This is a genomic window from Xanthomonas sp. NCPPB 4467, from assembly GCF_041475665.2.
GTDB lineage: Bacteria > Pseudomonadota > Gammaproteobacteria > Xanthomonadales > Xanthomonadaceae > Xanthomonas > Xanthomonas dyei.
In genome coordinates this window covers 5,098,075-5,182,500 of the sequence record NZ_CM191260.1, presented here as the reverse complement: position 1 = coordinate 5,182,500, position 84,426 = coordinate 5,098,075, and the positions used below count along the sequence as shown (strand labels likewise).

Below are 84,426 nucleotides of genomic sequence, written 5' to 3'. Positions count from 1 at the left end.
CTTACTGTTCGTGGCAAGCTTAACCGTATAGGGGAGGCGAAGGGAAACCGAGTCTGATAAGGGCGCATAGTCGCGGGCAGTAGACCCGAAACCGGGTGATCTAGTCATGGCCAGGGTGAAGGTGCCGTAACAGGTACTGGAGGCCCGAACCCACGTCTGTTGCAAAAGACGGGGATGAGCTGTGATTAGGAGTGAAAAGCTAATCGAACCCGGAGATAGCTGGTTCTCCTCGAAAGCTATTTAGGTAGCGCCTCGGACGAATACTACTGGGGGTAGAGCACTGTTATGGCTAGGGGGTCATCGCGACTTACCAAACCATTGCAAACTCCGAATACCAGTACGTACTATCCGGGAGACACACGGCGGGTGCTAACGTCCGTCGTGAAAAGGGAAACAACCCAGACCCACAGCTAAGGTCCCAAATTCACTGCTAAGTGGAAAACGATGTGGAAAGGCACAGACAGCCAGGAGGTTGGCTTAGAAGCAGCCACCCTTTAAAGAAAGCGTAATAGCTCACTGGTCGAGTCGGTCTGCGCGGAAGATTTAACGGGGCTAAGCAGTGAACCGAAGCTTGGGGTGCATAAAACTTGTTTTATGCGCGGTAGAGGAGCGTTCCGTAAGCCTGCGAAGGTGGATTGAGAAGTCTGCTGGAGGTATCGGAAGTGCGAATGCTGACATGAGTAACGATAATGCGGGTGAAAAGCCCGCACGCCGAAAGCCCAAGGTTTCCTTGCGCAACGTTAATCGACGCAGGGTTAGTCGGTCCCTAAGGCGAGGGCGAAAGCCGTAGTCGATGGGAAGCAGGTTAATATTCCTGCACCTCGCGTGAGTGCGATGGAGGGACGGAGAAGGTTAGGTGTACCGGGCGTTGGTTGTCCCGGGGAAAGGCGGTAGGTTTGAATCTTTGGCAAATCCGGGATTCTTTAAGACCGAGCACCGAGACGAGCCTTTATGGCGAAGTCACTGATACCACGCTTCCAGGAAAAGCTCCTAAGCTTCAGCTCACGAAGACCGTACCGTAAACCGACACAGGTGGGTAGGATGAGAATTCTCAGGCGCTTGAGAGAACTCGGGTGAAGGAACTAGGCAACATGGCACCGTAACTTCGGGAGAAGGTGCACCCTTTTTGGTGGCTCATGCGAGCTATAGCTGAAGAGGGTCGCAGAAACCAGGCCGCTGCGACTGTTTATCAAAAACACAGCACTCTGCAAACACGAAAGTGGACGTATAGGGTGTGACGCCTGCCCGGTGCTGGAAGGTTAATTGATGGGGTCAGCCGCAAGGCGAAGCTCTTGATCGAAGCCCCAGTAAACGGCGGCCGTAACTATAACGGTCCTAAGGTAGCGAAATTCCTTGTCGGGTAAGTTCCGACCTGCACGAATGGCGTAACGACAGCGGCGCTGTCTCCACCCGAGACTCAGTGAAATTGAAATCGCTGTGAAGATGCAGCGTTCCCGTGGCAAGACGGAAAGACCCCGTGAACCTTTACTATAGCTTTACACTGAACGTTGAGTTCGTCTGTGTAGGATAGGTGGGAGGCTATGAAACTGTGGCGCTAGCTGCAGTGGAGCCATCCTTGAAATACCACCCTGTCGTGCTTGACGTTCTAACCTAGATCCGTTATCCGGATCAGGGACCGTGTATGGTGGGTAGTTTGACTGGGGCGGTCTCCTCCTAAAGAGTAACGGAGGAGCACGAAGGTACGCTCAGCGCGGTCGGACATCGCGCACTGTGTGCAAAGGCATAAGCGTGCTTGACTGCAAGATCGACGGATCAAGCAGGTACGAAAGTAGGTCTTAGTGATCCGGTGGTTCTGTATGGAAGGGCCATCGCTCAACGGATAAAAGGTACTCCGGGGATAACAGGCTGATACCGCCCAAGAGTTCATATCGACGGCGGTGTTTGGCACCTCGATGTCGGCTCATCACATCCTGGGGCTGTAGTCGGTCCCAAGGGTATGGCTGTTCGCCATTTAAAGTGGTACGCGAGCTGGGTTCAGAACGTCGTGAGACAGTTCGGTCCCTATCTGCCATGGGCGTTGGAAGTTTGAGAGGGGCTGCTCCTAGTACGAGAGGACCGGAGTGGACGAACCTCTGGTGTTCCGGTTGTCACGCCAGTGGCATTGCCGGGTAGCTATGTTCGGAAGCGATAACCGCTGAAAGCATCTAAGCGGGAAGCGCGCCTCAAGATGAGACTTCCCGGGGCACAAGCCCCCTAAAGGAACCATATAGACTATGTGGTTGATAGGTCAGGTGTGTAAGTACAGCAATGTATTGAGCTAACTGATACTAATGATCCGTGCGGCTTGACCATATAACCTCAAGTTGCCTTGGTCCCAACGAACGTTGGTAGATCACCAAACGCAAGCTACGTCACAAGTTAACTATGCGAGACGAGCGCCGTACGTGCTTCAACGCAAACGCTTGCACCCATGTGCAGTCGTTTGTCACGAAGCTCCGACTGGCGACTCTCCAACCGTCTCCCTGGTGAAATTAGCGCTGTGGAACCACCCGATCCCATCCCGAACTCGGAAGTGAAACGCAGCTGCGCCGATGGTAGTGTGGCTCAAGCCATGCGAGAGTAGGTCATCGCCAGGGGCTTTACCCGAAACCCTCAGTTCAACTGGACTGAGGGTTTCTTCTTGCGTCAAAATTGGAAATATAATCGCAACCCCCTCCCGTAGCTGTGCTCCTGGAGACCGCTCTCTGGTGGCTGACTGACCGCCGGTTGATTGCTTTTCAGCATGCGGACCTCCATATCGTGTCGTGCCGGTGCGTGACCGGCTGTTGCTGGATGCGCTGATGCCGGAATTGCCTGAAGTCGAAACTACGATGCGCGGCCTAGCGCCGCATCTGGTCGGGCAGCGCATCCATGGGGTGATCCTGCGTCGGCCGGATCTGCGTTGGCCCATTGCCGAGCAGATCGAGCGCTTGCTTCCTGGAGCTACCATCACGCACGTCCGTCGACGTGCCAAGTATCTGCTGATGGATACCGATGCTGGTGGGAGTGCACTGCTGCATTTGGGCATGTCCGGGAGCTTGCGTGTACTGCCTGGCGACACGCTGCCGCGCGCACATGATCATGTGGATATCAGCCTGGAGAACGGCCGCGTGCTGCGCTTCAACGACCCGCGCCGGTTCGGTTGCCTGCTGTGGCAATCCGACACCCAGGTGCATGAGTTGCTTGCTGCGTTAGGTCCGGAGCCATTATCGGAGGCATTTACTGGCGATTATCTTTATGCGCTATCGCGTGGTCGTCGCGTTGCAGTTAAAACCTTTCTGATGGATCAGGCAGTGGTTGTCGGCGTGGGAAATATCTATGCCGCTGAGAGCCTGCATCGTGCCGGAATCAGCCCATTGCGCGAGGCCGGAAAAGTATCGCTCGAGCGTTATCGGAGCCTGGCGACCGCGGTAAAAGAGATCTTGGGATATGCGATCCAACGCGGCGGCACGACATTGCGCGACTTCATCAGCCCGGACGGGGCACCTGGCTATTTCGAGCAGGAACTGACGGTCTACGGTCGCGAGGGTGAGCCCTGCAAACAGTGCGGACGGGCCTTGAAACACGCAACGATTGGACAGCGCGCGACGGTGTGGTGCAGCAGTTGCCAGCGTTGAGGTATGGCAGGATTTTTTTAACAGTTCCTGTTGCCTCCCGGATCAGATGGATCTTCGCGATCGATGTGCAGCCTCAACGGATAAGCCGCCGGCCGAGCGATCAATGGCTCCGCCTTTGCAGTAACAAGATGCAAACGGCTAGTTTCCACACGTGCACCACCCCACAATCGCTACGTCCTGCATTTGGAACTGCGTTATGCCCATGTCACGGCCTCTTTTCATTCTTCTGGTGACTGGCGGGGTACTGGCGTTATCGCTTCCTGGCAAGGCGCATGCGGATGAGCCCGCGACAACCGGCCTCGCGCCAGTAGAACGTATCCAGCTGCGCAACGATGCAGTGGAGCTAACCGCTACGCCGGCATTTGGTGGACGCGTACTGTCCTTCAACCTGCGCGGACACCCTAGTGTGTTGAAGATCGGAGCGGCAGTGGATCGCCAGCCCGCGCCTACGGTGTCTGCTAGCGCAGGCGATGTTCCGTATCTCGGTCATGATGTGTGGGTGGGGCCGCAAAGTCAGTGGTGGCTGCATCAGCAGGTCAATCTTGAGCGCAAAGCCGCCGCTGCGGTGTGGCCGCCGGATCCGTATCTCTCGTTGGCCAGTACGCGGGCCGTGGTACGTGGACCGACCGAGATGAGCCTGCTGGGCGTGCCCAGCCCGGTGACGGGCGTGCAACTGAGCAAGCGCATCGCGTTGTCCACTGCACGCGCGGACACGGTGGAGGTCCAGGCCACGGCGCGCAATATCCGCAAGGATGCGATCGCTTGGGACCTCTGGTTCAACACCCGCGTTGCGGCCAGTACGCGGGTCTTCGTCCCGGTGGCCGATGCCGGCGATATTCGGATGCAACCGCCGAGCGAGCCAGGCACGGTGCCGCCCGCGTTCGACCACCAAGCGGGTGTCCTGGCGTTGCGTGCCGACGTGCGCGATGACGGCATGGTCCAGCGCGGCAAGGTGTTGCTGCAGCCATCGGCGGGCTGGATGGCTGGCTTTGCCGGTGCGCAGGTGCTGGTGATCCGCTTTGCGCATCAGCCGTTGGCCGCGATCCATCCGGAACAAGGACAGGTGGAGCTGTACCTGGATGCCCCGCCGCTGCATCCCGACCAGGGCTTGCTGGAAATGGAGGTGCATGCACCGTATCGCCAGCTTGTGCCAGGTGCGCAGATGCAGGCGCACGAGCAGTGGACGTTGCTGCAGTACAGCGGACCGGACGATGTGCAGGCGCAGCGGCGCTTCCTGTGCAGCAAGGCGACAGAGCTGGCTTTGGACAACGCGTGCGAAGCCGCAGCTGCGGCGCCTTGACGCGCGCACGCGTCCACGCCGGGCTTGTTGGCTATGATGTCGCCCAATCCCCGATCAGATCGATGCGCATGCAACGACGCCACTTCCTGAAGAATGCCGCTGCCGCCTTGGCCGCGCTCGGTTTACCGGCATTGCCGCAGTGGGCGTTGGCGGCCAAGGCCGTGGGGTTGCGTCGGCTCGGGCAGCCGCAGCCGTTCGACTATGCATGGCTCAAGGGGCAGGCGCGTGCGCTGGCCAAGGCGCCGTACAAAAGCCACAAGCAGGTGCTGCCGGGGCCGTTGGAAGCGTTGAACTGGGATCAGTATCAGTCGATCCGCTATCGGCAGGACCATGCGTTGTGGGCCGATGGCAATGGCAAGTTTCAGGCGAAGTTCTTCCACCTGGGGCTGTACTTCCACACCCCGGTGCACATCTACGACATCGTCGATGGCAAGGCCCAGCAGCTGGCCTACGACCCGGCTGCGTTCGATTACGGCAGCAGCGGGCTAGGCGGCAAGCAGTTACCGAAGGATCTGGGCTTTGCCGGCTTCCGGCTCAACACGCGCAAGGACACCGACCGCGACTTTTCGGCGTTTCTGGGCGCGAGCTATTTCCGTGCGGTGGGCAAGGAAGGCCAGTACGGACAGTCGGCGCGCGGGCTGGCGATCGATACCGGCACCGGTGGACCGGAAGAGTTTCCGGATTTCATCGCCTACTACCTGGAGCAGCCGGCCGACGACTCCGACACCGTGGTGGTTTACGGCCTGCTGGATTCGCCCAGTGTCGCCGGCGCCTACCGCTTTGCCATCACCAATGGCGACGTGCTGGTGATGGATATCGACAGCGCGCTGTACCCGCGCAAGGCCATCGAACGGCTTGGCATCGGCCCGTGCACCAGCATGTACCAGGTCGGCGAAAACGACAGCCGGATGGATTGGGACTGGCGCCCGGAGATCCACGATACCGATGGTCTGGCGATGTGGACCGGCGGTGGCGAATGGATCTGGCGGCCGCTGTGCAACCCGCCGTATCTGCGCTTCAACATGTTTGTCGATGAAAACCCGCGTGGGTTCGGGCTGTTGCAGCGCGACCGCAATTTCGACCATTACCAGGATGACGGCGTGTTCTACGAGAAGCGCCCGTGCCTGTGGGTGGAGCCCAAGAGCGGTTGGGGCAAGGGCTCGGTGCAGTTGGTCGAGATCCCGACCGTGGACGAGACCTTCGACAATATCGTGGCGTTCTGGAACCCGCAGGCCAAGCCGCAGCCGGGACAAGAGCTGTTGATGGGCTACCGGTTGTATTGGGGCGCCCAACCGCCGGCCAGTTCGCATTTGGCGCATTGCGTGGCCACCCGCACCGGGTTGGGCGGCATCGTCGGGCAGAAGCGCAGCCATTTTTCCTGGCGCTTTGCGGTGGACTTTGCCGGCGGCGACTTGCCTGGGCTGGTGAAGGATGCCAAGACCAAGGTCGAAGCGGTGATCCAGGTGTCGCGCGGCACCACCGAGATCGTCTCGGCGCGGCCGTTGCATGAGCTCAAGGGCTATCGGGCCATGTTCGACCTGGTGCCGCCGGATGACAGCATGCAGCAGATCGATATCCGCCTGTACCTGCGCGCCAATGGCAAGCCGCTGACCGAAACCTGGCTCTATCAATGGACGCCGCCGCCGGCGAGCGAGCGCAAGATCTATTGAGTGTGTGGCTGTGCGTGCGCGCCGCGCATCGCGCGGTTTCGTCTGCAACGCGGCGTCTTTGTAGGGCGATCCCGGGCGATCGAAGCCGGAAGCGAAGATGCTGCAGTGATCTCGGCGCGGTGAGTGGATGCCGCACCAGAACATGCGTGTCTCCAAAAGCGCCTGTCTAAGGACGCGCTTCCGTAGCACAACCGCACCGCTGCAGGACGCGATCGCTGCGGTGAGGTCGGATCGCCGGGGTTTAAGCACTCAGGCCGAGGTGGTGCCGCTGACCAGGTGCATGCGCGCACGTGGTCGTGCGCAGGCCAGCTCCACGCGGAAGCAGGTGCCGTTCTTGCCGCTGGTGATGTGTAGCTCGCCCTGGTGCGCCTGTGCGATCTGCGCGGCCATGTGCAGGCCCAGATCCACTTCCGGCACGGGGCGGCCGGCGGTGTGTACGTGGGTTGAGGCGTGCAGCACATCCAGCCGGCGTGGGTCGATGCCATCCAGATTGCAAACCTCGATGCGCAGGCGGCCGTGTTCGGTGACCGCAACTGCCTTGATCAACGAACTCGGCTGCCCTTGCACCACCGCATTGATCATCATGCTGCCGAACATCTGTGCCAGCCGCACTGCATCGCCATGTACCGGCTCGTCGATGGCCACGTGCGTGGACAGCACCTGGTTGGGATAGGCGGCGCGGGTTTCGTCGACCACCTGCGATAGCGCATCGAGCAGATCGCTGCCGTTGGCGTAGTCCAGCTGCAGCCAGTCGCGCTCGATACCGCGCGCGAAATCGCAGGCGAAGTCGATCAGTTCTTCCATGCGTTGCAAGCTGCGTTGCATCGAGCGGATGGCGCCGCCCTGGCGCTGGTTGAGCGGGTCGATGGCGAGCACGTCCACCACCGCATGCATGGACTGCAGCGGGTTACGCAGGTCGTGGCCGAGGATGCCGATGAACTCTTCGCGCAACCGCGCCGAGGCGCCGGCGCGGCCCAGTTCGCGGCGTGCGCGCCGCGATTCCTGCGCGCTCTCTTCGGCGCGCTGTTCGGCCTGGATCTGCGCGGCCAGCAACTGCGCGAGCAGCTCGACCTTTTCCACCAGCTGCTGGTCCATGACCCGCGGCAGCGGGTCCAGCGCGCACAAGGTGCCGAACACGCTGCCATCGTCGAAACGGATCGGCACCGAGACGTAGCTTTCGAAGCCATACAGCCGCGGCGAGGGGTGGTCGCGATAGACCGGGTCGTCGGAGGCATGCCCGAACCACACCGCGTTGCCCTTCACCCGCACGCTGTCGCAGAAGGTGGTGGCCAGCGGCAGCTCGTCGCCCGGCATCAGACCGAAGGACAGCTCGTCGCGCACCTGGCAGGTGATCCAGCGCGCCTCGGTCACCCGCGCGACAGCGGCAAAGCCCATGCCGGTGAGGCGAGTCAGGATGTTCAGCACATCGGGAACCGACGATAGCCGGCCAACACGCGCGATATCGGCGCGTAACTCGGGGGGAAGCGTACCCATGTGTGCCTCCCGACAAGTGGATGGTCGCCAGTTTACAGGACTGTGGTCGGGCCTGGTTGTGCGCCAAGCCGCTGCAAGCGATGGCAACGATACGCCTTGTCGGCCGGTGCCGGCGACGCCGCTACAAATGCATGCCTGCATAGGTTTAGCGATGCATTCGCAGCATATGGCTCAACGCCAATGCGCGTTGGCGATCAGGCAAACCGCCGCCGATGGACGTGTCGCTAGTGCAGCTGTCCAGCGGCGCGATGACTCCACCGCGCCGACCAAGGCGACGGATGATTCGTGCGTTCGTGCCACACCGTCATCTACCGCTGACGGCGTCGCCATGCGACGTGTGGCGGAATGAGCGGGCACTGCCCGGCGCAGGCCGGACGGACCGAAGCCGCGGTGTCGCCAGTCGGCAGGATGCCGGTCACTCAGGCGTCGGCAGACGGCAGCGGCAAGGCGATTTGCAGTGGGTCGATGCGGCCTTCGCCGCGCATGATCTTCTTGAACTCGGGGCGGCTGACCGACACGTAGCGCTCGTTGCCGCCGATCTCCACTTGCGGGCCGTCCTGCACCGCATGCCCCTGCGCGTCCACGCGCACGGTCATGGTGGCCTTGCTGCCGCTGTGGCAGATGGTCTTGATCTCCTCCAGCTCGTCGGCCCAGGCCAGCAGGAACTGGCTGCCTTCGAACAGCTCGCCACGAAAATCCGTCCGCAGGCCGTAGCACAGCACCGGGATGCGTAGCCGGTCGACCACCTCGCTCAACTGCCAGACCTGTGCACGGCTGAGGAACTGCGCCTCATCGACCAGCACGCAATGCAGGGCGCCCTGGGCGGCGATGTCGCGTTCGACCAGCTGCTGCAGTTCGGTGTCGCGATCGAACGCGCGCCCGTCTGCACGCAAGCCGATCCGCGATGCGACCACGCCGCTGCCGGCGCGGTGGTCGAGTTTGGGCGTCAGGATCAGCGTGCGCATGCCGCGTTCGCGGTAGTTGTGCGCCGACTGCAGCAAGGTGGTGGTCTTGCCGGCATTCATCGCCGAATAATAGAAATAGAGCTTGGCCATCGGGCGATTTTACCGGGCTGGGCGGCTGCATGCAGCGCGCGCTATTGGTGAATGCTGCCGCGCGGCCCAACGCGGGCGGGCGCTGATGCCGTGCCGCCGTATCTGCAGACCTGGTGCGACAGAACCATTCCCCTGCCGACCTGAATCCATCGCGCCGGCCAGCCCGGGGCCGCCCCGGTACAATGGCGCGCTCTGTCGGAAGCCTCTATGCACGGTCTCAATCCCCCGCAAAGCGCCGCGGTGCTGCACTGCGAAGGTCCCTTGTTGGTGCTGGCCGGTGCCGGCAGCGGCAAGACGCGCGTGATCGTGGAAAAGATCGCGCATCTGATCGCGATCGGCCGCTATCCGGCCAAGCGCATCGCCGCGATCACCTTCACCAACAAGTCGGCCAAGGAAATGCGCGAGCGTGTGGCCAAGCGCATCCGCGGCGATGGCGCCGATGGCCTGACCATCTGCACCTTCCATGCGCTGGGGCTGAAGTTCCTGCAGATCGAACATGCCGCAGCCGGCTTGAAGCGCGGTTTTTCGATCTTCGATTCCGACGATGCTGCCGCGCAGATCAAGGACTTGATGCATGGCGCCAAGCCCGACGCGATCGAAGATGCCAAGAACCTGATCTCGCGCGCCAAGAATGCCGGCCTGTCGCCGGAACAGGCGATGGCCGCGGCGCGCAGCAACCGCGAGAAGGAAGCCGCCAGCCTGTACGAGCGCTACCAGGCGCGATTGACCACCTTCAATGCGGTCGACTTCGACGATCTGATCCGCCTGCCGGTGCAGATCCTGGAAGCCAACGAAGAGATCGTGATGGGCTGGCGCGAGCGCATCGGCTACCTGCTGGTGGACGAGTGCCAGGACACCAACGATGCCCAGTACCGGCTGTTGAAGATGCTGGCCGGGCCGCGCGGCAACTTCACCTGCGTGGGCGACGACGACCAGAGCATCTACGCCTGGCGCGGCGCCAACCCGGAAAACCTGCAGCAGATGGGGCGCGATTACCCGGCGCTGGAAATCATCAAGCTGGAGCAGAATTATCGCTGCTCCAATCGTGTGCTGCGCGCGGCCAATGCGCTGATCGCGCACAACCCGCACGAGCATTTGAAGACGCTGTGGAGCGACCAGGCCGACGGCGAACGTATCCGCGTGTGGGAATGCCGCGACAGCGAGCACGAAGCCGAAAAGGTCGCTGCGGAGATTTCGTTCCTGGGCACCGCCAAGCAGGTGCCGTGGAGCGATTTCTGCATTCTGTTCCGTGGAAACTTCCAGTCGCGGCCGCTGGAAAAAGCCTTGCAGCTGCTGCGCGTGCCGTATCACCTCACCGGCGGCACCGCGTTTTTGGAGCGTCAGGAGGTCAAGGACGTGCTGTCGTGGCTGCGCCTGATCGTCAACCCCGAGGACGACGCGGCGTTCTTGCGCGCAGTGCAATCGCCCAAGCGCGAAGTGGGGGCGACCTCGCTGGCGCGGTTGGCCGAGCTGGCCAGTGCGAAGTCGGTGCCGATGTCGCGCGCGGCCGAATCGATGGGCGCATTGCAGCACCTTCCGCCGCGCGCGGCCAATGGCCTGAGTGCCTTCACCGATATCCTGCGCGATATGCGCGAGCACGCGGCGACCATGCCGGCCGGCGAATTGGTGCGGACGCTGGCCGACAAGTCCGGCCTGCTCAACGACCTGCGCAATCAATCCAAGGACGACACCGGCTTCCAACGCCGCAAGCGCAACCTGGACGAGTTGGCCGAGTGGTTCGAAGGCGGCCCACGTGGCGCGAGCGCCAGCGATCTGGCCGCGCAGCTGGCGCTGTTGTCGCGCAACGACAAGGACGACGGCGGCAACCAGGTGCGCATGATGACCATGCATGCGTCCAAGGGTCTGGAGTTCCGCTATGTGTTTATCGTCGGCTGCGAAGACGGTGTGCTGCCGCACGAAGTGAGCCTGGAAGAAGGCAATCTGCAGGAAGAGCGCCGTCTGCTGTACGTGGGCATCACCCGCGCCAAGGAGCAGCTGTGGATGAGTCACAGCAAGCTGACGCGCAAGTTCGGCGAGCATGTGCGGCTCAAGCCGAGCCGGTTCTTCGATGAGATTCCGGCCGAAGAACTGCAGCGCGATGGTGCCGACCCGGTGGCCGATGCCGAACGCAAGAAAGAGCGTGCCAGCGCCGGGCTGGCGGCGATCCAGGCGTTGTTCGACTAGCCACGGCTGATCAAGCCACCGTGCTTGTCGTCGGATGGGCGCGGCCGGTGCGTGGTTAGCGTTTGGCACCGCGGTCTGGCACGCGCCAGCGTATTGGCGGCGGTGCGCCGGCCGTTCCAGGCGTGTCATGCGCTTCAATACGCATGCGAGTGGCTGCTGCACGGATCCGTACACTGCCGCATTGCTAAGGGCGGCAGCGCAGTAACCAGTTGTCGAAAGCCTGGCGTTTGCTGCGCGCGGAATGGATTGTGACCGTCGACATCGACATCGACATCGACATCTACTTCGATGTGCCAGGTTGGCAGCGCGTGCATGCACGGCGCGGATCGTCTGCTGGATGATTGCCGGGTCCCACCTGGCTGTAGCGCGCCGAGGCTTGCCAGCGGCACACCCGCACGGCAGTCTGGTTTTCCCTGCTGCAGGAGTGCGCCGTGACTGTCGTGATCGAAACCCCGCGCTTGCGCTTGCGCACGCTCGATCCCGAGCGCGATGCCGATGCGATATTGACGCTGGTCAACGACCCCGGCTTTATCGCCGGCATCAACGACCGCGGCATCCGTACCCGCGAGCAGGCGAGCGCGCATCTGCGCGAGTGGGCACAGGCGCATCACGACATGTACGGGTTTGCGCATTGGGCGCTGGAGACGCGCGACGGGTCCACCTTCATGGGGACGTTGGGTTTGTTGTGCCGCGACACCTTGCCGGTGCCGCATCTCGGCTTTGCGCTGTTGCCGGCTTATCGCGGCAAGGGCTATGTAAGCGAAGCCGGGCGTGCGGTGCTGGATTACGCACGCGATGGGCTGGGGCTGACCCAGCTGTGCGCGATCGTGTCGCCGGACAACGTCGCTTCCATCCGCGCGCTGGAAGCGCTGGGGCTGCACCGCGAGGGCCTGCGGGTGCTGAGTCCCGGCACCGATGCGCTGGCGTATTACACGATTAACCTCGCTCCCGCCGACATGGACAGCACCCCAGGTGTGCGGCACCCTGCCGGCCTGCCTCCGACTGCCTAAGGACACCCGCATGCCGCTGCTGGTCAATGCCTATTCCACGTTGCGCGAACCGCGCTGGCCGGACTTTCTGCCGCACGACGCCGTGCAGCATCGCGACCATGCCGACCCGGAACTGGCCAACCATCTGCATGGCTTTGTCGGCTACGTGAATCAGGCGGGCGACGGGCAAATGACCCAGTCGCGGTACCACCTGATGCGGCATGTGCAGCGGGTGCGGCAGCACTTCAGCTTCGAGGTCGACGACAGCGCGTTTGGCGATCTGGCGCAGTGGGCCGAGCAGGCCAATGCGGTGTGTTTTCTGGCCGACGGCAGCGTGCGCGATCCGCAGGGGCGTGTGCTGATCAGCCAGGGCGAGCCGGCGCTCGATGACCAAGCGCAGGTGCCGTACCCGCCGGACGCGCGCGAGCGGCGAGCGCATCATCTGGCGCAGCTGAGCGCACAGGGCATCCGCGTACCGCCGAGCTTGCCGCCGGTGGCCGGTGAGGGCGAAGCGCGGGTGCGCGAGGCGACGGCGGTGACGCAACGGATGCTGGCGTTGTTTGCGGTGGCCTTGCGCGCGGAGATGCTGGCGGCCGGCGATGCGCCACCGGCGTTGGAGGAGGTGGAGACGCGCTTGCCCGGCGTGACAGCTGCGCTGTCGCCGCAGGAGCGCGCTTTCTTCGCCGAGGCGGACCCAGAAGACCAGATGCTGGCCAACTTCGGCTGGCGTTACGAAAGCCTGGCCGTGTTGCAGTGGGCGCTGGGCCTGGCCGACAGCTTGCCGCAGCCGACCGCCCTGTGCGACGTGCCGCTGGCCGCGCAGCGCGCGCTGGAGCATGCGCATGCGCCTGCGGGCTCGTTGCTGATGCTGCGGCCGCTGCCCGAACTGCTGGATGCGTTGGACCTGCATCTGCGCCTGCACTGGGCCGTGCGCCAGGCCGGCCACACCCAGCAGGCACCGCCGGCCGGCATCGTGCCCGGCGTGGTATACGAGCGCCACTACGCGCTCAACTGGCTGCTGTACTTCGAAGATGCGGACTGGGACGAGGTGGATACGCCGACCTGAGCGGAGCGCGCACCGATCACGTCGGGGCCAAGCGTCCCTCAAGGGATGCATCCGCATGGCGTTGTGGCCTCGCGCCTGCCATGGCGTGTGGTTCTCACACGTGCCAGGCAAGCGCCGAACAACGCGTCCGTGTGGTTTCGAGCAACACCGCTGGCCATCTTCGCTACGCGCAAGCGCTTGATGTTCAGCAGGGCAGGCGGCCGTGTTTGAGCGACATCCCAGGTTCCCCCGTCATGCCGCGCGTTGTTCGGACCTTCCCTAGCCGAGGAAGGACACGGCATGGGGCAGCGAGCGGTCGGTCTGCAGATCCAGCAAGCGGCCGTGCGCGTCATGGAACAGCAGATGGCCGGACTGCTCGCGCACCTTGACCGTGCTGCCCGCAGGCCAGTCCAGCGACGCGACGATGCCGCCATCATGGTGGCGCACCACCAGATAGCGCGAGCCGTGCGGCCAATGCAGGCCAACCAGGAATCCCGCTTCAAGCGCAACCACGCTCGAGCCATCCGGCGCGCCGAATGCGGCGCTGTGTTCGTGCAATCGGCACTGACGGGCGCTGCCGATGTGCTGGTAGTGCAGGTAACTGTCGCCATTTGGATCGGTGCGCACATCCGTTTGCTGCACGCTGCCGAGCCGATGCGCGAGCACCGGCGCTTGCGGGTCCACGTGCAGGGGATCGCGCGGCTTGAGGCGTCGCGCGGGCAGGCTGTAGGTCCAGTCCTCCAGATGCTCGCCGGCCCGCACCAGATACACCTCGCAATCCCTGAAGAATCCCGCCGCAATCACCGGGCCGGGCAGGTCGCCGACATGCCACAGCACGCTGTGCAGATCCTTGTCGGTATCGACCACCAGCAGCCGGTTGTCGACCACGATGCTCCAGCCGATTCCGCTGTAGCTGGGCGCGGCGTACTGCAGCGCAATCTGGCCAAGGTCGCGCACCGCATGGGTGATCAAATCCAGCCGATGCACGGTGGACACGCGCTCACGTGGTGCGATCGCCAGGGCGACCTGCCCGCTGTCGGCGATGACCACGCCAAAGGCAGGCGCCGGGTAGCGCCGCAGCAGGCGCCCGTGTGTGTCCACCACCGCCGCGCCGGCTTCGCCCAGGGCCAGCAGATAGCGGCGACCCGGGAGTGCAGCGACATCGTGGATGGCCGCCAGGCCGGCTTGCGGTGCCTGCAGTCGCAAGGTGGTGGCGCTGTCCCAGAGATTGGATTGTTTGGCTGCGACGTGTGGTTTGAAGGCTGGAATATCCGCGCTGAGCAGGGGGTCCTTGGCCAGTTTCAGCAGCGTGGTCAGATCGCCGACGGACAGCCTGTTGCGGGCGAACGCATGATCGGCGGCAATCGCCGGCAGCAGCTGCCGCGCCAGTTGTTGCAGCGAGCGGTTGGGGACAGCATCCACCAGCAGCGCGGCTGCCATGTCGCTGCGCGGTGCGGGATCGGCGCAGGGGTCTGCAAGCGCGGCGATGCGGTCTGCGTAGTGTTCCAGCGGGTCCGGCAACAGCCGCGCGCGCTTGACCAGGGCGCGTGCGTGCAGCGTGCTGCCGGCCTGTTCTGCGGCCAGCAGCCACTGCGCGGCCTGGTGGCGCGCGTTGTGCAACGGCCACACCGCGTCCACGGCGGCCAGCCAGTCGCCGGCCTGTACCAGCGCCTGGCCCCATTCCAGCCTCAGCGCGTCGGCCAGTGCGCGGTCGGTGCCGTGCAGCAGCTGGATGGCGGCGGCAAAGGCGCCATCGCGGCGCGCGACCTGCACCGCGCGCGCATGGTCGCCGGCCAGCATCAGCAGCCGGATGATCATCGCCGCCGACATGTCCCAGCCCAGCGCCAGCTCCGCGGCCTGTTTGTAACGGGCGTGCTTGACCAGATAGTCGAGCGCTTCCTGGCGCGCATTGAGCAATTCGGCCAGCACGAACACCGCACGATCGATCTGGCCTTCGCGGTCCAGCCGCGCGAAGGCGCTGCGATAGGTCGCGCGCAGATGCGCCTGCAGCTCTTCGCCCAGGCCGATGCTGGTGCCGGCCCCGCGCGTGCGCGACAGGCTCAGGTCGCTGCGCCGCTGTGGCACCCCGAGCGCCTGCCCCAAGGATTCGCCCAGGCCATCGAGCGGCAGCGCGTTGCGCAAGGCTTCGTCCAGATCGCCGCTTTCGAACTGGCGCAGCATCCGGCGCATGTAGGCGCCCTGGTGACGTCCGACCAGACTGGCCATGCGTGAGGCAACCAGTGCGCGGGCCAGCCGCGTGCGCCAGGCCGATACCGATGCGGCGCCCCGGCGTGCCGGCACGGTCGTGTTCTGCCCGGTGGTGGTGGCTGCGCCAGACGCTGCGGATCCGTTCGATGCCGGTGCGTGCTCGCGGCTCAAGCTGCGCTGAGCGCGCGCCAGCAGGCGTTGCCACAGCGTGGTGTTCTGCACGTCGGGGCGCTGCGTGTTCAGCGCGTGCAGGAATGCATCGCGCTCGGCGCTGGCTGGCGGGACGGCATTGCCCAGCAATTGCCGCAGCGGTTTGCCGCGCAGCCGGTCCACCTGCAGCGGTGGCTCGCTCGGGCGGCAGTCGTAGGGCATGTGCAGCGGGTAGCCAGACACGTCGATCGCCTCGGAAGGATCCAGCGCCACCGCGTGTTGCCACTGCAAGGCGATCACCTGGGCGCCATGGACCAGGCCGATATCGGCCGGGGGCAACTGCGCCGCCTCGGCGGCAGTCAACGCGCCCGAGAACAGGCCGCCGTGCACCTGGCACAGCGCCAGGCCGAGCGCCTGCTCGCAGACCAACGCACGCGGCGCGGCGAAGCACAGCACATCGCCGTCGGCAAAGCGCAGCGCCCGGCTACCCGGTTGCCAGGCGCAGATAATCCTGGCCAGGCGTTGTTCCGGGTTGAGCCACGCTGCCGAGAACCACAACGCCGACACCATCTGGCTGCCGTGCCACAGCGGGTAGCGCACGCTGCTGCCCGCGTTGTCCGTGCGCGTCGGGCTAGTCATGGCCGAGTTGCTCGGCCTGGCCTTGCACGACCATCAACGGGGTCAGCCCGCCATCGCCCAAGATCCAGGCCTGCCCCTGCAGGGTCACCAGTGCGACCCGTGCGCCATCGCTGGACACCGCCGCGGCGCTGATCTCGCTGGCGGCGCGATGCAGTGTCCGCCGGCCGCTGGCCCCGATGGCGAGCAGCGCGCGACGATCGGCGCGCAGCACCAGCAGCAGGCTGTGCTGTGGCGCGTCCGGGTCGCAGATCAGGCCGATCGGTCTTTCGCCGGACGCCACGATCGCCTCGAATTCCTGAAAGCCGTCGGCAGGGCCTCCGTGCAGCACCCGGTAAGCCAGCGAGCGGTCGCCGCCGGCCTGACGGCTTGCCAGTTCGAGGGCGATGGCGCCACGCCACTGGTCCTCCTGGACCAGGTTGCGCAGCAACACGACCGGCGGGCGCGACCCCAGCGCCAGCTGCAGGATGAGGTCCTGCTTGCCGTTGCGATGCAGGCGCAGCACCCGCAGTTCGCCAGCGACATGGGTGGCGTAGACCGCGTGTTCGGCATCGCCTTGCGCCAGCGCCACCACCTGCCCGGCGAGCTCGCTGCCTTGCGCAACCCGCTGCCGCTGGTTGGTATCGCGCGTCCAGGTCATCAGCCGGCCGTGCTGGTCCCACAGCAGGAACCGCTGTGGCGTGCCGCCGCTGTTGAGCCACACGCATGGACGCAGCCGCACCTGGCCGGGTGCGGGGCAGAGGCTCTGCCCGCCGGCTTCGATGGAGCCGTGCATGCCATCGAGATTCCAGAACGCGGCCTGCTCCCCGAGAGCGACGATGCCGCCCACGTGCTTGTTCTGCGCCGCAAGGCACAGCGGCTGACCGCCCTGCGCCCATTGGTGGTAGCGCGGCGCCGCCCGTTTGGGGATGTCGGCGGGCTGCACCTTCACCATCGCGCTGCGGTAGCCGTCTGCCAGCAGCAGCGCCACATGGCTGCCGTCCGGGCTGAACAGCGGTGCGTGGCGCAGCGAAAACTTACCCTTGACCACGTGGTTTGCGGTGTCGGCTTGGGCGGGGCGTTGCGTGTCGGTGAAGTGCCCAAGCAGCAGCTGCCTGGCGGCCATGCTGGCAGGCACCGGCAACAGGCTGCTGCGGGTGCCATGGCGCGTTTGCAGCACCACCTGCAGGTGCGCATCGGCCGCAGGCGCGATGCTGGCCTGGTGGTGGAATGGCGCCACACGCACCGGTTGCGCGCCGATCCACCAGCACTCGCTGGTGGTCGGGGTCGCGCTTGCCCACTGCGTGGCCCAGGTCTGTGCGTGCTGCGGGCCGGTCGCCTCGAAGGTGCGGCCCTGCAGCAGCTGTTGCAGCCGGGCAGGGCTGTCGGCGTCGTGCAGGTCGCCGGGCAGATGCGCCAGACCCCAGACAAAGCGCGCATTGGCGGCCTGCGCACGGCGTGCCAGCAGGATCCACAACGCGATCTGTGCCAGACGCGGCGCGCCCCATTGCGCCGGACCGGCATCGAAGATCCCCACCAGGCGCGCATCGCGCGCGCGGGTCTGCATGCGGGGCACCAGGAACAGGTGCTCGGCATGCGCGGCGCGGCGCAGAAATTCTTCCGGCAGTGCGTCGGCCAGTGCCCACTCGCTCAGCAGCAGGTGGTCGTAGCTGCCGCGCCGACGCAGGTCGTCGATACCGTCCGGCTCGCTGTCGCCATCGCGGCGGCGCAGGCTGTCGCGGCTGAGCAAGGGGTCCAGGCGCAACAACCAGGTGCCGAGCTGGGAGGCGATGTCCGGGTCGAACCAGTCCAGCCACAGCCGCCAGGCCTGGAGCGGGGCGGGCACCTGCAGCGCGGCGCTCACGCGGCCTCCCAGCGCTGACGGATCTGCGCCACGACCTCGGCACGCGCCGGCAGCAACCGCTGCAGCGGCAGCACCAGTGCAGGTGATCGCAGCAGCAACAGCGGCTGCGGCCCGTGTTGGCGGCGCAGCGCACGCTCCAGCAGTTCCAGCGGAAGCGCGGGGCGTTCGGCGGTGGGCAACCACAGGCCAGCGGCGTCCGCGCGCGGTGCCACGTACTGCACGCCGTTGGCCCAAGGCAGCTGCGGCGCAGGGCCGGTCAGCAGCAACGCCTGCGCGGTGGCGGTGACCAGCAAACCCGCGCCGTGGGGCAAGCGCGCCCATGCCGCCAGCAACGCGCGTGCGGCCTCGCCCACGCCGATCACCCCTTGCGGAGCGACCGGCAGCGGCTCGTCCTGCCACGACCAGGTCACGCGCCGCTGCCGATCTGCTCGATCAGGCGCGTGCGTTCGTGGGCCAGCTCGGCCGGCAGCGAGGCGGCCGTGAAGTTGGCATCGATCTCGCGCAGCAAGGCTTCGGCCATGGTGCGCAGGGCCGGATTGTGCTGATCCTGCAGGCAACACTGGGCGGCCTCCACCAGCCGCGCAGTGCGCGAGAGCGGTTGCAGGGCGGCTTGTTCGACGGCCGCGCGCAAGGTGGGATTGGCAGCAACGGCCAAGGTGCCGCGTAGCAGGTCCTGCGCGCTGGCTTGCTGCGCGCGCGTGGGCAGCACGTAGAACAGCGGCCACAGATCGGCCTCGCTGGCCTGGGTGCGTCCGGCCAGCACGCAGGCGGCGGCGATCAGCCGCTGGGTCTTGACCAGGCGACGGTCCGACAGCTGCACGCCTGCGCCGCGCAATGTCCGGATCGCTGCGGCGAGCGCTGTGCGCGCGCCATCCATGTCCACCGCACGCGCCTGTTCGCACAACAGGTCCAGATCGGCCAGCCCGGCGACAGGCTGCAGCGGCGCACGCTCGGCCTGCCATCCGCCGGCCAGCAGCGCTTCGAGCTGATGGTCTGCCACCGGGTTGACGAACAGATGCAGCAGGAAGCGGTCGCTGAAGGCTGCCAGCGCATCGTCTTCCGGCAGCGCGTTGGCCGCGCCCACGCACAGGCGCAACGGGCAATGCAGGTCGGTCTGGCCACGCCGGAAGCGGCGTTCGTTGAGCAGCCCGAGCAAGGTGTTGAGGATGGCGGTGGAACCCAGGAAGACTTCGTCGAGGAAGGCGATGTCCGCTTCGGGCAACATCCCGGTCACATCGGTCTGCACGCTGCCCTCGCGCAATTTGCGCAGGTCCACCGGGCCGAATAATTCAGCCGGTTCGGTGAAGCGGCCGAGCAGATATTCGAAATAGCGGCCGCCCAGTGCGGCGGCGACGCGCCGCACCACCGCGCTCTTGGCGGTGCCCGGCGGGCCGATGATCAGCAGATGTTCCTGCGCCACCGCTGCGAGCACGATCAATTCGGCCAGCTGATCGCGCTCGATCAATCCGGTGGTGGCGGCCTGGACGGTGGCGCGAATGCGCGCGGCGGCGGGATGGGCATGCATGCGATCGGTCCTTCGAACAAAACGTGCGGCGCGGTGCAGGCACCGGTGACCGCCTGTGCAACGGGCAATGGAACGGTGGCGCATGGCATTAACGAGGTTGCCATGACCGTGCGGGTATCCTGTGACCTCACCGAGCCAGGGAGGCAGTGCAATGACGATCGGCGAGTATTCGGAATTCTATCGCGGCAAGCGCGTGGTGGACTTCAGTGTGGACCAGCCCGCCAGCGGCGGCGACGTGGTGTACCGGCTGCGGCAGGAGTACGAAAGCGAAGGCAGCCAGGCGGAGTTGCTCGACTCCCTGCTGGCGCAGGTCGACCCGGCCAGCATCCAGGCATTGATCATCGGCCCGTGGCGCGAATCCTACGAGGAAGGCCCCAGCGGCTATCTGCAGCGGCTGATCGAACGCCGCGACGAACTGACCGCTCTGCGCGCGCTGTTCGTCGGCGACATGGTCTGCGAGGACTGCGAGGTGTCGTGGATCATCCAGACCGACTACACCCCGCTGCTGGCCGCCTTTCCGGCGCTGCAATCGCTGCGTGTGCGCGGGTCGTCCAAATTGGTGCTGACCCCGTTCACGCATACGCAGCTGCAGGAACTGGCGATCGAATGCGGTGGGCTGCCGTCTGCCATCGTGCAGGCGATCGCCGACTCCACGCTGCCGGCGCTGCAACACCTGGAGCTGTGGCTGGGCGTGGAAGACTACGGTTACGACGGCAACCTGGGCACCTACCAGCGGCTGCTGGCAGCGATCGGCCCGGAGCGTCTGCGCTATCTGGGCCTGCGCAACGCGGCCAACACCGACGAACTGGCCACCTGGCTGGCCACCCAGCCGTGGCTGGGCAGCCTGGACACACTGGATCTGTCGCTGGGCACCATCGGCGATGTCGGGGCGCGGGCCTTGGTCGAAAGCACGCAGCTGGGCCAGCTGCAGCGGATCGACCTGAGCCATCACTACATTTCTGCCGAGTGGCAGGCCCGTCTGGCGACGCTGCCGGCCACGGTGATCCTGGAAGAGCACGAAGAGGAAGACGAAGACGAGCGCTACGTCGCTGTCTCCGAATGACGTGAGCGCGCATTGGGTCGTGGTGGGGCCGCGGGGCAGCCGCAGGATCGCCGCCCTGCAGCAGGCATTGCAGGCGCAGGGGCAGCCCGCGGTGACGGCGTTCGACTATCTGCAGCTGCTGGACACCGCGGCGCCGTTGCAAGACTGGCTGGCGCGGCATCCGGCCGCGCTGGTCAAGCTGGAATCGCCTGGCGAGGCGCCAGCGTTGCATCAGGCGCTGATCGTGCGCGGTTGGCACTGTCTGGGACAGCCTGGGCCGGCACCTGCGCCACTGGCGCATGGCGAATTGGCGCATCAGCACCTGTGGCATGCCGGGTTTGCAGACCTGCTCGCGACCTTGCCGGCGGCGCGCTATCTCAATCCACCGGCGGATCTGCTGGCAATGACCGACAAACTTGGCTGCCAGCAACGCTTGGCCGCGGCAGGGGTCAGCGTGCCGACCCTGCTGGGGACGGTCGACAGCTACGCCGGCCTGCGCGAACGCCTGCAGGCCAGCGGCTGCACCCAGGCATTTCTCAAGCCGCGCTACGGCTCGTCCGGCGCGGGCGTGCTGGCGTATCGCTGGCATCGCGATGGGCGCCAGATCGCCAGCGGCTCGGCCGAGCTGGTGGTGCAGGACGGCCAGGTGCGCGTGTTCAACGCCTTGCGCCAGCGACGCTATACCCGCACCGACGAGATCGCCCCGCTGGTCGATGCGATCGCCGCGCAGGGCGCTTACCTGGAACAGTGGATTCCCAAACCGCGCGCGCCCGGCCTGCCCGGTTATCACTACGACCTGCGCGTGGTCGCGTTCGACGGCGTGGCGCGGCAGCGCGTGGCGCGTGCCAGCCGCGGCCCGTTGACCAATCTGCACCTGGGCAACCGGCGCCTGCCGGCGCAGGCCTGGCAGAGCGCCGAGGTGGATGCGGCGGTGGCCAGCACCGTGGCGCAGGCGGCCAGCGCGTTTGCCGACTGTCGCATGATCGGTTTCGACCTGATCCAGCGCGCCGGGCGCTGCCATGTGCTGGAGGCCAACGGCTTTGGCGATCTGCTGCCGCAGCTGCACTGGCAGGGACGCACCACCTACGAAGATCAGGCGGCACTCGGCGCCGTCGCCGCCGCGCCTGGCATGACCGTCGACACGCGCCAGGAGGGCCTGCTGCATGGCTGAGCTGCTGCCGGACATGCGCGCGATTGTTGGTGCGCACGACATCGTAATGATCACCTTGGATACGCTGCGCTACGACGCCGCGCAGCGCTGTTTTGCGCGGGGCGAACTGCCGGTGCTGGCGCCGTATCTGCCCGCCGAGGGCTGGGAGCGGCGGCACACGCCGGGCAGCTTTACGTATGCGGCGCACATGGCGTTTTTCGCAGGGTTTTTGCCGACTCCCGCGCACCAGGGCCCGCATCCGCGCCTGTTCGCGCTGGCCTTCGATGGCAGCGAAACCATCGTCGCGCAGACCCAGGTGTTCGCCGACAGCGGCACTATCGTCGATGGCCTGGCGCGCTGCGGGTACCACACGCTTTGCATCGGCGGCACCGGCTTCTTCAACAAGCGCAACGCGCTGGGCGCACAGTTGCCCGGCCTGTTTCGCGAAAGCCACTGGTCGCCGGAGTTTGGCGTCACCGCCGCCGATTCGACCGAGCGCCAGGTCGCGCTGGCCTGCGCACGCCTGGGCGACCCCGCGCTGCGCGACACCCGCTGTTTTCTGTTCATCAACGTCTCGGCCATGCATCAGCCCAATTGCCATTACCTGCCTGGCGCGGTGCGCGACGACCTCGACAGCCACTGCGCCGCGCTGCGCTATGTGGATGCCGCGCTGGCGCCGTTGTTTGCCGCACTGCCTGCGCGCGGCGGTGCGTTTGCCATCGTCTGTTCCGATCACGGCACTGCCTACGGCGAGGGTGGCTACCATGGCCATCGGCTGGCCCACGAGGTGGTGATGACCGTGCCTTATGCCCATTTCCTGGTGACCCCATGAGCCTGCCTTCGTTGGCCCAATTGCTGCGCCAGCCGCCGTATCAGGCCTATTCGTACTCGTATCCGCACAAGACCAGTTACCGGCCGCTGCAGCCGGCCGTGCCGTTGTCGCAGGTCTGGGCCGACGAGCCCCGGCAGGCGCTGTTTCTGTACCTGCACATCCCGTTCTGCTCGTACCGCTGCGGGTTCTGCAATCTGTTCGCACTGGCGCGGCCTGCGCCGGCGCAGGTGGAGGCGTATCTGGCGCAGATGGAGCAGCAACTGCGCGCCACCGTGCAGGCATTGGGCACGCACCGCTTCGTGCGCTTTGCGATGGGCGGCGGCACGCCGAGCTATCTGGATCCGGCGCAATTGCAGCGCGTGTTCGACATGGTGGACCGCCACGCGACGATTGCGCTGGACACCATTCCGGCCGGCATCGAGGTGTCGCCGGAAACCGTCGATGCCGAGCGGCTGCGGGTCTGCCGGCAGGCCGGCATCGATCGGGTCAGCATGGGCATCCAGAGTTTCAGCGCTGCCGAAGTGAGCGCACTGGTGCGGCCGCCGCAACGCGACACGGTGGAGCGGGCGATCGCCATCATTCGCGCCCAGGACATTCCAACGCTGAATCTGGATCTGATCTACGGCATCGCCGGGCAGACCGTGGATAGTTTCCTGGCCTCCATCGACAGCGCACTGCAGCATGCGCCCGAAGAACTGTATCTGTACCCGCTGTACGTGCGTCCGATGACCGGCCTGGGCCGGATCGAGGCCAAGGCGGGCGGGCGACGCAGCTTTGTGCTGCAACCCGAGCCGCTGGACGAGCGCCTGGTGCTGTACCGCGCCGGCCGCGACCATCTGCTGGCGGCCGGCTACACGCAGGTGTCGATGCGCATGTTCCGCGCCCCGCATGCGCGCGATAGCGACGCGCCGGTGTACTGCTGTCAGAGCGATGGCATGGTGGGCATCGGCTGCGGCGCGCGCTCGTATACCGCCGGCCTGCATTACTCCAGCGAATACGGGGTGAGCCGGCGCTCGGTGGCGGAGATTCTCGAGCACTATCTGGCGCGCGATCCGGCCAGCTTCGCCTGCGCCGACTACGGCATCGCGCTGGATGCCGACGATGCCATGCGGCGGCATGCGATCCAGTCGCTGCTGGTGTTTCCGGGGCTGGACTGCGATGAGTTCCGTCAGCGCTTTGGCCGCGATTGCCTGGAGTCTTTGCCACAGCTGCAGGAGTTGCTGGCGTTAGGGCTGGCGCAACGGCACGGAGCGCTGCTGGCGCTCACCGCCGCAGGCATGGAGCGGGCCGACACCATCGGCCCGTGGCTGACCTCGGCACCGATTGTCGAGCGCATGCAGCAGTACCAGGTCGGGTAAGCGGCCGATGCATCTGTCATTGCTCTATCGCGGCCGGCTGAGCAGCTGCAATTACGCCTGCGATTACTGCCCGTTCGCCAAGACCTACGACAGCCCCGCCGCGCTGCGTCGCGACGCGCAGGATCTGGCGCGGTTTGTCGGCTGGGCACAGGCGCAGACGCGGCCGTTGTCGATCCTGTTCACGCCCTGGGGCGAGGGCCTGGTGCGGCGGCATTACCGCGAGGCGATGGTGCAGCTGAGCCAGCTGCCGCAGCTGCGCCGCGTAGCGATCCAGACCAACCTGTGCACGGGCATGCGCTGGCTCGACGCGGCCAATCTCGACCGCCTGGCGTTGTGGTGCACCTACCATCCCAGCCAGGTGACGCGCGCGGCCTTCCTGCGGCGCTGCCAGGCGTTGCGCGACCGCGGCGTGCGCCACAGCGTGGGCATGGTCGCCGCGCACGCGCACATGGACGAGATCGAAGCACTGCGTGCGGCCTTGCCCGACACCACGCCGATGTGGCTCAACGCCTTCGATCCGCGTCCGCCCGACTACTACACGCCCGAGCAGGTGCAGCGCTTGAGCCGGATCGATCCGCATTTCAGCTACAACCTGGCCCCGCCGCCGAGCTTCGGCGCGCCCTGCCTGACCGGCGAATCGGTGTTGTCGGTGGATGGCGACGGCACCGTGCGGCGCTGCCACTTCGTCGATACGCCGCTGGGCAATCTCTACGACGGCAGTTTCGCAGCGCAGTTACGCACCCGCAGCTGCCCCAATGCGCAATGCGATTGCTTTATCGGCTATGCGCATCGGCCGGACCTGCCGTTCCAGGCCGACTATGCAGGCGGCGTGCTGGAACGGGTGCCGGCGACGGCGTGAGCCGGCCACTGCAGACCGGTGACTTGCTCCGGAGCGGTTGATAGCCGCTGACGGGCGTTCTTCGGCGGAGTGGATGCGCGAAGGAACCGGAGTGCGCACGTGACGCCGCCCCGAAGACTGCGGCGTGCGCCCTGGTCTTCGCGCACGAACATGTCGATGGTCTGTTCGATGCGTTCGGCAAAACGGTCTTCGCTCCACGGCAGCAACAGCTCGGCCTGCAGGAACGGGTACACCGTGCGACCCAGCCGGATCAGACCGGCGCGGCTCATGCGGCGGTTGTTGTGGAAGCAGCACGCCACCCACGACGCGGCGGCGCAGTCGCTTCAATCCCAGCGCTTACTCGCCCAAGCGGGTACGCAGCTCGGTCACCTGCTCGCGCAGTTCCTGCAGCTGCTCTTCCAGACTCTGCACCCGCGCTTCCAGGGCGGCGGTGTCGGCGCCGCGTGGCGGGCTTTCGCGCGTTGCGGCGGCGGCCTGCAGCGCGTCGAGGTCCAGCTCGCCACTGAGCAGGTGGGCATAGCGCTCTTCGCGCTGGCCGCTGGCGCGCGGCAGTTGTACCGCCAGGCTGCGCTGGATCAGCCGGTCCAGGTGATGGCGCACGTCGTCGGTATCGTTGAAGCGCGCCAGCCGCTCGCTGCGCGCGAACAGCTCGCCCAGGGTCTGCGGTCCGCGCAACAGCAGCAGGCCGATCAGGGCCACTTGCTGGCGCGTCAGATCCAGCACGCTGCCCAGCCGGTGTTCGTAACGTTCTGCACGCGAGGAGAACTGCTGGCGCACCAGTCCCAGCGTTTCCAGCTGGCGCAGCGCGTGATGCACCATGCCGGTCTGCAGGTTCAGCACCGGCTCGCGTGCGGTCTTCTGGTTGGCGGCCACCTGTGCGGCGTTGACGGTGAGCGGATAGGCGTCCGGGGTGGTCGCTTCCTTTTCGATCAGGCAACCAAGCACGCGGGCCTGAGCGGCATCGAGGACGGGCGGTGGCGAGGTCTCTGTCATGGGTGGCTCCAGGGGCGATCAGCCCGCAAGGATATGCCGATCCGGCATCGGCGTTCTTCGGCGCCTGCGATCGTGCGGCGTGACGCGTCGGCATGGCCGCGCCATTGCGGCGCCGGGGCCGCAATGGCGCGCGCGGGGACGTAACCAGCGCCGCCATCCGGCCACCGGCCGTCGCACCGAAAACCCGGATCGACCAGGCCAGCGGCGGTGTGCCTTTGCGGCTCTCGAATGCAGCGCCTTCGGCAGCGGCGAGCGGTGCGGCGCGAACCCGCTAAAATTGCGCTCTTCATTACCGCTCCTGTTCTGGTGGATGCCATGCGCCCCTCGCTTTACGCACCGTTGTCCTTGCTCGCCTGCACTGCGCTGGCCTTGAGCGCCTGCAAGCCCGGCCAAGAGGAGATGGGCGAGCGTGCGCAAGCCGCTGCCGTGTCGGCCAACGCGGCAGCCAGTGCCGCTGCGGCGAAACAGGCCTCCACGCCCACTGCCAGCACCGCCCCAGCCGGCGACGACAACCTCAACGCGGTGCTGTGGATGCAGCGCTCGGAGGAATACCGTGCGGTGGCCGAGCAGACCTACCGCGCTGCGGCGGACAAGCTCGATGCCGCGCTCAAGCAGCCCAATTGGGATGCGCTGGTGCCGGAAGAACGCGGCAATGCCGCTACCGGCCTGAAGCCGGCGGTGGTGCTGGACGTGGACGAGACCGTGCTGGACAACTCGCCCTACCAGGCGCGCCTGCTGCGCGATGGCAAGGAGTACGACGAATTGAGCTGGGACCAGTGGGTGGCCGAGAAGAAGGCCAAGCCGATCCCCGGCGTAGTGGATTTCGCCAAGGCCGCCAACGCCCGCGGCATCACCCTGATCTACATCTCCAACCGCGCCGTGCACCTCAAGGACGCCACCCTGGCCAATCTGCGCAGCGCCGGCCTGCCGGTGGCCGACGACAGCGTGTTCCTCGGCCTGGGCACGGTGATGCAAGGCTGCGAGCAGAACGGCAGCGAGAAGAACTGCCGCCGCCAATTGGCTGGGCAGACCTACCGCGTGCTGATGCAGTTCGGCGACCAGCTGGGCGACTTCGTACAGGTGACCGCCAACACCAGCCAGGCGCGCGGCGCGTTGCTGCAGCAGTACCACGACTGGTTCGGCGAGCGCTGGTGGATGCTGCCCAATCCCAGCTATGGCGGCTGGGAGCCGGCGCAGTTCAACAACGATTATTCCCAACCCTGGCAGACCCGCCACGACGCCAAGCGCGCCGCACTGGAGCTTGCACGATGAGCCGCCCCCCCTTGCCGCTGGCCGCGCACGAGCGGCTGATCTTCGCGTTGGACGTGCCCAGCCATGACGAGGCGATCGCCTGGGTCGACCGGTTGGGCGACTCTGTGGCGTTCTACAAGATCGGCATGGAGCTGCTGGCGTCGGGCGAGTACTTCCACGTGCTCGATGCCTTGGCCAAGCGCAACAAGCGCGTGTTCGTCGACCTGAAGTTCTTCGACATCCCCGCCACCGTGGCCGGCACCATCCGCCGGCTATCGCAATGGCCGGTGAGCTATTGCACCGTGCACGGTTGGCACGCCGGCATGCTGCAGGCCGCCGCCGAGGCCAACCAGGGCGACATGCGCCTGCTGGCAGTGACCGTGCTGACCTCGATGGGGCGTCCGGACCTGGCCGCGATGGGCATCGACCGCGAACCGGTGGACGTGGTGGTGGAGCGCGCGCTGGCCGCCCAGGCCGCCGGCATCGACGGCGTGATCGCTTCCGGCCAGGAAGCCGGCCCGATCCGCCGCGCCACCGGCCCGGCCTTTTCGATCGTCTGCCCCGGCATCCGTCCCGGCGGCCCGGTCGGCGACGACCAGCAGCGCACCGTGGGCGTGGCGCAGGCCTTCACCGATGGCGCCGATGCGATTGTCGTCGGCCGGCCGATCCGCCTGGCCGCCGACCCGGCAGCGGCGGCGGCCGCCATCCAGGCCGAAATCCGCGTAGCGGTCGGACAGCACCGGGAATGACAACACGCGTGCCGTACGCCAGCGCATATGCTACCAACAAAATCAACAAGTTAACCCGATAGAATTAAAGTGTTGCTTTAACGTTAAAGTCTGGTTAGCATGCCGCGTCCGATGTCAGTCGGAAGCTGTGCCACTCATTGTCCACCGGGTTTGTCCCGGTTTTCGAAGGGATCGGGCCTTGTGCCCGATCCTTTTTTTTTGGCCGTCGCCCGGCGCAGATGCGCCGCTGCCACCCGACTGCGCACCGTGCTGGGGGCGGCGTCTTCGGCACGATCGCACGCCACTCCGGCACTGCCTCGCCAAGGTCGTGAGGCGCTCGCCCGCTACCGATCGCTGCACCGGCGGGCGCTCACCGCACCGGCGCCGCCTTGCAATAGCGGTCGATGAACTGCTGGTGGGTCGGCATGACGTCCACGCAGTGGCTGATGGTCTGCGCCACGCTGGCCAGGAAGCCTTCGGCGTCGGTGTCCGGCACCTGGTCCACCAGCGGGTGGTAGCCGGTTGGCAGGATGCCCTGGCCCACCATCACCTGCACCCAGCTGATCTCGGCGAACATCTCTTCGGCATTGCGATAGAACCGCCCGCTGTCGCGGAACAGGTCCAGCGTGGCCTGCAGCTCGGGGGTGATCGGCATGGTCCGGCAGTGCCGCCAGAACGCGCTGTCGTCGCGCTCGGTGGCGTGGTAGTGCAGCAGCAGGAAATCGCGGATGCGGTCGAACTCGAACGCCAGCCGGTCGTTGTAGCGCTGCACCAGCACCGGGCTGATGCCTTGCCGCGGGAACAGCTCCAGCAACTTGGAAATACCGGACTGGATCAGATGGATGCTGGTCGATTCCAGTGGTTCCAGAAAACCACTGGCCAGGCCCAGCGCGACCACATTGCGGTTCCAGCACTGCTTGCGCCGGCCGGTGGTGAAGCGCAGCGGGCGCGGGTCGCCCAAGGGCGCGCCATCCAGGTTGGCGAGCAAGCTGGCGGCGGCTTCGTCGTCGCTGATGTGCGCGCTGGAATACACATAGCCGTTGCCGGTGCGGTGCTGCAGCGGGATACGCCATTGCCAGCCGGCCGCGCGCGCGGTGCAGCGCGTGTACGGCGTGGGCGGGCCGATCTTTTCGCAGGGCACGGCCAGGGCGCGGTCGCACGGCAGCCAGTGGGTGAAGTCGTGGTAGCCGGTGTGCAACGCGTCTTCGATCAACAGGCCGCGAAAGCCCGAGCAATCGATAAACAGGTCGCCGGCAATGACCTGGCCGGACGCCAGCTGCAACGACACCACATGGCCCGACTCGGGATGCAGTTGCACCCGCTCCACCATGCCTTCGATGCGGCGCACACCGCGCGCTTCGGCAAACCCGCGCAAGAAGCGCGCGTAGAGCGCGGCATCGAAGTGATACGCGTAGGCGATGTTGGCCAGCGGCGAGGTGGCCGGCACATCGCCGGCCGAGGTCATGAACTTGCCGCGCGCCGCGGCCACGGTATTGAGCGTGTACGCACCCAACGGCTGCGCTTTGCCGCGCAGCTGTTGCCTGATCCAGTATTGATGGAATGGCAGCAGCCCGAGCGGGTGGCCGATCTGAGTGCCGAAACCATGGATATACGCGCTGCCCGGGCGTTGCCAGTCGACGAATTCAATCCCCAGTTTGAAGCTGCCCTGGGTCTGGCGCACGAACTCGGCCTCATCGATGCCGAGCAGGTTATTGAAGGCCTTGATATGCGGCACGGTGGCCTCGCCGACACCCACGGTGCCGAGCTGTTCGGACTCGATCAGCTGCACGTTGAAGGTGGGGCCAAGCACGCGCGCGAAGGCGGCGGCCGCCATCCAGCCGGCGGTGCCGCCACCGACGATGACGATGTTGCGAAGTAGAGCGGGGATCATGTTGCGTTCGAGCCTGTACGAAAGTGGAAACCGCCAACAAGCGAACGGGGCCAGTTGGCCCCGTTCGGATCATATGCCAGCACAGCGCAGGCATATGGCGTTGGGCTGCATCAGAACTTTGCGCCAACTTCCAGCACGATACTGCGTGGCACGTAGCTGATTTCGCCGTTGTCGACCACGGTGATATCAGGCTGCAGGCGACCATCGCTGCCGAAGCTGTTGTACTGATACTGGGTGAAGTTTTTGAAGTTGAAGGCGTTGAGCACGTTGATGCGTGCGTTGAGCTTAAAGTCGCCCACTACCGTGAACTCCTTGTTGGCCTGCAGGTCCACGGTGCGGTAGCCCCAGATCTTGCCACCGAGCAGGAACTTGCCATTGCCTGGCGGGGTAACGCCTACTGCCTGGCAGGTACCACCATCGGGGTCGGTGAAGCCGTAGCAGGCGATCGTGTTGATGGGCTCTGGCGTTGCCAGCACGAGTTTGGCACCGAAGGTCACGCCCCACGGGCCATCGATGGAGCCGGATGCGACGAAGCGATGTGCCGACACGGCACCGGACTTCACGAACGGATAATCGCGGATGGTGGCCTTGTCGAACGCGAAGGGCTCGTCGATGGTGCGGTTCTGGCGCGCGCTGGTGTGGGTGTAGGACAGGTTCAAGCCCCAGCCCGATTCCTTGGTGTAAGGCTTCTCGGCCGACAGCAACACCTGGCTGCTGCGTTGCTCAAGACCGTTGTAGCCCAGGATGGTGTTGCGGTAACCCGGTACCGGCTCGCCCCACGGCACGCTGCCATTGGCGTCGAAATACGCACCGTTCGGGTAGCGGTTGACCAGGCTCATCACCAGGCCGTCGTAAGCCAGCACGCGTTGGAAGGTGACATCGGTCAGCCAGTCGCCCACCTGGTTGCTGATACCGATGCTGTACTGATCACTGTACGGCGTCTTGAGCTTGTTCTTGAACATGAAAAGCTCGGAGCTGTCGCTGGTACCCGGGATCGCGTTGAGTTGATCGATGCCAGTGAGAAACGCTGGATTCCAGGGCGCACAGGCGCGGTCGTCGCGGAAGCAGGGCTGCCCGCTGGCCGCATCACTGAAGTAGACCACCACCGGCGACAACGCTGCCTTGACCGATTCCAGTGCGAGCTGCTCGAACAGGTTACGATCGTACGAGCGACCGGCACCGCCATGCAGTACCGCGCTCTCGTCGCCGAAGAAGTCATACGAGAAGCCGAAGCGCGGCGCCCAGGCGTCCTTGAAGTTCTTGCGGTTGTTGCCGGTGCTGATGTAGTCGGCCACGTTGATGCCGCTGGGCAGCAGGCGGTTGGCCCAGGGCTGACCCGGGTTGGCCGGATCGTCCGAATACAACGCGTCCACAAACGGCTGCGACGTCACGAAGTCGGTGTACGCAGGTGTGTCTTCGTAGTCGTAACGTACGCCGATGTTGAGCATCAGCTTGTCGTTTACCGCCCAATCGTCCTGCAGGTAGATGCCGTACTGCTTGGACGGCGACTCCACCACCGGCAACTGGCCGGGATTGTCGAACGCGCGGATATAGCGCACCTGGAACGGCACCGGTGCGATGCCATTCTGGCCGACTTCATAGCTGAACTGCGGGTTGAGCGAACTGGACTCGCGCGATGTCAGCTTGATGTCGCGATAGGTCACACCGGTCTTGATGGTGTGCTCGCCATGCCACTGCAGCGCATTGAAGGTCAGATCGTTCTGGAACGACCAGCCTTTCTGGCTACGTAGTTTGAAGTCCTCGCCGCTGGCAGCCCCGGTATTGAGAAACACCCATTGGCGCGGATCTGCCTCGGTACGGTCGATGTAGGTGTAGATGGACCCGTTGCCGGTGCCGCGCGGGGTTGGCACGTTGCGCGAATCCTCGGTGGTGAGGATGGCTTCGTTGAACCAGCTGTCGGCACTATGCTGCCAGCGCAGACTGGTGCGCTTGTCCTTGTTGATCTTGTCCACCGCGCGGTCGGGCGCGTTCTGACCGCCGACGTTACTGACCTGGGTTTCGTCGCGGTATTGCGTTGCTAGCTCGATGCGATCGTTATCGGTCGGTTCGAAGTCGATCTTGCCGAAGTACAGGTCTTCGGTGAACGGCATGTTGGACGCGCCGTACTGATCGCGAAGATTGGACGGCAGCAGGCCGATGAACGGGGATGCCTCCGCACTTGGCTGCACGCTCTTGGGCGCCACGTTGTCCTTACCTTCGTAGGCAAAGAAGAAATGCATGCGGTCCTGGATCAGCGGGCCGCCGATCGCAAAGCCGTATTCCTTAGTCTGCGAATCGACTTTGCCGTTTTCCTCGTCGGGGCGTTTCTCGCGCAGATCTTGGTTGGTGAAGCGATAGAACGCCTCGCCATGGAACTCGTTGGTGCCGGACTTGGTAGCCGCAGTGATGGCTGCGCCACTGATCTGGCCGTATTCGGCTTTGTAGTTGGAGGTGATCACCTTGTACTCGCCGATGGCGAGTTGCGGGAACGGATTGCCCTGCGTCTCGTCCTGACCGGCAATGCCGCCGCCGGAAACGTAGCTCTTCTGGCTCACGCCATCGATATACAGATTGCTGGAACTGGCATTGGACGCGCCGCCGCGCAGTTTGGTATTGCCATCCTGGTCTATGGTGAACACCATGCCTGGCACTGTGTCTGCAAACTCCAGGAAGTTGCGCGTGGCTTGCGGCAACTGCTGAATCTGGCGCAGCGACACCGTGTTCCCCACCTCGGACGTCTTGACGTCGCGAATCATTGGCGCGCTGACCGTCACCGTCTCCAGCGTGGTCGCATCGCCGGCCGGTGCAGCCGTCTCGGTGCCCAGATCGACAGTGGCGCTGGAGGCCACCGACAAGGTCACCGTGCGGCTGACGCCGTTGGACTCGACCTTGTAGGTACCCGGCTGCAACCCGACGATGGTGTAGTTGCCGTTCGCATTGACCGGCGCACGACGCACCGAGCCGGTGGCGATATTGGTGACGACGACTTCGCTGCCGCTCTGCGCGGAGGCGACCTGGCCGCGCAACGTGGCGTTGCTGGACTGGGCCATGGCCGGGGTGGTGGCGAACAACGAGGCGGCCAGGGCGCAGCACAACAGGCTGCGTGCCGGCAAGGTGGAGACGGTGCGGTGCTTCTTCATGACTTTCCCCCTCCCAGGGGTAAAGCGCGAACCAGTGGAGTGACTGGCGCGTCGAGGTTGGTACTTTGATGTGAGTGATACGGGACAACGGGCAACGCAACAAACAACAGCAACTGCAAACAAAAGCGGCAAAGGCGCACACGTTGCGGGGGCGCAGCGCGCAGTCAGTGCGCTATACGGCATGCGTCGCGGCATGCGCCGCACCGAACCAGTAAGCGTTACCAGTCCAGAACGGCGCGATCTCCGTGCGCGGGAAAACAGAAGCGTGCGACACCTGCGATCTGCACCAGTCGGTGGTGCAGACCGCCGGGCCGGCTTACCAGATGATGCGGGCGCTCATGAACAAGGTACGGGGCGGGGTGGAGATCGCGCCGTACTGGTTGATGCTCACGCGCGGGCTATACACGCCGGCATTGCCCCAGTCGATGGCGTACTGGTCGTAGTTGCGGAAGTTCAGCGCATTGATCAGATCGCCACGTACCTGCACGGTGAGTGCATCGGTGACATGCATGTCCTTGGACAACGACAGATCCAACTGACGCGTGCCGAAGATGTCGCCGCCGGCCAGGAACTTGCCGCCCGGTGCATCCACCGACACGATGCGGATGTTGTCCGATGTCGGGCCGCCGTACTGATCGAACGACACCGCCTCGTTGCGCGGCGCCACCGTGGCCAGGGTCAGCTTGGCCGAAGCGCTGATGCCCCAGAACAGATCGTAGATGCCGGTGAGCACCAGCCGGTGGCGCGGTACCGAGTTCAGATCCAGGAACGGGTAGTTGGCGATCGTCGCCGCATCGAAGCCGTACTGATCGTCGTTGCCGCGGTTACCGCGTGCGTGCGAGAACGTGTAGGCAGCGGTCAGGCCCCAGCCGCTTTCCTTGGTGTAGGCCTTGTCGGTCGACAGCAGCAGCTGCGCGGTCTTGGTTTCGACACCGTTGTTGCCGATGATCAGGTTGCCGAAGCCGGCCGCTGTCTCCCCGAAGGCCTGGTTGCCGGCCTGGAAGAAATCGCCATTGGGATAGCGGTTGCCCAAGGTCAGGATCAAACCGTCCTTGCTGTGGATGTACGACACCGTGGCCGAGTTGCTCCACTCGCCCACACGGGTGCGCAGGCCGAGCGAATACTGGTCCGAATACGGCGTTTTCAGATCGTTGTTGAGCAGGTCGATCTCGCCGTTGCGCACACGTGCATTGACCAGGCCGCCCAGGCTATCCGGGTTGCTGACAAAGGATGGATTGAAATTGGTGCAGGTGCCGGCCGCCGGGGTGCAATCGGAGGATTCGACAAAGCGGACGGTGTACTGCGACAGCGCCGACTTGACCTGCTCCAAACCCATGATGTCGAACAGATTGCGGTCGTAGCTGCGCCCGGCGCCGCCGAACAGCACCAGCGATTCGTCGCCACGGAAGTCGTAGGAAAAGCCCAGACGCGGCGCGAAATTGTTGTTGTCCTGTTTGCGATTACGGCCGTTGCTGATGTAGTCGTTGATGTTCACGCCCCCCTTGGCCAGTTGTTCGGCATAGGTGGCGCTGACCGCCGGGTTGGTGCCGGGGCCGTTCAATGCGGCGATCACTTCCGGCGGGGTCACGTTGTCGAGGTAGGACGGAATCTTTTCGCCATCCCAGCGCACGCCGATGTTCAACTGCAACTTGTCGTTGACGTCCCAATCGTCCTGCAGGTACAGGCCCAGCTGTTTGCTGGTGGTGGTCACCGACGGCGCGGCGCCGGCAAACGGCAGATTGAAGCGCACCTGGTAGGGAATGGACGCAGTGCCTGCGCCATCGGTCACCGCGTAGTAGAACGACGGGTTGGCCGCGGAATTTTCGCTCTGGGTCAACTCCACTTCCTTGTACTTCACGCCCATCTTGATGACGTGGCTGCCGTGCCACTCGATGTTATTGAAGGTCAGGTCGTTCTGGAAGCTGGGGCCTTTTTGTCCCTTGCGCTGGATCGCCAGGCCGCTGGTGGCATCGTCGTTGAGCAGCACATCGTCTTCGGCAGTGCCGCGCGTGTACACGGTCTGGCTGCCGATGGTGTAGGCGGTGGGGTTGAACAGCACGTCTTCATACGACACCCGCGCTTCGTTGACGTAGTTCTCGCCGAAATGCTGCCAGCGCAGGTCGTAGCGTTCTTCGGAATTGAGATTGGTCTTGGCGGCGATGGCGGTGTTCTGGTCACCCACGCTGTCGCGGCTTTCTTCGTCGCGCACCTTGGCGGTGAGCTCCAGGCGGTCGTTGTCGCCGATGTCCCAATCGATCTTGCCGAAGTACAGATCTTCCTTGAACGGACGGGTGACCGAGCCCAGGCGGCTCTGCACGCCGGCCGGCAAATCGTCGCTCAGTGCGCTGAAGGCATCCGGCACCGCGACCGGGTTGGCCGAGACTTCAAACCCCTTGCCCTCGTAGCTGAAGAAGAAGTGCGCCTTGTCCTTGACGATCGGCCCGCTGAAGGCCATGCCGTACTCGTCCTGGTGGGTCTTGCGCTTCTCGCCGTCGGCATTGGGCGCGCCGGCGCGCTCGTCGGCCTGGCGGGCGCGGAAATCGGTATTGGTGGTGCGCCCGAAGATTTCGCCGTGGAATTCGTTACCGCCGGACTTGGTGGACGCCACGATCGCCGCCGACCCGACCTGATCGAACTCGGCCTTGTAGTTGGAGGTGATGACCTTGTACTCGCCGATCGCCAACTGCGGGAACGGGTTGCCCGCGCTCTGCTGCTGGCCGGAGACGCCGCCGAACAGATAGCTCTTCTGGCCCACGCCATCGATATAGACGTTGACCGCCGAACTGGCCTGCGCACCGCCGCGGATGCGGCTGTTGCCGTTGGCATCGGTCTCGAACTGCATGCCCGGCACGGTGTCGGCAAATTCCAGGAAGTTACGCGTCAGCTGCGGCACCGTGTTGATCTGCTTCAACGAGATGTTGGTGCCCACCTCGGAGGTCTTGACCTCCTGCAGCGTGGTGGCGGTGACCTGCACCGCGTCCAGCGTGGTGGCGGTGCCGGCCGGCGCCGTGGCCGTCGCATCGCCGCCGCCCAGATCCAGGCTGACCGACGAGGCTACCGACAAGGTCACGGTCTTTTCGGTACCCGGGCCGGCATCCACTTTGTAGGTGCCCGGCGGCAGGCCGACCAGCGCATAGGTGCCGTCCGCACCGGTGGTCACCCGTCGCACTGCGCCGCTGGCGACGTTGGTCGCGGTCACGGTGGTGCCCGCCTGGGACGTGGCGACCTGTCCGCGCAATGTGGCATTGCTGGACTGGGCCATCGCCGGAGCGGCGGACAACAGCGAAGCGGCGAGGGCGCAGCACAACAGGCTGCGTGCCGGCAGGGTGGACACGGTGCGGTAGCTCTTCATGACTTTCCCCCTCCCAGGGGTCAGGCGCGTACCGGCAAAGTGGTCGGCGTGGCGCGGGTAGTGCGTTGTTTCAAAGACAGCAGAACGGCAACAAACAAACGACAGGCGTTATAAAAAGCATAAGAAACTGCAAAGAATTCGTGAAGATGCGATGTGGCGCATGGTGTCAGCCGCCAGGCGAGGCGCGTGGCGCGCTGGACGCACGCACGATCAGCTCAGGCACCATTTCCGAAAACGCCGGCGGCGCGGCATCGGATGGCGGCGCGGGTGCATCCACCAACTGCTGGCCCAGCAGCAAGCGCAGCGCACGCGCGCCCAGCCCGGCGATATCCACCCGCATGGTGGTCAGCGCCGGCAGCACGTAACGCGCCATCGGCACATCGTCGAAGCCGGCCAGCGCGATGTCCTGCGGCACCTTCAACCCGGCATGGCCGAGCGCGAACAGGCAGCCCAGTGCCATCATGTCGTTGGCAGCGAACACCGCGTCCGGGCGCGCGTCCTGTGCCAGCGTCTGGCCCGCGCGGTAGCCGGATTCTTCATCGAAGTTGCCCGGCAGTACCCACGGCTGCGCATCGGCATCCAGCGCCAACTCGTCGCGATAGCCGCGCAGGCGCTCGTGCGCGTCGAAGTTGTCGGCCGGGCCGGCGATGAAGGCAATGCGGCGATGGCCGCTGTCGCGCAGATGGCGCGTCATCACCCGCGCGCCGCCGTAGTTGTCGACATTGAGCACCGGGCGCTGGCTGGCGCGGCCGGCGCAGTTGAGCAGCACCGCCGGCAGGCCGCCGGGCAAGGCGTCTTCGTGCACGCCCGAATCGCCTAGCGACGGCGACATCACCACCACGCCATCCACGCGCCCGGGCAGGCGTTCGAGGGCGCGCCGCTGCGCTTGCGGGTCGCCGTGCGAACTGGACACCAACAAGTGGTAGCCCTGGTCGCGCGCCACCTGGTCGATGCCGCGGATCAATTCGGAAAAGAACTCGCCATGCAGGTCCGGCAACACCACCCCGATGGTGTGGGTGCGACGGCTGCTCAGGCTGCGCGCAGCGTGGTGGGGGATGTAATTCAGCGCCCGCGCCACCTGCAGCACGCGCTCGCGGACCGACTCGGCCACGTGCTGATGCCCGTTCATGGTGCGCGACACCGTGGCCACCGACACCTGCGCCTCGCGCGCCACATCCTTGATGGTGACGCTGCCGCCTTCCGAACGGGGCCGACTCATGGCGCTTTCTCCAAAACAAGGCGGTGGCGACCGCACGCCAGCACAGGGCGCACGGTCTGCTGGCGCAGAACGTTCGTGTCGCACAGGCGCATAAATGTCATCGGCCCCATCCGATGGCGACCTCGAAGCGAGATGGCGCGCACGCTAGCAGGAACTGCAAGCGCTTACATGATGCGCCGCACCATTGGGTCAAACATCGCTGGGACAAGGGTTGCGACCTGATTGGTGGACAAAGTTGTCCGAATAAGACAACAGCAGCCAATGTCGGACACCGGCTGACATCGCGCGGGAACTACGAAAAAGTAACATCTTAGAACCATACCGTGGCGCACGGTCGTGCCGCGCCTTGCCGCCAGTGCATTCAGACAGCAAGATGCGCCGATCGATCAGGGGAACATCGTGCGCATGTCGCCATTTACCGTCCGCGCCGGCCGGTGTCAGTCCATCGCGTGGGTGCTGCTGGCTGCGCTGTGCATTGGCGGCTGCCAGCGCAACGACACCGCCGCCCCCTTGCCCGGTGCCACCGCCGAGCCGGCCGCCGCGATGCAGTCGATGACCCTGCCGCTGCGGCGCAACGATCTGGTCGCCTATGCGCGGATCCGGGTGACGCCTGCGCAATACACCCAGCTGGAAGCGGCCTGGCGCAGCGGTGCCAGCCGCTGGCCGCTGACCGAGTTGCCGCTGCCCAACGAAGTCGGTGCGCTGCTGGGGTCGTTGTCGGCACCCGATGCCGAGCGCCGCCTGCAGCAGGCCTTCGACGCGCAGCTGGCCGGGCAGTCGCGCGGCATCGCCCAGGCGGCGCAGTCGCTGGGCCAGTTCGGAGTGCAGTACCTGCGCAGCCGCAGCGATTACCAGCCCGAGCAGCGCGCCCATTACGTGCAATTGGTCGACGCGCTGAGCGCCTGGGCGACCACCGCGCCGCTGGCCGATCGCCCGCGCGCCAAGGCCAGCATCGCCGACCTGGTGGCCGCGGCCCGCGCCACCGGCATCACCTCCGATGCCGATCTGCAACGGCTGGGCATGGAAGAAAGCCTGCGCCGGCTGGGGCCGTTCTGGGCCGCGTGCAAGAAGGTGCTGGAGCGCTACGACCTGTCGATCGACACCAGTCTGGACGCGCTGCGCACCGGCTTGATCAAGCAGGACGGCGATAGCGCCCAGGTGCGGCTGCGCTATCCGCTGGCGGCGCACGCCATCGACCTGACCGTGGCGCTGATCAAGCGCGATGGGCACTGGTACCAGCAACAGACCCAGAACGAGATACAGGCGCTGCTCGACGCCCTGCCGGCTCCGCCCCTACCCGATGCTGCGGCAGCCCCCGACACGGCGCGGGCACCGCCGCCACCGGCCACGGACGCCGGGCAACGCCCGGCTGGGCGATAATGACCGCGATGCCAGAACAGAACCCCCTGCCGTTTCCGGACGGCCAGCCTGCCCCGACCACCTCGGTCGCCGACCCCGGCGCGAGCGCGGCTGCGTTGCCGTTGTCCGCCGCCGTGACGCCGGAGGCAGCGGCGCCGGCAGCGCCGCTGCTGGCCACCGCACGTCAGGCCAAACGCCCGTGGTGGGCGCGCTTGCTCGGTCGACTGGCCGACCCGTGGCTGAGCCTGACCATCGAACCCGAACAACCCGGGCGCTATGACGACGGCAAGCCAGTGGTCTATGTCCTGGAAGACTACGGCCTGTCCAGCGCCCTGATCCTGGACAAGGCCTGCCGCGAGGCTGGCCTGCCATCGCCACTGGTGCCGCTGCCGGGCGACCCGCTGGAGCGCAAGCGCGCCTACCTGGCGCTGTCGCGGCGCAGCAGCAGCAATTCGCTGATCCCCGAACAACGCGGCGGCAAGACCCATTCCGACTCGCTGGCCAAGTTGCTGCAGGCGCACCGCGTGCGCGCCGATCTGGACGTGCATCTGGTGCCGGTGTCGATCTTCGTCGGGCGCGCGCCGGACAAGCAGAGCGGCTGGTTTGCGGTGCTGTTCTCGGAAAACTGGGCGCTGGTCGGACGCTTCCGTCGCCTGCTGGCGGTGCTGCTCAATGGTCGCACCACCATCGTGCGTTTCGCGCCGCCGATCTCGCTGCGCCAGACCATGGCCGAAGGCCTGCCGCCCGAGCGCACCCTGCGCAAGTTGCAGCGCGTGCTGCGGACGCATTTCCGGCGGATCCGCGAGGCGGTGATCGGGCCGGATCTGTCCACCCGCCGTCTTCTGGTGGACCAGGTGCTGGCCGCCGACTCGGTACGCGAAGCCATCGCCACCCAGGCCAAGCGCGACAACTCCAAGCCGGTCGATGCCTGGCGCAAGGCGCATGCCTATGCGTGGGAGATCGCCGCCGACTATTCCAGCCCGGTGGTGCGTTCGGCCAGCTTCCTGCTCACCCATGTGTGGAATCGCATCTACGCTGGCGTGCTGGTGCATCACCTGGACAAGCTCAAGCAGGCCGCGCCCGGACACGAAGTGGTGTACGTGCCCAGCCACCGCAGCCACATGGATTACCTGCTGCTGAGCTATCTGCTGTACGAACGCGGCATCGTGCCGCCGCACATCGTGGCCGGCATCAACCTCAATCTGCCGGTGGTGGGCACGCTGCTGCGCAAGGGCGGCGCGTTCTTCATCCGCCGCAGCATCCGCGGCAATGCGCTGTATTCGGCGGTGCTGAGCGAATACGTCGCGCAGCTGGTGGCCGGCGGCTATTCGATCGAATACTTCGTCGAAGGCGGGCGCTCGCGCACCGGACGCCTGCTGCAGCCCAAGGGCGGCATGATCGCGATGACGCTGCGTGCCTACCTGCGTCAGCCGCGCAAGCCGGTGCTGTTCCAGCCGGTCTACATCGGCTACGAGAAGCTGATGGAAGGCAACAGCTATCTCGACGAGCTCACCGGCCGGCCGAAGGAAAAGGAATCCATCTGGGGCCTGCTGTGGTCGATCCCCAAGGTGCTCAAGCAGAACTACGGCCAGGTGGTGGTGAACTTCGGCGAGCCGATCGCGCTCAACGACGTGCTGGCCAAGCACGCCCCGGATTGGGATGGCGAGCCGCTGCCGGAAGATGCCAAACCCAGCTGGCTGGCACCGGCGGTGGACACCTTGTCCACGCAGATCCAGACCCGCATCAACTGCGCGGCCGACGTCAACCCGATCAACCTGCTGGCGCTGGCGCTGCTGTCCACGCCCAAGCACGCGATGGGCGAGGCCGATCTGATCGCGCAGATCGAGTTGTGCAAGAAGCTGCTGGCGGAAATGCCGTACTCGGACCGCGTCACCGTGACTCCGCATACCCCGGCACGCATCATCACCCACGCCGAAGAGATCAACGTGCTCACGCGCGTGTCGCACCCGCTGGGCGATGTGCTCAGCGTCAGCGGCGATACCGCGGTGCTGCTGAGCTACTTCCGCAACAACGTGCTGCATTTGTTCACCGCATCGTCGTGGGTGGCGTGCTGCTTCCAGAACAACCGCCGCATGAGCCGCGCCGGCCTAATCCGGCTGGGTCGCACGGTGTACCCGTTCCTGCAGGCCGAGCTGTTCCTGCCATGGAGCGAAGACCGCTTTGCCGAACGTATCGAACAGACCATCGACATGTTCGTACGCGAAGGCCTGCTGCTCAATGTCACCGAAGACGACGGCGGCATCCTGACCCGCAACACCGGGCAGACCGATGAAGTGTTCCGCCTGCGCGCGATTGGCCACTCGCTGCAACAGGCATTCGAGCGCTATTACATCGCCATTTCGGTGCTGGTCAAGAACGGCCCCGGCGTGCTCGGCGCCGGCGAACTGGAAAGCCTGTGCCAACAGGCGGCGCAGCGTTTGAGCCTGTTGTACGCACCTGCCGCGCCGGAGTTCTTCGACAAGACCCTGTTCCGCAGCTTCATCCAGAAACTGCGCGAGCTGCGCCTGGTCTGGCCAGACGAGAACAGCAAGCTGCTGTTCGATGAGCGGCTGGACGCATGGGCCAAGGATGCCAAGTTCATCCTCGGCCGCGAACTGCGCCACACCATCGAACGCGTCAGCCCGGCAGCGGTGAAACCGGATGCGGTGTTGCCGCCGGAGTGAGGGGGCGGTCTTGGCGGCAAGAGCCGCGCACGTGGCGAAGCGCGCGGCATTGCTTGGCGCTGACCGATTGTTCCAGTTCGGTCGAGTTGGAAACGGTGCGACATCGCGCGCCGCAGTGCGGCCGCAGCAAATCGAACGCGGTGTTGCCGCTGAAGCGGGACAGCGCGGCAGAGACACAACACACGCGCGGCGTAGAGAAACACCAGCGCGGCATTGAGGTACCCCGCCTGTAGCAACGACCCGGTGATCCCTTCTCCCACCGGGAGAAGGTGGCGCGCAGCGCCGGATGAGGGTGCGGCTGCAGGCAACCACGCAGCCATGCAGCGCATCACCCCTCACTACACATCGATTCGCACCCTATCCAACGACTCGATGACTCCTTCTCCCACCGGGAGAAGGTGGCGCATAGCGCCGGATGAGGGTGCGGCTGCAGGTAACCGTGCAGCCATGCAGTACATCGCCCCTCACCACACATCGAGTCGCGCCCTATCCCACGACCCGATGACTCCTTCTCCCATCGGGAGAAGGTGGCGCACAGCGCCGGATGAGGGTACGGCTGCAGGCAACCACGCAGCCATGCAGCACATCGCCCTCACCACACATCGATTCGCAGCACGGCAAGGTTTCACACAACAGTTGCGTCCGTTTCATCGGCCGCTTGCGCGCGTGCCGATAGCATCGGATCACCTTTCATAGTGATCGAGCGCCTCCCAATGCAAATGCGCTTGGCAGGAGATTCCATGCGCGCAGCCATCCATACCCAATTCGGCGATCCCGCCAAGGTGCTTGAACTCGGCGAACGGCCCGTGCCGCAGCCAGGCAAGGGACAGGTGCGTATCGCCATGCGCCGCTCGCCCATCCACAACCACGACCTGTGGACCGTGCGCGGCAACTACGGCTACACGCCGGAGCTGCCGGCGATCGGTGGCAGCGAAGGCGCCGGCGTCATCGATGCCCTGGGTGAGGGCGTGGAAGGCCTGCAGACCGGGCAGCGCGTTGTCGCGGCCGGTGTCCACGAAAGCTGGGCGGAGTATTTCCTGGCCGATGCAGCCGGCGTGGTCCCGCTGCCCGACGCACTGGACGATGACCGCGGTTGCCAGTTGATCGCCATGCCCTTGAGCGCCCTGATGCTGATCGAATTCATGCGCGTGGAAAAAGGCGACTGGATCGTGCAGAACACCGCCAACGGCGCCGTCGGCAAGACCGTGGCCATGCTTGCCGCCGCACGCGGCATCAACGTGATCAACCTGGTCCGCCGCGATGCGGGCGTGGACGAACTCAAGGCGTTGGGCATCGGCAATGCTGTTTCCACTGCGCAGGACGGCTGGCAGGACAAAGTGCGCGCGCTGGCCGGCGATGCGCCGATTATCCGCGCCATCGATTCGGTCGCCGGCAGTGCCGCCGGCGACTTGATGGGGCTGCTGGCCGAGGGCGGCGAGCTGGTGTCGTTCGGGTCGATGACCGGCGAGCCGCTGCAGATCTCCAGCGGCGATGTGATCTTCAAGCAGGCCACGGTGCGCGGTTTCTGGGGTAGCAAGGTGATGCAGGCCACAAAATCAGAGGACAAGCGCCGCATGATCGGCGAGCTGTTGAAGGCCGCCGTCGATGGCAGCCTGGCCTTGCCGTTGGAAGCGGTGTTCGACTTGAAAGATGCGGCCAAGGCAGCGGCCGCAAGCGACGAGCCAGGCCGCCGCGGCAAGATCCTGTTGCGTGCCGGCTAACACGCGCGGCTTAGCAAAAAGGGTGTCAGGAGGTTCGAGGCTGGTCGCGATCGGAGCAGTCCGTGTCCGGCCGAAGTAGAGCAACTGCGGCCAGAGTGGAGCAACGCGGCCAAGGTAGGAATCTGTGGCGCCCACGGCCGACGCCGCACTCGCTCTTGTACTCGAATCCGAATCCACACCCAAAGCATCTGCACTCGAATCCGGAACAGGGCAGGGGCAGGGCCGCAGAAGGTACAGCAGCAGGACCGAAATCGGCCCCCATGTCCGTAGACGAATTCAAATCTGTAAGCCGATTCGAATCGCGCCCGTCCTCTCATCCGCCCCTGCGGGGCACCTTCTCCCTCAGCCGGGGGAAGGCAGTCCGCCGATCGCTGCTGTGACGCCCCTCTCACGCTTGCGGGAGAGGGGTTGGGGTGAGGGCGCGGCCTGCGCGACACGGTGCGTCCACCCCCGCGTGCTGCTTCACCACTGCGACAAAGTCGATCAGCCTAGTTCACGCCAGACCAGCGCCTGTAAAGGATCACCGGACACCTGACACCGGAGCACAGACCCAAGCGCACCTGCCCTCGCAACGAAGGTCCAGGTCCAGGCCAAGCACCCAACGCCTCAAGCGGGCTCGTCGGGCACCAGCTCCATTTCCAGCCGGATAATGCAGTCCTTGATCTGCAATTTGCGCTTCTTCAGGCGCTTCATCTGCAGCTCGTCTTCCAAATTCGCGGGCATGCGCTGGATCTCGTCGTCCAACGCACGGTGCGCGCGTCGCAACTCGGCGATCTGTTCGACGATCTCGGCGGGTGAGAGGGTTTCCACGCTCCGAGCATACACAACCCCGGGCGACACGCGTCACCCGCGCTTGCCAAGTGGCCGCAGGCTGCGACAATGCCCCCGCGCCCTCGGGGAAACGGTGGCGCGCTTATCCCATCATTGCCGCGCGGCCACGGCCGTCGAGAAAGGAGTCTTTACGATGCGTTTGCATTCTTCCCTGCTGGCCCTGAGCCTGCTCACCGCCGCCAACCTGGCCTCGGCCGCCGATGTGGCCAAGTACGACGGCTTTCTGTGCTGCAACCTGCGCACCGACGGCAGCTGGATCAGCGACAGCAACTACGCCGAAGACGGCAAGCGCATGCTCCCCGTCGGCACCCCGGTCAGCGTCACCGGCTTTGGCCGTAACCGCGTCAACCTCAAGATCGCCGGCGAAAAGCAGTCCATCGGCAACGATTACAGCCGCGACCTGGACAACACCGCCTTCGCCGCCCGCTACATCGTCACCACCGATCCCAAGCTCAAGCTCGCCACCTTCCCGCCGAAGATCCGCCAGGCCATCGTGGACGGCAAGCTCACCGGTGGCATGACCCGCGAACAGGTGCTTATGGCGGTCGGCTACCCGATCAGCAGCGAGAACCCGAATCTGGAAGCCTCGCTGTGGCGCTACTGGCGCGACAGCTTCGCCGAGTACCAGGTGCAGTTCGGCCCCAGCGGTAAGCTGGTCAAGGTGACCGCCGACCCGCAGCTGATGAATCTGGTCTGGGTGCCTTGATATCGGGTAACTATGGCTCGCCTAGTTGAGTAATTACCCCTCAAGTCTTAATTATTGAAAAGCTACTCTGAAAAATGACTTTGGTTGCAGATAGAGAAATTTTAGGCCATCGCTCCATTTAGCTAATTTGAGCGTTGCTTTTTATAAATTTAGAGGTTTTATGAGCACTGCAAATAACGACAAAGTACTAGGGTCAGGATCTTAGGTATCCCCACGTTTTTAAGGTACCAGGGTCATCTGCTCGCGCACTGCGTCGGGCAGTGAGCGCAAGCGTTCTAGCCAGCGTGAGACAGGTTCCATGGGCCAACGTCGGATCAACGCCTCGCGGCCGACACGCAGTGTCGAGTAGAGCTTGCGCTGACTGTTGCGGGGCGACAGCCAGTGCGCGATGCCGGTGGCTTCGCAGCCCAGTCCTGCCAGCCAGCTGGCGAAGGTGGCCAGCGTATTGAGCAACAACAGGATCTGCAAGCGCTCACCGCGACGGGTCAGGCTGTCTTCCATCGCCTGACCGTAGCGATGCGACTTCAGATCCCGAAATGCCAGCTCGATCTGCATCCTTCGTGCGTACAGGTTGACCAACTGCTTTGCGCTGGGCGCTTGCAGTTGTGGGGAGGCGACGATCAGCCACGGCTCGCGCTCACGCGCTGCTGCTTTCAAACTTGATGATGCGCGCGAGACCTTGGCAGGTGAGCGTCGATTGCGTTGCTGACGTCCCTGCGGTGTCTTGGCATAGAGCACCAGACGGCAATCGAGTGGATCGCTGCGATTGGCCTGCATCGGTGGCAATGCGTGTGCACGGTTGGACGCCAGCCCATGCAAGCGTCGGCTATCGATCCATTGCGCTGCATCATCGGGCACGTCTTGCGGCTTGACCTGCGTGCGTCCGCGCAGACGCCCGACCCAATCCCAGCCCATCGCCGAGACCGCGCGAAACCACGGCGTGCGGAATCCGGCATCCGTGACCAGGATTGGACGCACATCGTCTGGAATCAGTTCCTTGAGGTGTTGCAGAAAACGCTTCTCCGCACCAGGCGAGCCTTGCTGTTTCCCAGCAACCACCATGTCCAGCAACGTGAGCGTGCGCCCACCGATCGGCACGGCTGCGCGCAGCAGACACCATGACTTGTCCGGCTTTAGATCGCTCCAGTCGATGACGATCACCGGCTGCGCGCCGCGCAGCAGCCAATGCGCCATGTCCCGCTCGATCACGGATCGTTCGCCCTGCAACGTGCGATTGCGCAGCAGGCGGTCGCATGCCTTGAGGGGCGCACGTACCCGCCTCGCGCCTGGCCATGCGCGTGCAATGTCGATCAAGGTCAGCCGGCCTCCGTGCAACAGCGCCTCAACCGCGCCAAGCAAGGCGCGTCGACGTAATGCATGCATGCCAGAGAGTGAGTGAGACAGGCACTTCTGCAATACTTCGCTGGCGCGCATGGTCGGCACTCTTCTCTGGCTTAGTCACCTTGAAGCGTGCACCATGCGCGCACCTTCTTCCACATCCTGATCCAGCAAGTACTTGATCTCGCAGGAAGAAATGTGGGGAAACCTCAGGGTCAGGATCTAGTGGCGATCTAGCGGTCGTAGGCGAAGGTACGCCAAATGAGACAAAAGTAAGCATTCAACTTCTTCAGGGGATTTACCATGAATTGACCGGAAAAACTGAGGATGTTTCTAAGTCTTACAACGAGCCCTTCCAAACTATTCTTTCAGACTTTGAGCAGCTGGATTTCAGAATTTCGCAGTGCTGCGAGCAGTACAATGTCAAAGCGTCAAATTGTTCAGTCAAGGTTTACTACGTTAACGACACTCAGGAAACATATAGTTCATTTGAGCGATTTGCGAGTTTTAATGCAGGAACAACAAGTGCGGTCGAAAGCGTGCTCCTTACTTACAATTTTCTTATAGTTTTACCAAAAGTTGAGAAGCCACAAGGCTACACAATATCGGTCCGTTTGGCATCTAGAATAGCTGTGGAAAGCCAGATGCGTGAAAATATGCCTTTTCATATGCCAAAAATTCTACGCACTATGGGAAATCGGACCGCTGTAGTAAATGTTAAATATGTAGACTATTCGGTAGCACGTAGCTTGCTTAATACGGCAGATCAATGGTTTGAAGGTCTTGACAAAGGCGATACATCAAAGCTTTGGAAGTACATAGTAAGGAGGTCGCATTACATTCCGGTGATGGCGCGTTATGTAACTGGCGCTTTTGTTGCCTATATTATTTACCAGACTGCTGAATATTTCGTACCCTCTGGTGCAACTCTTCATCAGCTCGCAACATTTACTCTGTTTTCATTTGTAGGATTGTTCTCTGCTTACCGCCTAGCTCATCATTTAGGTAGTGCTGCAGAAGATTCACTTGATAGATGGTCGCAACTTTCTTATCTGTCTCTTACAAACGGCGATAAAAATCTCATAAAAAAAGCTGCTAGCGCGAATCAAAAAAATGGTTTCGCGGCGCTAACGAAATTTCTATTGGCGCTATTTGTCTCAGTCGTTGCAAAGGTCGTTGCCTCAGCACTGACTGCCTAGCTGATGTTACGGCCGCATTTGATAGCAAGCATTGCTTTCACGCTTTCGTCCAAATGAGAAAGAACTAGTATGAAGTGCTACGGCATCGCATTCGGCCCTAGCAGATCATCCGGTGTAAGGGTTTGGTTCAAGACGCTTTCCAACTGCTCAGCCAACAGATCAAAGCAGAATGCGAGTGCATCCAGGCTCACACGTGGCTCATTTAAATGACTCGTGATGGTTGCGCTTGGCTGCGCCAGCGTTGCCAGAAAGCGCAGATGATCACGCGTTTGCAATAAGCGAAGCTGCGCGTCTTCCGGCAGCAGATAATACCCGAACAGAGACTGCTCCATGCTCAACTCTCCGGACAGGCTTCCGCCGCACGATGCGGCGGGATGCCGGGAGGTTAGCAACCGCAAACAGACGGCGGGCTTATTTCCCTTGCGGGTGTTGTATTCGCCGCCCTCCCGGCGTGGAGACGCCGAGCATGTGCCCGAACATCAGGCACAAAAAACCACCGCTTCACGGAGGGTGGCACCGCTGTTTGTGGAGTTGCTACGCTCCGTGCAGAAGTGTGCTACCGATACATAGATGAGTCAAGATGCAGGCCTGGAATTCTCGCGCTCTTTCGGTTATCGATGCCATGCCGCAGAGGTGACGGTCAATATGCAGAAATTCCAGGCCACCGGAATGCTCAGGAAACTCAAATACGTTGGTTAGTGAGCCGATGAGTCTCGGTAGCGCAAAAAAATCAGGTTGATAAATCTTCCGCTTGCATTTGATGTCATAAGCTCAGCTTAGAGAAGACACCATATAAGCCAAGGCGCTAAGCTTCTGTATCGGCCAACCAGGCGTCACAGAGCGAATCAACCATGCAGCGGAATCCGGAGCTGTATCCTAAAGACGATAATGGCGACACCTTGTGGCACATTGCGCAGCAGGGCGTGGATCTTTCCAAGCCGCGCGAGATTGCGTTTTCAGTGGTGTTCCCGAGCAAAGAGTCTGCACTGGAATTTTCGGTGACGTTGCTGCGCTTCGAGCAGAAGGTGCGTTGCTGCCATTACCCGGAAAACACCGCGTTTCCGATGGATGTCACGGTGTACCCGACCATGGTGCCGACGTACAAGGCGATTTGCGCCTTCGAGGAGGAGTTGGCAACGGAAGCAAAGCCCTTGGGTGGATTGAACGATGGATGGGAATTTTCTGTAGACACCAAAGACGTCTGATGTGCGCGGCAGGTGCGTTGGAGCGCGTGGCGTGCGGGCTCTCCAACAGGTTAGGCCACATCAACGCGACGATTGCGGGACGCGTCGCAGGTGTGACACGTCGTAGCCCATCGCCGCAATGCGCGCGAGCGCCTGCTGATAGTCGGCATCGGAGACCTGCGGGGTCCGTGCCATATACCAGACATAATCGCGCTTGCTGCGCGCCACGATGGTCTGGGTGTAGTCGGCATCGCGCCAGGCGATGACATATTCGGCCTTGAACGGCCAGAGAAATTGCATGCTCCATAGCGCGCCGTTGCCATTCTCTGCGACTTGGCCGATCGGGTGCATGGACTTGAGCGGGGCCTGGAAGCTGCCTTTGCGGAAGGTGAAGGTGGTCTGGATACGGCCATCCGGTCGCAGCGCATAACTCTCTACTGCGTCGTAGGCTTTGCGTTCTGGACGGGTTGGAATATGTGCGATGACATACCAGTCGCCCATGAAGCGCGGCACGTCAACGCTGTCTGCGCGGGGCAGTGCGGCGCGCGGCTCGCTGCCGCTTGCATTGCCGTAGCACGCAAGGGTGAGTAAGAACAGCATCGACGCCTGGCGCATGGCAACCTCTCTCAACAGTCTCAGTGCAGGGGCATACGTTGCGACGATGCGTGTGGATGCAGCGTGCAATGCGCTGCCTATCGAAAGGCGCGGTGGGTTCCCGTTGGTTGACGGGCTCTACCCTTGCAAGGACGGCTCGGACGTATTGAAGAATGCGATGGCTGCGGTGGTCACGGGCGGTAGCAGGCAGGTTTGCACGATCTCCCACATCGTGCTCGACAACTGGCTCGCGAGCGTGACGATCAGGTGCTATGCCGGTGCGGGGTCGGGAGCGCTCTTAGGGCAACGCTGCATAAGTCTTGTCATCCCGACGGTAGCGGGAGGCCATGGACGTAAATCGCTGCCTTGCAAGGCCTTGGAGCTTCTGCGTTCGCGAGAATGACAGGCGCGGGGGACTTGATGAGCATTGCCTTACAGCGACTGACACATCACGAGCAGTCGTCAGAGGGATGTGAACGGCATACTCAGCACTGGAGTGTGCGGGTGGTTGGTGCCGCGGCCAGGACCGGCCGAGCCTGCCTGGTCATGAGCATGTCGTTCTGTCGGCCGCGCTGATGCGCATTCGGCTGGCGCCGCCTTGATGGACAGACAGCAGCGAACTTGATCGCCACCGCCATCTCACCAAGGCGAGACAGCATCTTTCCCGTACGGATAAATCGTCGCAATCGTTCCATCCGCCAGATGCTCCAGCGGTGCCATCTTGATGTTGCGCAGATGGGTCTGGCCGCCCGATACCACGGCATCGTGATAGAACAGATACCACTGGCCGTCGAAGGCGCAGATGGAGTGGTGGGTGGTCCAGCCGATCACCGGCTGCATCAGCACGCCCTGGTAGCGGAATGGGCCATACGGCGAGTCGCTGGTGGCGTAGCAGATCAGGTGCGTATCGCCGGTGGAATACGACAGGTAATAGCGACCGGCGTGGCGGTGCAGCCAGGGCCCTTCGAAGAAGCGACGGTCGAGGTCGTCGGCGCGTAGCGGGGTGCCGTGTTCGTCGAGAATGACGATCTCGCGCGTGGGTTCGGCCAGTGCGGTCATGCTCTCGTGCAGGCGCGCCACGCGCGGGCCCAGTGCGGGCGCATCGCCCATCGGTTCCTGGTTGGTCTGCGCGTAGCGGTTGTCTCGATAGTGCTGCAGCTGACCACCCCAGATGCCGCCGAAGTACAGGTAATGCGCGCCATCGTCGTCGGCGAAGACGGCCGGGTCGATTGAGTAGGTGCCGGTGATCGGTTCGGCTTCGGCGATGAAGGGGCCTTGTGGTTGGTCGCCGACCGCCACGCCGATCTGGAAGATGCCGTCGGCGCGCTTTGCCGGGAAATACAAATAGGTCTTGCCATTGCGTTGCGCTGCATCCGGTGCCCACATCTGGCGCTGGGCCCACGGCACGTCGCGCACGTGCAGCACTTCGCCCAGGTCTTCGACTGGTGCGTCGGGATGCGCCATGCGAAAGACGTGGTAATCCTCCATGCCGAAATGCGAGCCGTCGTCGCTGAAGGCCACGCCGGCATCGATGTCGTGCGAGGGATAGATGTACAGCGCGCCATCGAAGACGTGTGCGGACGGGTCGGCGGTGTAGAGATGGGTGACCAGCGGTGCGGAAATGGCGGTGCGCGCCAGCGCCTGCAGTGTGGCGGCTTGCAGTTCATCGGACATGCGCGGACCTGTGCATGAGGTGGAAGGAAGGGGTTAGGGCGACGCGAGCGGAGCGGCCTGACGGCGCACGCCCAGTTCGCGTTCGATACGGGATTCCAGCGGTTTGTCGATCTCGTAAAACACCAGTAGCGCGGTGCCGAGCAGGAACGGGATGGACGCATACACGCTGATGGCTAATCGAATGCCGTCGGTGACCGCGCCGCTTTGCTGCGGCAGCGCAGCGTCGTAGCCATAGAAGGCGAGCAGGCCGGCGACCAGTGCGCCGCCGACGCTCAGCCCGATTTTCAGGCCGCACAACATCGCCGAAAAAATGATGGCAGTGGCGCGGCGGTGGTTCTTCCACTCCGAGTAATCGGCCACGTCGGCAATCATCGCCCACAGCAGCGGGATGGTGATGCCGTAGAAAAAGCCGTGCAGCACATAGGAGCCGAATACCCAGCCGATCGCGGTGGGCGGATACACATAGAACGCTAATAGAAACAGCGTGGAAATCAGCAGTGCCCCACCAAACACATTGCGCTTGCCGTAGCGGTCGGCCAGGTGTTTGGAAAACCCGATGCCCACGATCATGGCCAGGATGCCGCCGGCACTGAACACACTGAACGCCGAGGTCGGCGCGTCTTGCGGCCACTGCAAGGCGCTCATGCCGGCACCGGTCAGCACGCTGTTGATTGCGGCAATAAACCGGTTGAATCCTGCGGCATCGAGAAAGTGGGTCAGCGCGCCCGCATCGAGATAATACTTGAAGTAGTAGATGTACATCCCGCCCTTCATGGCGAGATTGATGAAGACCAGAATGGTCAGTGCCAGCATCACCAGCCAGGGTTTGTTGCGCACCAGGTCGGTGAGGTCCTGCCGCACGCTGCTGCGTTGTTCGGCGATCGGCAGCACGCGCTCGCGGGTGGTGAAAAAGGTGATCAGAAAGCACAGCGTGCCGACCGCGGCGAACAACCCCATGGTGTTGCGAAAGCCTTGCGCCTTGTCGCCGTTGCCCAGGATCAGCACCAGCGGCAGCAGCAGGACCTGGATGATGAACTGCGCAAACGTCACCGCCAGAAAGCGATACGCCGACAAACTGTTGCGCTGCTCCATGCTGCCGGTGAGCACGCCGCTCAGCGCCGAATACGGCAGGTTGTTGGCCACGTAGACCAGCATCAGCAAGGTGTAGGTGGCGAAGGCGTAGGTGATCTTGCCGTGCTCGCCCAGCGCAGGTGTGTTGAAGGCCGCCAGCGACAGTGCGCCGAATGGCAGCGCGGTCCACAGGATCCACGGGCGAAACTTGCCCCAGCGGGTGCGGGTGCGATCGGCCAGGATGCCGATGATGGGCGTAAACACGAACGCGCCGAGCAGGCCGACCACGAAGATCAACGTGGCCGCCGCGCTCGCCGGGATGCGGAACACGTCGGTGTAGAAAAACGCCAAAAACGTCACCAGCGTCTGGAAGATCAGATTGGCAGCCAGGTCGCCCAGGCTGTAGCCGATCTTTTCGCGCACGGAGAGCTGCTGTGATCGATCGTTCATGAGGTGAGGCGAGCTCGAAGAGTGCTACGGAAAACGCCGCGGCGCGCGCTACGCCGCTGGCCGCGATCGCTCTGGATCGCGGTTGCAGGCACAGCGCCTGAAGTGTCGGGCAAAACGTCGTGTGCCGTCGCGCAGGCAGGTTGGACGGCGCGCGTCAGACGGAGTGCACGCGCAGCACGCGTGCAGTCCGAACACCCGCTACACCCGGCAACCAGCGGCGAGCGCGTCTCGATGGACACCGTCAAAACGTGCCGCGGATGCCGAGCATGACGGTGCGCCCGGGTTCGTACAGGTCGTAGGTAGCGTTGGGCCACGCATAGGTGGTGCGCAACGGCTCGTCGGTGATGTTGGTGACGTTGAGCGTGAGTTGCGGCTTGGAAGGCAACCAGTCCAGCGCGTAGCTGGCCGATAGATCCAGCTGGCCGCGTGCATCGGCATTCAGGCGTGCGTACGGGATGCCGTTCTGGTTGGCGCCGGAGATCACCATGTCGTCGTTCCAGGTGTAGGACAGGCGCACCGAGGCGGCGTTCTTTTCCCAGTACACGGTGCCGTTCCACAGATTGGGCGCCACACCGACGGCCACCGCGGGGATGCCTTCGCCTTCCGAAGATTGGGTGACATGGGTGTAGTTCACGCTGAAGCCCATGCCGTCGACCAGCTTGTCCAACGGCTGCACCCAGATCGCTTCGGTGCCGCGGATGTTGAGCACGCCATCGGCGTTGACCTGGGTCTGCACGTCCACCGTGGCGGCATTGGGGCCACCGCGCTGGTCCAGCCCGGCTTGCTGGATCGGCAGCAGGCTCTCGTAGGGCACACCAAGATCGTTGAAGGGAATGCGCCGCACGCCGTTGACGGTGAAGCCGCTGATGCGCTTGTTGAACAGCGTCAGACCCACATAGCCTTCGCCGCCGGTGTACCACTCGCCGCCGAAGTCGACATTGGTGGACAGATACGGCGCCAGGTTTGGATTGCCCTGGGTCGCGGTCTGTGCGGACGGGTCGCTGAAATTGGTGTTGGGCAACATCGCGCTCGGGTCCGGGCGCGTGAGCGTGCGCGAGCTGGACAGGCGCAGTACCACATTGTCGGCCACATCCCAGGCTGCGTTGAACGAGGGCAGGGTTTCGGCGTAATCGGAGTCGAGCACCTGCACGCGGCGGATGCCGTTGATGGTGACCGGGCCGGTGATGGTCTGGTCGGTGGTGACGTAACGCACACCGGCGTTGAAGCGCAGCGTGCGGTTCCACACTTCGGTTTCGGCATTGGTTTCGATATAGAAACCCAGGTTCTTTTCGCGGATGCCGCCGGCCGAGGCGCCGGTGTTGGCGGAGTTGGTTTCCGGGGCGGAATCGCGTAGCGCGTAATAGTTGGTGTCGCCCAGGAAACGGTTGAAATCGGCAGTGATGAAGCCGCCCGGGCCTGGCCGCAGATAACTGGCCAGGGCCGCATTCGGGATCGCCGAACCAGGGCCGCCGTTGCACACGTTGCCGCCACCGCCGCGACACACCACCTGCTCCCAGGCGATGCTGTTGTCGAAGCCGCGAATGGTGCGCTCGGCCTGGTCGTAGGCAGCGCCGATCTTGATGTTGCGCTTGTCTTCGCCGAACTGCAGATCGGCACGTCCACCACGGGTCTGGGTGACGCGTTTTTCGTTCTGGATATTGACCCGGCCGCCGCTCCAGCTCCAGCCCAGGTTCGGGTCGTTGAGATCCAGCGGGCTGCTGATCGACGGGCGGTCGTCGCCTTGGTTGCGGTAATCGACCGTGGTGAACGGCGAGGTGACCAGGATGCTGGGCGACTCGCGATCCAGCCAGCTACGCGTGGCATTGGCCTGCACGTTGAGCTTGATGTCCTGCTCGGCACCGAACAGCAGTTCGGCACCGGGATTGACGCTCCAGAACTTGACCTCTTCGCGGTATGGGCGCGCTTCCAGGAAATACTGCGCGTTGGCGAAGGTGGCGCTGGTGACTACGTTGTTCTGATCCAGCTGCATGCCCAGCGGGATCATGTTGCCGTTGCGGCCGATCAGATTCATGCTGATCCGCTCGGTGGTGCGCTTGGCTTCGGAATACAGCGTGTCCAGGTAGAAATGCATGCTGTCGGAGGGCCGCCATTCCAGCGACATCACCGACGCATCGCGGTCGCGATCGCCATTCATGTACACGCTGCGGCCCAGGCGCGGAATCAACGCATCGCTGATCTGGTCGATGCTCAAGCCCGGGTTGCGTGCCAGCAGCCATGCCGCGTCGATGGTTTCGCCGGTGGTCAAGCCGCTGCCGGCGGTGGCCGGCACGCGGTCTGGAATGCGCCAGTTGCCGCCGCCGTTGACGTTGCAGGCCGCCGGCTGATTGGTCGCCGGCGTGCCTGCAGGCGGGGTGAGCCCGCATTGGGTATAGGTGAGGCCGGGGTTGGTCCAGCCCACGCTTTCGAAGCCGCGCACGCCCAGCTTGCTGCGCACCGAGGCCACGCCGAACAACGCGCCGAGCGTGCCTGCTTCGTTGGTCCAGCTGCCCATGAAGGCGCCACGCGGGGTGGTCTTTTCGCTGGTGCTGTTCCAGTCGGCCTGCGCCTGGTAGGTGAAGTGCACGCCGGGGCGATCGAATGGACGCGCGCTGCGCATGTCCACCACACCGGAGACGCCGCCTTCGAGCATGCTGGCGGTGGGCGTCTTGCTCACGGTGAGCTGGGTGAAGAATTCGGTGGGAAACAGGTTCAGATCGACTTCGCGATTCTGGTTCTGCGCATTCAGACCGATCGAGGCGGTGGCGATGCTGGCGCCGTTGAGCGTGGTCTTGGTGAAGCTGGTGCCCAGGCCGCGGATGGCGATGTTGAGGCCTTCGCCGTTGACGTCGCGCGCCAGCTGCACGCCGGGGATGCGGTTGAGCGACTCGGCGATATTCATGTCCGGAAATTTGCCGATGTCCTCGGCAAACACGGTGTCGGCAAAGCCGACCGAGTCGCGCTTGGCATCGGTGGAAAACTGGATGCTGCGTCGGTAGCCGGAAACGGTGACGGTGTCGAGCTGGGTCACTGCGTCATTGTTGCCGGCCGTGGCCGGTGGCGTTTGTGCGGCGCTGTCGGCGTCGGTGGACTGTGCCCAGGCGGCAGTGCTGGTCATGCCCAGCAGGATGGACCCCAACGCGCAGGACAACGCGGTTCGTGCGTAGCTGTTCTTCACCGTATTCCCTTCCCTAACAGGTGAGCAGATGTCCCACGCATCGCCCCTGCGTAGGGAGTGCCGCTGCCCGGAATCGGCGCGACGATGATGCGATGGGGGAGACGGGCGATCAGTGGCGCTGGATGTTAGCGCTACCAAATTCAGAACATCACGCTGCAGGGCAGCATAGTTGCGGGGGCATAGCGCGTTGGCGTTGCCTCGCTGCCTGGCATGCGGACGAACGGTGACGACGTGCTGCAGTGCGCGATGGATTCGGGCGAGTAGCATGGTAATGGTAGCGCTATCACCCGTGGCGCAAGGCCACCTTTGTGCAGGTGCAGTGATCGATGAATCGAATCGGACAACGCGCAAGCGAGCGGCATGCGCCCGCTAATGCTGCCAGGTACTGCAGCAATTGCCGGCGTGCATGCGCGGCGGTGGTGGGCCGGCAGGAGCCGTGCCCATGAGCGATGCGCCTGCGGTCGATGCTGCCGGCGCCGGGGCGCGCCTGGGGCGGGTGCGCTGGCGCGTCTGCGCGCTGCTGCTGGCAGCGACCACCATCAACTACGTGGACCGTCAGGTGCTGGGCGTGCTGGCGCCGTTTCTGCAGACGCAGATCGGCTGGAACGAGATCCAGTACGGTTACATCGTCACCGCGTTTCAGGCGGCCTATGCGCTGGGCCTGTTGTGCAGCGGTGCGGTGATCGACCGCTTCGGGACACGGCTGGGCTATGCGTTGGCGATCGGGGTGTGGAGTCTGGCGGCGATGGGCCATGCGTTGGCCACCAGCGTGGTGGGCTTTGCGATTGCGCGGTTTTTCCTGGGGCTGGGCGAGTCGGGCAACTTTCCCGCCGCGCTCAAGACTGTGGCCGAATGGTTCCCGCGACGCGAGCGCGCGCTGGCCACCGGCATCTTCAATTCCGGCTCCAACATCGGTGCCATCGTCGCGCCGCTGCTGGTGCCGGTGATCGCCACCGCGTGGGGCTGGCAGGCGGCCTTTCTGTTCACCGGCATCTTGAGCGCTACCTGGCTGGTGGTGTGGTGGTGCAGTTACCACGCGCCCGAGCAGCAACCCGGCCTGTCGAGCGCGGAACTGGCGCATATCCGCAGCGATGCGCATGAGCCGGTGCAAGCGCGGTTGTCGTGGCTGCAGGTGCTGCGGCATCGCCAGGCCTGGGCGTTCGTGCTGGGCAAGTTCATCACCGACCCGATCTGGTGGTTCTTCCTGTTCTGGTTGCCGAAATTCCTGCATGCCGAGTACGGCCTGAGTCTGCTGCAGCTGGGTGCGCCATTGATCGTGATCTTCGTGCTGGCCGATATCGGCAGCATCGCCGGTGGCTGGGTTGCCGGGCGCTTCATCGCGCGCGGCTGGAGCGTGAACCGTGCGCGCAAGACTGCGATGCTGATCTGCGCCGTGGCGGTGGTGCCGATCGTGTTTGCCGCACGCGCAGACAACCTGTGGCTCGCGGTGGGTCTGATCGGCCTGGCCACCGCTGCGCACCAGGGCTGGTCGGCCAATCTGTTTACGCTGCCCTCGGACATGTTTCCGCGGCATGCGGTGGCCACCGTGGTGGGCATCGGCGGATTTGCCGGCGCAGTGGGCGGCATGTTGATCGCCACCTTCATCGGGTTTTTACTGCAGGCAACCGGCAGCTACGTGCCGGTGTTTCTGATGGCCGGCTCGGCCTACCTGTTGGCATTGGCCCTCGTGCATGCGCTGGTGCCGCGGCTGCAGCCGGCGCAGCTGCCTGCGGCCACCGCAACGCCTCCATCTTCCTGAGGAATCGTCATGTCCCTGCACACCGCGAGAATCGCACTGTTGCTGGCAGCAAGTATCGCATCGGTGGCGCAAGCCGCGCCGCTGGCAGCGGGCGCGTCCAAGTTTCTGGGTAGCGCCTACAGCCCGCAACAGGCGCAGGGCTTTGCGCAGTACTGGAACAAGCTCACCCCGGAAAACGGCGGCAAGTGGGGCACGGTAGAGGCGGTACGCGACCAGATGGACTGGCGCACATTGGATACCGCTTACCGGTTCGCAAAAGCCAACGGCATGCCGTTCCAGATGCATGTGATGGTGTGGGGCAATCAGCAGCCGGAATGGATCAAGAGCTTGCCCCCGGCCGAGCAGCGCCGCGAGATCGAGCAATGGTTTGCCGCCGTGGCCCAGCGCTACCCGGACATCGATCTGCTGGAAGTGGTCAACGAGCCGCTCAACGACCCGCCCAGCAAGGCCGACACCGGCGGCGGCAATTATCTGCAGGCGCTCGGCGGTGACGGCGCCAGCGGCTGGGAGTGGGTACTGCAGTCGTTTCGGCTCGCGCGCCAGCACTTTCCGCACACCAAGCTGATGATCAACGACTACAGCATCACCAACAACACGCAGGCCACGCAGAAATATCTGCAGATCGTGCGGTTGCTGCAGCGCGAACAGTTGGTCGATGCCATCGGCATCCAGGAGCATGCATTCGAGACCACGCCAAACGTGGCGATGTCGGTGCATCGCACCAATCTGGATGCATTGGCCGCCACGGGCTTGCCGATCTACATCACCGAATTCGACCTGGATGGGCCAAGCGATGCGCAGCAGCTGGTCGATTACCAGCGCGTGTTTCCGATCTTCTGGGAGCACCCGGCGGTGCGCGGCATCACGCTGTGGGGATTCCGCCCCGGCCTGTGGCGCGAGAAGGAAGCCGCCTATCTGGTGCGTGGCGATGGCAGCGAGCGCCCGGCGCTGACCTGGTTGCGCGATTACGTCGCTGCCCATCCCGGCACGCCTGCGCCCTGACGCGCGCGTTGCACGACCCATCTCAACTGTTCGGTGCCCCGACCCCATGCCCACCTCCTTCCCGCTGACCTTGCACGACGACCGCCTGTTGCCGGCCGACCCCGGCACGCGGGCGATTGCGCGCCGGTTGTATGCGCAGATCGCCACGCTGCCGATCATCAGCCCGCACGGCCATACCGACCCGGCCTGGTTCGCGACCAATGCCGCGTTCGCCAATGCCACCGAACTGTTGCTGGTGCCCGATCACTACGTGTTCCGCATGTTGTACAGCCAGGGCATCGACCTGGATGCGTTGGGCATCCCGCACGCCGATGGCACGCGCGCGCCGGTGGACCCGCGCGCGGCCTGGCGCGTGTTTGCTGCGCACTACACGTTGCTGCGCGGCACACCGTCGGCGGTATGGCTCAACCATGTCTTCCACAGCGTCTTCGAGTTGCGCATCCGCCTGGATGCCGGCACTGCCGATCATTACTACGACCACATCACCGCCGCGCTGCAGACGCCAGGTTTTCGTCCGCGTGCGCTGTTCGAGCGTTTCGCCATCGAGGTGATCGCCACCACCGAATCGCCGCTGGACACGCTGCAGCATCACGCGACCATTCGCGACAGCGGCTGGGCTGGCCGCGTGGTGACCGCGTACCGCCCGGACCCGGTGGTGGACCCGGAGCATGAGCAGTTTGCCGGTGCGCTGCAGCAGTTCGGCGCGCTTACCGGCGAAGACGTGCTGACCTGGCCAGGCTACCTGCGCGCGCATCGGCAACGCCGCGCATTCTTCGCCGCGCATGGCGCGACCTCCACCGATCATGGCCATCCCAGTGCCGCCACCGCCGACCTGTCGCCGGGCGAGGCGCAACGCCTGTTCGACACCGTGGTGCGCGGCGCTGCCACGCCGGAACAGGCCGAGCTGTTCCGCGCGCAGGTGCTGACCGAAATGGCGGCGATGAGCCTGGACGATGGCCTGGTGATGCAGCTGCATCCGGGCTGCTTTCGCAATCACAACCGGCCGTTGTTTGAGCGTTACGGGCGCGACAAGGGCGCCGATATTCCGATGCGCACCGACTATGTGCATGCGCTCAAACCATTGCTGGATCGCTACGGCAACGACCCGCGCCTGCGCCTGATCGTGTTCACCCTTGACGAAACCAGCTACAGCCGCGAACTGGCACCTTTGGCCGGCCATTACCCCTCGCTGCTGCTGGGCCCGGCATGGTGGTTCCATGACGCGCCGGAGGGCATGTGGCGCTTCCGCGAGCAGACCCTGGCCAGCGCCGGTTTTTACAACACGGTGGGTTTCAACGACGACACGCGTGCATTCCTGTCGATCCCGGCCCGCCACGATGTCGCGCGGCGCGTAGACAGCGCGTTCCTGGCCAAGCTGGTCGCCGAGCATCGGTTGGAGGAAGACGAAGCGGTGGAGGTAGCGATGGATCTTGCGTATCGGCTGCCCAAACAGGCTTACAAACTGTGATGCAACCGCTGCGTTGCGTGTGCGACAGCGATGCGACGCAGCAGCGGCGTGCAACGTCGCGTCATACGCAAGCGTGGCAGGCTGAGGTCATGACCAGCGGACAGTCGCCACGCGCTGCAACGTGGCGCAATGCCATGCGCGTTAGCTGCACCAACATGATCTGCACCGTCATGATCTGTGCCGGGCTTGCACTGCCCACCCTCGACGCCACCGCACAGACCAGCGCACCGCGCGAGCGGGTGTCGCTCAACGCGCAATGGCGCTTTCAGCGCGACGACCCGCCGGGCAATACGGTGGTGCTCGATTACGACGCGCGCCCGCAGGTGATCCGCAGCGAAGACGGCAAGGTGGCCGATGCGCGCCCGGATCAGGCGCAGCAGCTGCGCGCAGCGGCCAAGGACGTGCTCAAGCCGTGGATTCTGCCAACCGCCAACGCATTCATTGCCGACCCGGCGCAACGGCATCGACGCCCGCCCGGCAATCCCGGCAACGACGTCGCGTATGTGCAGCCGCAGTTCGACGATAGCCGCTGGCAAACCGTGGATCTGCCACACGACTGGGCCATCGCCGGGCCGTTTCTGGTCGATGGTCCGTACGGCGGGATGGGGCGTCTGCCGAGTTGGGGCATCGGCTGGTATCGCAAAACCCTGGACATTCCGGCCAGCGATCGCGGTCGCTCGCTGTTTCTCGATCTCGATGGGGCGATGTCCTATGCCACGGTCTGGCTCAACGGCAGGCTGGTCGGCGGCTGGCCTTACGGCTACAGCTCCTGGCGCGTGGACCTGACGCCGTATGCGATTGCCGGCGCGCGCAACCAGCTGGCGATCCGCCTGGACAATCCACCCGACTCGGCGCGCTGGTATCCCGGTGGCGGGCTGTATCGCAATGTGTGGCTGACCAAGACCGCGCCGCTGCACATCGCACAGTGGGGCACGCAGCTGACCACCCCCCAGGTGTCGGCGGCATCGGCACAGATCCAGCTGGCCGTGACGTTGGATAACGCTGCGCGCACTGCGGCGCAGGCGCAGGTCGGCACCGCCATCTACGTACTCGACGCGGCAACGGGTACACGCAGTGGCGATGCGGTCGCGCAGATTCCCGTAGCGCAGATTGCCGTGCCTGCCGGCGGCAGCGCCCGCGTGCAGGGCACCGTGCAGATCGAAGCACCACGCCTGTGGGGGCCACCGCCGACCCAGCAACCGCATCGCTACGTGGCGGTGACCGAAGTGCGCCAGCAGGGGCAGGTGGTGGATCGCTACGAAACCCCGTTCGGCATCCGCAGCATCGTGTTCGATGTGGACAAGGGGCTGCTGGTCAATGGCGAGCATGTGCCGATTCGCGGGGTGAACAACCATCACGATCTCGGCGCGCTCGGTGCCGCGTTCAATGTGCGCGCCGCTGAGCGGCAGTTGCAGTTACTGCAACAGATGGGTGCCAACGCCATCCGCATGAGCCACAACCCACCCGCACCGGAGCTGCTGGAACTCACCGATCGCATGGGCCTGCTGGTGGTGGACGAGGTGTTCGACAGTTGGGAGATGAAGAAGACGCCGCTGGATTTCCATCTGGTATTTGGGCAATGGCATGAGCCGGATCTGCGCGCGATGTTGCGACGCGACCGCAACCATCCGTCGGTGATGCTGTGGAGTGTCGGCAATGAAGTCGGCGAGCAGTACACCGGGCAACAGGGCGCCGCCATCGCGCGCACGCTGCACGCCATCGTGCATGACGAAGATCCGTCGCGGCCGGCCACGGTGGCGATGAACTACGCTTCGCCGGACATGCCATTGCCGGCCGCGCTGGATGTCATCAGCCTCAACTACCAGGGCGAGGGCATCCGCGATGCCCCCGAATTCGCAGGCACCGAGCGCATCCGCAAGCCGCCGCAATACCCGGCATTTCATGCGGCATTCCCGCACAAGGCCATTGTCAGTAGCGAAACCGCGTCGGCCCTGAGCAGCCGCGGCGTGTATCTGTTTCCGGTGAGCCCGGACATCAGCGCGCCGGTACGCGACGGGCGCGGCGGCGACTCGGTGGCGCATCAGGTCAGCGCCTACGAGCTGCATGCGGTGGACTTCGGCTCCAGTGCCGACAAGGTGTTTGCGGCGCTGGACCGGCACCCGTATGTCGCCGGCGAATTCGTCTGGACCGGCTTCGACTATCTGGGCGAGCCCACGCCGTATTACAGCTCGCGCAGTGCGTATTCGGGCATCTTCGATCTGGCGGGGTTTCCCAAGGATCGCTACTGGTTATATCAGGCGCGCTGGCGCCCGCAGCTGCCGATGGCGCATCTGCTGCCGCACTGGAGCTGGCCCGGCCGCGAGGGCCAGGTGACGCCAGTGCATGTGTTTACCTCCGGCGATGAGGCCGAGCTGTTCGTCAATGGTGTCTCGCAGGGGCGCAAGCGTAAGCGCGCGCTGCACTACCGGCTGCGCTGGGACGATGTGGTGTACCAGCCCGGCGAGCTGCGCGTGCAGGCCTACAAGGACGGCAAGCCATGGGCCAGCGACCGCGTGCAGACCTCCGGCCGCGCGGCGCGCCTGCAGATCACGCCCGACCGCAGCCGCATCGACGGCGACGGCCGGGATCTGAGCTTCGTCACCGTGCAATTGCTGGATCGCGACGGACGGCCTGCGCCCACCGCGGGCGACCGCCTGCGGTTTCGGATCGATGGCCCGGGCGAACTGGTCGCCACCGACAACGGCGACCCCACCAATCTGGAGCCGTTCGCTTCGCCGCAACGCAACGCCTTCAACGGGCTGTGCCTGGCGATCGTGCGGGCGAAGGCGGGCGCACGCGGCACCATCACGCTGCATGTCGAATCGGACAGCCTGGACGCCGCGCAGGCGCAGATCGTGGCGCAATGATGGGATTGCGCATGACCTGTCGCCTGCAGCACCTCACTCGGACACCTGCCATGCACACGCACCTACCCGCTGTTGCAACCCTGTTGCGCATTGCCATTGTGGGCGTCGGCGCGATCGCCGCCCTGCCCGCAGCCGCGCGTTGCGACACCGCCGCCACATCGCTCAAGCGCGCGTATGCCGACGGGTTCTTGCTCGGCACTGCGGTCAATGCCGACATCGTCTCCGGCAAGGACGCCGCGGCCGCCGCATTGGTGGCCTGCCACTTCAACGCGGTCACCGCGGAGAACGTGATGAAGGCCGAGGTCGTTGCGCCACGACCAGGCGTCTTCGACTTCCGCGCTGCAGATGCGTTCGTGGACTACGCGCAACGCAATCGCCTGATTGTGGTGGGGCATACCCTGGTCTGGCACAACCAGACCCCGGACTGGTTCTTTGTGGATGCGCAGGGCAAGCCCAATAGCTCAGCCGCGCAGATCGAGCGCATGCGCGCACACATCGCAGGCGTGGCCGGGCGCCACGTCGGCAAGGTGCAGGCCTGGGATGTGGTCAACGAGATCATCGACGAAGACGGCGGTTACCGTTCCACCAACTGGGTACAACGCGTGGGCGATGGCGACACCGTGGTGCGCAATGCGTTTACCTTTGCACAGCGGTATGCACCGGACGCAGAGCTCTACTACAACGACTTCAACGCATGGCGGCCGAGCAAGCGCGACGGCATCGTGCGCATGGTCAGGATGCTGCAGCAATCCGGCATTCGTATCGACGGTGTCGGCATGCAAGGCCATTGGGGGCTCGACTATCCCAGCCTGCGCGATATCGAAGATGCCATCGATGCGTACGCCGCGCTCGGCATCAAGGTCATGATCACCGAGCTCGACGTGGACGTGCTGCCGCTCACCAGGCAAGGCCAGGTCATCGGCACCGGGCTGGCGCACAAGCAGTTCCAACTACCGGAATTCAAGCGCTTTCTCGACCCCTACCGCGATGGACTGCCGCCTGCCGTGCAGGCGCAACTGCGCGACCGCTACGCGGAGTTATTTGCGCTGTTCTGGCGCAAGCGCGGCAAGCTTGCGCGCGTAAGCGTGTGGGGCGTCAGCGACGGCATGTCGTGGAAGAACGATTACCCGGTGCCAGGCCGCACCAATTACCCGCTGCTGTTCGACCGCAATCACCAGCCAAAACCGGCGCTGGATGCGGTGTTGGCGGTGCCTACGAGTGCTGGTCGATAGTCGCGCTCGCCAGGACGCGCGCGAGCCTGCACACGCAAGGTGGCATGATGCACCACCTGGATTTTTGGACTGTCCGATGCGCTTGCCGTCCTATCTGTTGTTGGCCGTTCCGTTGTTGGCGATTGTCGCTGCCTGCACCAAGAAGGATCCGCCGCCGCCGCGCTTCCCATCCATCGGGCAGGTGGAAATCTTCGATCGCCGCTTCAGCGATGTGGTTGCCACAGATGCGCGTGTCGAGAAGCTCACCGAAGGCTTCACCTGGTCCGAAGGCCCGGCATGGGTGCGCAACGGCGGCTATCTGTTGTTTACCGATGTGCCGGAAAACAAGCTGTATCGCTGGTCCGAACAGGCCGGCCTGTCGGTGTTGCTGTCGCCCTCGGGCTATGTCGGCCCGGAGCAGGCCACGCTACGCGAAGCCGGTGCCAACGGACTGTATGCCGAGCCCGACGGCACCGTGTTGCTGGCCGACTCCGGCACCCGCATCGTCGCCAGGCTCGACCCGGCCACACGCAAGAAAACACCGCTGGCTACCAGCTTCGATGGCAAACGCTTCAATAGCCCGAACGATGTGGTCCGTCGCACTGACGGCGTGGTGTTCTTCACCGACCCGCCGTACGGCTTGAAAGATTTGAACGACTCGCCGGTCAAGGAGCTGCGCTTCAACGGCGTCTATCGGCTGGACACCGATGGCAGCGTACATCTGCTGGACGACAGCCTGCGCTTTCCCAACGGCATTGCGCTCTCGCCCGATGCGCGCACCTTGTACGTGTCCAATTCCGATCCGGAACGGCCGATCTGGATGGCGTATGCGCTCGACGCCCGTGGCGCGGTCACCAGCAAGCGTGTGTTCGCCGATGCCTCGGATCTGGTGGGCAAGGACTCGCCAGGCCTGCCGGACGGCATGGCGGTGTCCGCCGACGGCCACTTGTTTGCCACCGGCCCCGGCGGCGTCATCGTCTTCAACCCGGCCGGCCAACGCCTGGGCCGCATCGAAACCGGCGACGCCATCTCCAACTGCGCCTTCGGCAACGACGGTCACACGCTCTACATGACCTCGCACGCGATGCTGACACGCGTACGGGTCAAGGCGCTGGGGTTGCAGTTTGCACGGTAGTACCTATCGGGCGACCAAACCTTGGCCCATCCAGTCGCCGCTCTTGTAGGAGCGGCCTTGGCCGCGATGGCGCGTTACCTATATCCCTGCATGACAAGTAGCCCTGCATGACCAGTCGCTTTCCCTTCAAGCCACTCCTGCGATTCGACGCGGCTGTCGCCCACGCTGCTTAGCGCATGGCGTCCGCGTCATCCAACACCAACACATCATCCAGCTCCGGCCCACCACCCCGGTTGCCGCTGCCCGCAACGATGTAGAGATCGTCGCCGACTGCTGCGGCCTGCGTGCCGTGACGCCCTTGCGGGAGTGCGGCCAGCGCTGTCCAGGTGGATCTGGCCGGATCGTAGGCTTCTACCTCGTCGTGCGCCTTGACCTGACGCATGCTCTCGCCGCCGATGATCAGCAGCTGGCCATTGCGCACGATGGCGGCGGTGCCCGCACGCTGCGTCGGCAAGGCCGCCGGCGCGACTGACCAGGTGCCGCGTTGAATATCGTAAATATCCACTTCCGGAATCGTCTGCGCAAGGGTATTGCCGCTTTCATGCGCGGACCTGCGCCCACCGGCGGCATACAGCTTGCCGTCGAGTACTGTCGCATGAAAATGGTCGCGTGCGTGCGGGGCGTCGGCCAGCTGCGTCCACTGCTGGGTCTTGGTGTCGAAGGCGTCGAGCCACGGCACATAGCCGCTCATGTGCCCGCGCGTGTTGCCGCCCACCAGATACAGCACGCCCTCATGCGCAACTGCGCCTGCCGCACCACGCCGACGGTGCGCGGGAATCTCCGGCCCCACCTGCCAGGTGTCGGTCTGCGGATCGTAGATCAGCAGGTGGGTCAGCGAGGCTTCCTCCGGGTAATCGCCGGTAAATCCGCCGACAAAATACAGCTTGCCCGCCACCACCACTGCCTGCGCATGGCTCACCATCAGCGGTGGCGCACTGCCTTGCGACCAGCGACGCGTTCGGGTGTCGAAGATGTCCAGTGGCCGCTGGTCGCGCCCGCCGATCAGATAGAGCCGCTCGCCGATGGCCACCATGCTGTTCTCGTGACGCGCATGCGGTGTGCTGTCGGCGCGGATCTGTTTCCAGCTCTCGCCTGCACCGATCTGATTGTGCGATGCACGCTCTACAGCACACGCGTCATCGACCGACAGTGCAAGGAGCGGCGCGGCGAGTGCGACGGCAGTGACGACGGCGAGTAACGACCGTTTCAAGGCATGTTCCCTCCGATGACAACGTGTGATCGAGTGTATCGGCACGACGATGCCACGTCTTCGCTGCGAGCAGGCTGATCCGCAAGTGATCGATCGCGGTTCGCTGCGCTATTCAAGGTGGTCAGCCTTTCGCGAGCATGCAGCGGAGCGGATCTCCTTCTGTAGTGAGGAAGGTTGCCAAGAAAGCGGCAACCAAGAAGACGGCCAGCAAGAAGGCAGCATCCAAGAAAACAGCACCAGAGAATGTACCTGCCAAGCAAGCGGGCGTTCGCAATAGCCTGGCAAAGAAACGTATTAACGCGTGTAGTGCAAAGACGAGCGGCGCGAAAAAACAGCGCCTTGGATCAAGCCCAATCCGGTCAAAAAGTCGGCCTCAACGTTGCTGTCTCCTGCCCAAAAAGCCAAAAAGCGCGCCAAGGCAGCCGGCCGGCCGTATCCGAACCTGGTCCACAATATGGCAGTGGCCAGCAAGCGCAGCAGCACCAAGTGTGCGAGCAAGTCGAGTACGGCGAAGAAGGCGGCAACAAAGCGTTAGCGGTTGTCAGTGGATACCCGTCATCGCGTCACGCTGCGTCAGCGTCAGACGCGTGGCCGCAGCGGAGTAGCGTAGCGGCCTTATCAGGCAAGGCGGCCGGCAAACGTTACCAGCAGTCGTCGTCTGGGCATTAGAGCAGCTAACAAAACTACTGTGCAGCCGCCAGGCGGGCGCGGCCGGTGCTCGGAATCCTCATGTACCACCCGTACACTCCGGTTCCTCCGCGCCGTCCACACCCACCTGACGACTGCTCGCTACGTTTTGTTAGCCGCTCTTAGTGGCGGGTACGGCGCGACGCAACTTCAGCGGACGTATGCGGCATACCGATCCGAGCACCGCCCCTGCCTGTTCGCCGACAGCGCACGCGGCCTGCCAGCCGCGCTAAGGCGCGGGTCGGTGCCGCTTGCTATCGCCGCGGCATCGATCCGAGCAGTACTTCACCTCGTCCCAGACCTTCTCCCACTTCTTGCGCCAACGGAATGGCCGCCCGCATTGCACGCACACCTTCTCCGGCAGATCCTGCTTTTTGCGCATTGCCATGGCGATGGTGGTAACGCATGTCCTGGTGAAAACGGAGGTCAAGCATGTCACAGGTCCACAAAAAATTTGCTAGCGGAGCCTGAGGAAGGTAGATGAATTAAGAGAGGTGTCGACCTCCTCAAAGGAGCAACTACGCCTCTTGTGGTAGATAAGCAACAACCGCTTCCTTGATCCTGTCGGCTAGACCATAAATATCATCAATCGAGCTGATATCGATCTGTTCCTCCTCCTTATTCTGATTGAATACGCCAATCCGCAACTTTTGAAGATTATTGAAGCGGAGTCTGCAAATAGGTTTTCGGTTGTTATCGTCAAGAAGAACTGCGCAATAACTTTGTGCATCTCTCATGAAGACTCGCTTTCCAGGCACGAGTTCACGCACGATGGCGCGGACAACATGAAATCCCTCGATTTCCTCTGGAGTGGTAACTACCATGGCGTCAGACGAAAGGTTTGATGCTGCCGATGCAGCCTGCTCGGGAACAATAGTTGGAGTGTGCTCATTGATAGAAATTGCCTCGGGCGCCATCGCACCCTTCAGTCTTTCATTGATCCTTTCGCTGACAAGCTGCTCAAAGGCTCTGCGTGTAATGGTTGTGAACTGTTCTCGTATGGCAGGTGTGAAACGTCGACTTCCAATAAGCTCAGCTGAGACCAGTTTGACGAAATCTTCGGTTGGCTGATGCATCAATTCCGCAAGTCGTGTCTGAATGGCTCGCGTGTACTTTAATTCGTTGGCGGTCGTCAGGATTGTGTCAAGATCGAAAGCTGACTTGGCAAATTTCTTCAGTTCTTCAACGTCGCGATCCTTGAAGTCCAGCACGTTGAATTCGAAGAATGGCTTTTCATCCATCTTGTTCGGCTGCTCCAGGTCCGTAAAGAACCGATAGACCAAACCGTTTGTAAGCACTCCAAAACGTGCTGCAGTAACGTGGAAATAGCGAAAAAGTTGACTGGCGTGATTAATGCTTAACTCTGCTCCAGCTTTCTTGCATTCAAATAAAATGATGGGTTTTCCATCACGAAGAATTGCGTAATCTACTTTCTCTCCCTTCTTCGTTCCAACGTCAGCTACGATTTCCGGTGTGACTTCTAGGGGATCAAAAACGTTGTAACCTAAAATCTGTATAAGAGGCATCACCATGGCATTCTTGGTGGCTTCTTCTGTCTGAATCAATGCTCGTGTTGTGCTTATGCGCGTTGCCAGAACACGTAATTGATCAACAAAATCCATGTGGCTTGCTCCGTTCCCCGTTGTTTTTGTCTTCTACCACAGCCTGCGTTGACATGGGAAGTCGCCAACTTTTAATAGATGAGGTCGCTTAGTTCTTTACCGCTCTCACAAAGAGTGATCGCTCGACCCTTCTCTATTGAGTAGCTGTGCTCCTGAGATGCCTGACATTGTCAGCAGCCCTGTCGTTATGTCAGTTGCTGGCGGTGTAGTCTTTGGTGGTGTCCAATTGCGTCATGAAAGAGCAAATCATGATCCAGCTTTCAGAGCATGACCAAACCATCCCAATCCTGCCCAGCCGCTCGATTGCGCAGACGCTGACGTTCTATCGGCGGCTCGGGTTTGAGGGCGATGCGCATCCGCATGATGCGGGATACGCGATTATGCGGCGTGGTGCTGTGGAGCTGCATTTCTTTGCGCATCCGGATCTCGACCCGGCTGCTTGTTATGCGGGGTGCTATCTGCGGGTGGGTGATGTGGATGAGATCTACGCGGCGATGCAGTCGGCGGCACTTCCGCAGCGCGGTGTTCCGCGGATCGACCCGGTGGGCGACAAGCCTTGGGGGATGCGCGAGTTTGCGATTGTGGATGAGAGCGGCAATCTGCTGCGGATTGGTCAGGTCATTGCAGCCGGGTAACCGGGCAGGGATTTACGACGCTGGAGCATCGGATTCGCCTCCCATCGACAGCGCTCGACGGCAATGCTGACGCTGGTGCCGCGTCAGACTGCATGCCTGCTGATCTGCCATCGCTTAAGGCAGTAGCGCATTGCGCATCGCAGCGCTTTCAAATCGACGGCCGACACATCGCTGGCCGAAATGGCACCCAGCGCATCCGCTAGGCAATACGCATCGCGACAAGCGCTTTCTCCACGGCGTGCGGTGTCGCGGCACCCAGCGCTGCATATGCGCTAGTCAGCGCTGCAGAAAACCGCACATCTGCAGACAACGGTGCGAACACGGCATCCAGCTTGAGAAACAAGGCGATGTCATGGCCGGCATCGCCGGTTGCTTCGCGTCCCAGCGCGCTGAGCGCCTCGCTCAAGGGGTCGAACAGCACGGTGCCGTTGTGCGCCTGCCTGCGAATGAAGTGCAGCCACGCGGCCACTGGCAGGCAGAGGCGATCGATCGGTTGGCCTGCAGCGAGCGCGTCGCCGATCGTGGAAAGCAGCCGCACGGGAAGCTTTTGCGAGCCGTCCCAGGCGATCTGTGCCAATAGATGGCGGATGGCGGGATTGCGGAACCGCGCAAGGATGGCATCGCTGTAGCGCTGCGCGTCGAAGCCCGGCATGGGCTGCAGGGTGGGGGCGATGTCCTGGCGCATCAGTGTTTCGACAAAAGCTGCCAGTGGCGGCTGACGCATGGCGTCGGCCACGGTGTCGCGCTCCAGCAAACTGCCGAGGTAGGCGAGCGCGGAATGCGGGGCGTTGAGCAGGCGCAGCTTGGCGCGTGCGTAGCCGGCGATGTCGTCGCTGAGGGTGACGCCTGCGCGTTCGAAGGCGGGGCGTCCGTTGCAGAAGCGGTCTTCGATCACCCACTGGCTGTAGCGCTCGCGCTGGATTGGCCATGCATCGGACTGACCGAGCTGCGCTTGCACCTGCTGGCGCACTGCATCGTCGGTGGCTGGCGTGATGCTGTCGACCATCGAACACGGAAAGCTGACGTGCTGGTCGATCCACGCCGCAAGCGCGAGATCGTGCTGGCCTGCAAGCGTCACCACCGCGCGACGCAGCAGGCTGCCGTTGTCTGCCAGGTTGTCGCAACTCAGTGCAGTGAACGGTGCGATGCCGCGCTGCATGCGCTGTTGCAGGCCGGCCACCAGATAGCCGATGGCGCTTCGGGGTGTGGCAGGGCTCGCGATGTCGTGCACGATATCGGGGTGGCTCAGATCCAGCGTGTCGCCGGCCAGGCAGTAGCCTTTTTCGGTGATGGTGAGCGTGACCAGGCGCACTGCCGGGTCGGCGAGGCGTGCGAGCACGGCGGGGTGTTCGTCTGCAGCGCATAGCACTTCGCAAATGGAGCCGATGACGCGCAGCTGCGGCCTCTCGTCGAGCAGGGCGAGTGTGTAGAGACCATCCTGCGGACGCAGGGCGTCGCGCACCTGCGGGCTGTGCAACGAGACGGCGCTGATGGCCCAACCGGGATCGGTGGCAAGCAGGTCATCGATGTAGACCGCCTGATGCGCGCGAAAAAAAGCGCCAGCGCCCAGGTGCACGATACCGATGGTGGTGGCTGCAGTGTCGTAGCCGGGCGTGACCACGGTGGGTGGCAGGGCGGCGAGTGTACTGCGTGACAAGCGTGGCGTTGGCATATGGGTTTCTGCGAGACGTGTTGCCTGGTTAGGGCGCTTGGGGCCGTACCCTCACCCCAACCCCTCTCCCGGTGGGAGAGGGGTGAATGCCTTACTCTTTGTCGATGGTGAAGGTTTTTTTGGCGCGGATGTCGCTGCTGGAGGCACCAATCTGCACTTCATACGTACCCGGATCCACGGCGTACGACTTGCGCTGCTCGTCGTAGAGACGCAGGTCGGTCTGTGGGGTGATGGTGAAGCTCACCTCGCGGTGTTCGCCCGGTTGCAGGGTGATGCGCTGGAAGCCGCGCAGCTCCTTGCCGGCACGTTCGCGCTGCGGTGCGAGTGGGTGCAGGTAGAGCTGCACCACTTCGTCGCCCGCACGTTGACCGGTGTTTTTCACAGTGATGCTGGCGCGTAGCGTGCCGTCGGCTGCGACGGTGGTGCGATCCAGGCGCAGGTTCGAATACGCAAATTGCGTGTACGACAGGCCATGGCCGAACGGGTACAGCGGTGTGCCGTTGAAATAGCGATAGGTGCGGCCGCGCATGGCGTAATCATCGAAGGCCGGCAAGCGCTCGTTTTCCTTGTAGAACGTGATCGGCAGGCGACCGCCGGGATTGGCTTGACCAAACAACACATCGCCCACCGCGCTGCCGCCGCGTTGGCCGGGATACCAGGCCAGCAGAATTGCGGGGATGTGCTGCTGCGCCCAATCGATGGCCAGTGCCGAGCCGGTGGTCAGCACCATCACCACCGGCGTGCCGGTGGCCTGCACTGCCTGCAGTAAGTCACGCTGCGGTTTGGGCAGGCGCGTGTCGGTGCGGTCGCCACCGGCAAAGCCGGGGTAGTTGACGTCCATCTCTTCGCCTTCGACATCGCCAGTGAGCCCGCCGACGAAGACCACCACCTCGGCGTTACGCGCGGCGTCTACCGCTTCCTGCAACGGTGGCTTGGCGCCGGGCATGCGCCAGGCCAGACGCACCCCGGCATCGCGGGTGGCTTCGTAATACTCCACGCGCAGGTCGTAGGCCTTGCCGGCTTCCAGGTGCACGCTGGCATTGCCGCTGCGCATGCGCGGTGCATCGCTCCACTGGTCGATCAGTAACTTGCCATCCAGAGATAGCCGCACGCCGTCATCGGCGGCGATCTGCAGTTCGTAATCGCCGGTGACCGGCGGCAACAACTGGCCGTGCCAGCGCACGCTGAAGTCGTCTTTCTCCAAGGCCTGCCCGGGTTGCAGTTCGCCACGGCCCAGCGCATCGTCGGTCGGCGCATTGCGGTCCCAGCGGAACGCGATACGCGGGTCGATGCGGGTGAGCACCGGTTGCCCGGCCAGGCTGCGGCCCTTGAAGTATTCACCGGTCAATCCGTTTTGCTTGGCATCGGCGGCCGGACGCAGATAGCGCGCCTCGATCGGCGCGGCGGCGTTGGGGTCTTCGCGTCCTTCCACCAGATCGCTGCCGCGCGCATACACCACCTGCGCCTGTGGCGCCGCATCGCGAATACCTTGCAGGATGGTGACCGGCGCGGCAGGCGTGCCGTAGTAATTGCCCAGCAGCGACATCGGGTCGTCGGCGGTGGGGCCGACCACGGCGATGCGTTTGAGCGTGGATTTGAGCGGCAGCAGGCCATTGTTTTTCAGCAGTACCAGCGATTCGCGCGCGGTGCGGCGTGCCAGTGCATCGTGCTGCGGCGATTGGTTGGCCGATGCGGGAATCTGCGCCCAGGGCACCTTGGCCGGTGGGTCGAACATTCCCAAGCGCATGCGCGTGGTCATCAAGCGCTTGAGCGAGGTATCGATGGTGGCTTCGTCGATCAACCCGGCGCGCACCGCCTTGGGCAATGCCGCATAGGTGTCGCCACAATCCAGGTCGGTGCCATGTTTGACGCCCAATGCGGCAGCAGCCTCTGACGTGGGCACGATCTTGTGGTTCTGCCAGATGTCGCGGATCGCCGCGCAGTCGCTGACGATATAGCCATCGAAGCCCCAGTCGTTGCGCAGGATGCCTTCCAGCCGCGTGCTGGCCGAGGCGGACTCGCCGTTGACGCGGTTGTAGGCGCCCATCACCGCGGCCACATGGCCTTCCTGCACCAAGGCCTGAAAGGCCGGCAGGTAGGTTTCATACAGATCGCGTTCGCTGGGATGCACATCGAAGTGGTGGCGGTCGGCTTCCGGGCCGCTGTGCACCGCGTAGTGCTTGGCGGTGGCATCAAGCTTGCGATACGCGCCCTGCTGCGCCTGCAGGCCTTGCACGAAGGTCACGCCCATGCGCGCGGTGAGAAACGGATCTTCGCCGTAAGTTTCCTGGCCGCGGCCCCAGCGTGGGTCGCGGAAGATGTTGATGTTGGGCGACCAGAACGTGAGCCCTTGGTAGCGCTTGTGCTCGCCGCGCGCTAGAAAGGCGTGATGTTTGGCGCGCGCTTCGTCGCTGATGGCGGTGGCCACTTCGGCCATCAGCGGGGTGTCGAAGGTGGCGGCCAGCCCGATCGCCTGCGGAAACACCGTGGCGCCACCGGCGCGCGCCACGCCGTGCAGCGCTTCGTTCCACCAATCGTAGGCGGGCACCTGCAGGCGCGGGATGGCCGGCGCGGCGTTCTGCATCTGCGCGGCTTTTTCGTCCAGCGTCATGCGCGACACCAGGTCGGCGGCGCGCGTCTCGAACGGCAGTTGGGTGTCCAGATACGGCGGCGGTGTGGCCGCCTGGGTGGTGCCGCTGGCAACGGCAATCGCCAGCAGCAGGCTGGCGGCCAGGGCGCGGCGCGGGGCGGTGGTGGAACGGGCAGAGTGCGAAAGCATGGTCAGTCCTCCTTGGTGCGGTCCTGTTCCAATTCCAACCGGGCGAAGGGCCCGATCATGCTGCCGACGAAGCCGCCGGCCTGTGCGGTGCTGAGCATGCCGGCGTCGTCGTCGCGGCGCAGCGATTGCCAGCCGGCGCCGGTGGCGTCGTAGTCGAAGCTGTACGCGCCACCATCGCCACTGATCTGCAGCCGCAGCTGCGTGGTGGTGGCCGGGATGCGGGTACGCGCCAGCGTGGTGGTGGTGGCGCCGTCGCGCTTGTCGACAAACACTTCCAGTGCAGCGCCGTCGCGGCGCACGCCCAGTGCATACCACGCGTTGGCGTTCTGGAACGCGGCCAGCCCGGCCTGCACGCCGGCCTGCGTAGGCACCGCCAACGCGGTGCTGGCATGAAAGCGGGTGTGTTGCTGGCGACGCGCCACAAACGCGGGCGTGCCGCTGCCTTCCAGGCCTTGCGCGGTCGCATGCAGGGTCAACCAACCGACGCGTGCCTGCGTATCGGCCACCGCGCGTTTGGGTACGCGCAAGCTGAGCCATTCGCGTTGCAAGGTGGCGGCAGTGAAGTCGTCGTGCCAGGTGAAGTTGCCCGACAGCGGCGCCTGGTCGACAGGCGACTTTGCCCCTGCAGGTGCGTTGGCGATGGAAGGAATCGGTGTGCCGGCGGGCAGGATCGACGGCCAGCCATCGCGCCACTGCACCGGCAACAAGAACGTTTCGCGCCCGGTGTTGTAGCGCTCGCCGGAGTACGGCCGGCTAGCCAGAAACACCGCCCACCATTGTCCGTCGGGTGCTTCGACAAAATCGGCATGGCCGGCATTGCTGACCGGATGCGCACGCTCGGCGGGCAGGTCGCGCTGGGTGAGGATGGGGGTGTGCGGCGAGGGCGCATACGGCCCCCATACGTTGCGGCTGCGCAGCACCACCTGCGAATGTTGCGGCCCGGTGCCGCCCTCGGCGCACGACAGGTAGTACCAGCCGTCGCGTTGATACAGGTGCGGGCCTTCGATCCAGATCGGCTTGCTGGCCAAGTCAACGCCACCGTTGAGCAGCACCTTGCGCGGGCCGGTGGGCTGATGGGTGGCGATGTCGAAGCGCTGCATCCAGATCGCGCGGTGGCCTTCGTACAACGGTGTACCTTCCGGTGGGCCGTTGTTGAGCAAATACGCGCTGCCGTCGGTGTCGAAGAACAACGACGGGTCGATGCCATCGATGCTCGGCAACCATGTGAGCGCCGACCAGGGGCCGGACGCGCGCTCGGCGCTGGCGATGAAATTACCGCCGCTGTCCACCGAGGTGCCCACCACGTAGAAGCGCCCGTCGTGATGCCGAATGCTGGCGGCGAACATGCCGCGCGAGACGCCCAGACCGTCGTAGTCGAGCTGGTCGGCACTCTCGACCACATTGCCGATCTGCCTCCAGTGCACCAGATCGCGGCTCTCGAACACCGGAATTGCCGGAAAATACGCAAACGTGGAATTGATCAGGTAATAGCGCTCGCCCACGCGGGTGATGCTGGGGTCCGGATAGAAGCCGGCCAGGATCGGGTTGCGGTACTGACCAGCCGCCAGCGGCGTGGCGAACACCGCATCGTCGCCGCGATAATCGAACCAATCGAAGGCGACATCGGCAGTGATAGCGGCGCTGGCCTGCGCCTGCGCAACACCAGGCGCAAGCGCTGCCATCAGCACGCTCAGCGCTGCCGGCAACAGGCGCATCACCAGTCCCACATCGCGCCGTCTTCCAGGCGTGCAATCGGCAACTGCTTGGGCACATAGGGATACTTGGCAGCGAGTTCTTCGTCGATATCCACCCCATGCCCTGGGGTTTCGCCGCAATGCAGGCGCCCGTCGCGGAACACGTAGTCGTGCGGGAACACCGCATTGGCTTCGTCGGAATGGAACATGTATTCCTGGATGCCGAAGTTGGGCACCCAGGTGTCGAAGTGCAATGCCGCGCCCATGCACACCGGCGATAGATCGGTGGCGCCATGGAAGCCGGTGCGCACCTGATGCAGGGCGGCGAAATCCGCCAGCCGCCGCACATGTGTGATGCCGCCGGCGTGCACAATCGTGGTGCGGATGTAGTCGATCAGTTGCTGCTCGATCAGGTGCTTGCAGTCCCAGATCGAATTGAACACTTCGCCCACCGCCAGCGGCGTCACCGTGTGCTGGCGAATGATCTCGAACGCGCGCTGGTTTTCCGCAGGCGTGGCATCTTCCAGCCAGAACAGCCGGTACGGCTCCAGATCGCGGCCCAGGCGCGCGGCTTCGATCGGTGTGAGCCGGTGATGCGCATCGTGCAGCAATTCGATTTCATCACCGTGGTCGTTGCGCAGTTGCTCGAACAGTTTCGGCACTACACCGAGATAGCGCGGAGTGGACCACACGGTTTCGGTGGGCAGTTCGCTCTCGGCCGGCTCATAGGGCTTGCCGCCGCTGGAAATGCCATAGGTCTTCTTGATGCCGGGCACGCCGCATTGCGCGCGGATGGCGATAAAGCCCATCTCGCGGAAGCGGCCCACTTCGTCGCTGGTTTCGGCGATGTCGCGGCCGTTGGCGTGGCCGTAGACCAGCGCACCTTCGCGCGAGCGCCCGCCCAGCAGCTGGTACAGCGGCATGCCGGCCATCTTGCCCAGGATGTCCCACAGCGCCACGTCCACCGCGGCGATCGCGCTCATCGTCACCGGGCCACGGCGCCAGTACGCACCGCGATAGAAGAACTGCCAGATGTCTTCGATGCGGCCGGCGTCGCGGCCGATCAGGTTCGGCACCAGGTGTTCCTGCAGATACGCCGCCACCGCCAGCTCGCGGCCATTGAGCGTTGCATCGCCCAGCCCGGTGATGCCCGAGCGGGTGCGGATCTTCAAGGTGACGAAGTTGCGGCCCGGGCAGGTGACGATGACGCGCGCCTCGACGATCTCGCGATCGCGGGCCGAGCCTTGCAACGGAGCAGGGGAGTCGGGAGTCTGTGACATCGTGGTCTCGCTCATGGGGAAGAAGCGGTAGTGATGGGAAGTTCGAACGGGCCGGCGGGCAGGCCGCTGCGGTCGTACAGCGTGCACACCGGGCTGTCGGCCCAGCAGTAGCGCACGCGCGTCGCGGTGATGCCGGAAGGAATGCGCAGGCTGACCTCGCGGCCCTGCAGCGTGGCGCTGGTGTAGCGGCAACTGTTGGCTGCCGCGGCGCAGACTTCAAAGCCGATCGGTGCGTCGTTGCCATAACTCAACAACGCCGCATCCACGTCGTCGAAAGCGATGCGGATACTGTCGCCATCGCGACGCGCGCTGCGCGACACCGGGCCGGATGGCGCAATCGCCTCGCCATACACCACACGCCGCGCTGCACGCGCCAGGCGCCGCCCAAGTTCCTGCTTGTTGGCTGGATGGATGTCGTAGCGATCGCCGATGTCGATGGCCACCGCCAGGCCGGCATGCGCATCGTCTGCAACGAAGCGGCGCTGCGCCTCGCGCAACTGCGCCCAGCCGCTTTCCGTCGGTTGCGTGGGCGGCGCGCCGTAGTTGGCCAGCTGCACGATCAGCAGCGGCAGCTGCGCACCGAAGCGTGCACGCCAGTCGCGCTGCCAGGCCTGCAGCAGCGCCGGGTAATGCACTGCATCGCCGGCATTGGATTCGCCCTGATACCACAGCACGCCGCGCAGCCCGAGCTGGCCGAGCGGGGCGATCATGCCGTTGTACAAGGTGGTCAGCCCGGCCGCCGACGACCACGGCGCGCGCGGCGGTGTGCCCAGTTGCGGCGATACGATCTGGTACTGCCACGGCGCATCCAGCGGCAACGTGCTGCCATCGGCAAACTGCAGTGCACGCGATGACGCATCGCCCAGCAACCCACCACGGCGATAGGTGTTGAGCACGTTGAGCACGATGCTGTTGCGCCCGGCATGCAGGTGGCCGCGCGGCAGCGTGTAGCGGCGCGCCTGATCGGCACCGTAACTGCTGCCCACGCCGCGTCCATTGACCCAGGTCTGGTCCAGCTCGTCCACCGGCCCCAGCAACAGGGTCGCTTCCTGCGCGGCCTGCGCTGCGGTCAGCTCAATGGTGGTGCGATACCAGACCATGCCGTTGAAACCGACCAGCTGCGGCACGCCCCAGTCGTCCCATGCGCCCAGCGCCGCAGGTGCGGGTTGCCACGCGCCCGGCGCATCCGGCTGCCACGGCGCGCTGTCGCCATGCGCACGCCACCAGGTTTCCCATAACGTGCCCCAGCGCGGCGCGGCATCGGTCGGGCTGGTGGCGTAACGCGCCAGCACGTCCAACGCCGGACCATCGTCGCCTGCCGCACGCAATGCCTTGTCGCCGATCCAGGCCTGCATCTGCGAGCCGCCCCACGAGGCGTTGATCAAGCCCATCGGCACCGCGACGGTCTTCTGCAATTCGCGTGCGAAGTAGTAACACGCCGCAGAAAAGTCTTTCACCGTTTCCGGGGTGGTGAGCTGCCACGCCGCCTCGCCACCGAAGTGTGTCTGTGGCGTGGGGCTGGATTGCGCCGGCACCTTGAACATGCGGATGCTGGGGTGATCGGCATCGGCAATTTCGCTGCGCGCATCCAGCGAGCGGTGCACCTGCAATTCCATGTTGGATTGGCCCGAACACAGCCACACATCGCCAATCAATACATCGCTCACCTGCTGCGTCGCGCCGTTGGGCGTGCTCGCCTGCAACCGGTACGGACCACCGGCCGGGTGTGCAGGCAGGCGCACCTGCCAATGGCCATCACGGTCGGCGCGTGCCTGCGCCTGCTGCGCATCCAGCTGCACGGTGACGCGTGCGCCGGGCGCCGCATCGCCCCAGACCTTGATCGGTGCATCGCGCTGCAACACCACATGATCTTGAAAGAGTGCATGCAGCAACGGCGTATCGGCCGCCTGCGCAGCGTTGCACAGCATCGCCGCAGACAGCAGCACCGCCAGGGTCGTGATCACGCGCGTGCTCATTTCGGATTTCCTGGTGCGTAGGGAAATTTCAATGCCTGGTAATACGCCAGCGGATGCGCAGGCGGTACCACGCCGGCCGGCAATGCGCGCCCGGAGACGCTCTGAAAATAGGCAATGCTGGCATCGCGCCACCACTGCGCTTCGTCCTGCTGGATGGCTAAAAAATCGCCCACCTGCTGGTAGCGCGGCGCATCGATCTTGCCTGCCAGGCCTTGCCAGGTCGCACGCATCGCACGCACTTCGTCCACGCCATGGTCGTAATGCCACACCAGTTCATCCCATAGCGGCCGCCCGGAGGCCATGCGCCGGTCCCACGGCACATGGTGAAACCACAGCAGTGACTGCTCGGGCACGCGCCGCACATCGCCGAACACACGCGCTACTGGCGCGGCGTATTGCGCCACCGCATTGCTGCCGCTGGCGCTGCGATCGAAGCCAATGCCGTTGCGATCGGCGCGGTGGTAATACACCGGGTCCCAATCCGGCCGTTCGCTGCCCGCATCCCACGGCGCGGGCCCGTAGTGATGGCCGCGCCCCATCAGGTGATGCAGCCCGAGCGGTGTCATGTAATCCACCACCGCCTCGCGCGAGCGCAGCAGCATGCCGACTACCGGTGTTACCACCGCAGGGTCGTTGGACAGGGTCAGGCGCACCCAGTCCTGCGCAATGGCCTCTGGCGACAACGCCGGATCCCACGCCAGCCGCCCGTAGGCGTACCAGTTGGCCTGATCGAACACCGAGCCGCTCCAGTTGCGATCCGCTCCGATATTGGCCACGCCGGCAATGCCGGTGAGGCGCGGACGCTTGCCGGCGTTGAACAGCGTGCCGTCCACCGTTTTTGCCACCGTCGAGCCCTTGCCGCGCGCATAGGTATCGGCCTGCAGGGTCTCGGCAAACAGCGTGCCCAGATACGCCAGATGGGTGGAAAAGCCCAGATACTCCTTGGTGATCTGAAACTCCGGCATCAGCGGTGTCTTGCGCATCGCACCGAACAACGGATGAAACGGCTCGCGCGGTTGAAAGTCGATCGCGCCATTTTTGACCTGCACGATCACGTTGTCGCGGAAGGCGCCGTCGAGCGGGACGAACTCGCTGTACGCCTGCTTGGCGCGGTCGTCCGGCTGCTCGTGCGAATACACGAACGCGCGCCACATCACCACGCCGCCGTGCGGCGCCAGTGCGTCGGCCAACAGGTTTGCGCCATCGGCATGGGAGCGCCCGTAATCCTGCGGGCCGGGCTGGCCTTCGGAGTTGGCCTTGACCAAAAACCCGCCAAAATCCGGAATGCGCGCGTAGATCTCGTCGGCCTTGGTCCGCCACCACTGCTGTACCTGCGGGTCCAGCGGGTCGGCGGTGCGCAGGCCGCCAATCTCGATCGGCGCACTGAAGCGCGCGCTGAGAAACACGCGGATACCGTACGGACGAAACACCGTGGCCAGCGCCGCGGCCTTGTCCAGATACTGCGGGGTCAGACTCCAGGCTTTGGCATTGACGTTGTTGAGCACGGTTCCGTTGATGCCCAGCGATGCGTTGGCGCGCGCATAGTCGGTGTAACGCGGGTCGAGGTAGCCGGGCAGGGTCTGCCAGTTCCACAACGATGCACCGGCATAGCCGCGCTCCACCACGCCATCCAGGTTGTCCCAATGATTGAGCATACGCAGCTGCAAGCGCGGCGATTCGCGCACGTTCAGCGCGGTGATCGGCTGTCCGGTCTGCAGCAGGCGCAGGAAATGAAAGGCGCCATATAACGCGCCGACATCGCTGCCGCCCACGATGGCGGTGGCGCGATGCCCATCCACACGCACCGTCTGGATCAGATACCCCTCACGGCCAAGATCGCCGGTTTTCAGCTGCAATGCGGCGATGTGCGGTGCGTTGGCGGCGCCCAGCAAGAGCGCGCCATCGGCTGTCACCGTGGTAGCGCTCTGCAATGCGTGGCCGAGCAAGCCCTGCACGCCGCGCGCCAGCTCATCGCGTGCCGCATGCAGGGTGGGCGAATCGCCGGCAACCACCAAGGTCCGCGCGCTTGCCTGCAACTGCGCGGCACCGCGCACCGTGTGGTAGCGCAACCATAGTTCGTAGCCATCTTCGGCCCGTACCGGTGCCGCCGGCAGCAGCACAGCGCCCAACAGCACCAGCCACATCAGCGCCAACGCACGCACGCTTGCGCGAGTGCGTCCCATCGGCCAAGCGCTCATGCCGTACGCTCCGCTGCGGCACCAGCGCCTGCGCGCATCACCCCGCTCTGTCTGCTTCCCGGTACCATGACGTGCATCCTCATGCCCGCACCCGCTGTACGTGCACCGGCAGCAACACGCACACATCCGCCAACGTTCGTTCGCACTTGAAGAGGCCACGCTTGGAGAAGGTCAGGAAATCGGTCCGCCGCACCAGCCGCGCGACCACCATCGACGAGGTGGCAGCGTTGGCCAAGGTGTCGCCGATGACCGTTTCGCGTGTCGTCAACAACAACGGCAGCGTGCGCGACGCCACCCGCGAGCGCGTAATGCGTGCAGTCGACAAACTCGGCTACACCCCCAACCTGGCCGCAAGTGCGCTGGCTGCTGCGCAGAGCACGCGCATTGCGCTGATCTACAGCGACCCCAGTGGTGCGTATCTGCGCGAGTTGCTGCTGGGCGTGCTGCGGGTCGCCTCGCGCACTTCGATCCAGTTGGTGATCGATTGCTGGGACGACCTGGACGCCGATGCCGAACGCCGTGCCGCGCGCAAACTCGCCAAGGGTGTGGCCGGGGTGATCCTGCCCCCGCCGTTGTGCGAATCCCGTGCTGCGGTGCTGGAACTGGTGCGCGCCAAGGTGCCGGTGGTGGCGATCGCGTCCAATCATTTCAGTCCCGACGTGGCCTGTGTGCGCATCGATGAATTCGCTGCGGCCAAGGAGATCACCGAGCATCTGATCGCGCAGGGGCATACCCGTATCGGCTACATCGCCGGGCACCCCAATCTGTCGGCCAGCACGCGGCGTTTCGAAGGATTTCAGGCTGCGCTTGCGCAAGCGGGGCTGCGTCTGGACAAGCATCTGGTGCAACCGGGCGACTACACCTACCGCTCGGGTCTGCTGGCGGCCGAAAAACTGCTGGCCCGCAAGCGCCGTCCCAGCGCGATCTTCGCCAGCAACGACGACATGGCCGCGGCGGCCATCTCGGTGGCGCATCGGCGTGGGCTGGACGTGCCACGCGATCTGTCGGTCGTCGGCTTCGACGACACTTCCGCCGCCACCGCCGTCTGGCCCGAACTCACCACCGTGCAGCAGCCCATCGCCGCCATGGCCGACGCCGCGCTGGACATCTTGTTGAAGACGATTCGCGCCAAGGAACGCACGCCGAAGATGGTCGATCATGTGGTCGCGCACCTGCTGGTCAAGCGGGATTCGGTGGCCGCACCGATCGCAATCGGCCCGGCCGAATAAGAGCGGCTAGCGCACTACGGTGTTGCTGCAGGCGAGCGCTAGCCACGTGTTCCTGTCGCACGCATGCGGTGCGGTTGTCGGCGCAGCGATCCCGATCGCCGCGCCAGGTTGTCAGCCTTCTCGGTACCTCACGCGGTCGCGTGCATTACGCGGTGGCAATGCAGGCAGGTGTCATGCACGCGCAGCGCTACACGACGCGCGTGCGATGGCCCACATCAACGCGTCAGGTACTGATTGATCAAGTTCTCATACGCTTCCTGGCGGCCGCTGATCTGGGTCGGCACGTTGCCGGCCGCATGCTTGGCCACGTCCACCAGCGTGCTCTTGCCGGACGCGAACGCCGCACCGGCGCCGCTGTCGAAGCTGGCGTAACGCTCGGCGCGCCAGGTTTCCAGGGGCGAGGAGGTCAACAGCGCATTGGCCACTTCCAGACCGCGTGCGAACGCGTCCATGCCGCCGATATGCGCCATGAACAGGTCCTGCGGGTCGGACGATTCGCGCCGCACCTTGGCATCGAAGTTCAAGCCGCCCGGTGCCAGCCCGCCCTGCCGCAGCACCACCAGCATCGCGCCGACGGTGTCGTACAGGTCGGTCGGGAACTGGTCGGTATCCCAGCCGTTCTGCGGGTTGCCGCGGTTGGCATCGATGCTGCCGAGCAGGCCGGCATCGGATGCCACCTGCAGGTCATGCTCGAAGCTGTGGCCCGACAACGTCGCGTGGTTGGCTTCGATATTGAGCTTGAAATCCTGGTCCAGGCCATGCTGACGCAGAAAGCCGATCACCGTGGCGCTGTCGAAGTCGTACTGGTGCTTCATCGGCTCCATGGGCTTGGGCTCGATCAGGAAGTTGCCTTTGAAGCCGATCGCGCGGCCGTAGTCGCGTGCCAGGGTGAGGAAGCGCGCCATGTTGTCCTGCTCGCGCTTCATCTGCGTATTGTGCAGGCAGGCATAGCCTTCGCGGCCGCCCCAGAACACGTAGTTTTCGCCGCCCAATTCCACGGTGGCATCGATCGCAGCCTTGACCTGCACCGCCGCACGCGCCACCACGTTGAAGTCCGGGTTGGTGGATGCGCCATTCATGTAGCGCGGGTGCGAGAACAGGTTGGCGGTGCCCCACAGCAGCTTGATGCCGGTGTCGGCCTGGCGCTGCTTGGCGATGCCGACCATGTGGGTGAGGTTGCTTTCGTATTCGCCGATGTCGTCGGCATCCGGCGACAGGTCGATGTCGTGGAAGCAGTAATACGGCACGCCGAGCTTGGTGAAGAATTCGAACGCGGCATCGGCCTTGGCTTCGGCGCGACCCAGCGCGGTGTTGCCTGCATCCCACGGATACGCACGCGTGCCCGGGCCGAACGGATCGGCGCCGTTGCCGCAGAAGCTGTGCCAGTAGGCCACGGCAAAGCGCAGATGCTCGGCCATGGTCTTGTCGCCGATTTTCTTGTTGGCGTCGTAGACCTTGAACGCGAGCGGATTATCGGAGTCGCGGCCTTCGAAGCCGATCTTGCCGATGCCGGGAAAATATTCCTTCGCGCCGATGAAAACGGTGTTGCTCATGGGGTGGACTCCTGCAGAAAGGGGGTGTCACGGGGGGAGAGGGATGGGATCGACACACAGCAGTAATGGAAGGCGTAACGGCCGGTGGCGTCGCGTCGCTGCAGCACATGCCGTAGATCTGTGCGTGCGTGTTCTGCTTGGCAACCCAAAAAATGTTAGCGCTACCAAAAAGCCGACTGAAAAAAGCCGCGCCATACAGCGAAGCCCAAGGTGTCATGCCGATCCCAGCTGAAACGGTCCTGTGGACTTTACCCAGCCCGCCGCCGAAAGGCTTGCTGCGCTGCGAGATGCGAACTGTTCCATGGCTGCCGGATCTGGGGATGCCGGTGATGTGCGTTGGCGTGCTGCCCTCACCCGCCCTTCGGGCACCCTCTCCCGCGTGCGGGAGAGGGACCACCAGAAGAAGGACCACCAGAAGAAGGACCACCAGAAGAAGGACCACCAGAAGAAGGACCACCAGAAGAGGGACCACCAGAAGAGGGACCACCAGAAGAGGGACCACCAGAAGAGGAGATCGCCGGGAAATGACTGGGCGGGAGGCGCTCCCCCGTAGAAGAGGGTTTGCTCCCTTCCCCCGTTTACGGGGGAAGGTGCCCGAAGGGCGGATGGGGGCAGCCGCCTCTGGCCTCACGACCCAATCCCAATCCCAATCCGCCCCGGCAGCTACAATGAGCGGCTTATGACCGCTGTCCTGCCGCTGCCGCAACCCCTGGCCGATCCCGCGCCGCGCGACCCGCGCCAGCGGGTGCAGCGTGAGCAGCTGCGCCTGGGCAAACGGCTGCAACGCCAGGTGGGCCAGGCGATCGCCGATTTCGGCATGATCGCCGCTGGCGACAAGATCATGGTGTGCCTGTCCGGCGGCAAGGACAGCTACACCTTGCTGGACATGCTGCTGCACCTGCAGCGCAAGGCGCCGGTGCCGTTCACCTTGG

General features: G+C 64.3%; 56 protein-coding genes, 2 rRNA genes, 1 other RNA gene and 1 pseudogene (2 of these 60 cut by a window edge). 31 read left to right on the top strand and 29 right to left on the bottom strand.

The genetic code is table 11. The features are described 5' to 3' along the window. The 5 genes from ACCQ06_RS22640 to ACCQ06_RS22620 all read left to right on the top strand — a co-directional run. Positions 1-2,313, top strand: a 23S ribosomal RNA gene (locus tag ACCQ06_RS22640); it begins 568 nt to the left of the window's first position. 169 nt (positions 2,314-2,482) lie between these two features. After that, a 5S ribosomal RNA gene (gene rrf / locus ACCQ06_RS22635) occupies positions 2,483-2,597 on the top strand. A gap of 204 nt (positions 2,598-2,801) precedes the next feature. Next, positions 2,802-3,617, top strand: coding sequence for a bifunctional DNA-formamidopyrimidine glycosylase/DNA-(apurinic or apyrimidinic site) lyase (gene mutM, locus ACCQ06_RS22630; RefSeq protein WP_316692734.1), 816 nt, complete (start codon positions 2,802-2,804; stop codon positions 3,615-3,617). A gap of 196 nt (positions 3,618-3,813) precedes the next feature. Then, the gene (locus ACCQ06_RS22625) at positions 3,814-4,917 is read left to right on the top strand and encodes a DUF4380 domain-containing protein (RefSeq protein WP_316689567.1); all 1,104 of its coding nucleotides are present in this window, start codon (positions 3,814-3,816) and stop codon (positions 4,915-4,917) included. A 68-nt stretch (positions 4,918-4,985) separates the two neighbouring features. Further along, positions 4,986-6,587 carry an OpgD/OpgG family glucan biosynthesis protein gene (locus ACCQ06_RS22620; protein WP_316689565.1) on the top strand — a complete coding sequence of 534 codons (1,602 nt, stop codon included), beginning with the start codon at positions 4,986-4,988 and terminating at the stop codon, positions 6,585-6,587. A 249-nt stretch (positions 6,588-6,836) separates the two neighbouring features. Here the strand turns inward: ACCQ06_RS22620 and ACCQ06_RS22615 are convergent, their stop codons facing one another. Continuing rightward, entirely contained in the window at positions 6,837-8,081 is a 1,245-nt protein-coding gene (locus tag ACCQ06_RS22615; protein WP_228323650.1) for a GAF domain-containing sensor histidine kinase, read from the bottom strand. A gap of 419 nt (positions 8,082-8,500) precedes the next feature. Then, a complete protein-coding gene (locus tag ACCQ06_RS22610) occupies positions 8,501-9,136 on the bottom strand; it encodes a thymidine kinase (protein WP_104616981.1) in 636 nt (211 codons plus the stop codon). A 207-nt stretch (positions 9,137-9,343) separates the two neighbouring features. On the opposite strand from ACCQ06_RS22610, the gene rep reads away from it, so the two are divergent. The 3 genes from rep to ACCQ06_RS22595 all read left to right on the top strand — a co-directional run bounded on the left by rep (position 9,344) and on the right by ACCQ06_RS22595 (position 13,375). Then, positions 9,344-11,320, top strand: coding sequence for a DNA helicase Rep (gene rep / locus ACCQ06_RS22605; protein ID WP_316689564.1), 1,977 nt, complete (start codon positions 9,344-9,346; stop codon positions 11,318-11,320). Between the two features lie 413 nt (positions 11,321-11,733). Continuing rightward, a complete protein-coding gene (locus tag ACCQ06_RS22600) occupies positions 11,734-12,330 on the top strand; it encodes a GNAT family N-acetyltransferase (RefSeq protein WP_316692733.1) in 597 nt (198 codons plus the stop codon). 10 nt (positions 12,331-12,340) lie between these two features. Continuing rightward, the gene (locus tag ACCQ06_RS22595) at positions 12,341-13,375 is read left to right on the top strand and encodes a DUF4272 domain-containing protein (protein ID WP_316689563.1); all 1,035 of its coding nucleotides are present in this window, start codon (positions 12,341-12,343) and stop codon (positions 13,373-13,375) included. 258 nt (positions 13,376-13,633) lie between these two features. Here the strand turns inward: ACCQ06_RS22595 and ACCQ06_RS22590 are convergent, their stop codons facing one another. Genes ACCQ06_RS22590 through ACCQ06_RS22575 form a run of 4 tightly spaced genes read right to left on the bottom strand, consistent with a single transcriptional unit; the run spans position 13,634 to position 19,716 of the window. Next, the gene (locus ACCQ06_RS22590; protein WP_316689562.1) at positions 13,634-16,351 is read right to left on the bottom strand and encodes a bpX6 domain-containing protein; all 2,718 of its coding nucleotides are present in this window, start codon (positions 16,349-16,351) and stop codon (positions 13,634-13,636) included. Next, on the bottom strand, positions 16,344-18,191 hold the full coding sequence (locus ACCQ06_RS22585; protein WP_316689561.1) for a hypothetical protein: 1,848 nt from the start codon (positions 18,189-18,191) through the stop codon (positions 16,344-16,346). Before ACCQ06_RS22585 ends, ACCQ06_RS22590 begins: the two co-directional genes overlap by 8 nt. After that, entirely contained in the window at positions 18,188-18,601 is a 414-nt protein-coding gene (locus ACCQ06_RS22580; protein ID WP_316689560.1) for a bpX5 domain-containing protein, read from the bottom strand. Before ACCQ06_RS22580 ends, ACCQ06_RS22585 begins: the two co-directional genes overlap by 4 nt. Then, positions 18,598-19,716: an AAA family ATPase gene (locus ACCQ06_RS22575; protein ID WP_228323656.1), complete on the bottom strand. Its 1,119-nt coding sequence runs from the start codon at positions 19,714-19,716 to the stop codon at positions 18,598-18,600. Before ACCQ06_RS22575 ends, ACCQ06_RS22580 begins: the two co-directional genes overlap by 4 nt. A gap of 151 nt (positions 19,717-19,867) precedes the next feature. On the opposite strand from ACCQ06_RS22575, the gene ACCQ06_RS22570 reads away from it, so the two are divergent. From ACCQ06_RS22570 to ACCQ06_RS22550, 5 genes are read left to right on the top strand one after another with little or no spacing between them, the layout of a single operon-like run. After that, positions 19,868-20,779 carry an STM4015 family protein gene (locus ACCQ06_RS22570; protein WP_316689557.1) on the top strand — a complete coding sequence of 304 codons (912 nt, stop codon included), beginning with the start codon at positions 19,868-19,870 and terminating at the stop codon, positions 20,777-20,779. Positions 20,780-20,798: 19 nt separating this feature from the next. Further along, the gene (locus ACCQ06_RS22565) at positions 20,799-21,929 is read left to right on the top strand and encodes an STM4014 family protein (RefSeq protein ID WP_316692732.1); all 1,131 of its coding nucleotides are present in this window, start codon (positions 20,799-20,801) and stop codon (positions 21,927-21,929) included. Beyond that, the gene (locus ACCQ06_RS22560; RefSeq protein ID WP_316689556.1) at positions 21,922-22,740 is read left to right on the top strand and encodes an STM4013/SEN3800 family hydrolase; all 819 of its coding nucleotides are present in this window, start codon (positions 21,922-21,924) and stop codon (positions 22,738-22,740) included. The genes ACCQ06_RS22565 and ACCQ06_RS22560 overlap by 8 nt, the downstream gene beginning before the upstream one ends. After that, on the top strand, positions 22,737-24,098 hold the full coding sequence (locus tag ACCQ06_RS22555) for an STM4012 family radical SAM protein (protein WP_316689554.1): 1,362 nt from the start codon (positions 22,737-22,739) through the stop codon (positions 24,096-24,098). Before ACCQ06_RS22560 ends, ACCQ06_RS22555 begins: the two co-directional genes overlap by 4 nt. Positions 24,099-24,105: 7 nt before the next feature. Further along, positions 24,106-24,957, top strand: coding sequence for an STM4011 family radical SAM protein (locus ACCQ06_RS22550; protein ID WP_316689553.1), 852 nt, complete (start codon positions 24,106-24,108; stop codon positions 24,955-24,957). A 137-nt stretch (positions 24,958-25,094) separates the two neighbouring features. Here the strand turns inward: ACCQ06_RS22550 and ACCQ06_RS22545 are convergent. Together ACCQ06_RS22545 and ACCQ06_RS22540 are read right to left on the bottom strand one after the other, a co-directional pair. Next, positions 25,095-25,268: pseudogene (locus ACCQ06_RS22545) on the bottom strand (hypothetical protein); the annotation flags it as partial. A gap of 25 nt (positions 25,269-25,293) precedes the next feature. After that, positions 25,294-25,950: a YceH family protein gene (locus ACCQ06_RS22540; RefSeq protein ID WP_316689551.1), complete on the bottom strand. Its 657-nt coding sequence runs from the start codon at positions 25,948-25,950 to the stop codon at positions 25,294-25,296. A gap of 306 nt (positions 25,951-26,256) precedes the next feature. Between ACCQ06_RS22540 and ACCQ06_RS22535 the strand changes: the two genes are divergently transcribed. Then, complete coding sequence (locus tag ACCQ06_RS22535; RefSeq protein WP_316689550.1) at positions 26,257-27,222, top strand: 5'-nucleotidase, lipoprotein e(P4) family; 966 nt, start codon at positions 26,257-26,259, stop codon at positions 27,220-27,222. Further along, positions 27,219-27,950 carry an orotidine-5'-phosphate decarboxylase gene (pyrF, locus tag ACCQ06_RS22530; RefSeq protein ID WP_055854653.1) on the top strand — a complete coding sequence of 244 codons (732 nt, stop codon included), beginning with the start codon at positions 27,219-27,221 and terminating at the stop codon, positions 27,948-27,950. Before ACCQ06_RS22535 ends, pyrF begins: the two co-directional genes overlap by 4 nt. A gap of 349 nt (positions 27,951-28,299) precedes the next feature. On the opposite strand, the gene ACCQ06_RS22525 is transcribed toward pyrF, so the two are convergent. The 4 genes from ACCQ06_RS22525 to ACCQ06_RS22510 all read right to left on the bottom strand — a co-directional run bounded on the left by ACCQ06_RS22525 (position 28,300) and on the right by ACCQ06_RS22510 (position 37,531). After that, complete coding sequence (locus tag ACCQ06_RS22525) at positions 28,300-29,820, bottom strand: tryptophan halogenase family protein (RefSeq protein ID WP_316689547.1); 1,521 nt, start codon at positions 29,818-29,820, stop codon at positions 28,300-28,302. Between the two features lie 110 nt (positions 29,821-29,930). Next, on the bottom strand, positions 29,931-32,960 hold the full coding sequence (locus tag ACCQ06_RS22520; protein WP_372364667.1) for a TonB-dependent receptor: 3,030 nt from the start codon (positions 32,958-32,960) through the stop codon (positions 29,931-29,933). A 316-nt stretch (positions 32,961-33,276) separates the two neighbouring features. Continuing rightward, positions 33,277-36,312 (bottom strand): TonB-dependent receptor, encoded by a 3,036-nt coding sequence (locus ACCQ06_RS22515; RefSeq protein WP_316689544.1) that lies wholly within the window; start codon positions 36,310-36,312, stop codon positions 33,277-33,279. Between the two features lie 166 nt (positions 36,313-36,478). After that, positions 36,479-37,531 (bottom strand): LacI family DNA-binding transcriptional regulator, encoded by a 1,053-nt coding sequence (locus ACCQ06_RS22510; protein WP_316689542.1) that lies wholly within the window; start codon positions 37,529-37,531, stop codon positions 36,479-36,481. A gap of 405 nt (positions 37,532-37,936) precedes the next feature. Between ACCQ06_RS22510 and ACCQ06_RS22505 the strand changes: the two genes are divergently transcribed. The 3 genes from ACCQ06_RS22505 (at position 37,937) to ACCQ06_RS22495 (ending at position 43,295) form a co-directional block, all read left to right on the top strand. Then, the gene (locus tag ACCQ06_RS22505) at positions 37,937-38,911 is read left to right on the top strand and encodes a hypothetical protein (protein ID WP_104617001.1); all 975 of its coding nucleotides are present in this window, start codon (positions 37,937-37,939) and stop codon (positions 38,909-38,911) included. Further along, positions 38,911-41,574, top strand: a complete 2,664-nt coding sequence (gene plsB, locus ACCQ06_RS22500; RefSeq protein WP_316689539.1) for a glycerol-3-phosphate 1-O-acyltransferase PlsB — start codon at positions 38,911-38,913, stop codon at positions 41,572-41,574. Before ACCQ06_RS22505 ends, plsB begins: the two co-directional genes overlap by 1 nt. A 740-nt stretch (positions 41,575-42,314) precedes the next feature. Continuing rightward, complete coding sequence (locus ACCQ06_RS22495; RefSeq protein WP_316689537.1) at positions 42,315-43,295, top strand: zinc-binding dehydrogenase; 981 nt, start codon at positions 42,315-42,317, stop codon at positions 43,293-43,295. A gap of 606 nt (positions 43,296-43,901) precedes the next feature. Here ACCQ06_RS22495 and ACCQ06_RS22490 read toward each other — a convergent pair. Further along, positions 43,902-44,105, bottom strand: coding sequence for a YdcH family protein (locus tag ACCQ06_RS22490; RefSeq protein ID WP_046964822.1), 204 nt, complete (start codon positions 44,103-44,105; stop codon positions 43,902-43,904). A gap of 154 nt (positions 44,106-44,259) precedes the next feature. Here ACCQ06_RS22490 and ACCQ06_RS22485 point away from each other — a divergent pair, with 154 nt between their 5' ends. Then, positions 44,260-44,832 carry a hypothetical protein gene (locus tag ACCQ06_RS22485; RefSeq protein ID WP_316689535.1) on the top strand — a complete coding sequence of 191 codons (573 nt, stop codon included), beginning with the start codon at positions 44,260-44,262 and terminating at the stop codon, positions 44,830-44,832. A gap of 219 nt (positions 44,833-45,051) precedes the next feature. On the opposite strand, the gene ACCQ06_RS22480 is transcribed toward ACCQ06_RS22485, so the two are convergent. Next, complete coding sequence (locus tag ACCQ06_RS22480) at positions 45,052-46,266, bottom strand: IS4 family transposase (protein WP_316686182.1); 1,215 nt, start codon at positions 46,264-46,266, stop codon at positions 45,052-45,054. Positions 46,267-46,478: 212 nt separating this feature from the next. Here ACCQ06_RS22480 and ACCQ06_RS22475 point away from each other — a divergent pair, with 212 nt between their 5' ends. After that, positions 46,479-47,369 carry a hypothetical protein gene (locus ACCQ06_RS22475; RefSeq protein WP_316689532.1) on the top strand — a complete coding sequence of 297 codons (891 nt, stop codon included), beginning with the start codon at positions 46,479-46,481 and terminating at the stop codon, positions 47,367-47,369. Between the two features lie 77 nt (positions 47,370-47,446). Here the strand turns inward: ACCQ06_RS22475 and ACCQ06_RS22470 are convergent, their stop codons facing one another. Beyond that, positions 47,447-47,701 carry an XAC0095 family protein gene (locus tag ACCQ06_RS22470; RefSeq protein WP_316689530.1) on the bottom strand — a complete coding sequence of 85 codons (255 nt, stop codon included), beginning with the start codon at positions 47,699-47,701 and terminating at the stop codon, positions 47,447-47,449. A gap of 519 nt (positions 47,702-48,220) precedes the next feature. Between ACCQ06_RS22470 and ACCQ06_RS22465 the strand changes: the two genes are divergently transcribed. Beyond that, on the top strand, positions 48,221-48,574 hold the full coding sequence (locus ACCQ06_RS22465; protein ID WP_316689529.1) for a ribonuclease E inhibitor RraB: 354 nt from the start codon (positions 48,221-48,223) through the stop codon (positions 48,572-48,574). 60 nt (positions 48,575-48,634) lie between these two features. On the opposite strand, the gene ACCQ06_RS22460 is transcribed toward ACCQ06_RS22465, so the two are convergent. The 4 genes from ACCQ06_RS22460 to ACCQ06_RS22445 all read right to left on the bottom strand — a co-directional run bounded on the left by ACCQ06_RS22460 (position 48,635) and on the right by ACCQ06_RS22445 (position 55,517). Then, positions 48,635-49,168, bottom strand: coding sequence for a lipocalin family protein (locus ACCQ06_RS22460; RefSeq protein WP_316689528.1), 534 nt, complete (start codon positions 49,166-49,168; stop codon positions 48,635-48,637). A gap of 618 nt (positions 49,169-49,786) precedes the next feature. After that, positions 49,787-50,821, bottom strand: coding sequence for a glycoside hydrolase family 43 protein (locus tag ACCQ06_RS22455; protein WP_316689526.1), 1,035 nt, complete (start codon positions 50,819-50,821; stop codon positions 49,787-49,789). A 33-nt stretch (positions 50,822-50,854) separates the two neighbouring features. Beyond that, positions 50,855-52,342: an MFS transporter gene (locus tag ACCQ06_RS22450; RefSeq protein ID WP_316689525.1), complete on the bottom strand. Its 1,488-nt coding sequence runs from the start codon at positions 52,340-52,342 to the stop codon at positions 50,855-50,857. Positions 52,343-52,583: 241 nt separating this feature from the next. Further along, positions 52,584-55,517, bottom strand: a complete 2,934-nt coding sequence (locus ACCQ06_RS22445) for a TonB-dependent receptor (protein ID WP_316689523.1) — start codon at positions 55,515-55,517, stop codon at positions 52,584-52,586. Between the two features lie 442 nt (positions 55,518-55,959). Between ACCQ06_RS22445 and ACCQ06_RS22440 the strand changes: the two genes are divergently transcribed. The 6 genes from ACCQ06_RS22440 (at position 55,960) to ACCQ06_RS22415 (ending at position 64,959) form a co-directional block, all read left to right on the top strand. After that, positions 55,960-57,276, top strand: a complete 1,317-nt coding sequence (locus ACCQ06_RS22440) for an MFS transporter (protein ID WP_316689522.1) — start codon at positions 55,960-55,962, stop codon at positions 57,274-57,276. Between the two features lie 9 nt (positions 57,277-57,285). After that, positions 57,286-58,278 carry an endo-1,4-beta-xylanase gene (locus ACCQ06_RS22435; protein WP_316689521.1) on the top strand — a complete coding sequence of 331 codons (993 nt, stop codon included), beginning with the start codon at positions 57,286-57,288 and terminating at the stop codon, positions 58,276-58,278. A gap of 46 nt (positions 58,279-58,324) precedes the next feature. Continuing rightward, positions 58,325-59,746 (top strand): glucuronate isomerase, encoded by a 1,422-nt coding sequence (gene uxaC, locus ACCQ06_RS22430; protein WP_316689519.1) that lies wholly within the window; start codon positions 58,325-58,327, stop codon positions 59,744-59,746. A gap of 170 nt (positions 59,747-59,916) precedes the next feature. Further along, positions 59,917-62,613 (top strand): beta-galactosidase GalB, encoded by a 2,697-nt coding sequence (gene galB, locus ACCQ06_RS22425; RefSeq protein WP_316692730.1) that lies wholly within the window; start codon positions 59,917-59,919, stop codon positions 62,611-62,613. A gap of 50 nt (positions 62,614-62,663) precedes the next feature. Further along, positions 62,664-63,845 (top strand): endo-1,4-beta-xylanase, encoded by a 1,182-nt coding sequence (locus tag ACCQ06_RS22420; protein ID WP_316689517.1) that lies wholly within the window; start codon positions 62,664-62,666, stop codon positions 63,843-63,845. Positions 63,846-63,921: 76 nt separating this feature from the next. Continuing rightward, a complete protein-coding gene (locus ACCQ06_RS22415; RefSeq protein ID WP_316689516.1) occupies positions 63,922-64,959 on the top strand; it encodes an SMP-30/gluconolactonase/LRE family protein in 1,038 nt (345 codons plus the stop codon). 169 nt (positions 64,960-65,128) lie between these two features. On the opposite strand, the gene ACCQ06_RS22410 is transcribed toward ACCQ06_RS22415, so the two are convergent. Beyond that, entirely contained in the window at positions 65,129-66,169 is a 1,041-nt protein-coding gene (locus ACCQ06_RS22410; protein WP_425611861.1) for a Kelch repeat-containing protein, read from the bottom strand. A 729-nt stretch (positions 66,170-66,898) separates the two neighbouring features. Here ACCQ06_RS22410 and ACCQ06_RS22405 point away from each other — a divergent pair. After that, positions 66,899-66,974, top strand: a non-coding RNA gene (locus ACCQ06_RS22405) — sX9 sRNA. 111 nt (positions 66,975-67,085) lie between these two features. Here the strand turns inward: ACCQ06_RS22405 and ACCQ06_RS22400 are convergent. Then, positions 67,086-67,244, bottom strand: coding sequence for a DUF2256 domain-containing protein (locus ACCQ06_RS22400; protein ID WP_104615202.1), 159 nt, complete (start codon positions 67,242-67,244; stop codon positions 67,086-67,088). Positions 67,245-67,374: 130 nt separating this feature from the next. Beyond that, entirely contained in the window at positions 67,375-68,478 is a 1,104-nt protein-coding gene (locus ACCQ06_RS22395) for a type I restriction endonuclease (RefSeq protein ID WP_055854722.1), read from the bottom strand. A 248-nt stretch (positions 68,479-68,726) separates the two neighbouring features. Here ACCQ06_RS22395 and ACCQ06_RS22390 point away from each other — a divergent pair, with 248 nt between their 5' ends. Beyond that, on the top strand, positions 68,727-69,113 hold the full coding sequence (locus ACCQ06_RS22390; protein WP_228323762.1) for a bleomycin resistance protein: 387 nt from the start codon (positions 68,727-68,729) through the stop codon (positions 69,111-69,113). A 199-nt stretch (positions 69,114-69,312) separates the two neighbouring features. On the opposite strand, the gene ACCQ06_RS22385 is transcribed toward ACCQ06_RS22390, so the two are convergent. The 6 genes from ACCQ06_RS22385 to ACCQ06_RS22360 all read right to left on the bottom strand — a co-directional run bounded on the left by ACCQ06_RS22385 (position 69,313) and on the right by ACCQ06_RS22360 (position 80,697). Continuing rightward, a complete protein-coding gene (locus tag ACCQ06_RS22385; RefSeq protein WP_316689513.1) occupies positions 69,313-70,785 on the bottom strand; it encodes a mannitol dehydrogenase family protein in 1,473 nt (490 codons plus the stop codon). A gap of 91 nt (positions 70,786-70,876) precedes the next feature. Then, the gene (locus tag ACCQ06_RS22380) at positions 70,877-73,495 is read right to left on the bottom strand and encodes a glycoside hydrolase family 3 C-terminal domain-containing protein (protein WP_372365901.1); all 2,619 of its coding nucleotides are present in this window, start codon (positions 73,493-73,495) and stop codon (positions 70,877-70,879) included. Between the two features lie 71 nt (positions 73,496-73,566). After that, entirely contained in the window at positions 73,567-75,279 is a 1,713-nt protein-coding gene (locus ACCQ06_RS22375; protein WP_372364655.1) for a glycoside hydrolase family 43 protein, read from the bottom strand. Further along, a complete protein-coding gene (gene manD / locus ACCQ06_RS22370) occupies positions 75,279-76,538 on the bottom strand; it encodes a D-mannonate dehydratase ManD (protein WP_115529450.1) in 1,260 nt (419 codons plus the stop codon). The genes ACCQ06_RS22375 and manD overlap by 1 nt, the downstream gene beginning before the upstream one ends. A gap of 11 nt (positions 76,539-76,549) precedes the next feature. Continuing rightward, positions 76,550-78,514, bottom strand: coding sequence for a sialate O-acetylesterase (locus ACCQ06_RS22365; RefSeq protein WP_316689512.1), 1,965 nt, complete (start codon positions 78,512-78,514; stop codon positions 76,550-76,552). Continuing rightward, positions 78,511-80,697 (bottom strand): alpha-glucuronidase family glycosyl hydrolase, encoded by a 2,187-nt coding sequence (locus tag ACCQ06_RS22360; protein ID WP_316692726.1) that lies wholly within the window; start codon positions 80,695-80,697, stop codon positions 78,511-78,513. The genes ACCQ06_RS22365 and ACCQ06_RS22360 overlap by 4 nt, the downstream gene beginning before the upstream one ends. Positions 80,698-80,873: 176 nt before the next feature. Here ACCQ06_RS22360 and ACCQ06_RS22355 point away from each other — a divergent pair, with 176 nt between their 5' ends. After that, positions 80,874-81,941 carry a LacI family DNA-binding transcriptional regulator gene (locus tag ACCQ06_RS22355; protein WP_104615197.1) on the top strand — a complete coding sequence of 356 codons (1,068 nt, stop codon included), beginning with the start codon at positions 80,874-80,876 and terminating at the stop codon, positions 81,939-81,941. Between the two features lie 215 nt (positions 81,942-82,156). On the opposite strand, the gene xylA is transcribed toward ACCQ06_RS22355, so the two are convergent. Next, a complete protein-coding gene (gene xylA / locus ACCQ06_RS22350; protein WP_316689509.1) occupies positions 82,157-83,494 on the bottom strand; it encodes a xylose isomerase in 1,338 nt (445 codons plus the stop codon). 679 nt (positions 83,495-84,173) lie between these two features. Between xylA and ttcA the strand changes: the two genes are divergently transcribed. Next, positions 84,174-84,426: the start of a tRNA 2-thiocytidine(32) synthetase TtcA gene (gene ttcA / locus ACCQ06_RS22345; protein WP_316689507.1), read on the top strand. Its footprint extends 662 nt past the window's final position; the window shows 253 of its 915 coding nt (coding positions 1-253); its start codon is at positions 84,174-84,176; its stop codon lies beyond the right edge, outside the window.

Excerpts from the sequence above, each read along its gene's own strand:
- mutM (WP_316692734.1), top strand. The coding sequence starts at position 2,802 with ATGCCGGAATTGCCTGAAGTCGAAACTACGATGCGCGGCCTAGCGCCG.
- ACCQ06_RS22625 (WP_316689567.1), top strand. The coding sequence starts at position 3,814 with ATGCCCATGTCACGGCCTCTTTTCATTCTTCTGGTGACTGGCGGGGTA.
- ACCQ06_RS22620 (WP_316689565.1), top strand. The coding sequence starts at position 4,986 with ATGCAACGACGCCACTTCCTGAAGAATGCCGCTGCCGCCTTGGCCGCG.
- ACCQ06_RS22615 (WP_228323650.1), bottom strand. The coding sequence starts at position 8,081 with ATGGGTACGCTTCCCCCCGAGTTACGCGCCGATATCGCGCGTGTTGGC.
- ACCQ06_RS22610 (WP_104616981.1), bottom strand. The coding sequence starts at position 9,136 with ATGGCCAAGCTCTATTTCTATTATTCGGCGATGAATGCCGGCAAGACC.
- rep (WP_316689564.1), top strand. The coding sequence starts at position 9,344 with ATGCACGGTCTCAATCCCCCGCAAAGCGCCGCGGTGCTGCACTGCGAA.
- ACCQ06_RS22595 (WP_316689563.1), top strand. The coding sequence starts at position 12,341 with ATGCCGCTGCTGGTCAATGCCTATTCCACGTTGCGCGAACCGCGCTGG.
- ACCQ06_RS22590 (WP_316689562.1), bottom strand. The coding sequence starts at position 16,351 with ATGACTAGCCCGACGCGCACGGACAACGCGGGCAGCAGCGTGCGCTAC.
- ACCQ06_RS22575 (WP_228323656.1), bottom strand. The coding sequence starts at position 19,716 with ATGCATGCCCATCCCGCCGCCGCGCGCATTCGCGCCACCGTCCAGGCC.
- ACCQ06_RS22570 (WP_316689557.1), top strand. The coding sequence starts at position 19,868 with ATGACGATCGGCGAGTATTCGGAATTCTATCGCGGCAAGCGCGTGGTG.
- ACCQ06_RS22560 (WP_316689556.1), top strand. The coding sequence starts at position 21,922 with ATGGCTGAGCTGCTGCCGGACATGCGCGCGATTGTTGGTGCGCACGAC.
- ACCQ06_RS22555 (WP_316689554.1), top strand. The coding sequence starts at position 22,737 with ATGAGCCTGCCTTCGTTGGCCCAATTGCTGCGCCAGCCGCCGTATCAG.
- ACCQ06_RS22550 (WP_316689553.1), top strand. The coding sequence starts at position 24,106 with ATGCATCTGTCATTGCTCTATCGCGGCCGGCTGAGCAGCTGCAATTAC.
- ACCQ06_RS22540 (WP_316689551.1), bottom strand. The coding sequence starts at position 25,950 with ATGACAGAGACCTCGCCACCGCCCGTCCTCGATGCCGCTCAGGCCCGC.
- pyrF (WP_055854653.1), top strand. The coding sequence starts at position 27,219 with ATGAGCCGCCCCCCCTTGCCGCTGGCCGCGCACGAGCGGCTGATCTTC.
- ACCQ06_RS22525 (WP_316689547.1), bottom strand. The coding sequence starts at position 29,820 with ATGATCCCCGCTCTACTTCGCAACATCGTCATCGTCGGTGGCGGCACC.
- ACCQ06_RS22520 (WP_372364667.1), bottom strand. The coding sequence starts at position 32,960 with ATGAAGAAGCACCGCACCGTCTCCACCTTGCCGGCACGCAGCCTGTTG.
- ACCQ06_RS22515 (WP_316689544.1), bottom strand. The coding sequence starts at position 36,312 with ATGAAGAGCTACCGCACCGTGTCCACCCTGCCGGCACGCAGCCTGTTG.
- ACCQ06_RS22510 (WP_316689542.1), bottom strand. The coding sequence starts at position 37,531 with ATGAGTCGGCCCCGTTCGGAAGGCGGCAGCGTCACCATCAAGGATGTG.
- ACCQ06_RS22505 (WP_104617001.1), top strand. The coding sequence starts at position 37,937 with ATGTCGCCATTTACCGTCCGCGCCGGCCGGTGTCAGTCCATCGCGTGG.
- plsB (WP_316689539.1), top strand. The coding sequence starts at position 38,911 with ATGACCGCGATGCCAGAACAGAACCCCCTGCCGTTTCCGGACGGCCAG.
- ACCQ06_RS22495 (WP_316689537.1), top strand. The coding sequence starts at position 42,315 with ATGCGCGCAGCCATCCATACCCAATTCGGCGATCCCGCCAAGGTGCTT.
- ACCQ06_RS22485 (WP_316689535.1), top strand. The coding sequence starts at position 44,260 with ATGCGTTTGCATTCTTCCCTGCTGGCCCTGAGCCTGCTCACCGCCGCC.
- ACCQ06_RS22480 (WP_316686182.1), bottom strand. The coding sequence starts at position 46,266 with ATGCGCGCCAGCGAAGTATTGCAGAAGTGCCTGTCTCACTCACTCTCT.
- ACCQ06_RS22470 (WP_316689530.1), bottom strand. The coding sequence starts at position 47,701 with ATGGAGCAGTCTCTGTTCGGGTATTATCTGCTGCCGGAAGACGCGCAG.
- ACCQ06_RS22465 (WP_316689529.1), top strand. The coding sequence starts at position 48,221 with ATGCAGCGGAATCCGGAGCTGTATCCTAAAGACGATAATGGCGACACC.
- ACCQ06_RS22460 (WP_316689528.1), bottom strand. The coding sequence starts at position 49,168 with ATGCGCCAGGCGTCGATGCTGTTCTTACTCACCCTTGCGTGCTACGGC.
- ACCQ06_RS22455 (WP_316689526.1), bottom strand. The coding sequence starts at position 50,821 with ATGTCCGATGAACTGCAAGCCGCCACACTGCAGGCGCTGGCGCGCACC.
- ACCQ06_RS22450 (WP_316689525.1), bottom strand. The coding sequence starts at position 52,342 with ATGAACGATCGATCACAGCAGCTCTCCGTGCGCGAAAAGATCGGCTAC.
- ACCQ06_RS22440 (WP_316689522.1), top strand. The coding sequence starts at position 55,960 with ATGAGCGATGCGCCTGCGGTCGATGCTGCCGGCGCCGGGGCGCGCCTG.
- ACCQ06_RS22435 (WP_316689521.1), top strand. The coding sequence starts at position 57,286 with ATGTCCCTGCACACCGCGAGAATCGCACTGTTGCTGGCAGCAAGTATC.
- uxaC (WP_316689519.1), top strand. The coding sequence starts at position 58,325 with ATGCCCACCTCCTTCCCGCTGACCTTGCACGACGACCGCCTGTTGCCG.
- galB (WP_316692730.1), top strand. The coding sequence starts at position 59,917 with ATGATCTGTGCCGGGCTTGCACTGCCCACCCTCGACGCCACCGCACAG.
- ACCQ06_RS22420 (WP_316689517.1), top strand. The coding sequence starts at position 62,664 with ATGCACACGCACCTACCCGCTGTTGCAACCCTGTTGCGCATTGCCATT.
- ACCQ06_RS22415 (WP_316689516.1), top strand. The coding sequence starts at position 63,922 with ATGCGCTTGCCGTCCTATCTGTTGTTGGCCGTTCCGTTGTTGGCGATT.
- ACCQ06_RS22400 (WP_104615202.1), bottom strand. The coding sequence starts at position 67,244 with ATGGCAATGCGCAAAAAGCAGGATCTGCCGGAGAAGGTGTGCGTGCAA.
- ACCQ06_RS22395 (WP_055854722.1), bottom strand. The coding sequence starts at position 68,478 with ATGGATTTTGTTGATCAATTACGTGTTCTGGCAACGCGCATAAGCACA.
- ACCQ06_RS22390 (WP_228323762.1), top strand. The coding sequence starts at position 68,727 with ATGATCCAGCTTTCAGAGCATGACCAAACCATCCCAATCCTGCCCAGC.
- ACCQ06_RS22385 (WP_316689513.1), bottom strand. The coding sequence starts at position 70,785 with ATGCCAACGCCACGCTTGTCACGCAGTACACTCGCCGCCCTGCCACCC.
- ACCQ06_RS22375 (WP_372364655.1), bottom strand. The coding sequence starts at position 75,279 with ATGCGCCTGTTGCCGGCAGCGCTGAGCGTGCTGATGGCAGCGCTTGCG.
- manD (WP_115529450.1), bottom strand. The coding sequence starts at position 76,538 with ATGTCACAGACTCCCGACTCCCCTGCTCCGTTGCAAGGCTCGGCCCGC.
- ACCQ06_RS22365 (WP_316689512.1), bottom strand. The coding sequence starts at position 78,514 with ATGAGCACGCGCGTGATCACGACCCTGGCGGTGCTGCTGTCTGCGGCG.
- ACCQ06_RS22360 (WP_316692726.1), bottom strand. The coding sequence starts at position 80,697 with ATGGGACGCACTCGCGCAAGCGTGCGTGCGTTGGCGCTGATGTGGCTG.
- xylA (WP_316689509.1), bottom strand. The coding sequence starts at position 83,494 with ATGAGCAACACCGTTTTCATCGGCGCGAAGGAATATTTTCCCGGCATC.